Raw genomic sequence first — 115,343 nt, forward strand, 5'->3', positions numbered from 1 at the left:
CAATGCATACCACATGGTGGACACCAAATGTCGTTAAACATCGCGGCAGGATTGGGATTAGGAGGTAATGAATCCTATCCAGGTGTTTTCCAACCGTTTGGAGGATTTGCAGATGAAAATCCAATTGAAAATGGCTATGTTGGTTTACCGGATAGTCCTGGTGTTGGCTTTGAAGCCAAATCTGATCTAATTAAACTACTTCATTCGGTAGCTAAGTAAATTTCTAATCTTAAGGAGGAAAAATTAGATGAAAATTGGTATAATTGGATTAGGAACAATGGGCTACGAAATAGCCAGAAATTTTCTTGAGCAAGGTGTTGATGTCGGTGTCTTTGACATTAACAAAGAAGCAACTACGAAACTAGCAAAGCTTGGTGCCAAGGCCTTTGAAAATCCTAGGGAACTAGCTACAAACTACTCCTATGTTATAACCATTCTACCCAATGTCCATATTGTTAAGAGTGTATTGCTTGCACCAGATGGTTTACTAAAAGGATTTCATGAAGGTAGTATGCTAATCGACATGACAAGTTCGGACCCAGAGGTCACAAAAGAGCTTGCTACGATTGTTACGGATAAGGGCTATAGAATGATCGATGCACCTGTTAGCGGTGGCATAAGTAAAGCGATAGATGGTACACTAACTATCATGGTAGGCGGAGAAAAGACAAATTTTGAAGAAGTAAAGCCTCTTTTTACTATTATTGGTGATAATATTATTCATGTTGGAGAAGCCGGAGCAGGTCATACGATCAAAGCATTAAACAATATGATCTCAGCCACAACGCTCGCTGTTACAGGCGAAGCACTAGCACTTGGTGTGAAACAAGGGTTAGATCCAACTAAAATGTTAGAGGTTATTAATACAAGTACTGGTAGAAGCTTATCGAGTGAGCAAAAATTTCCAAATCAAATCGTTCCACGGAAATTCAAGGGTGGCTTTACGCTTGATTTAATGGTAAAAGATTTAACCATTGCAATGAGTTTAGCAGATAATAATCGTGCACCAATGCACGCTGCTAGTGGTGCATATCAGCTATGGAAACACGCATGGGCACAAGGTAATCCTGAACTTGATCATACTACTATGGTTAAGTTTATTGAAGATAGTATGGATGTTAAGATTAAAGCAAAAGAAGACCAAGGAGTTACCTAGGTTGTAAGAGGGTGAAGAAGTTATGGAAGATTTTTTATTAACCGATCAAGATCGCGCTACACTACAATACAAAGTAACAACTAAGTTACGAGAGGTTATTTTAAAAGGTGATTTTAAGTTGGGCGATCGACTAATACAAGAGGAGTGGGCTACAAAGCTCGGAGTAAGCCGAATGCCAATTCGTGAGGCATTAAGGCAACTGGAAGTAGAAGGACTTGTACGAATTGAGCCACGTCGTGGAGCGATTGTAACTCCTATTTCCATCAGTGACATTGAGGAAATCTATCAGTTAAGAACCTTACTAGAAGGGGAAGCTGTAGAACGGTCACTTCCATTCTTAGAAGAAGATGATATAACAGAATTAGAGTCATTATACTCTCAGATGATTTCCTTAAACAACACGGAAAAAGATGTAGAAGAATTTATGAAATTAAACGCAGAGTTTCACCGGATATTGCGACATGGTTGTCCATGGCGTAGGATTCATAGTATGATTGACACACTTTGGAAAGGTATTCCGTTATACACTCCTAGTCTGTTATCCAATCATATTAAAGAGGCACACCAGGAACACAAACAAATGGTGGAATTTATTAGACAAAATGAACCAAAGAAACTAAGGAGAATCATGGAAAAGCATATATTGCGAACACGTGATAACCTAATACGAATGATTGAGAAGAAAGATGTAGAAAAAGATTAAAGAATTACTTCTTTAATCTTTTTCTTCTAGACATTTTATATTGTATCCAGTATCCTATAATTATAAGAAAATTTTAAATAGACAAAGAAAGGGGTTGGGAATATGACAGGACCTTTAAAAGGAATTCGAGTAATTGATATTACTACGAATATATCTGGACCAAGTTTAACGATGATTTTAGCAGATCTAGGTGCCGAAGTTATTAAAATTGAACGTCCAAATACTGGAGATGATTCAAGAATGATGGGGCCACTTTGGGAAGGAGAAGGAGTATATTACCTACACATTAATCGTAATAAGCGATCAATTGTAATTGATCTGCGAACAAGTGAGGGGAAAGATCTAATTTATGACCTCATTAAAGATGCAGACGTTTTTGTGGAGAATTTCCGATATGGAAAAGCTAGCAAACTAGGTATTGGATATGAAGATTTAAAAGAAGTTAACAAAGGACTTATTTATTGTTCATTATCAGCATATGGTCAAGAAGGCGAAAAGCGTCATAAACCAGGATATGATGCAATTGTGCAGGCAGATACGGGAATTATGGGGATTAATGGATCTGAAGATGGTGAAGTAGCCCGGGCAGGTGTTTCTATCTTGGACCAAGGCAGTGCCATGTGGGGAGCACTTGGAATCGTTTCTGCTTTGTATCACCGTGTGCAATCTGGTAAAGGGCAAAAAGTTGAAACCTCCCTTTATGAAACAGGCGTATTTTGGACGGGGTATCACATGCTTTCCTATATGGCTACAGGTATTGAACCGAAGAAGATGGGTACAAACCATGCGTCATTTGCGCCATACGGAGCATTTGCAACTGCCGATGATTCCATTATGATCGGGATTTCAAACAATTCCTTATTTGCAAAGTTGTGTAAGGTGTTAAGTAAAGAGGAATGGATAGAAGATGATCGTTTTCGTACCAATCTTAATCGAGTAGAAAACCGTACTGTATTAAACGACTGTATTGAAAGCGTATTCAAGACGAAATCTGCCTCTGTTTGGATTCATGAATTGGAAGAAGGAGGCGTTCCGAGTTCTATTATTCAGAAGGTTTCTTCAGTGATTAAGAGTGCGCAAACAGAAAGTACGAAGATGTTAACACCAGTAAATCATCCAAAGATTAAAGGGTTAAATTTACCACGATTACCATTTCAGTTATCAGATTCACCACTGGAAATTCAGAAATCACCTCCATTATTAGGGGAAGATACTATATCCATCTTAAGGGAAAAAGATATTGATGATGAAACTATTAGTGAGTTAATTGAGAAGGGTGTCATTCAAGTTAGTGATCAACTGGAATATAAAAAATAAGAAAAGGTGCTGATCAAATGAACAAGGAAAACTTTGACAAGGGATTAGAAGTGAGACGTAGTGTGTTAGGGAAGGAATATGTTGATAAATCGATTGATAATGCTACAGATTTTAATAGAGACATGCAGGAGCTTGTAACAGAATATTGCTGGGGGGAAGTTTGGACACGCCCAGGTCTTGATAAAAAAACGAGAAGTATGCTTAATCTAGCAATGATTACTGCTTTAAACCGTCCTCATGAACTGAAATTACATGTTCGAGGGGCAATTCGCAATGGACTTACAAAAGATGAAATAAAAGAAATCTTTTTACAAACTGCCATTTACTGTGGGGTACCTGCAGCAATTGATAGTTTTAGAAATGCAAGTGAAGTATTCAAAGAGATGGAAAAAGAAGAAGAGAATAGATAATATAAAAGAGGCTATCAAATCGATAGCCTCTTTTATTACTAGATTTTATTCAGGTGGTTAACTACCGCCATGTTCCTCATTAGCGCTACGTACTGCTTCATAAACGTCAGCACCAATTTCATCTTCAAACTCATTATAAATAGGTTCTAGTGTATCACGGAATGCCTGGACTTGATCTGTGGTTAATTCAATGATCTCGACATCTCCACGCTCTTTAATGATTTCATACCCTCCATCATTTAAGGCTTTTGCCTCCGCTCGTGCAGTTTCAGTTCCTGCTTCTACACCAGCCTCAACAATTTCTCTTGTTGCATCGTTCATGCCTTCCCAGAACTCTGTGTTTGTGAAGATAGCATAATCTACACGTGTATGATTCATAACAGTCATATAGTCTTGAACTTCGTCAAATTTCTTTGATTCGATATTACTAAATGTATTTTCCTGTCCATCAACAACGCCTTGATCAAGTGCTGTGTATAACTCACCAAAAGGTATGGATTCTGATCCTGCACCTAATGTTGTGTATATTGCTTCAAGAACTTGACCACCTTGAGTACGGAACTTTAAGCCTTCAAGATCATCTGGTGAGTCAATAGGATTACTATCATTTGTAAGGTGTTTACCACCATTTGGCCACATGTATAATCCCAAAACGCCGTCATCAGTAAGACTAGTTAAAATCTCCTGGCCCTTATCGCCATCCCAAAACGCTATAGCTGCTGCGTCATTGTCAAAAGCGAATGGTAATGATGGTACGTTAAATTGTGGATTATTACCAACAAACTTAGATAAATCAGGTGCGATGAATTGGACATTGTTAGAAACTAAATTTTGATATTCGTCCTGATCACCAAAAAGTGAACTGTTTGGATAAATTTCCACCGTGATTTTTCCATCTGATGCTTCTTCAATGTATTCCTTTGTCGCAAGAGCTCCCTGGTGTTTAGGAGTGTTCTCTGCTACTACGTGTGAGAACTTAATGGTTGTTTCTTGAACTCCGTCGTCACCACTATCGCCATCACCACCACTATCACCTTCACCAGAAGCGTCATCACTACCACATGCTGCCAAAACAAGAATCAAAGTGAATGTCAGCAACCCAAATAGTATTTTCTTCATAAAAATAATACCCCCTATTGATAATTAAATATCTTTCATAAGTATACGTAAATATGAATCTACTAGAGTTTATCCACCTCCTAGTTAATCCAATATCTCAGATCCATATGTAAGGGTTTCCAAAAAACAGATAACTCTCATATGAATTCTGTAAGACAATCATCCGATCATTGTTGAAATTAAAAGTTATCTTAGTGTTAAGGATATTGGATACAATTATAGAATTATCCTATCATAAGGATTTTAAAATGTAAATAGAACTTTCTAAAAATTATGAACCGAGGTGCAAACTCACAATCATTCTATGAAGGTAAGTATGAAAAATTATTATATATACAATTTATTTAATGTCTTGTGAATTTTCGGATATTATACTATTATATTAAACATAGAATAGTATCCAAAATACAATTTTATAAAAAGAGAGGATGTAAAGAGATAAATGAAAATATTAACAATGATCGAAAACATTATTTCGGCACTTTTTTTTCTAGCTGGAATCTCACTTAGTTTATATTCTGTGTTTATGCGTTATGTAATGGGCGGATCACAAAGCTGGGCTACTGAGATATTTACCATGATGCTCGTTTGGGCAATATTTATTGGCTTTTCTACTGCATTAAGAGACGATAAGCATGTTTCCATTGATATATTATATGATCGAGTAGGGCCTGGAATGAAAAAGGTATGTGAACTTGTTACGCTCATTTTTGGAATCGCTTTCAGTTTATTCTTTATATGGACTGGTATTGATATGGTATCAACTGCATACGCACAAGAAATTAGAACAATTGATGCCGGGTTTCCTATTTGGATTAATTATTTGATTATGCCTATCGCTGGAGTGCTTTTATTTATAAGATTTGTAGAAAAGGCATATCGATTTTTTTTGAAAAAGGAAATACCAACGGAAAAGGAGGCTGGATCTGAATGGCAACTGTAATATTAATCAGCCTATTATTTATTCTCGCTTTTTTACGAGTACCAATTGCAATCAGCCTCGGTATATCTAGTATTATTTCTCTTTGGATGATAGATTTCTCGGTTGATACGGTTATTCAAAAAATGTTTACTGGTGTAAATAGCACCACTTTAATGGCAATTCCCGGCTTCGTGTTTGCTGGTTTAATTATGGCAAAAGGTGGGATCTCAAAATACTTAATAGAATGTATTCGTGCTTGGATTGGTCATACAAGGGGTGGTCTTTCTATTGTAACAATCGTAACATGTATGATTTTTGCTGCTATCTCAGGTTCAAGCCCAGCAACTGCTGCAGCTATTGGGGCTATTATGATACCAATGATGGTTGAAGCTGGATATGATAAAAAGTATGCGATGGGATTGGTTGCCTCGGCTGGAACATTAGGGATATTGCTTCCACCATCTATACCACTAATTTTATATGGATCAGTAGCAGAGGAATCAACTGGTAAGCTATTTTCAGCAGGTATATTACCTGGCATATTCTTGGGAGGGGCACTAATTGTATCGGCTGTGATTGTTGCTCGTACCAAAAATTATGGTGGGCTTGAAAAAGTCCCACTTTCACAGCGTTGGAGACCTACCATTAAGGCATTCTGGGGATTGATCATGCCAGTCTTAATTTTAGGGAGTATTTACACAGGAATTGTAACTCCAACTGAAGCTGCATTTCTATCTGTATTATATGCGCTTATCATCTCGGTAGTAATTTATCGTGAAATAACATTTAAGAAGTTTAATAGTATTGTATTAGAATCCATTAATACGACATCCATGATTTTCTTAATCATTGCATCTGCTTTAGTGTTTGGTATGTTTTTAACAACAGAACAAGTGCCACAAATGTTTGCTTCATGGGTAAGTGAAAGTGGAGTGAATAAATGGATATTCTTAGGCATAGTTAACGTATTGTTCTTCATACTAGGTATGTTTTTAGAGCCAACTGCGATTATTTTAATCACATTGCCGATATTCCTTCCGATTTTACAAACGTTGGATATTGATGTCATTCATTTTGCGATTATTATGGTAGTTAATATGGAGCTGGGAATGATTACTCCACCAGTAGGGTTAAATTTATTTGTAGTTAGTGGGATGATGAAAGAAAAAGTTGAAAATGTCATTAAAGGGGTTCTACCATTCTTTGTGATCTTTGTGGTTGTGCTAATCGTTATCATCCTAGTACCCGAAATCTCTTTATTCTTAACTAGATAGATTTGTAACGCAAAGAAGGGGAGTAACAAAATGGATAAATCATATTTATTTGTACCAGGAAATCAATTTGAGCGCATCGGTAAAGCAATTCGAAGTGAAGCTGATGCGGTCATCATTGACCTAGAAGATTCGATTGCTATAAAGGAAAAAAATAATGCACGCAGTTGTGCTGAACGGGCATTGGATCATTATGAAATAGACGATAAACAAGTCTACATAAGGATAAATGATCTTAAAAGTGACTTTTGGACGAAAGATGCAGAATTACTGGTAAAGTATCCTTTCGTAAGTGTAATGCTACCAAAGACGGAGTCAGCAGAAGATATTTACTCGTTAAATAGCAATTTATCATTTGGACAAAAAATTATTCCTTTAATTGAGACGGCTAAAGGAATAGCTTCTTCAACAGAGATAGCAACATCTGCACAAAATATAGTGCGTCTTGCGTTTGGGGCAGTAGATTATTGTCTTGATCTTGGAATATCCATTACACAAAATGAACATGAACTGATCTATCCTAGGTCATCACTGGTTGTTGCCTCTAGAGCGGCAGACATTCAAAGTCCAATTGACACCGTATACGTCAATATTGAAGATGACAGTGGATTTTTAGAAGAAACAAAATTAGCCATTCAACTCGGGTTATTTGCTAAGCTATGTATTCATCCAAAGCAAGTAAAACTGGTGAATCAATTATTTGTTCCGTCAAAAACAGATGTTCAATGGGCAAAAGAAGTTATAACTACTTTTGAAGAAGCGGAGAGCCAAGGACTAGCATCTATTAAATTAAATGGGGGAATGATTGACTATCCAGTATATAAACAAGCTCTCTCAATAGTTGAACGAATAAAGTAGAGAGGTGCTTATTACCTATATATAAAGAAGGTCTGTAAAAAATGAATTCTTCTGTTGAACAAAATAAGAGTGAAACAAGGTACGCCCGAAGCGCTAATCTAAAACGGATTTTAAGCTTAATAGTAGCTGTAACCATTTTTATAATGATCGTATACTTTTTACCTGATTCATTCTCTTACGCTGCAAAAATAATGACAGCTATAATCTGCTTTGGTGTACTACTGTGGGCCTTAGAACCGATTCCAATTGGGCTCACAGCATTGATTGTTCTACTTTTAATGCTTCTTTTTGATGTTGCTGAATCAAGTGTTATTTTTAGTGGATTTGCATCACCTGCTATTTACCTGATTGTTGGTGGAATGATGCTAGCTAAGGCAGTTAATGATACATCGTTAGCTAAGCGGGTTTCGTATATGATGTTAAGGAAATGGGGGCATACTTCCAAAGGTCTATTAGCCAGTATCCTGGTTATTACACAAATACAAGCCTTTTTTATTCCTGCAACAGCTGTTCGAACTACGTTGATGCTACCTATTTCTTCCATGATTATTGAAACGGTCGGTGCCAAGCCACAAAGTAATTTACGAAAAATGATCTTGCTAGGTGTAGCCTATGGAGGCAATATTAGCGGGACAGCTATTATGACAGCTGCCATAGGTAATATTTTAACAATAGAGCTGTTGAATAGCTATGTGAATATAAGCATTACTTATTTTCAGTGGTTTTTTTATACCTTTCCTTTATGGTTTATATTAATACCTTCTATGTGGCTTTTATTATTAAAGATGTTCCCATTACCTAAAGAGCAAAGAACATTTCCAATGATAAAACAGGAGATGGAAGACAAGATCCATGATTTAGGTCCAATCAATTATCGAGAACTTCGATGTCTGTTTATTTTAGTGCTAACTGTTGGTTTGTGGGTAACAGAGCCATTGCATGGTTTACATCCGAGTATTCCCGCATTAATTGGAGTTGCATTAATGACATTTCCAGGAATAGGTTGTGCTAGTTGGGACAACGTTGTAAAAATAAATTACAATACGGTTTTACTAGTTAGTGTCACGCTTTCGATGGGCTACACTTTAATAGATTCTGGGGCAGCAAGTACGATTAGTGAATATTTAAGTGTTGATTGGGTATTAAAGATAATACAAAACCCTGTACTTGCGGTAATTTTTGTTGTGGTGTTAGCTCAGCTATTTCATAAAATGATCTCCAACGTTTCGACTGCGGTGGTTACATTGCTCCCTATTGTATTAAGTTTAGCTTCTAATGCGAATATAGATCCATTAGTAGTAGGATTTACTGCAGGCTTATCGAGTCTATATGGGTTTGTCTTAATAGTAGAAACAATGCCAAATCTACTAGTCCATAGTACTGGGATGATAACTCAAAAAGACTTTTTAAAACCAGGGCTTTACGCAACGATCATAACCACTATTTTGACTATAATAGTAGGACTAACATGGTGGAGATTTATAGGCTTGGTGTAGGGGAGGAGGTCACTTCCAGGTTTTTGTCAGTATATGTCGAAAGAGTATTAAGTACGTACAAAAAGGAGAACAATCGGAATCAACCGACTGTTCTCCTTTTCGTTTTCTAGTAATCTTTTAGTCTTCGTCTACTGGATAAACGCCGTTTTCGTCATGTACTTCGTTTCCAGAGATTGGTGGATTGAACACACAAACCATACGCATATCAGTTTTGGCACGTAGTAGATGTTCATCATTCTTATCTAAAGCATAAAGTTCATCTTTTTTAATTGGCCATACTTTATTATCGCTGATCGTGATTACTTCACCTTCACCTTCAATACAATATACTGATTCTAGGTGGTTTTGATACCAAATATGTGTTTCTGTTCCAGCTTTTATGATTGTATCGTGTACAGAATATCCCATTCCGTCGTCTTTTACGATTAGTCGGCGACTTATCCAGTTGCCACCATCTACATCTTTTTCGCTACCTTGGATATCGTCTTTTAGTGATACTACTTTCATTTGTTATTCCCCCTGATTTTTTAGTTTGAGATAGGTTCTTTTACCATAGATTTAATACTTTCTTCAATTATTTCAAAACCTGCTTTAAGTTCATCTTCATCAATATTGATGGCAGGGAATAATTTAAATACTTCATCATCCGGGCCAGCTGTTTCCATAATTAACCCACGGCTGAATGCTTCGGCTGCAACTTTTTCAGCAAGTCCTTCTACGCTTGAACTGATTCCTATCATGAGCCCACGGCCTTTTACATGACCTTCTAATTCTGGATAGTTTTCGACCATACTTTCTAAAAAGTCGGCTACCATTTTAGATTTTTTCTTAATACCTGCTTCAAAGTTTGCATCTTCCCAATACTCAAGTGCAGCTGTTGCTGTAACAAATGCATGGTTATTACCACGGAATGTACCATTATGCTCACCAGGTTCCCATATATCCAAATCTGGACGGATAAGGGTAACAGCAAGTGGTAAACCGTACCCACTAAGTGATTTAGATAAGCAAACGATATCTGGATTAATACCTGCAGGTTCAAAGCTAAAGAATGTTCCTGTACGGCCGATACCTGCTTGAACGTCATCGACAATCAATAGAATATCCCATTGTTTACAGATCTTTTCTACGCGTTGTAGCCACTCGGAACTTGCAGCGTTTATTCCGCCTTCTCCTTGAACAGTTTCTAATATTACAGCAGCAGGTATAGCAACACCACTACCACTGCCTTCAAGGAAATGTTCCAGGTAATCTAGTGAGTCATAGTTATCATCCATAAAGTTGTCATATGGCATCGTAACTGAATTGTGAAGCGGGATTCCAGCTCCTTTACGCTTAAACGAGTTACCTGTAACCGATAAAGAGCCAATTGTCATACCATGGAATCCGTTCGTAAAGCTAATAACATCTGTTCTGCCTGTAACTTTTCTGGCAAGTTTTAAAGCACTTTCTACGGTGTTTGTTCCTGTTGGTCCTGGGAACATTACTTTATAGTCCATATTTCTCGGGTTTAAAATAGCTTCATAAAACTTGGTCAAAAATTGACCTTTTGCAGTTGATGCCATGTCCAATGAATGGGTAATGCCGTCATCTGTAATATACTCAATCAGTTTCTGCTTCATTTTAGGGTCGTTGTGACCATAGTTCAATGCACCGGCACCTGAAAAGAAATCAATATATTCTTTACCAGATTCATCCCACATTTTAGATCCTTTAGATTTAGTGAATACGGTAGGGAAATTGCGGCAATAGCTCCGTACTTCAGATTCCAGCTTATCAAAGACTTCCATATTTGTATGGGTCAAAAGTAATTCCTCCTTAGAATTTTATACTTATTTAAAACGTTTCTATTTTTACAGAACGATCGGTCCTATGCGAAAGCTTTGTTCTGCTTCATGTCCTTCACCAGGAAAGACTGCCTCCGGGAAGAAGTCGTTCACTTCACAATTTGTCTGGTTCTTTTCCGCGAAACCGCGAAATAATGATTGGGAGGCTTTGTTGGACGGGGTGACAGTCGCTTCCACGTATTGCACATCTTCACATGCATCGCGGTTGACTAGTTCTGTAAGCATTTTAGAAGCGATTCCTTTTCCCCTCTGAGAAGAATCGACTCCAACCTGCCATACAAACACCACATCCTGACGCTCTGGGGGGATAAAGGCGGTTATGAACCCGACTAATTCATCATTTTCTCTTGCAACTACACAAGTTTCAGCAAAGAATTCGGCCATCATAACGTATTTATAAGCCGAGTTTTGGTCGAGTGTTGAGTTGTTTACTAGTTCCCACATAGCAGCGCCATCTTCAACTGTCGGTGAATCAAACTGGACAGCATCGGTTGACACCTCTAATGTTGCGTTTTGACTTTTAATAGTAGTTCCTCCTTTGAAGGTACTTTTTAACTTTTTAATCAAAGAACATAATTAATAATAGGGAATAGTCAACAACTTATCAAACGGCTTAAATCCATATGAGAACGCTTTAATCGTGATTAATGGAACTTAAGCCTGTTTTTCTTAGTAAAATCAGCTAATTTCTAGCACATTGTAAGAATTCCTCAAAGGTGGGTGCCTGTCACTTCCTGGAAATTGCCGGTAAATGTCGAACTGGTTTGTAGACGGTAATCCCCTGTAGGAACTAGCACTGAAGTGTTTTGGAATGTTATAGGTAGGTGGTTGACCTCTTATTAATGATGATAATCCTCATACATTGTCAAGGGTTCCAGTTTTATCGATAAAATCAAACCTTATTTCTCATTTAGGGGTGATTTATAAAAATCATAGAGTAACCTCTAAAAATTTGATTTGAGTAATACGAATCAAAAAGAGGAACAGATACTTGGAAAAGGGGTACATGATTATTTTCAGCAGTCATCGTTCAAAAATGTAGAAGAGGAACGTTAACATAACAAACAAAAACTGGTTGCTGCTTTTCGATTGTTTGGCCGCTTTGGATTTTCTGAAAGGGTGGCAGGACATGTTACATACCGCGACCCTGAATTTTAGGTGAATCCTGGTATGCATTTTTAATAAAATAAAGGCTACTAGTTAATAATAAAGGTGAAGTTATTGAAGGGAAGTATTCGGTTCATAAATCAGCGTTTTCGATCCATGCATCTGTTCACCATAAGAGACCTGGTGTTATAGCATCTGTCCATACCCATTCGGTGCACGGGAAAACATGGTCTGTAAATGGGAGATTGTTAGATCTTGGATGCATGTGCGTTCTATCATGATCATTCCGTGTTTGACGAATATAAGGTGTTGCTTATGGAGAGGAAGAGGGGCTAAGGATTGGCAAGGCACTTAGAAATAACAAAGCCGTACTACTTAGAAGTTAGGGCCTTCTACGGTTGGTGGATTTATTGATGCAGCTGTTCTGGTTTATTAAGATGGTACGTACTTGTCAATCATAATTATTGGCAGAAGCAACTGGTATTGTCAATCCGATTGCTACTGAGGATGCTGCAAATACTGCAAAACAATTTTTTCTGCAGCTGGTTTTTCATCTATTTGACTTTTGTGTTTTGTATTTTCTTCTTCCAGTTCTTTCACTTTTTGTTCTAAGTCTTTAATGTCTGATTAAGATCCTTCTGAATTACAAGCGCTTAATAATAAAACAACTATTAATGTTAAAAATATGTTCTTTTTCAAACTTATGGCCCTCTTTTATATAAGCTAAATTTCACTATAAAAGTCCTAGGACTAATAGATGGTAATTATATCCAAGGGGAGGCGATGATAGCTGGTTAGCAATGAGATGACAAATTTTGATAATTATTTCCCGGGTAATATTTAAAACAGGTATTAGTTTATGCAGTTAATCTAGTTTTTCACTTTTTCGAGTTGTTCTAAAGACGGGTATATCAACATATCGATATATTAATAGAATTTAAAAATCGGGTGGTGAAGTATGCTATTAGATAAGGGACAAATACCTTCATACAAACAAATTTCCAAACACGTTCGGGGTAAAATTGTACAAGGTGAATGGGGTGTCGGACAGAAGATCCCTACAGAAACTGAACTTGGAAAACAGTTTAATGTAAGTAGAATTACTGTTGTTAAAGCATTAGAAAGGTTAGTGGAGGAAGGTTATCTGAAACGTGAACAGGCAAAAGGTACGTTTGTAAATACTCCTCCATTAGGAATTTTTCCTTCTGAGCTGTTGAGTACTTCTGAATCCATTACACGAAAAGGTGAAAAACCAGGATTTATTGTGCTAGAGAACAAGGAGATATTGCCATCTGCCCGAATTGTTAAGCTTCTTGGATTATGTCCGAATGACAAAGTTTGGAAGTTAAAACAACTTTTTTTGGCAAATGACGAAATAATAGGTATACAAATCAGCTATTTTTTAAAAGAGGATTTTCCTGAAGTTGATAAGAAAACGTATAACATCAATATTGACAGTGCTTTAGAGACTTGTCGTGCCATACAACTGGATGAAGAAGAACAAGAATTATTACAAGTGAAGGATGTTACTGGATTTTCGGTGGAAAGGCTGTTTTATTTAGAGGGTAAACCGGTAAAATTTGACTGTTCTATTATGCGAAGTGACAGGGTGGATAGTACTATAAAGTTAAAAAGTACACTAGGATAATAAATCTAATCCTAGTGTACGCGAGCTATCGTAAGAATTTAAACTTCCTCCCCGTTAATAAACACTCTTTCAGCTTTGTTTCTTAAATCAAAAGGATTACCGCTCCATATTACAAAATCAGCATCTTTCCCTGTTTCTATTGATCCAACTCGGTCTTCTACATCGAGATGTTTTGCTGCATTATACGTAATTGCTTGTAATGCCTGCTGTTCTGTTAAGCCGTTTTTAACAGCATGGATTGCGCTTGTCATTAAATATTCAATGCCTACAACCGGATGATCTGTCGTTATAGAGCATGGAACCCCTGCGTCTATAAGAGTCTTTGCTGTTGACCAGCCTTTATCTTTTAGTTCTACTTTAGAACGAGTTGACATAGTTGGACCAAACGAAACCCTTACATCATGTTTCGCAATATAATCAGCAATGTGGTGTCCCTCTGTGCAATGTTCAATGGTTACATTGATATCAAATTCACGTTTGATGCGAAGCACGGTTAAAATATCATCTGCACGGTGAGCATGAACCCGCAGTGGAATCTCTCTTTTTAGTACTTTTCCGATATTCTCCAAATCCAATTGTCTATCTACGTTATCTCTGTTCAAATAGTTTTGTGTCTCAATTAACTTTTCTCTCAACCTTGCTGCTACACCCATTCGTGTGGTAGGCATCTTTCCTTTATCACCATGAAATGTTTTTGGATTTTCTCCGGTTGCAGCCTTTAATCCTGAAGGTGAGGCTATAACCATTTCATCGACAATTTTTCCTGCCGTTTTTAATACGACCATTTCTCCACCGATGATGTTCGCGCTTCCCGGCATGACTTGGACTGTTGTAATTCCTGCTCTACGGGCGTCTTCAAACCCAACTTCCATTGGATTAATTCCATCTATCGCACGCACTTGTGCTGTGACTGGGTCACTCGTTTCATTGAAATCACTGCCTTCTTTTCCAACACCTGCTTCAGAGACCCCGAGATGTGTATGTACATCAATTAAGCCGGGTGTGACTGTCTTGTGATTTGCGTCAATTACTTCATACTCTTGTGGAATATTTTCAACGGCATCAATCGATGTAAATTTCCCATTTTTCACTAATATAATTTGGTCTTTTATCATATTACCTAATCCGTCATGGATGGTTGCATTTTTAATTGCTAGCATAAAAAGTATCCTCCTATTATTTTAAAAGTTTGCTGGGTCTCTTACGTAATTCTTTGATAATAGATTATTTTTTAAATATTGTAAAGGAGTAAAGAAATCATAAAGAGAACCATATATAAGCTAAAAATACTATGAAAATGATTGAAATTGGTAAACATTTACAATTATTACCATTAATGAAAATTCGTTTTTTGCGTAAAATAATAAAAGAATGGAGGATTAGATTATGAAGGAAAACAACGATAATTTCACGGTGGCCGGAACTGATATCGATGCAGTCAAAGAGCAAAGTCGACGTTCTGGATTGTCTTATAACGAAGCAAAAGAATGGATTGCTAAAACATCAGGAGGTCGCGGTACTAATGTTTATAGCGACACGGATGTAGAGGAAGTTAAAAGGAAAAACCGGGGAAAGGGGTAGGAATGGTGCCTGTCACTTCTCGGTTTTTGTCGAAGTGATTAGGATGGAAACTAGGAATGTGCACTTATGAAAGGTACTATTTTTACCATTATTGCATAAAACTCTAGAATATTATCTAATTTTTTAAGGATATATTTGACTATAAATTAAATTTTTGTTAAATTAAAAATAATAAGATAAAATTTATTAACTGCTAAATCTAATAGACTCTACTGGTGAAGTAGAGCAAAAACCTAGATTAAAACCAGTTATATGGACTCGTGTAGATTTACTTTATTTCTTCACGTCTATATTTCTGGTTTTTTTATTTTTTATAAAAGGAGGAATTTTTTTGAAAGACCTAATCGAATTGGATAAAAAGCATTTTATTCACCCAACTTCACCCATCCAACAGCAACAGGAAAAGGGTGCAAAGGTTATTTTTGAGAAAGGGGAAGGTATTTACTTAACAGACAGAATGGGGAACACCTTCATTGATGCGATGTCATCGTTATGGAATGTAAATATTGGACATGGGCGAAAGGAATTAGCTGAAACAGCTGCAAAACAAATGGAAAAATTGGCGTTTAGCTCAACGTTTTCCACGTTTAGCCATGAGCCTGCTATCAAACTGGCCGAAAAAATTGCTTCCATTACTCCAGGTCACTTAAATGCTGTCTTTTTTACTTCTGGTGGATCAGAGTCAAACGATTCCGCTATCAAACTAGTACGTCATTATTGGCGAATTCAAGCTCAACCCAATCGAAGGAAAATCATTTCATTGAAACGTGGTTACCACGGTGTCGCCGCGGGCTCTACTAGTGCGACAGGAATACCAGAATTTTGGGGAATGGCTGGTCATATGATGACTGATTTCACACATGCAGAATCGCCTTATGAAAATAATACCAATCAGGCAATAGATTCGCTCCGTCAGGTAATTGAAACGGAAGGATCGGATAAAATAGCGGCTGTTTTGGTTGAACCAGTGCAAGGAGCCGGTGGTGTACTAATCCCTCCAGCAGATTATTTACAAGAAGTTCGAGATCTGTGTAATGAGTATGGGGTTTTGTTAGTTCTTGACGAGGTTATAACTGGATTCGGTCGCACTGGAAAAATGTTCGGAATGGAAAATTGGGGAGTTGTTCCAGACATGATCACCTTTGCGAAAGGAGTAACGAGTGGTTACTTCCCACTTGGAGGTGTCGTAGTATCTGATCAGATTCATGAGGTGCTGAAGGAGAAATCAAAAGGTACGCTGTTTCATGGCTTTACATATAGTGGTCATCCAGCTGCAGCAGCAGTGGCATTGAAGAATATTGAAATTATTGAGCGTGAGGACCTTGTGGAGAATTCTCGGCAAATGGGATCGGTCATGCTAAATGGTTTTCAACATGTGAAGGAAGATTTGAATATTGTAGGTGATGTACGTGCTATCGGTCTTCTTGGAGCAGTAGAACTTGTTCAGGATCCCAAAACCAACAAGCACTTTTCACCAGATGCACAAGTCGCTCCCAAAGTGATTGAAGCGCTACATGAAAGAGGTGTAATATGTCGGGCTGTATCGTATGGTAACTCTGATATTATTTGTTTTGCTCCGCCGATTACTATCAATGAAAATCAAGTTAATACAATGGTTGGAAAATTACACGATTCCATATTAGCTGTACAGAAACAGCTTAGTGTTACGTATTAAGTTGAAGTGGAGACAACTCTCCCTATTATTTGTCCAATAAATCATATAGATGTAAAAAATTCCTACTTATCCGACATATCGTTTAGCTAATATTTATCCTTTCACACTTTTAAATATCTGAATAATTATACATTTAGAGCAAAAATTGTAAAATTAATTGGAGGGAATAAAAAGATGAGTGAACAGAAATTATCGAGAATTCTCGGCAATAAAGATGTAATCGCACTTGCTTTTGGGGCAATGATTGGCTGGGGATGGGTAGTGACTACGGGATTATGGATAACTGGTGCAGGGTCTTGGGGAGCTATTCTTGCTTTTTTGATTGGTGGTATGCTTGTTATCTTTGTCGGTCTAACCTATGCAGAACTGGCTTCTGCACTTCCACTTGCCGGTGGTGAGCATGTTTATACGTATAAGGCAATGGGGAGGACAGCTTCATTTATTGCGACCTGGGCAATTATTCTTGGATATGTATCAGTAGTAGCCTTTGAGGCGGTAGCACTCCCAACAGTTTTTGAATATTTGATACCGAACTATAGTATAGGTTATTTATATACGATAGCAGACTGGGATGTAACGATTACGTGGGCAGGTGTTGGTATTTTAGGGTCAGTTCTTATTGCATGGATTAATTATCGCGGGATTAAGCTGACTACCGCAATAACGTTTATTCTCACACTATTGATAGTAATAGCAGGTATTTTATTAATCACCGGAAGTACTGCTACAGGAAATGTAGAAAATATGGAGCCATTTTTTGAGAAAGGAATGGCTGGGCTAATGACTGTGGTGATTATGACTCCGTTTATGTTTGTAGGATTTGATGTTATTCCACAGGCTGCTGAGGAAATAAATTTACCTCAGAAAAGAATCGGACAGCTTTTAATATTCTCGGTTGTTCTTGCCGTAGTATGGTATATTGCTGTTATATTTGGTGTATCACGTGTACTTAGTCCTGAAGATATTGGAGCATCAAGTTTGGTAACAGCTGATGCAATGGCCAAAGCATTTGGAGATAGTCAGTTTATGGGCAATCTTCTTGTTCTTGGTGGTATTGGGGGTATACTCACAAGTTGGCTTGGGTTTTATGTTGGTGGAAGCCGTGCAATTTATGCACTTGCAAGAGCAGGAATGTTGCCTGAATCATTGGGAGAGCTACATCCAAAATATAACACGCCGTATAAAGCTATTATATTGATTGGTGTATTCTCAACTGGTGCACCATTATTAGGACGACCCGCACTTGTGTGGCTCGTTGATGCTGGTGGACTGGGATTAGTTGTTGCATGGTTAATGGTGGCAATATCATTCATTATTTTACGTAAAAAAGCTCCCGATATGAAGCGTCCATTTAAACTACGTGGTGGAACGACAATCGGATGGATCGCTGCATTCATGGCGGGTGGAATTACAATACTTTATATGCCAGGGATGCCATCAGCTCTCATTTGGCCATATGAATGGGTAATTGTCGGAATATGGGTTATCTTGGGATTGATATTATACAAGGTGTCCATGGCTAAATATGGTAAGGAATATGCAGATAAGAAAATGAAAGATGAAATTGATCGTATAGCATAGTTTATATAGATTTGAGAAAACTAGCGTTCTTTCTTTGGAAGGACGCTAGTTTTTTTATTGTCTAGGAAATTATAAAATTAGGAGCCTGTGGATAATTTATTTACTGCTTAAGCCACGTCCAGCTCCAGCGCCCGTGCTGTTAGTGGGCTTCCTGATCCTCCTTACGATAAGTCAACATCGAATCGCTACCGCTCTTCGTGTTTCCTTTATCTCATGCGGATTTGGAAGATCGACTAACTTCGCCGCTTTGCGCGGCAACGTCGACACACCCGCGATGCGCGGGCGCAGCCCATACGTCGCTAAACGGGCGCTTGCGCTTTTGTTCCAAAGATATTAGTCCATTCATTCAGGAAATAAAAGATAGATTTATAAACTTTATGATGAATAAGCTCCCAACTTTATAGCCGCACTACACGTCAGTGGTACGGCTTTAGTTGTGTTTAGCAAACTGTGGAACATTAGGAACTTAGCGCCTGTGGCGATTGTATTTACTATTTCTTCTATTTGTTTCCATTAATTAAATTAGGTGGTTTTTGTCCGTTTAAACCTGCTTCAAGGTTGTAAGCAGCAAGTTTGGACATTTTTAATTCAGTTTCGTGTGTTGAAGAACCAATGTGAGGGGTAGTAACAACATTTTTCATGCTTAATAGTGGGTTATCCCGCTCGATGGGTTCTTTTTCAAAAACGTCAAGCCCTGCAGCAGCTATTTGATTGTTCTTTAATGCACTGATTAATTCTTGCTCTACAACCGTCTTCCCACGTGACCCATTAACAAAAATAGCAGTATGTTTCATCATTTGGAATTCCTGTTTACCGATAAGTCCTTCTGTCTCAGTTGTAAGTGGTGTTATAAGGCATACGAAGTCAGATTGCTCCAATAAATTATCAAGATTACAATAAGTCGCAGCAAACTTTTCTTCAACATCTGGTTTTCTGGTGCGGCTGTTGTAGATGATTTCCATATCAAAACCAAAATGTGCACGTTGAGCAACTGCCTGACCTATTCTTCCCATACCAATGATACCTAATTTCTTATGGTGAACGTCGGTACCGAAGTGTTCCGGCTCAACTGCTTCTGTTATCCATTCTCCGTTTTTAACAAGGTGATCCAGTTCTGGTATTCTTCTTGCGGTTGCTATAAGGATGCCGAATATAGAGTCAGCAACCGTATCTGTGAGTACATCCGGTGTGTTAGTAGCCATGATTTTACGCTCATTTAACTGTCCGATGTCCAAGTTATTGTAGCCAACGGAGATATTGCTAACAATTTTTAAGTTTGGTGCTCGATCCAATAATTCCTGGTTAACTGGTAGTTCCAATCCGATAATGCCTTCAGCCTCTTTTAGGGTTTTTAGAAACTCAGGATCTGTTGTTGTATCAATATCTTTAAAGAAATAAACATCATATTTACTTTGCAAATCTTCCAATACAGGTTTCTCTATTCGGTTATAAGCTATAATTTTCTTTTTCATAAAATCCCCTTTCCAACTTCCAATAAGTAATCTACAACTAAAGTAGCTAGAAATTCAAAATAAGTCAATGGGAGGCACTTCCCGGTTTTTGTTGGTGGTTGAGTGATAGTAAAAATCCTGTAGCAAGTTGTCTACATTACAGGATTTGTTTTCATCAAGCTATTAAAGTTTTTGCCCATAATACTTGTCCAACGAGAATCCTCGCCCTAATATTTCAGAAGTATTAATAAAGATAACGAATGTAGTTGGTACTTCTCTTTGAAGAATTCGTTTCAATTGGACTGCTTCTTGTTGTTCGGTGACACATAGAATCATTGTTTTATCTGTATTGGAATAGCCTCCGACAGAGCGAACCTTTGTTAGCCCTCGATCAATTCCCCCACGGATTAGTTCTTGTATTTTTTCTTCTTCTTCTGTGATGATTAAGATCAGTTTAGATGCTGACGTGCGTAATTGAACAATATCGATGGTTTTACTTGTTATATAGATACACATTAAAGCAAATAAAGTAAGTTCGAGATTGAATACGATTATAGATGAAAAAACTACAAATCCATCTACAATAAGTTGAGAATATCCGCTTGAAAGACCAGTGAATCTCTTTACAATCTGCGCAATTGCAGCTGTTCCTCCCGTAGATCCATTGCCTTTATAAACAATTCCAAGACCTGTTCCCAGAACGATACCACCGTAAATTGCTCCTAATAGTGGGTTTGTAACTGTGTAAGGTATTTCGGCGGTAAGAAAGATGATAAAGGGAACCCAGAATGTACCAAGTAACGTTTTCCAACTAAACTCTTTCCCCAAAGCAATCCAGCCAAGGATGAAGATCGGAATGTTAATGAGAAACTGTGTGTAGGCAGGGCTTAACGCATAAAGTTCAAACAAAATGGTGCTGATCCCTGAAATCCCACCTGCAGCGAGTTGTGACGGAAGTAAAAATAAATTATAAGATAAGGCCACTAATGTAGCTCCAAAGATAATTTGAAGATATTCTATTGTAGGTTTATTAAGGTTGTTCTTAATCATAGGTGTTCTATTCCTCTCCTAGATAAATACTTCTCCCTGCTACATTTTATCATTGGGAAAGGCGCCTGTCACTTCCCGGTTTATGTCGGTTTATGTCGAATTGGATAATAATTGTTTTAGAAGATACTAGAACTTGTATGTATGGTATCATTTACATAGGTTCTAGCAGTTTTTTATACATAGACTAGTAGTACAACATCTAGCTTGGTTACCTTAAAAAACGCGAGGAGGATGACTATGCAACAAATTGAAAAATTACTGGAGAGTAAAAAGGAAGAATATCTTGATTTACTTTTTACATTTTTAAAGCAGAAGAGTATTAGTGCACAGAATGTTGGGATGCAAGCGTGTAGTATCATGTTAAAAGAAATGATGGAAGAAGTCGGGATTGACACGACTTTAATTGACACAGAAGGGCACCCAGTTGTTTATGGTGAGATCATGAATGAAAGCAATAATTTTACCCTTCTCCTGTATGGACATTATGATGTTCAGCCTGCAGACCCATTAGAGGAATGGAACACGCCTCCTTTTGAACCGACTATTGTAGATGGGAAAATTTATTGTCGGGGGGTTGGTGATAATAAAGGTCAACTAATGGCACAATTATTGGCTATTAAAAGCTATCAAGAGGTGATGGGAGATCTCCCGATTAATGTGAAGTTTGTTTTTGAGGGGGAAGAAGAAAGCGGGAGCCCTAACATAGCAAAGTTTGTGGAAGATAATCGTGATCTATTAAAAGCAGATCTAGTGTATACTTCAGACGGACCGATGCATGATAGTGGTGCTCCTTTTGTGTTACTTGGTGTTCGTGGAATGCTTTATGTGGAATTGACTGCTAAAGGTGGAGATTGGGATAGTCATTCTGGTAACAAAGGAAATATTGTGCCTAACCCTGCATGGGAATTAGTCGAACTGTTAAATACGATGAGGGCTAAAGATGGAACTATTTTAATAGATGGTTTTTATGATGATCTGCGCGAGCCAACAAAAAAGGAATTGGAGCTTATCTCAACACTACCTTTTGATGCCGATCAGTTAGGAGAACAGATCGGGTATAAAGATTTTGATATGACTCGAGAAGAATACTACAGGAAATTAACCTTGGAGCCAACATTAAACATTGCTGGTTTTCACAGTGGATACGGTGGTGAAGGTTCAAAAACGATTATACCATCTACTGCTATGTTAAAAATTGATATGCGTCTTGTCGTTGATCAGGACCCAGATGATATTTTGGATAAATTTATTAAACACGTTAAAAAGCATGCGCCGGATGTAGAAGTGATAAGCCATGGGTCTATGAAACCGTCACGTACTCCTTCTGATTCCAAGGTAGTTAGCGTTGTTAAACATGCAGTCGAAAACGCTTATAAAAAGAAGCCGATTTTACAGCCAAGCCTCGGTGGTAGCTTGCCAGATTATGTGTGGACACAAATCCTAGGGGTGCCATCTGTTGTGGTTCCGTATGCAAATTTTGATGAAGCCAACCATTCTCCAAATGAGAATATGGGCGTCGATAACTTTTTTGATGGAATTATGTGTACGTGTCATGTGATTCGTGAATTAGGTGAGGTTTATAAGTCATAATTGGAATTATGATGTTCTACAACTACAATCGTAAGAAATGCTATATTGGGGGCAGGTTCTAAAGAATAAAATTTTTTACTAACTCTGCCCCCAAACAATGAAGAGAATTCGATAGTAATGGTGAAGAGTTAGTCTGAAAGGCTTTTTAGATGAGGGTACTCAAAGAAAATGGTAGATTGGTGGTTCGGCCCCGTTATGTTCCATTCATTAATCGGATACCCACTTTTATGACAAAGTTCTGAATGGACCTTATTGCCTCTTAATTTACAAAAAAACGCTAATTTTTACGTAAATAAGAGCCACTGAGTCCGCAATTAACCAAAAACCAGCCTATTTGCAATAAATAAGGACCGCTAAGTCCACAAAGTCATACCAATTTTTTCAAATAGCTACATTCTTAAGGAAATCACTAACTTCACTACAAAAAAACGGCACTATCTCACGCAAATACGAGAAATAATGCCGTTCTTATTAAAGATGGAGCATAGCGGGCTCGAACCGCTGACCTCTTCGCTGCCAGCGAAGCGCTCTCCCAGCTGAGCTAATGCCCCAGTGAATCAAGTTTATATTATATGCCTTTTAGCGAGTTTTTTCAAGGGGGGTGCCTGTATTTGTCTGGTCACATAGTTATGGAAATGAATCCCCCAAATCCGCATCATTGACTGTCACGCCGTCACACCAGATCATTACACAGGAAGAAAGGCCACAAATCAGAAGGATCCTAGAACTTTGGGATATTAATGAAGACGACCGATCATTTCTGGGTTAGCTCAAAATCTTGTTCCACAGGGATTAACATATTATCAAAAGGAAGACTGGTTACACACGGTCAACTATTTAGATGATGGTAGACCTGGTACCTTAACTGTAATCGATGCAAAAACCGAAGAATTAGTTAATCAGTTGTATTGTTTAACCAAGATGGTTCACCATACACGGGACATGCTGGAGGAGTTGCTGTCAGTAAAAACCATGTTTGGGTTGCTTCAGAAAGTTCACTATTTCCGTTAAAGATTAGTGATTTAGTATCGGCCGAAGATAATGATGAAATTCAGTTCAGTAGCCAAACATCAGGTCCTGTGGAGGCTGCCTATACTGTATATGATGATGGAATACTTTGGTTGGAGAGTTTTATGAGGCAAATAGCTACCCTAACGAGCCAGATCATCATACCACGAATCGTAACGGAGAAACTCATTATGCTTGGATGATAGGCTATCCTTGACAGACCAACAGATATGTAATCGGTTGATTAATGGAATGTAGAGTCGGATAATCCTGCCACACCTGATTATGTATTGTCAACAACTGAAAAAGTTCAGGGTGCGATCGTTCAACAGAAGGGTGTTAAGGGTGTTACAGGTATCACGTTAAACACTTCTTTTGGAAGAGGAAACGATAGTAACTTGTATAGATATGAGAGTCCAATAAAGGAAACTCCACATGACTGGGTGACTATTTGAGAAAAAGAAGTACCACTATGGTTCCTTGATGGTCAAACAGCAAAACCAAGAGAAAGTATAATGGCTATTCCAATGCCAGAAGGAATAGTGGAAGTTAAAAATGATCTTTATGTTGTCTTTGAATCCGGAGCTAACAAATACCACTATACCACGACATACCCAATGGATCGCATGCTAAAGATAGATTTCAGGACATTAATGAAAGAGGATATAAAAGATTATTGAAAATGAAAGTAAAGAGAGTCAAACCTTGACGAGCAAGAGGGGATGGTCAATGTACCGTTCCCTTTTGCTTTTTGTGTTCTATATATACTTGACATTCTTGGCTACTACTTAGTATTTATATCTTACTGATACCCGATTTCTTTGGAAATATCCATTGCTGTTTTCTTCACCATATAAATTACTTTATCTAGCATGGGATCTATTCGATTAATTGGGCCAACCAAGCTTACGGACGCGATTACTCGTCCTAAAGAATCACTTATAGGAGAACTTACACTAATTACATTATCTTCATATGCAGAAATAGAAATGGCATAGCCCTCTTTAATGATTTCTTTGATTTCTTCTCTAAGTGTCTCCTCATCTGTGATGGTATTGGAAGTGTAAGAAATCATCTCTGTTTTTTCAAAGAAAACTTGAAGTTCATCTTCACTTAAACCTGACATAAGTGACTTACCTGTTCCAGAGGCATATATTGGAAACGTGTCTCCGGTATTTCTAGAATATACTAGTCCCGTACGATCACCTTGATGACGCTCAATCACCAATCCTTTAAAGCTTGATTTATCAATGATTGATAGATATGCAGTTTCTCCAAACTCTTCAGATAGTTTACCTAAATAATGTTTTCCCATTTTTTTAAAGTCAATATTGTTATATATAAATAACCCAAAATGCATTAGGGTCATTCCTAAACTGTAATGACCTGTATCAACACTCCTTTGAACGAACCCTCTGTTCTCTAAAGTAGTTAAAATGTTGTAGCAAGTACTAATAGGCATATCTAGTTCTTGCTTGATTTCTTTCAATGTTAGAGACTCCTGTTGTTTTAGTAGTTCCAGAACATTTATAGCCTTGTGTATGGAAGGGATTTGATATTTATTTTGTGACAACTTTGACACTCCTAATATAAATGTATTTAAAATAGTTTGACAAATTTTAATATTTATTTTATTATAATACTTAATTTCATAAATGTAAATAGTTTTTCATATATATGAAATTAAAACTTTGTTTAAAGATTTATTATCACATTATTATAATTCAGTTAGGAATTGTGAATTTTGTAGATTTGGATAATTGAATAAATTTTTGGGAGGTGATGCTTGTATGTATGAAAACCGAGAATACAAAAATTTAAATAAAGGGGGATTTACTAATGAAACTTTCTATTTCTAAAGAGGAGACGTATGAGAGACAACAGCGTTTTTTATCAACTTTGACAGACAAACAATTAGAGTGCGCAATTTTATTTAACTCAACAGATATCTTTTACCTCACAAGATTTTACTTCATTCCCACAGAGAGGCCAATGAGTTTCTTTATTGATCCAACAGGAAAAACACATCTTTTTGTACCTGCATTAGAAGTTGAACACGCTACTGAATTTTCTTGCGTAGATCAAGTTCATAGTTATCCAGAATACCCTGGGGAAAACCATCCTATGATTCATTTAAAAGCTATATTGAAGGAATTGGGGTTTGAGCATAATCAAATAGGAATAGATTCAGAAGGTTACGGTTCCCCGTATGGTTATAGTGGTGCTAGTGTTAGACAATTAATTGATGCAGAATATACTTCAATACATGGTTTGGTTCAAGAGATACGCTATATTAAGTCAGCTGCAGAGATTGAAATTATTAAAGAGTCATGTAGATGGGGAAATCTAGCACATCGCTTATTGCAAAAATATTCAATTCAAGGTTCTAGTGAAGTGGAGATAGAATTGAGAGCTAGCCAAGAAGCTAGTCTTGCTATGATTGAAACTTTAGGACAAGAGTACAAGCCACATGGGAGGACAGCACGAGCAGGTTTCAGGGGACAAATTGGTGAGATGTCTGCTTTTCCACATGCTGTTACCCAAAATAATATATTAAAAAATAGAGATACTCTTGTAACATATGCAGCTGCTGATGTATGGGATTATCACAGTGAATTAGAGAGAACCATGTTTGTAAATGAGGTGACTTCCGAACAGGAAAAATATTTCCACTTAATGTATGGTGCACAGGAAACGGCGTTTCAACATATTAAACCCGGACAACCTACATCAACTGTAGAAAGGGAAGTGCAAAAATATTATAAAGAAAATGGTATTCAGCACTTGACTAGACATCATACAGGCCACGCATTAGGATTATTGATTCACGAAGCACCGTTTTTTGATTTAGGAGATCATACTATTATGAAAGCTGGTATGGTATTTTCTGTAGAACCTGGAATTTATGTAGAAGGCCTTGGAGGATTTCGGCATTCAGATACCATCTTAGTTACTGAAAATGGAATGGAAATGTTGACTTATTATCCAAGAGATTTAAATTCAATGATTTGCTAAATACAAATAAATTGTAATCTATTTGAAATAAAAAGGAGGAAAAGAAATGAAGGAGTACAAAAATCTATTAATGGGAGCGGCTATAATACTTTTAGTAACAATTACTTTAAGTGCTTGTAGTAATTCGAATCCAGAGGAAAATGATGTAAGTGTAGAAGCAGAGGTTGATGAAGCAAGTGTAGAATTAGCTTCCGAGCAAGAGATTAATATTAATCTTTCCCAAGAACCACCTTCGCTTAACCCAGGTATTGCAACGGATACAACATCAGGGTCAGTGCTAATTCAAATATTCGAGGGATTAACAAGAGTTGGGCCAGATGGAGAAATTCAAGAGGCAATGGCTTCAGATATTGATATTTCAGAAGATGGAACAGTCTATACTTTTACCATTCGTGATGATGCTAAGTGGTCCAATGGTGATCCTGTAACTGCTGAAGATTTTGAATTTGCATGGAAATGGGCTTTAAATCCTGATAATGCTGATGCTAATTATGCTCACTTACTTTATAGTATTAAAAACGGTGAACAAGCAAAAGCTGGAGAAGTGCCCCCAGGTGAGATAGGGATTGAGGTTTTAGATGAAAAAGTTTTAGAAGTTACGCTTGAAAGGCCTACACAATACTTCTTAGATTTAACAGCTTACCATACTCTTTATCCAGTTAATAAAAATGTTGTTGAAAACAAAGATAAGTGGTTCCTGGATGCTGGCGACCAATATACAACAAATGGTCCCTTTAAGTTATCAAAATGGGAACATGATAACGAAATAGTATTAATAAAAAATGAAGAATATTGGGATTCAGAAAATGTTAATCTTGATAAAATCACTTTTGTAATGGTAAATGACGAGAGTACAGAGTTAAATATGTTTAATAGTGGTGAATTAGATTGGGCAGGTCATCCAACTGGCAAGATCCCTCTTTCTTCTATAGATTCACTTAAAGAAGAGGAAGTATTAGTAACTGAACCTAAAGAAGCAGTTTATTATTATGCTATGAATGTGGAAGAGGAACCGATTGATAATAAAAATATCAGGAAGGCACTTTCGTTGGCTATTGATAGAGAAGGTATCGTAAATAATATTACAAAAACAGGAGAATTACCAGCAATGGCCTTTGTTGCTCCTCCTATATGGTCGGAAAATAAAAAAGGCTATTTTGAAGATAACGATGTTGAAAAGGCTAAAGAGTACTTAGAGTTAGGGATGAAAGAAAAAGGATATAATACAATTGAAGATATGCCACCAATTACACTATCCTATAATACTTCAGAAGAACATGCCCAGATCGCTCAAGCAATTCAAGATATGTGGAAGGAAAATCTTGATCTTGATGTTGAATTAGATAACAATGATTGGCAAGTCTATCTTGATAAATTAGGTTCTGGTGACTACCAAGTTGGTCGTTTTGGGTGGGTTGGTTTAATATCCGATCCAGTAAACTTTCTTGAAATCTTTCAAGAAAAAGGTGGGGCAAACAGAACTAATTGGGTAAACCAAGAGTATACCGATTTAATAAGACAATCTCGAGACCAAGTCGATCCTGACAAACGTAAAGATACTTTGAAAAGCGCTGAGCAAATTTTAATGGATGAAATGCCAGTAGCACCTATATATTTTTATTCAAATATCTACGCACATCAAGATTATCTTCATGATGCCTATGTTTCTTCTTTAGGTACTATTCAATTTAAGTGGGCATATGTGACTGAAAAATAATTTAAGGTCAAAGAGAAATAGAATATATGCATTTCTATTTCTCTTTGACGATATTAAAGTTCAGTACTTATATATTAAATAAGCTAAAGCTTAATGAAATTAAATAATCTGTTGAAGAGAAATGAGAAAGGAGGATATTCGTGAAATTAGTTTACGTCATTCCGGGTCCCTTAAATAAGAAAGAAGTGGAAAGAAGAGGAATAATTTTAAAAGAGTGGGCTTCCCCTCATGTCAAAGTAGATATTGTGAGGGTAGAAGAAGGCCCCGCTTCGATAGAGTCTATGTATGAAGAGTTTTTAAGTATTCCTGCGACTGCTAGGAAAATTTATGACTTGGAAAAAGAAGGCTATGATGCAGCTATCCTTGGATGTGCTGGAGATCCTGGACTTGAAGCTTATCGAGAGATTACTTCTAAAATGTTAGTAGTAGGGCCAGGAATGTCTAGTGTTCATGCTGCTTCCATGCTAGGTTATCGTTTTTCAATACTAACAGTCTCTAACAGCACTATACCAAACAGTCATGAATTAGTACGTAAGTCAGGTTTGACAGAAAGATTAGCATCTATAAAACCTGTAAACATTCCGGTGTTAGACCTTGCGACTAACCGTAGTGAAACTTTAAAGAAGATAAAAAAGATAGCAGAAAGCTCAATTGTAGTAGATGGAGCTGATACTATTGTATTAAAGTGTATGTCTATGGGATTTCTTAATATAGCCGAAGAATTACAAAATGACTTGGGTGTCCCAGTGATTAACCCAGCAAAAGCAGCATTAAAAGCTGCAGAATTTTTAGTGGGGAGCGGTTATCACCATTCGAATAGAGCATATTTACAACCTCCAAAATTAGCATTTGGAAAAGTTGAATCACTTGAAGAATTATTTATTAAATAATATAGGAATTATTTTGAGGAGAGATAAAATGAAAACAAAACTCCATGAAGAAAAGCAAGTAATAAATGATATAAATTTAGAAATACCAAAACGAATATTATCTAAATTTAGCAAGTTGATTCGAGAATCTGGTAGTGATGATGAAAAAATAGCAGCTTCTTATCTTACAAGTTATTTAGAAGAGTGGGAAGTTCCTCATCAAGTTCATTATCCAAAACTTTACTTGAGTGTACCTAAGGATTCATCTTTACAGATAAGTCACCCAATAGAAAAAAATATCAGAGCGAAGGTACCTTCATTTTCAAAAGCTACAGAGAAACAGTGTAGTGGAGAAATTGTCTATATCCAATCGAAGAAAGCTTCTAAAATTGAGGATATTTTTTCTGGAGGCCTAATAGAACATGATGAGGATAGTTTGAAAGATAAAATTGTTTTAACTGAAGGATATCCAATGCCTGGACAAGTCAGTACTTTCCAAGAAAGTAATGCTAAGGCAGCTATATTCATTAGCCCTGGCCAACGTATTCATGAAGGGATATGTACACCTGTTTGGGGTTCGCCAGATTTAGATAGTATGGATAATGAACCTCATATTCCTGTTCTATCAATTAGTAAAGAAGATGGGGAATTGCTAAAAAAAATATGCGAACAAGATACTGCACATATTAAGTTTGAAACAAACTTAGACAAAGGATGGTTTGATTGTCCATTGATAGACATTTTCATCCCGGGAACAGTCGAAACAGACAAGTATGTTTTACTGCATGGACATTTGGATTCTTGGCATGAAGGAATTGGTGATAATGCAACTGGAAATGCTGCTTTATTGGAGATAGCGAGAGTATTGCACAAGAATAAGGATAAAATAAAAAGGAGTATTCGTATTGCTATTTGGCCAGGCCACTCTACTGGACGTTATGCAGGCTCAACTTGGTTTGCTGATCAATATGCATTAGATTTAGATGAGAACTGTATCGCCCAGGTTAATTGTGATTCACCAGGTTGTCGCTGGGCAACATCATATTCCAATATTAATTGGATGAGTGAAGCAGATGAATTCTGTAAAAAAGCAATTAAGGATGTTGTTGGTCAAGACTCTTCTGGTTCAAGGCCAAGACGTTCAGGTGATTATTCATTTAATAATATAGGGATCACTTCTTATTATAAACTATCATCTACTATGCCAGATGAACTTATAAAGGAAAAAGGTTATCATCCAGTAGGCGGTTGCGGAGGAAATATAGAATGGCACACTGAAGATGACCTACTACACATAGTAGATTACGACATCTTAAAGAAAGATATAGAACTTTATCTAGTTTCAGTTTTTCGGGTACTTAATAAACCCATCTATCCGTTTAATTATGTTAATACTATTGATGAAATTATAAATACAATTCAACAATATCAACAAGAATCTGGAAGTCATTTTAACTTTGATTTAGCTTTGCACGAGGCTGAACAATTAAAACAATCTTTAACTGAATTTTATCAGAATATAGAGTATTTAAAAGGTGAATCAATAACAGACATAGATGTACAGAAACAGAACAATAAATTACTGAAGTTGGGGAGAATTTTAATTACGATGAATTATTCACGAAGTGGTAAGTTCAGACAGGACCCTGCACTTGAGGTGCCACCACTACCTGATATAGCGCCTGCTCTAACACTTCAAAAGCTTCAACCTGATTCTCACCTTTATAATGTAACAAAAAACCATTTAACACGTGGTCAAAATCGTATTATTTTTTCTTTAAGAAAAGTAAAGGAAATATTAAAAACTAGTAATTAAGCATTTATTAAACTATTAATTTAAGAAGGGAAGATATAAATGAATTTAAATAAAGTACTCCAAGTGCTAGAAAGTAATTTTGATAAAGATTTGGAAAAGGTTCGTGATTTGTTAAAAATGCCAAGTATTAGCTATACTGGGGAAGGGATACAAGAGACAGCAAGTCGTTTAAACGATTTGATAATAGAAATGGGAGGAACTTCTGAAGTTGTTAAAACTGAGGGACACCCTATTGTATTTGGAGAATTAGACGAAAACCAGGAACATACAATACTAATATACGGTATGTATGATGTAATGCCTACAGATGAAGATGGTTGGACTGTGGATCCTTGGGGAGCAGAAATAAAAGATAATCCAAAACTAGGACCATGCATAATAAATAGAGGAGCTGTAAATACAAAAGGCCCACTTGCTGCATTTTTTAACACTTTAAATGCTATTAAAAAAGTTGATGGTAAACTGCCTGTCAATATATTGTTTGCTTTAGAAGGAGAAGAAGAGATGGGTAGTAGAAGTTTCCCAGCATTCCTTGAAAAATATAAGGATAAACTATCGAAAGCTGAAGCTGTGCTATTCCCATTTTTTGAACAAAATCATGAAGGAACCCCGAGTCTAAGACTAGGCACAAAAGGATTACTCTATTTTGAGTTAATTTGTCAAGGTGGAGATTGGGGTGGACCAAGAAGCAGAGGAATCCATGGTTCTTATAATGCCTGGGTGAAAAATCCAGCCTGGAGAATGGTAAATGCTTTATCTACATTAGTAGATGACAATGAAAATATTCTTGTTGAGGATTTTTATACGGATGTTGCCGACTTAAAAGATAATGAAAAGAAAATTTTACGAAGACAAGTGGATGAAAATTTATTTAATGAAAATGTATTTTTGGAAAACAATGATGTAAAAACATTTAAGTATTCTTCTAAAGGATTTGATTTATGGGAAAAGTACTTTAGTAGACCTCAGCTGAATATAGATGGGATATACTCTGGATACACAGGACCCGAAACAAAAACTCTTTTACCACATATTGCTACTGCAAAAGTAGACGTTAGAATGGTACCGAATATGGATCCAGATAAAGTAGCAGACACGATTCGTAAACATCTCGATCGGAATGGGTACTCTGATATTGAAATGAAAATTTATAACAAATATTATTGGTCGAAAGTAGATTTTGAAGAAAATATCGTTCAAGCTATGGCAGATACTTACCGTGACATGGGTGAGGAACCACAAGTCTGGCCACTAAATCCTGGAAGTGCACCTTATTATGTGTTTGAAAGACACTTGAAAATACCTTATGTAGCTGGAGGTATGGGTCATGGATCGCGACAACATTCTAGTGATGAATATTGTACAGTTCAAGGAGTTCTTGATTTTGAAAAATCTATGGCTATATTCTTAAATAATTATAAGAAACGAGTATCAGATAACTAATTTTCACTAAATGAGTTACAAAAAATCAATGAGTTAAAATAACTTAATCGTCATGCTTATATAGATACCTAACTTATAACTAATAGAAGTGCAAAGTAATAGTAATTCCGTTATTTTGCACTCCCTATTTCTATTTACGAGAATTGATAAAATATAATTATTCCCCTTTTTGGGTACTTTCATAGACTGTACAGTTGTCTGTTACTCCATTACAATTAAATAAAATACATATCAAGGGGCGAACGAGCATGAAAATAGATATTTTAGGATACTGGGGAGCCTATCCATCAGATGGTGGGGCTACTGCTGGATATTTAATTTCTACTGATGAGGGTCGTATTTTACTAGATTGTGGTAGTGGGATTATGAGTAAGCTTTCACTTATATCAAAAGCCGAAGAGCTTTCTGGGGTAATTTTGTCTCATTTACATTATGATCATATGTCTGATGTGGGTGTTCTACAATATGCGGTTGCAGGAGCTTTGCGTACAGGCAGAATGAGTGAAAGGATTAAAATTATATCACCAACAGAGCCTGTAAATAAGTGGGAACAGATTCAGAGTAAGCAGTCTGAGAATATTCCTTTAGAACAATTGACTAGTCTGACAATGGCTGGTGCTGAGATAGAATTTTATGCCGTAAACCATACGATACCATGCTATGCAGTCAAGATTACATATAAAAATAATGTGTTTGTTTATTCGGCTGATACGACGTATATGGATTCTTTAGCCGAGTTCGCACAAGGTGCCAATGTATTTATTTGTGAGGCAACCAATTGCGAGGGGAGTACGCACACTGTAGGTGCAGGGCATATGGATGCTAAAGAAGCTGCTAAAATTGGGAGGAAGGCTAAAGTCGGGAAACTCATCTTGACACATTTACCATCTGATGGTGATTTTCAATTAATGAAGCGGCAGGCAACTGAGGTGTTTGGTAGAGAAGTATATTTGGCAACAGAAAATGATTCGATCACATTGGAGTAGTTACTATCCCGGATTTTATTGGTTTTGGGAAAAAGTTCAAGTGGTGTATAACGTAAAACCATGTTATAATCATAAAGCGATGAGCTGATTTGTGTAAGACGAAGGACAATGCAATACATGTGAATGTGAACACATGGTTCTGCGCCACAAATAAACGCGAGAGACGTCTGTATGTCATACAGGCGTTTTTTTAGTAGATAAGAAAGTATAAAATTTTCTTATCTACATAAGTGTAACTAAGGCTTCCGCCATTAAGGCTTGGCGATAAGCCAAGTTTTCTAATAGCTTAGGAAATTATAAAATTAGGAACCTATGGATAAATTATTAACTGCTTAAGCCACGTCCAACTCCAGCGCCCAACGACTAGTGGGCTTCCTGATCCTCCTTGTGATAAGTCAACATCGAATCGCTTACGCTCTTCGTGTTTCCTGTATCTCACGCGGATAAGTCCAGCCCATACGTCTACACGGGCACTTGCGCTTTTTTTTCTAAATACCTGTTCTAAAAATATAAAGTGAACATATAATGAAAAATGTGCATTTTATCTTTAGCAAAACTTGCATCCTTTTTCATCAAATTTTTCATGTAGTTATGCTAAGGGAACAAGAATAGTCATGTGGATATGACTACATATGGGAGGGCGTTTTAATGCCGTGTGGAAAACATCAATTGGAACTTGATATTCCAATAGAATACACTTGGAATTTTGTTAGTGATATGAACAACTGGGCTCCATTAGTGCCGGGTTATGTGAAACATGAAATTATAAGTTGTAATCAATCAACTTGGGAATTCAAAGGGGAAGTTGGGAAGATAAAAAAATCAGTCTGTCTTCAAATAGATATAACCGAATGGAAGAAACCATCAACAGTCTCATTTAATTTAACAGGATTAAACGAAAACTTTGATGGAAATGGATATTTCCAAGCTGAAAAAATTAATGATAAGTTGACAGCTATGACTGGTTTTCTAAATATAACTGCAAGAGGATTCACTGGACCAATGATTAATTCAGTTCTAAGGACAATCGTTCCAAAAACCACAAGAGAGCTCACTGCAGCAGTTGCTACTAAAATGGGAGAAGTAGAAACTGTTATGCATTAATATAGATTGGAGCACGGATATCGCAGAAAACGGGGGGGTGCCTGTCACTTCCTGGTTTATGTTGAATATTGTCGAATGGATGTTAGTTTTTGGTAGCTATTAGCATGAAATTTATTATTAAACTAGCAGGAATTCTTCTTTCGTGTGACGAATTAAAAAGATGTAGAAGAAGGGAGAATTATACATATGACGAATCAAGCAACGATTTTATTTTCTAACGATGCACGAATGGAGAAGGATGAATTCATCAAACAGTATATCGAAAGTAGTTCAACTGCTTTTAGTACAGTATTCATCGATGGGGAATTAATAGTTGGCATAAAAGAAGTGAGTGAGAATACACAGACATACGAGAAAGTGAGAATGTTAGCAGGATCAATTGCCAGAGCGCTAGGTGGTCGTAAAGTTGAGCAGGCTTCTATAACTGAAAAAGAGCTTACAAAAGCTTTTTATAGTCTAACGACAGAATCTGTCATAACAGCATTTGTGGAAGGATGGAGTTTAGGGTCGTATCAATTTTTAACCTATAAGTCCAAAGGGGATTCAGTTAAAACGGAATTGCAGGTTAAGGCTGATGAAAAGTTCCAGTCATTTGTTGAAGCTGGTAAGAATCGTGCTGAAGCGATGGCATTTTCACGTGACTTAATGAATGAGATTCCAAGTATCTTAAATCCATCAACGTTTCCCTCTATTTTAGACAAAGAATTTGCGGATACTGATGTAGAAGTGACTGTTTTTGATAAAGAAGAACTTGAAAAAAGAGAGATGAATGGTTTATTAACAGTTGGTCGAGGAAGTAAACATTCACCTGCTTTCGTTGAACTGTCATATTGTGGGGATGAATCTAAACCGCTTGTCGCACTAGTAGGAAAAGGCGTGACATTTGATACTGGTGGTATTAGCTTGAAAAAAGGAAGAGATTTAAGTAATATGCGCTATGACATGGGTGGTTCAGCTGCTGTAGCTGGGGCGATGAAGTTATTGGCAGCGTCAAAAGCTAATGTAAATGTGGTCGCACTCATTCCGATTGCAGAAAATGTTCCGGATCGTCACGCTGTGATTCCGGGTGATGTTGTTCATTATAAAAATGGATTGCATGTACAGGTAGGTAATACGGATGCCGAAGGAAGACTGATTCTAGCGGATGGACTAATCCGTGCTGGGGAGTTAAAAGCTGACTATGTAGTTGATATTGCTACATTAACTGGAGCGATATTGAATGCATTAGGATCTAAACTCGCCGGGGTTTTCGGAGATGAGGAACTATCTGCTGAGATGAAACAAATTGGTGATGAAAATGGTGACTTCAACTGGCCGATGCCACTAGTAGACGCTTATGATAGTTACTTGGAAAGTGAATATGCCGATTTTAATAATACGAACGGAAAAGCTGAAGCAGGTTCCATTGTTGCCGCTCTATTCCTACGTCGCTTTGTGCCGGAAAACTGTAAATGGCTGCATGTCGATATGGCAGGAGTCATGAGTACCCAAGAGAGAGGATATTACTCTAAAGCAGCAAGTGGATTTGGCGCAAGATTACTAGCCGACTTTGTAGTTGGGAGATAGAAGAAAGGTGTCACTTCCCGGGTTTTTTTAATATTGTCGAATAGAGTTATGGTTGTTAAACTAGGGGGGAACTAGATTAGGCTAGGCTTCCCCTGTGTTTTTGCTTTGACCAGCACCGAGAAGGTATTCTAAAGAATTTGGTCCTTCATTTGTTCCACCCATTTCTTGTTCATCTACAGTAAGTGGAGGAAACTCCCTAACATGAAAAGTGTTTCTTAATTCGGATTCCATTTTATCATCTATTTGTAAGGTTACGAGTGTTTCTTGTACAAAAAATCACTCTTCTTAAGGAGTTTCGGATTATCATTGCTTTAAAACGTTTAAATCCAGAGCTATCGAGCACGACATAAATCATTGTTTTTCTTATTGTATTAGCTTATACTATTTAAAGGTTTTCATTAGTATTAACGGAGGAGGTTTTTTAATGCAACGCATGATGTGTAAAGGAAAGATACATAGAGCTACCGTAACAGAGGCTGAACTTGACTATGTTGGCAGTATAACAATTGATTCCAAATTAATGAAAGAATCAAACATTAAACCTTATGAAATGGTGCAAATTACAAGTGTAAAAAATGCAACTAGGTGGAAGACATACGCCATACCAGCTCCAGAGGGTTCTAACCGTATCTGCTTGAATGGTCCCCCTGCACACTTATTTGCTCCAGGTGATCTTGTTATTATATTGAGTATGGGGCTCTTTACCGATGAGGAAATAGAAGATTTAAAACCGAAAGTCGTTTTTGTGAATGAGGAAAATGAGATTACTAGTGTGGAAGAACACGATCTGCATTTGCCGAAATAGACTCGGGAAGGTGCCTGTCACTTCCTGTTTTATGTTGAATTATGTCGAATTAATTGCTGCTGATTTTAGTGGATAGGATATCCGCTATTTTCAGCAGCGTTTTTTATGTAAAGTTTATGAAAATAGCCTTTTATCATACTCCGCCCGTGTGATTTCTTCATTTTCCTATAAGTAAAATGAAGTTATTCATGTCTGACCAATCATCGAAAAACAATTTCACTACTTCGCCTGGATTTCCAAAATCAATTATTATGGAAAAAAGAGGGAGAGGTGGAAATGGTGGCTCGTAAAAAACGTATTTGGGAACCGGGGTATTTTTATCACATCGTATGTTGTGGCAATCGACGCGATGCACTTTTTATAGATCATAGTGATTTTAACATGTTTCTTCAGATGCTTGAGAAGGTGGCTAAGAAAACACCTTTTGATCTTGCAGCGTATTGCCTAATGACAAACCACTTTCATCTCCAAATTCAATCGAATGAACATCCAACTTCTAAAGTAATGGCATAGATAATGACCGATACGCTGATTATTTTAATACGAAGCATAAGTTTACGGGACATATATTTGAAAAGAGGCATTATGATAAAATTATAACTTCTCCTGAGGGGATGCTGGAGACTAGCCGCTATATTCATTTAAATCCACTTGAAGCTGGAATGGTCGATAAATCAGAAGCATACCAGTGAAGCAGCTACCGACTCTATTACATTTCACACATCACAAAATAGTTCAAATGAATTGCATATTGGACTGCTTCTCAGGAAATGAAATGGAAAAGCAGAAAAAGTATAAAGATTTTGTAGAGGAAAAAAGAACGGTTGATGTTAAATAAGTAGTAAACAAGCGCCTATACGGTGTTTTTTATTTTATTAGTATCACTATCGTATTAGATTGAAATTTTTATAGTATAATAGTTTCAGAAAGATATTCTATAGTGGGGGTCCAAACATGTTCTGTTACAACTGTGGTGTTCAAACGGATTATGACAGAGTGAAATTCTGCTCTTCGTGTGGCGTGCTGCTTGAGGGTGAAGGAAGACAGCAGGGTCATTACGAAGAAAATAATAAGGAATCCTCGGCAACTGTGGAGGAGCCTGTGAAAGACATTTCGCAACAAGCTAAAGGAACTTTTTTACAAGCTACAGAACGAATAAATGCGATGGTTGGAGAACAAGGGAATATTGATTTAAATCTACGTGATGTGTTTTCTTCGGTATTTAAAAAGCATACAAAAGAGGAAGGGGAAACGCTTTTTATTGCCGGAACTGTGATGACTACTCCAGCCGAAAGCGAAATTTCCACTTCATGGCCTAAGCCTTGGTTATTTTCCAGGGTGTTTATTGTTTTAGCCATTACATATATTTTATTATCAATTAGTACATATACATTCCATAATATGAATGCACTACCCGGGGTGCTCATGGTCGGTTCTTTTGCTGTTCCTATTTCGTTGCTGATTTTCTTTTGGGAAATGAATGCACCGAGAAATATTAGTGTTTATGAAATCGCTAAGATGTTTTTTATCGGAGGAGCATCATCACTTGTTATTACACTTTTACTGTATACGATGTTTCCAGTTTATGACTTGAATTATACGGGAGCTGTAATTGTAGGGATCGTTGAAGAAGTTGGCAAGCTAGTAATTATTGCTTACTTTATCAAAAAGTTGAATACAAAATTCATTTTAAATGGGTTGTTAATTGGGGCGACTATTGGAGCAGGGTTTGCTGCGTTTGAATCTGCTGGTTATGCTTTTAATTTTCGAGAGGTATATGGAGACGAAGCGATGATTTCCATCATATTCCTTCGCGCTTGGTCGTCCATAGGAACACATGTTGTATGGTCGGCGATTGCAGGTGCTGCCTTGGTGTATGTGAAAGGGGAAAGACCACTGCAAGGTGATCACTTCTTTGATTCTAAATTTGTGAAATTGTTTTTGGTAGCTGTTGTATTGCACGCTGTATGGGATATGCCGATTTATCTATTGCAACATTTTTATTTGCAGTATATTATACTGATTGTTATAGCATGGATATTTATTTTTACCCTAGTCAATGCGGGGTTGAAACAGATTATGAGATTAAGCGAGTAGTTATTTAAGGAGTCTTTTCATGATAAATGCACGAAATATAAGTTTATTGGAAACAGCAATTCTCGCTTTTTTAGGAGGAAGCTTTTTTAACTTTGCCAACCTGCCTTTACCTTGGGTGTTAGGGCCTCTGGTGTTTGTAATGCTTTGGCAAGGTTTTACGAAACGGGAAATGGTTATTTCAGGGTATGTTAAAAATGGAGGATTTATAATACTAGGTATTTCCTTTGGGTTATATTTCACAGTTGAAACGTTCCAGACCATTTTTCCCTACATGGTTCCCTATCTTTTTTTGACTTGTGTCCTTATTTTGATGAGTATTCTGCTAGGGTTGGTTGTAGCGAAATGGATTGCGGTAGATAAAATAACTAGTGTATTTTCCTGTATTCCTGGTGGTTTGTCTGAAATGGCTATAGCTAGTGAATCGCTGCGTGCTAATTCAGCACTAGTAGTTATTTTTCAAACCATTCGACTGTTAACCGTTTTGTTTACTATTCCTACTGCTATGACTTTTCTGTTCGCTGATTCAGTTGAGCCTGTTACAGATATACTCGTTGCTGAAACGAAAACTAGTGGTGTGTGGAATTATCTTTGGTTTATTTTCCCGATCATACTAGCGATACGAATTCGTAATAAGATCCCAGCTGGAATTCTCATTGGGGCACTTGCAGTGACAGCAGTGATGAATGTGAGTACGATTAATTTACCCCAGATTCCGGATGCTCTCTTTATTGCTGCTCAAATAGCTGTTGGAACTAGTCTAGGAAAAAATATATTGTTTCGTCATTTAAAGTTAGGTGGAAAATATTCTTTTGTTTATTTTGGGATATCGATTATATTGATCTTAACGGCTGTTGGTCTAGGGGTGGTGCTTGCGAGCTTTTCAACGTTAAATTATGCAACGGCAATTTTAAGTATTGCCCCGGGTGGACTATTTGAAATGGTATTAACAGCTTCAAGTGTCGGTGGTGATCCAGCTGTTGTCAGTGCGCTTCAACTAATGCGGATTTTATTAATCGTTCTTTGTGTACCCCCATTATTGGGATGGTATTTCCGTTAGGTGACTGTCACTTCCCGGTTTTGTCGAATGCTAATCTACTCGAATTCACTATAAAAGCCGGTACCCATGAACGTGGGTACCGACTAACAAGCTGGGCTATTTTTTCTTAAACTTACTACCACTCGTCTTTGCCCTTAGCTTTTCCATTAAATTAGATGCCTTCTGTGCTTCTTTTTCCGTTGTTTCCTGATCAATAGAGAGGATTTTATAATCACCATTTTTTTCTTTAATATTGAAATAAGTGTTAATCTCACTTCCCTTAGGCAATTCTTCTGCGGGAATAACTAAGGCTTTCATTTCCTCTTCAATGAGTATGACAGCTTTGTCGTTATCTTCAAATCGGTCTAATACACCTTTCATTTTTTACCCTCCTGTACATGCTATTCCTTCTTCTTTTATGTCTGCTAACCTGGATGGTCCAATTCCGCTGATGTTACGAAGATCATCAACAGAATTATATGGCCTTTGATCTATCAGATCCTGTGCTCGTGACGGGCCGAAATGAATAATTTCTTGTATTTCCTCAAGTGTTGCTGTGTTAATATCCACACAATTGCTTGAATCATCTTCTTCAGCTGTTTTATTTTCCTGTGTTTCTTCATCATCACCAGATCCTGAGTTGTCCGCTTGTCCAGTGCTCTCTGGACTAATTGTGCCGTCTTTATTAGTCATAATATCATAATTATTTCCATCTGTTGTTATCACAATGGTTCCATGGGCATCTGTTCCGTACAAGTCTATCCCCGCATTTTGAATGAGTGAGACAACTTCTTCATGCGGATGGCCATATTGACTATCGACTCCTGCGCTATATATTGCAACAGATGGGTTTGTTGCATCAATAAAGGCAGGAGAGCTAGATGTGTTAGAACCATGGTGCCCGAGTTGTAAAATATCTACATCTAAATCGAGTCCGCTAGACAACATATTTGATTCTGCATTCTGATCGGCATCTCCAGTGAATAAAAATTCCACTTCTCCATAGGTGAATTTAAGGGAAACAGATTCTTCATTCGTTTTTCCGGAAATGGTTTTTGGATAGAGGACATCAATTTCCATAGGTCCAATTTCAAATTGCTCACCAGTTCTTGGTTCATGAAAGTCCGCCTCACTTGAGATCACAGCTTCGACTGCACGCTGAAATGTTTGTGAGGAACTTTCATTACCAGACATCCATACTTCTCCTGCGCCGTATGTGTTAACGACTTCCGCTAACTGTCCGATATGGTCGGCATCCGGATGACTAACAACAATCAGATCCAGGTAGGATACATCTTGTGATGCCAGGTAATTAACCACATCATTACTTCTCCAGTCGCCTGTGTCGAAAAGAATCGTATAGGAGTCGTCCTGATCGGCATATTCAAACAGTGTTGCATCAGCTTGTCCTACGTTAATATAGTGAACTTGTAATCCGGATAAAGGTGCATTATGGTTGTTCTGTTCATCAGAATTTGAAGTATTCGAATCGGTGGTTTCTTCTGGTTCGGATTTATCTTCGTCTTCTGTACTCTCTTCTCCCTCTTCATCAGAAGTGTGAGATTCCGTCGTTTCTGCCTCTGTCGAATTTTCATCGTTTGTTTCTGAATTTATGTTTTGGTCTGTATCCTGTCCACACGCTACCAAAATGATAACCAAAAACAACGATAGTAAGAAATTTTTATTCACGTAATTGTTCCCCCAATAAAGCTCTACATTATTTTTAAGAGTATCAAAGTTATCTGATAGAAGCCAGAAGTATGGTTAAAAAATAATTTTACAAGCTTAAAAGAGGGACATTATCCAATTTTTCACTAGGGTAAAAATCAATTTTGAGATGGTTTATGGCGGTGATTTTACCGTTTTTCTGAAGTGCAGGATGCGGTAAATACTGAGATAATAAGGCAAACGCATGAGGTGTAAATAAATGAACCGAATCATTCATTTTTTAGGGACTGGACTAGTACTTTTGGGTGTGGTTGTGATACTTCACTTTGATATCGATGCACATGTAAGTAGTAATGAAAAAGATACTTTTACAACAAAAGGTGTCCTCGACCGTTTTGAAGATGATCAAGCAGTTATTCTTATGGAGGAAAAAAAGGAGGAATTGATTGTTGCTAAAAAGACTTTGCCAGCCGGAAGTAAGCTCAGTACGTGGTTTCATATAAAATGGAAGCATGATAAGTATATGATTTCCTCTATTGATTATAAAAAAACGAGGGAAGAAGCATCAAAACTTAGAGAATTAAGGAAAATACTTCGATAAATTTTGCTCCAAGCGTATTAGAAAACGATACCTTGACTAAACTGTTTGTAAAAATGAGTTGGAACTACAATGGGTTTTCTAATATTAGGTTGGTTAAGCTTCATTTTCGTTGTTACATGTACCAAAAATGTGACGACTTTACTAGAAGGTAAGGCAGACTTTTCTTTTGTCCCAGATCCGCAATGGTCGGGTCTATTTAAAGTTTATCCAATAAGTGATATAAGCATAGTAGAATTTTTTGGACATTTTATGATGTTTTTTATATTAACTACTCTCTTAGTTGCTCTATTAAAAAAGATAACCATCGCATGCCTGCTTGCTTTTATGTATGGGGTTATTATTGAAGTACTCCAGCTCTACTTTGGCCGTGGTGCTGAACTGTACGATATTATTGCAAATTTAGTTGGTATTGTAGCAGTCGGGTTATTGATTCGTGTCGCGAAATATAGTACGAAGGGGGATAGTGTTTCAACTGTGAAGCAGAAAACGAGTTAAGCCATGTTAGTTTTAGGCTGTTTTCGTACGCAATTGTTGCTTTTTATCTTCATAGTTGATATAAACTGTGGCGTAACTTTCTCGACATCGAGTGCTATAAAACCGCTTCGGCAGAATGTTTAATTATGGACGCTTTACCAGCGGCGGAAATACACGAAGACTCCTTGAAAAAGGAAATCACTTTTTCTGCGTGCGATGTAATGCTGCCGTAGCTTTCCTTGTTCTGCGGGAGGATAGGCATAGGTGAGCGACCAAAGTGCTTCAGCACGTGGTCGCTCACCAGCCGCCCTAGGATGTGCGAAGTGTATTTCCAGAGCGAGTAAAAGCACTAACCATTATCTGAATTTATGTCGCATTATATATCTATTCTCTCACAAGCAACAAACTTTACGAAAATAGCCTAGTTTTAAGACGTATACTTTTCGGGTTGTTGAGGAAAGTTAGTGCAAATAGTGTAAAAAGAAGGCTGATGGTATGAGAAATTTTATGTTAGTGAGTATGCTTACGTTCATGTTTTCCCCAAGTGCAGTAGAAGCTAAAGCTCAAGAGAATGAAATAGGTTATAAGGATGTACAACATAACTGGTTGGAGTTCAGTACGGGTTATGAAACTATTGAGACGGATTCACACGAATATACGTATTGGAAAAATTTCATGCGACATACCAGAACCTGTGATATTTCCCATAAGATTAAAACGGTCGTGTATTATTGTGATCTTCATAATCATACGAACTCGAAGTCATTTTTGGAAGAGACTATCCATAGTTTTAGGCATTAAATTTTAAAGCAGGCAAACATAACCATTGTTCGGCTGCTTTTTAGAGAGCTTAGTAAATTATAAAATTAAGAGCCCGGATATTAACTGCTTAAGCCACGTCCAGATCCGACGTACAGGACAAGGAATGCTTCTCTGAAAAATACATCGCACACAGAAAAAGTGCTTTTCTTTTTCATGGACGTGGTGAACTTAGTCTGTAAGGGAGCTTCGAGCTATTCTTCTAACTTCAATCAATTAACTAAATATTTACATAAATGTAGGACTAGATTACAATGGGGATGGAGGTGATCCGTAAATGGCAGTTGTAACAGTTGATTTCGATGGTACCCTTTATCAGGGCAATTCATTTAAGGTAATGTTTCAAGCAGCGCAAAAGGAGTATTCTTTCAAACAGTGGGGCATTGTTGGATTCGGAATCGTAAAAGCGGAGGTAGTAGGCCTACTCAAAGGGAAAAATGCTTTTCGTCTGGAATTTTTCAAGGCATTTGCTAAATCATTTAAGGGAAAAACGAAAGCAGAATTGGATGAGTTTTTCGAACAATTAGTTAAAATTGGTAAGGAAGACGTACATCATGATTTGGTTCAAGAAATACGTGAACATCAACATAATGGGGATACTGTTATCATATTATCCGGTGCGCTCCATCCTTTTTTAAATGCTTTTACGAAAGCATTGGAGTTGGACGTGCATGTTATTAGTACGGAGATAGAGTTTGAACAAAATGGCGTATGTACTGGCAAGCTCGGTTCAATTATAAATGGGGATGAAAAAGTTAAAAAAGTACAGGAATGGGTAGATCGAGAGGACCTTCAGAAGTCTGATACTGCTGAAATCTGGGCATATGCTGATAGTGAAAGTGATATTCCGTTATTTCAATTTGCTACATATCCGGTTGTTGTTAATCCAAATCAAAGTATGAAAGAGATTGCCAAGAAAAACAATTGGCCTATTTTTGCTACATGATCTACTATTTTTTCCAATAGAATAACCCCCGGCATTTTCTAATACCGAGGGGTTATGTTTGCTCCTATACGGACGCTCTTAGACCCATTTCACAATTCTCTTCTACCTTCACGACCCAATTAAAAGGATCGTCCACTCTACCATATTGAATTCCTGTTAATGTGTCATATAATTTTTTTGCAACATTACCAGTTTTTGCGTCGTTAATGATCAGACTCTCATCGTTCCATGTTAATTGGCCAATTGGTGAGACGACTGCTGCTGTTCCTGCGCCAAACGCCTCTTCTAGAACACCGTCTTGATGTGCCTGGTATACTTCTTCCATTGAGATCTTCCGCTCCACAATTGGAACATTCCAATGGTTTAACAGCTGGATGACAGAGTTTCTTGTAACACCTTCTAGAATACTGCCATTTAATGCAGGTGTAACCACTTCCCCGTTAATTTTGAAAAATACGTTCATGCTGCCAACTTCTTCAACATACTTTCGTTCCACACCATCAAGCCACAAAACCTGGGCAAAACCCTTACCTGCAACACTTTCCTGTGCTTTTAAGCTAGAGGCGTAGTTACCACCGGTTTTTGCTTCTCCGGTTCCTCCTGTTACAGCACGGACATACTGGTTTTCTACTGCAATTTTTATCGGATTAATACCTTCTTTGTAATAAGCACCCACAGGCGATAGTATGATTATAAATTTATAATGACGGGATGGAGCTACACCGAGATAAGGCTCGGTTGAAATAATAAATGGTCGAATATAAAGAGACGTTCCTTCAGCGTCTGGAATCCAATCTTTTTCTAATGCCACTAGTTGCTGGATTGCTTTGATAGCAAATTCCTCGTCAATAGGTGGAATGCAAAGACGACTGTTTGAACGATTCAACCTGTGAAAGTTCTTTTCTGGGCGAAATAATTGAGCTTCGCCATTTGGTGTCAGGTATGCTTTCAACCCCTCGAACACAGATTGCCCATAATGAAATACCATAGCTGAAGGATCAATGCTGAGTGGTTGATATGGTACAATTCGTGGATCGTTCCACCCTAACTCATCCGAATAGTCCATGATAAACATATGGTCTGTAAAAACTCTACCAAACTCCAGTTGTTGCGTTTTCGGCTTTTCCTTTCTTGAAGAACAAAGATCCAACCGAATTGTTCGTTCTTCCATGTCACCATCCCCTTGTGTTAAAGATTGCTATCAATCATAAGATATTTTCCAAATTAAAGCAAGGCTATTTTTAGTTAAATTTAAAAATTCGTATAAAATAGGCGTTTTAAATTAAAATAATCCTTGATTTTTACGGTTATTAAGTTTAGAATACGTTCAATATTCATGTATTAATTTTTAGAAAACTTGGCTTATCGCCAAGCCTTAATGGCGAAAGCCAAAGTTGCACTTATCTAACAAGGAAGGGGATGCTAGGGTGGAAAAAGATTTGCGGATAAAAAGTCAGGTTTTCAGTGAGGGATCTTTGAAGGCGCCAAACCGTGCCATGTTAAGGGCTGTTGGTGTAACGGATGAGGATTTTAAAAAGCCGATGATTGGTATTGCAAGTACGTGGAGTGAGGTGACACCATGTAATATACATATTGATGATTTGGCAATTTATGCAAAGGAGGGCGCAAAAGAAGCAGGCAGTGTACCATTGATTTTTAATACGATTACAGTTTCGGATGGGATCTCAATGGGGACTCAAGGAATGCGCTATTCGTTGCCAAGCCGTGATGTGATTGCAGATTCTATTGAAACCGTGGTAGGTGCAGAAAGCTTGGACGGCCTCGTTGCCATTGGAGCTTGTGATAAAAACATTCCGGGATGTATGATTGCCATTGCTAATGCAGAGGTTCCGGCTGTATTTTTGTATGGTGGGACGATTGCACCAGGAAACCATAACGGTAAAGATATCGATATCGTTTCTGTGTTTGAAGGGGTCGGCAAGCATAACAATGGCGATATAGATGACGAGGAATTACGATCGATTGAATGCAAAGCATGTCCTGGAGCAGGATCATGTGGAGGGATGTATACAGCAAATACAATGGCATCAGCAGTTGAAGCGATGGGAATGAGTTTACCAGGCAGCTCGTCGAATCCTGCTGAGTCACAAGAAAAGGCAGCAGACTGTAGGGATGCAGGAGAAGCTGTGTACCACTTGCTGGAAAAAAGAATTTTTCCAAAAGATATCATGACCAAGGAAGCATTTGAAAATGCAATTACAGTTGTCATGGCGCTTGGGGGGTCAACAAACGCTGTTCTTCATTTGTTGTCCATCGCCCATGCCATTGAAGTAGATGTGACAATTGATGATTTTAATCGAATTCAAGCAAAGACACCACATCTTGCTGATCTAAAACCAAGTGGTCAATATGTCATGCAAGACTTACATCGTGTTGGTGGAGTGCAGGCGGTAATGAAACTCCTTTACGAAGCAGGCTATTTACATGGGGACTGTATCACAGTAACTGGTAAAACCATCGCGGAAAATATGGCAGAAGCACCTTCACTTGAAGAAGGGCAAAACGTTATTATGCCATTTGAAAATCCGAAAAGAGCCGATGGTCCGTTAATCGTTTTAAAAGGTAATTTAGCTCCGAGTGGGGCTGTTGCTAAAGTATCAGGAGTTAAAGTGAAACGTCACTCAGGTCCTGCTCGCGTATTTAACACCGAAAAAGAAGCTACTCAAGCGGTCAGGGAAAATAAAATAAATGACGGGGATGTATTAGTTATACGCCATGTCGGACCTAAAGGTGGGCCGGGTATGCCCGAAATGTTATCCGTGTCCAGTTTGTTAGTTGGGAAAGGCTTAGGCGAAAAAGTTGCCTTGTTAACCGATGGTCGATTTTCAGGTGGAACACATGGATTAGTTGTTGGCCACATTGCACCTGAAGCTCAAGTTGGTGGGCCAATTGCATTTTTACAAGAAGGCGATACCGTAACAATTGACTCTGACAAAAAAGAAATAACGGTTGAAGTTGCAGAAGCTGTATTAGAAAAACGCCGTAAGGAATGGGTTGCCCCGCCATTATACAAAAAGGGAATCCTAGGAAAATATGCACATAATGTTTCGTGTTCGTCAAAAGGTGCTGTAACAGATTTTTTGGCAGATAGGAAAGTATAAAACTATCCTACTTGCATAAGTGCAACTAAGGCTTTCTAATAAATAGAGAAAGTTTATTTTGATGACTCCGGGTAATGAGCCTGGGGTCATTTTTTACAGGGGCCACCCACTATTTGTGGGCGCAGTCGATTCGTCGTTAAACGGCATTTGTGCTTTGGGTTTGTGTAATAAAAATGTAATATTATATTTATTCTTTCAAATTAATGATTATACAAGGGTTGTAAGCGCATACAAATAATTAGACTTATCAAAAGTATCAAAAAACTTTTAAAAAGGTGTTGACCCTTTCTTAAATCCGTTATATGATTAACGGCAATATTAACTATTCAAAAATCACTTATTTCTGAAAATAAGATTTCGAAAGAATTTAATAAACCTAACTCAATGACGGGAAAAAAGGAACATGTTAATTGTATTTACAGAGATCTAGGGTTGCTGGAAGCCTAGAAATACGAGTTGTTCTGACATCATCTCTGAGTGCTAAGTTGAACGAACTTACTCCATTAGACTTGGCCAGGTGCACGCTCATGCACCTGTTATCAAATAGGCTGAACATCAGCTTAATAAGGTAGTATTCGTAAGAGTGCTATAAACCTGGGTGGTACCGTGAAAAGACTCTTTTCTCCCCAATAATTCTGTAAATGCGCAGATGTTTAGGGGGTGTGAAGGGTCTTTTTTTAGTAGATAAGAAAGTATGAAATTTTCTTATCTACCAAGTAGAACTTGACTACCGGTTAAAAGTATAAGGAAATCGAAGGAAATTGCCACTATAGTGGGAATCCATGGGTTTCTAAAATTAAAAGGAGGCGAGTAGTAGTGAAGGTTGAGGCAAAGCGTGAAATGAGTGGTACGAAAGAAGGGATAACGGGTGCAGATTTACTTATTGAAACATTGGTGGATGCTAAAGTAGATACGTTATTTGGTTATCCTGGCGGAGCGGTATTACCTATTTATGACGCGATATACCGTAGTAAGGCACCTTTTGAGCATGTGTTAACAAGGCATGAACAAGGTGCAATTCACGCAGCAGAAGGTTATGCAAGAGTTACCGGAAACCCGGGAGTGGTGCTGGCAACATCTGGTCCTGGTGCAACTAATTTAGTAACAGGAATTACCGATGCAATGATGGATTCGTTGCCATTAGTAGTTTTTACTGGTCAAGTAGCAAGTAGTGTGATCGGAACGGATGCATTTCAAGAGTCGGATGTAATGGGGATCACAACACCCATTACCAAGTATAACTATCAAGTGAAAAACGTGTCCGAGATTCCTAGGATCGTTAATGAAGCATTTCATATCGCTACTACAGGTCGACCAGGTCCAGTTGTTGTAGATATTCCTAAAGATGTATCTGCAGTGATCTCAGCCGAAGAATTTGAAAATGATTTTTATTTACCTGGATATCAACCTAATAAAACGCCAAATCCATTGCAGATGACTAAATTAGCAGAAGCGTTAAGTCGATCCAAAAAGCCACTCTTACTGGCTGGTGCAGGCGTGTTATTTGCTAAAGCATCAGGAGAGCTAAAGGAATTTGCTGAGAAATACAAGTTACCGGTAGCAAACACGTTGCTTGGGTTAGGGAGTTTTCCAGGTTCAAACGAACAGTCCTTAGGAATGGCTGGGATGCATGGATCGTATGCAGCTAATATGGCGATCTATGAATGTGATTTATTAATTAATATCGGAGCACGGTTTGATGATCGTTTAACCGGAAACTTAAAGCATTTTGCACCGAATGCACGGGTAGCCCATATTGATATTGATCCTGCCGAAATAGGAAAAAATGTGCCAACGGAAATACCGATCGTGGCAGATGCGAAGATAGCGTTACAAACCTTGTTAAAAAGCTCTATAGACGTGAAAGGTCATGGCGATTGGACAGTGAAATTACAGCAAAATAAATCAGATTATCCGTTATGGTACGAACGATCAAATGACTTGATGTCACCTCAATGGTTGATTGAACAAGTGTATCGTGTATCCAATGGGGAGGCGATTGTTACAACCGATGTGGGTCAGCATCAAATGTGGGCAGCACAGTTCTACACATTTGATAAACCAAATCGTTGGGTTACCTCAGGTGGACTTGGAACGATGGGGTTTGGCTTTCCGGCAGCAGTTGGCGCGCAATTAGGTGCTCCGCAAGATTTGGTTGTTGCTTTAGTTGGTGATGGCGGCTTTCAAATGACGCTTCAGGAATTGTCCGTGATCCAGGAAAGAAATCTTCCGGTCAAAGTAATTATTGTGAACAACGAGGCGCTTGGTATGGTGAGGCAGTGGCAAGGAAGCTTTTATGAAGCAAGGTATTCGGAGTCTATTTTTTCTACCAATCCTGATTTCGTAAAACTTGCAGAAAGCTACGGGATTCGCGGGTTGAAAGTGGATCAGGAAGATAATCTCGTCCAGGTGCTCGAGGACGTATTTTCCTATGATGGGCCTGTTGTAGTTGATTGCCGCGTTGTTCAACTAGCAAATGTTTACCCGATGATTGCCCCAGGTAAAGGAATTCACGAAATGATAGGGGTGAGGAGATGAAACGAATCATCATAGCTACCGTTCAGAACCGGGGAGGTGTTCTTAACCGGATTACGGGGATGCTTCATAAACGTCAATTTAATATTGAGAGTATTTCGGTTGGTAGCTCCGAAAAAGAAGGTATATCCAACATGACATTTGTTGTTGAGGTTGATGACCATCAAAAACTCGAGCAGTTAACTAAACAGTTAAATAAACAAATAGACGTACTAAAAGTAACAGATATTTCGGATAAGGCAATTGTTGCAAGGGAGCTAGCACTTATAAAAGTTGGCGGAAGCGGTCAGTTACGAGCTGAGATTCAAGGCGTTATTGCTCCGTTTCGTGCATCAGTCATTGACGTTAGTAAGGACAGTTTAACCATTCAGGTAACAGGAAAGCCAGACAAAGTAGAAGCACTCATTTTGTTACTCAGACCATACGGAATCAAAGAGCTTACGAAAACAGGTATGACTGCATTTTTAAGAGGACATCAGCCCAAAGAAGTAACGGAGATTAATTCACATTTAATATAAAAAATTTCAAAAACAGGGAGGACGATTATCATGTCAAAAGTACTTTACGAAAAGGATATTCAAAAAGGGGTATTGCAGAATAAGAAAGTTGCTGTTGTCGGTTATGGATCTCAAGGTCATGCACATGCATTGAATCTTCGTGAAAGTGGTTACGATGTAGTTGTTGGACTTAGAACAGGAAAATCGCAGCGTAAAGCAGAAGAGGATGGTTTTGATGTTGTCTCTGTTTCTGAGGCGGTACAGGAAGCTGATGTGGTGATGATTCTTTTACCAGACGAACATCAGACAGCAGTTTATCATGAGAGCATTAAACCGAATTTGCAGCCAGGAAACGCCATTGCTTTTGCCCATGGATTTAACGTACATTTTAACCAAATTGTTCCACCAAGTGATGTCGATGTATTTCTTGTTGCACCAAAAGGACCGGGACATTTAGTACGCAGAACGTATGAAGAAGGTGCTGGAGTTCCAGCGTTATATGGTGTTTATCAAGATGTAACTGGAAACGCAAAACAACTTGCACTTGCCTATGCACAAGGGATCGGGGCAGCAAGAGCCGGAGTCCTTGAAACCAGCTTCCAGGAAGAAACTGAAACGGATTTGTTTGGGGAGCAAGCAGTGTTGTGTGGTGGACTCACAAGCCTCGTAAAAGCAGGGTTTGAAACGTTAACAGAAGCTGGATATCAACCAGAAGTAGCGTACTTTGAATGCTTGCATGAAGTGAAACTGATAGTTGATTTGATGTATGAAGGTGGATTAGAAAATGTAAGATATTCGATTTCAGATACAGCACAATGGGGCGATTTTGTTTCAGGACCTCGCGTCATTAATGACGAAACGAAAGAACGTATGAAAGAAATTCTTGCAGAAGTACAGTCAGGTGAATTTGCTAAAGGATGGATTCTTGAAAATCAAGCAAATCGACCACAATTTAATGCGATTAATGCTAGGGAAAGTAAGCATCCAATTGAACAAGTAGGAAAGGAGTTACGTGAATTAATGCCTTTTGTCAAACAACCATTACAAACAAAACAAACTAAACAAAAGGATGTGAAATTGCATGTCAAAAATTAAAATTTTTGATACAACGTTACGTGATGGTGAGCAATCACCAGGTGTTAACCTTAACCAACTGGAGAAATTGGAAATTGCAAAACAGCTGGAACGATTCGGTGTTGATCGCATTGAGGCAGGGTTTCCTGCTTCCTCCAAAGGAGAGTTTAATGCAGTAAAAATGATTGCGGAAACGCTTCAAGAAACATCAATAACAGGTTTAGCAAGAACGGTGAAATCTGATGTCGATACGGCCTGGGAAGCGTTGAAAAGTGCTTCAGAGCCATGTTTGCATCTTTTCCTGGCAACCTCACCCATTCATATGACCTATAAATTGAAGAAGACACCTGAGCAAGTTATTGAAACGGCAGTAAGTATGGTTGCGTATGCCAGAGAAAAGTTTCCACAAGTTGAGTTTTCGGCGGAAGATGCATCCAGGTCCGATTGGAATTTTCTAGCACAAATCATTGAAGAGGTTATTGATGCTGGGGCTACTGTCATTAATTTGCCGGATACAGTCGGATATACGACCCCACTTGAATACGGGAATTTGTTCCGATTTGTAAAGGAAAACGTACCCAATATAGATCGAGTCAGTCTTTCATGTCATTGCCATAATGACTTGGGAATGGCTGTTGCTAATTCGATTGCAGCAGTGGAAAATGGTGCAACACAAGTGGAAGGTACTATTAATGGGATTGGAGAACGAGCTGGAAATGCTGCATTGGAAGAACTGGCAGTCGCTTTAAGGATCCGTTCTGATCAATACCCATATACGACAAATTTAAGATTGAATGAGATTAAGCGTACGAGTGATTTAGTTGCCAAATTAACCGGTATGTATGTGCAGGCAAATAAAGCAGTTGTTGGGCGTAATGCATTTTCTCATGAGTCTGGTATTCATCAGGATGGCGTTTTAAAAAATAAAGAAACCTATGAAATTATCACACCTGAAATGGTCGGGGTAACAGCGAACACCTTGTTCCTTGGAAAACACTCAGGTCGTCATGCTTTTAAAGATAAAGTACACGAACTTGGCATTGATCTTTCTGAGGATAAATTAAAAGAAGCATTTAGCTTGTTTAAACAGTTAACAGATCATAAAAAAGAAGTAACAGATGACGATTTATATACGATTCTAATGGAAATTCAAACAGATACCTCAACCGTCCATAAGTATAAATTGGAGATGTTTCAGGTTCAATATGGTACTGCTAACATCCCGACTGCAACAGTTTCACTGAATACACCAAGTGGAAGTACCGTACAAACAGCTTGCACTGGTCAGGGGAGTGTTGAAGCACTGTACAAAACAATGGATGCATTAATTGAGGAGGAATTAAAGTTAGTAGATTACCAGCTTAATTCAGTAGGGCGTGGCAAGGATGCCCTTGCAGAATCCCATGTTCAACTCGTTGTTAATGGAAAAACGATGAATGGAAGAGGAACTGCCCAGGACGTTTTGGAAGCTTCTGCAAATGCGTTTTTAAATGCAGTGAATCGTTATATGATCCAACAGAAATCCTCCAAACAGGAGAAAGCAGTAAAATAACAAAATAAAAATAAGGAGGAAAGAGTATGAACAAGCAAATTATTCTACTTCCGGGTGATGGTGTTGGAACGGAAATTATGGAGTCGGCAAAGCTTGTGTTAAATGCGGTTGCTAGTGAATTTGGCCATAGCTTTGCGCTTCATCAACATGCAATTGGTGGAGATGCCATTGACCAATATGGCACACCTTTGCCTAACGAAACAATTAAGGCATGTCAGCAAGCAGATGCTATTTTGCTCGGAGCTGTAGGTGGACCAAAATGGGATTCTCTACCGGCTAATCTGAGACCAGAGAAAGGCTTACTGGGAATTCGGAAATCGTTAGGATTATTTGCTAATTTACGTCCTGTTAAAGGTTTTACATCTTTATTGCATGCCTCACCACTAAAAGAGAGTGTGATTAAAGGCAGTGATATTTTAATCATTCGTGAACTGACAGGTGGGCTTTATTTTGGAAAGCCTAGTGAACGGCGTGAAAATGGAAATGCTGTTGTTGATACACTTTATTATCAGCGAAGTGAAATGGAGCGGATTATTGATAAAGCATTTCAAAGTGCACAAATCAGAAGGAAACACCTGACATCTGTTGATAAAGCGAATGTATTAGAATCGAGTCGAATGTGGCGGGAAATCGTGAATGAAAAAAGCAAGGACTATCCGGATGTTACCGTAGAGCACCTGCTTGTTGATGCTGCAGCAATGAAGCTTGTCACACAGCCTAACCAGTTTGATGTCATGGTTACGGAAAATCTGTTTGGTGATATTTTAAGTGACGAAGCTTCTGTTTTAACAGGGTCTTTAGGAATGCTGCCATCTGCTAGTATTCGTTCAGATGGGGTAGGTCTTTATGAACCTGTTCATGGTTCAGCGCCTGACATTGCTGGACTTGGAATTGCTAATCCATTAGGTATGATTTTATCAGTTGCCATGATGCTTAGACATACGTTCCATTTGGAAGAGGAAGCAACAGAAATTGAGCAGGCGGTTCATGAAACGTTGAGGCAAGGTTATTACACACCTGACTTGCATATAAAAGGTGGTAAACAAGTATCAACTAAGGAAATGACGGCGATTGTAGTAGAAAATATGACAACCAAAAGTGTTTCAGACAGTATTTGCAGTATGTATTCCTAATGTGTGGAGGTGTTAGAAAATGGGAAAACCGAAAACAATTATTGAAAAAATCTGGGATAAACATGTGGTCCACGAGGAAGAAGGGACACCGGATTTATTGTATATTGATTTGCATCTAGTTCATGAAGTAACCTCTCCTCAGGCATTTGAGGGGTTACGTTTAAATAATCGAAAAGTACGGCGTCCAGATTTAACGTATGCAACGGTGGACCATAATGTACCAACTAGAAATAGGGATGTTATCAACGATCAAACTGCTAAAAAGCAAATGGAAACATTGAAAAAGAACTGCGTCGAGAATGGTATTACATTAGCGGATATGTATCACCCTGACCAAGGAATTGTGCATGTAATTGGTCCAGAGCTCGGACTAACACAACCAGGAAAAACAATTGTGTGTGGGGATAGTCATACTTCCACACATGGAGCGTTTGGTGCGCTAGCTTTTGGAATCGGTACTAGTGAAGTGGAGCATGTATTGGCCACGCAATCACTATGGCAGGAACGTCCGAAGACCCTAAATGTGCAGGTGGAAGGTAATCTCGGAACAGGGGTAACTGCAAAGGATTTAATTCTAGCTATTATTGCTAAGTTTGGCGTGCGGTTTGGAACTGGGTATGTAATCGAATATACGGGTGAAGCGGTTCGGAACTTATCGATGGACGAACGGATGACTGTATGTAACATGTCGATTGAAGCGGGAGCTAGAGCAGGATTGATTAGTCCAGATGAAAAAACGATTGAATTTTTAGAAGGAAGAGTTCATGTTCCTTCCGGGGAAGCCTTTACAGAAATTGCTGATACTTGGAGAGACCTTGCTACTGATGATGGTGCTGCTTATGATAAAACCGTAACGATCAAAGCAGAAGAGATTGAACCACAAGTATCATGGGGAACAAATCCAGGAATGTGTGTACCGGTTAGTGGAACTACCCCAGATTTGAGCCAAGTAGAATATAAGGAAGATGTTGTTCGAGCACTGGATTATATGGGGCTTGATGAAAATCAACCGATCACTTCTATTACGATTGATCATGTATTTATTGGGTCTTGTACCAATTCCAGATTAAGTGATTTACAAAAGGCAGCAGCATTTGTTAAAGGGAAAAAAGTCAATAAGGACGTAAGAGCAATCGTTGTACCTGGTTCATTCAGTATTAAATTACAGGCTGAAAAAGAAGGACTGGATACTATTTTCACAGAGGCAGGCTTTGAGTGGCGTGAAGCCGGGTGTAGTATGTGTTTAGCGATGAATGACGATATTGTACCACCCGGTGGAAGGTGTGCCTCCACATCCAATCGAAATTTTGAAGGAAGACAAGGAAATGGAGCGAGAACACACTTAGTGAGTCCAGAAATGGCAGCAGCGGCGGCGATAGAAGGACATTTTGTCGACGTTCGTAAAGTAGCAGAAGTGCATCAATAGGAGGTGGTATGGAAATGGAAGCTATTCAACACCATAAAGGAATTGTCTATCCTTTAAATCGTACAAATGTGGATACAGATCAGATTATTCCGAAGCAATTTCTAAAACGAATTGAACGGACTGGATTTGGCCAATTTTTATTTTATCATTGGCGATTTGATGATGATGGGAATAAACGGGATGATTTTAGTTTAAATAAGAAAGCATATGACAATGCTTCGATCATAGTAGCGGGAGAAAATTTTGGCTGTGGTTCTTCTAGGGAACATGCGCCTTGGGCATTACTGGATTATGGATTTCGTGTTGTCATAGCACCAAGTTTTGCAGATATTTTTTATAATAATGCATTGAAAAACGGGATTATACCTATTCAAATGAATGGAGAACAAGTGAATCAGTGGATGAAACGAGCAGAAGAAGGAAAGTTAACGCTAGCGGTTGACTTGGAAAAACAATTGATCGTGGATTCTGCTCAACACGAGGTACACTTCGATATCCCAGCATACCACAAAGAAAAACTACTAAACGGCTGGGACGAGATAGCACTGACCATGCAACATGAAGAGAAGATAGCAGCATACGAATAGGTGCCTGTCACTTCTCGGTTTTTAGCGAATGATGTCGAACAAAATAATTAAGGAGTGTGAGTTAATTGGGAATTGCTTAACGGGTGAAACAATAAGTGGTGCGATGGGGCGATTAGCACCCATCGTCCACCGAACACCATTGCTAACATCAGCGACAACCAACGAGTTAGTTGGGAAACATGTCTACTTTAAAATGGAAAACCAACAGAAGACAGGAGCCTTTAAATTTAGAGGGGCAAGTTTTAAACTCATGCAGTTGTCAGGGGAACAATTAAAAAAAGGCGTCATCACTGCCTCAGCAGGGAATCATGCCCAAGGCGTTGCGCTAGCAGCGGCAAAGCTTGGTGCCCGTGCGACGATATTCATGGCAAAAGGAACACCACTTGCAAAGATTAAAGCGACAAAAGCATATGGGGCAGAAGTGGTGCTTATAGGCGAAACGTTTCAAGAGGCATATGAAGCTTCTTTAAAAAAACAAATCCAAACTGGTGCTGTCTATGTTCACCCATTTGATGATTTTGATGTCATGGCTGGTCAAGGAACAATAGCAATGGAAATGCTGCAGCAGGAGAATCAGCTTGATACACTTATTGTACCAATTGGTGGTGGTGGACTTATAAGTGGTACAGCAATTGCTGCAAAGTATGTTAATCCAGATATTAAAATAATTGGAGTTCAGGCAACTGGTGCATCCTCTATGTATGAAAGCTTTCATAAAAATATGGTAAAGAGACTTAAATCAGTTTCTACTATTGCAGAGGGGATAGCTGTTAAGCAGCCTGGTGAAAACACACTTCCGTTAATTCGGGAATATGTAGATGATATTGTAACCGTTACAGATGAGGAAATTGCTTCTGCTATCGTCTATATGTTGGAGCGGAATAAGACATTGATGGAAGGGGCAGGAGCAGCAGCACTAGCAGCTTTATTTACACATAATAATAATATTAAGGCAAACCATTGCGGCATCATTGTCAGTGGCGGCAATATGGATATTGGAACGATGGCAAAAATTCAAAGACTCGCTGAAAAGCTTCATCACCCGGCTTAATTGTCTTAATAGTAAACAAAGCAGATGATCCCTACTTTACAATGGGATCATCTGCTTGTATTAAGATGGATTTAATATTCGTTGTAAGAATTGTTGAGTTCTTTCTTGTTTAGGTGATTTTAGAACGATTTCCGGAGGGCCTTGTTCGATAATTCTACCTTCATCTATAAAAATGATCTGATCTGATACTTGCTCAGCAAATTTTAATTCATGCGTCACAATCACCATTGTCCATCCCTCGTTTGCTAGGTCTTTTATTACCTTCAGTACTTCGCCAACTAATTCTGGATCAAGAGCGGATGTCGGTTCATCAAACAACATTAATTCAGGTTGTATTGCCAGCGCTCTGGCTATACCTACTCTCTGTTGTTGTCCACCGGAAAGCTGGTGAGGGTAGAGATCCATTTTATCTCCTAAGCCTACTTTATTTAGAAGATTTTCCGCTAACTCCAGAACTTCCTTTTTAGGTCTTTTTTGAACAATCAAGGGTCCTTCTGTTACATTTTCCAATGCGGTTTTGTGCGGAAACAGATTATATGATTGAAAAACCATACCAGACCTGCGTTGCAGAGCTGTTACTTCTTTTTTACTCGGTTGTTTACTAAAATCAACTTCTATTCCGTCATGAAAGGCAAAAACTCCATCATTAGGCATTTCCAGTGCATTTAAACACCGAAGCAATGTTGTTTTTCCTGAACCGGAAGGGCCAATGATCGTTACTATGTTACCTTTATCTATATCTAAATCGACGTCTTTTAAAACTTCTAATTCACCAAAGGCTTTCGTCAACCTTTTTACTGATAAAAACACTACTTTTCATCCCTCCTTGGTTACCGAGCAATATGTCGTTCCAAACGATTTTCAATCCTATCCTGAATAATGGAAAGGAAAAAACATAATACCCAATACAAGATTGCCGCTTCTATATAGAGCAGCATAAAATCATACGTCCTTGCAGCAATTTCCTGAGCCTTTCGAAACAATTCAGTCACTAAAATTAAAGAAGCAAGTGAGGTATCTTTTACTAAACTTATAAATGTATTGGATAGTGGTGGAATAGATACTCTGGTTGCTTGCGGTAAAATGATCCGCTTTAAAGCCTGACCATAGCTCATCCCAATCGTATGGCTTGCTTCCCACTGCCCTTTTGGTACAGATAAGATAGATGCCCGAATAATCTCAGATGCGTATGCTCCTACATTAAGTGAAAAAGCAATGATCGCACTAGGAAATGGATCAATTGTTAATCCAATGCTACCCAATCCAAAAAAGATAATAAACAGTTGAACAAGTAATGGGGTTCCCCTTATGGCTGATACAAAGACTCTAGCAGGAAATGTAAAGTAAATACGGTTGGAAAGACGCATGATAGCGGTGATTAACGCTAAAAATAATCCCAGTGTAAAAGAAATTAAGGTAAGCGGAATCGTGTATTTAATTCCCCCTTGAATCATGGGCCAAAGGGAGTTTTTGAATAACTCCCATCCTCCCATATCAGCTGTTATCGTTAATAAAAGATCACTTGGATACATCTTCGCCAAACCACTTCTCAGAGATTTCCGCTAACGTTCCATCTTCTTTCATAGCCTCTAATTGTTCGTTGAAAGCTTCTACTAATTCCGCGTTGCCTTTGTTAAATGCGAAAGCTGTTTCTGATGCATCTCCTTCACGTACGGCAATTTTAACACCTGAATCAGGTTGTTGGTTCATATAATCAAGTACTGCTAATCTGTCATTTACAGTAAGTTCCACACGATCTTGTTTAATTAATTCAATGGATTGTGCTAACCCTTCTACCTGGACAAGTTCAGCACCATTTTCTTCAGCAATAGTAGCAAAATTACTTGTTAGTGATTGGGCTGATTGCTTTCCTTCTAAGTCTGCAAAAGAAGTTACATCTGTGTTAGCCTCTGGCACTACAACTACAGCAGATGATACGGTATATGGATCTGAAAAATCATAGTTTTCTAGGCGGTCTGGATTAATACCCACCTGATTAGCAATGACATCAAAGCGCTCTGCATTTAAACCAGCGAACATAGAGTCCCATTGTGTCTCTTCGAAATCAACTTCAATTCCCATCCGATCTGCAATTTCTCTCATCACTTCTACATCGTACCCAGTTAACTCATCTTCTTCGTTATGAAACGTATAAGGAGCATACGTACCTTCTGTGCCTACTGAAATAACTCCGTCTTCGATAATTTGATCATGAAGATTTGTTTCTTCACTATCTCCGTTATCCCCATTTGAAGCGGAATCTTCTCCATCGCCTGTTCCGCATGCTGCTAAAATTAATATAAGTCCAATCATTAATGTCCATAGTCCTTTTTTCATGTTGTCAAAACCTCCAATTATTTTATTAGGGACAAAACCCAAGTAATCGTATCGGGATTTAAATGCCAGTTTGATTATAACCTCACATGGAGTTCCATGTAAAGTAAATAAATTGCTACTTTTTTATAGTTCCCAACTGCAGAATTTTTATGGGGAGGGTGCCTGTCACTTCCCGGTTTATGTCATATCCTGTTGAATGGTATTTCTAGTTAAAAAGAACATCCCCTAAGGCTTTTAAAGCCTTAGGGGATGTTAGCTAAACTATTAAATGACGTGAAGGCTAACGTTTCCAATACCTTCATATTCTACTTGATATTTCCCTTTTTCCAGCACTTTAGGAAGAATAAATGTACCGGATGAAATGATCATTCCTTTTTCGATCTTACGTCCACTTTTGGCTAGTTCTTCCATAAGCCATTTTATTGCATGAACTGGATTTCCAAGGACTTCAGATGAGGGACCCTGAGCAATTTCTTCTCCGTCCAACTTTAAAATAGCGTTCACAGAGTTTAATTGTTCGAATGTTATTCCCTTTACAGATTCTCCTACAACTATTTTACCTGCAACTGCACTATCGGCAATAACTTGCCCCAAGCTAACCTTAGGGAACCAGTCGGTGAAACGGGAATCAGGAATTTCAAGACCAGGTGCTATCCTCATTTTTTGAAGAATTGTCTCTTGGTCATCAGTGATAGATAGATTCTCATTGGCAATAAACATTAGCTCAATTTCAATCAATGGAGAAAGCATCTTATCTAATTCAATCGTACCGTTAGAAAGACTCGTGTCGGTTAAAGCTCCATAAAGGGGTGTTGTTGCATTAAACAATTGTTGTGTTTCTGGACTTGTTAAACTAATTTTGTAACCGATAAGATTATCCTGATTAGTTGCCACTTTTCTATCCGTAATTTGATGCTGAATTTCGTAAGCAGTTGATTTTTCAATATCAGCTGGAATGTCTTCTTTAGATATGGGTTTTTTAGAATCGTAGGCGTTAAAGAGTTTTTCAGTAAAATTATGTAGTTTGTGTTGCATGGTATTACCTCCCATTTACTTTTTATAGTTTATTATACGGTTTGAGCTATTGGATGTCTATGATCCGTAAATTGCATGGTTGTTATATTAAAACATTTTAACCTGAATTATTCATAGATACTCTTTGAATCACCGAATAATACTTGTCTGTCAAGCTTCACTCTTGATTTGATAGTTCATCAAATAAATGAAAAAAGAATCCATTTCTGGTAGGGTTAAAGTGCGAACAAATAACCAACAGAAAGGATTCTTATAATGGCTACTTTACCGCAAATAACGATGGATTTCAATCGTCAAGTTAAATTGTCGAACGATGGAGGCGCTCTTTCCTCCGATACAGGCGAGTTCTTATTTCGAGAGTTTGATGAAAAAATCGGTTTTTTCGATACATTGTTCAACCATTTGAAGCTAAAAGACGAAAGACAGTATTATGCTCATTCCAGCGAAAATTTGCTTCGTCAAAAGGTTTATCAAATGGTTGCCGGATATGCCGAAGATGACGCGGCCGATCAATTGACACATGACCCTGTTTTCATGCAAATCATTGGAACCGATGCATTGGCTTCCCAACCCAGTTTATCCCGTTTGTTCCCACGATTTGATGATGAATCGATGGAACAAATAAATCAGGCGAACCAGGAATTGTTGGATAAAGTCCATCAATACAGGGAGTCTGAGGCACTTATCATTGATTTGGATTCCACCCATGCAGATGCCTACGGTGACCAGGAGGAAAAAGCCTTTAATACCCATTATGGTACTGTCGGCTTCCACCCATTGGTAGCTTTTGATGGCGTGACAGCTGACTTTCTGAAGGCTGACCTGCGACCGGGAAATGTCTATACATCCATGGTGTCGTGGATTTTGTGAAGCCTCTTATCACCCATTACAATGAAGAATTCCCGGAGACGACACCATTTGTGCGCGGTGACAGTGGTTTTGCAGTCCCGGCAATGGAAAATTATATCAAGGAAGCGAAAGATGGCTTCTATCTGGACAGAATGAGCAGCCATTCCTATCAGTCGAATGAAGTAAGAATGTCGCTGAGCCTGTTGGCGTATAACTTAACCAATTGGTTGCGCACACTCTGCTTTCCGGAAGAACAGAAAAGCATGCAAATTCAGACCATACGATCAAAAGTTATTAAGGTCGCCAGTAAATTAGTAAAGTCAGGACGCTCGCTGTATTTTAAATTATCTTCCAGTTTCGTGTATCAACGATTTTTCTGAAATGTACTTCAGCGAATTCAAGCTCTAAAACTGGAATGAAGCATATATATCGATTATTTCTCATTTTTAAAAGCCCCATCAAGACCAAGGGAGAAGTGTGTCCAAAAATGGCCAATTTTCAGCACTTGTGGTTGTATCTTGTTATAACTTTTCTGATCACACCACATTTTTTAAAAAAACAACAGAAAAATAATTGTACCCAGCGCTTTTATTCAAAGGTATGAATAATTCGGGTTTAAATATAATAAATAAAATGATTTTTCTTAGTGGGGATGGACCTTTTTACGAAGGATGTCGTAAACGAATTTAAAGAAAATGATTTAAAACTAGAGAATAATTAAGAGGAGTAAGAGTGAAATAAATTATTTACCTGTATAATGAATAAACTCATTATACAGGTTTCTTTCTTAGAATGTTACTATAAAAAATGAAATGACTTTTCCTTGGAAACGGAGGAAGTACCTCAGCTACATCATCCTCATTGATGGATACCTCGTCTTACATAAGAACACCGTCATAATTTGGTATGTAGATTCCAGGTTCCATTTGTGTATTAATACTGCAGTAACCTACAGTTGAATAACACTGACATTTATAAGCAAAAATCAAACCTGGCATATAATTTGCATTAGAATTAAGTGATGAAAAGTGGAGGTGTAATCTATTGGGGCGATCCATCTACTGAAGGGCTGATTTTAAAAAATGTGACGATTTTGCTGATTATCAAATCGACCGTTCACCTGGTTATAGGAACAACGCCAGAGTTGCTACATTACATACTCGTGGTGAACTATAAAGGGTGGAAGGAATCTTAGTAGGTGAAAGCGGATCAAAGATAACCGTTCTGGCTGATTTATTTGAACACTTTTTTGGAATGAAAAAATAAAATCAAGGGAGGATACTACATGAATTTGTTGTCCGGAAATGAGATAAATAAGATGATTACTATGCAGGAAGTAATAGACTCCATTGAAGACTATTATATGCAAAATGAAGACACTAATAAAATTACTCCTGATCGTATGCATATTGATGATGGGGGAAATACAGCATTATTAATGCCTGCTTTTTATGGTGACTATTATGCAACTAAACTAATCGGTGTTGCACCTAATAATAACAAACTAGATAAACCAACGATTCATGGTTTGATGGTACTGTATGACCGAAAAACGCTTGAGCCTCTTATGACTTGTGATGCTATGCCAATTACTGCGTTGCGTACTGGGGCACTTGGTGGTCTAGGAATGAAATATATTTCAGATCAAAATGCCTCGTCCGTTGGAATCGTTGGGACAGGCACTCAAGGCTGGAGCCATTTGCAATCTGCGTGTACTATCCGAGACATTGACTCCGTTTATGTCTATAATCGGAGCAACGAAAAATTAAAAGAATTTATTTCAAAAGCAGAAATTGAATTTCCAGATTTAACTATTCAAGAGGCAAAATTGCCTGAGTTAATTAAGAAATCAGATATAATTATCACAACAACAACATCGCAAACTCCTGTTTTACCCGATATGGAGCCATGTGATTGGAAGGGCAAACAGGTTATTGCGGTTGGATCGTTTAAGCCTTCTATGCAGGAACTGCCAAATACATTTTTATCCGAAGTAGACGAGTTTTATGTGGATGCATATAGTGCATTCCATGAATCGGGAGATATGATTAGTGCAAAATGTTTTGGTGCGAATGAAACGGATACCATGTCGTTGGAAAATATGATTAAGGAGCAACATAGACCAGAAAATATACAAGATAAAACTTTATTATTTAAGTCGGTAGGTATAGGTATATTCGATTTAATTACGGCCAAGATTATTTATGAAAAAAATAGAGATGGGAAAATTAATCGGATCTAAATCAATTGTCAGATCCGTAAATAATCCTAGTTTGTGCACTGCTTTTCTGAAACTCTGAATACTTACCTTAATATACTATAAGGAAAAACACCTCTATGAGCAGAAAAAATTCATAGAGGTGTTTTTCTATTGGAATTATAAAACTTGTATTTCCCTTGGGAACGACGTCAATACTTCGACTTCACCGTCTTCATTGATGTAAACCTCATCTTCAATACGTACACCACCATAATTTGGTATGTAAATCCCAGGTTCTATGGTAAACAATAATCCTTTTTCAGCTATCTCATCATTATTTTCATGGATGGATGGTTCTTCATGTACTTCAACTCCAAGTCCGTGTCCAACACGATTGTTGAAATAGTCTCCATAACCGCTATCATCAATCACTTTTCTTGCTGCTATATCAAAGTTTTTAAGGGCAACACCTGCTTTAACAGCGTTTACACCAGCTTGATTAGACTCCAGTACAATGTTATAGATTTCTCTTTGTTTTTCCGAGGCTTCTCCAATAATGAATGTTCGTGTAATATCAGAACAATATCCATTTTTGGTTATGACACCAAAATCAATTAATAAAAAGTCACCATTTTGGAATGCACGTTCTCCAGGAACCCCGTGTGGCAATGCCGCTTTTTCACCGGCAAGTACGATAGTTGAAAAGGATGGACCAACAGCACCAAACTTTTTCATGAGAAATTCTAATTCTGCAGCTAGTTCAGTCTCGGTCATTCCGATTTTGACTTTTTTAATACCCTCAGCAAGAACTTTCTCTATGATATCAACGGCTTCTTGTAAATAGTCAATTTCGTTTCTGGATTTTTTCCCTCTCTGGAAGTTGATTGTAGGTTGTATATCGTCATAGGAAGCATGTGGGAAAGCCAATTGCAATTGGTTATGACGGAACATACTGACCTCTTTTTTCTCCAAACCGATATGCTGCAAACTTGGTCCGTATTTACTTTTTAATTTAACAAACGGATCCTCCTCATCGGAAATCGGAACAATATTTTTTACGAAGGATTCATTTTCAGCGATTTCCTTATCCAATGCCGGAACAAATAGTGTTAATTCCTTATTCCTACCATCCAAAATTAATGCCATAAATCGTTCGTGTGGATCAGAGTTAAAACCAGTATAGTAAAAAACATTTGCCGGAGCAGTAATCATTGCAACATCGATATTTCTTTCTGTTAATGTATCGAGAAGCACAGATATTCTTTCGTAGTAATCAATTGTCATATTGAACCCTCCATTTATTTAAGTTATACCAGTGTAACATGCAATTGTTATGCCACTACTATATGATGAAAATTCAAACTTGGCATAAAAATTGCAATATATTGAGTAATAGAAAAATGGAGGTGGAATATTGGATTTTAATCGAATGATATCAACGGTTGATTTACATGTAGCAGGTGAGCCGCTACGCATCATCACTGGTGGACTACCGGAAATTCAAGGTAAGACACAACCTGAGCGCAGATTGTACTGTGTAGAGCACTTAGATAGTCTGAGAAAAACATTGATGAATGAGCCAAGGGGTCATCACGGAATGTATGGGTGTATTATTACTCCGCCAGCTTCAGAGCACGCTGATTTTGGAGTCTTGTTTTTGCATAATGAAGGGTGGAGCACGATGTGTGGGCATGGAATTATTGCCGTCGTGACCATGGTGATTGAAACGGGGCAATTTGAAGTGAAGGGCAATCAGAGAAAATTCATTATTGATAGCCCTGCCGGTGAAGTAATAGCCTATGCCAGGTGTAAGGGCCAAAAAGTGATAGATGTATCGTTTGAAAATGTAGCCTCATTTATCTATGAAAAGGACTTTATAGTAGAAGTAGATGGATTAACGTTCCCTGTAGATATCGCATTTGGAGGAGCATTTTACGCTATTGTTGACAGTGTCAAAGTAAATGTACAGTTGAATTTTGATGATTTACCAAAATTGCAGTTACTTGGCATGAAAATAAAACATTATGTAGAAGAAAACCTAGATGTGACGCATCCAATTCAAAATGATTTAAAAGATATTTACGGTGTAATCTTTTCAGGTGAATCGTCTAATAAAGAGGCTAATTTGAAAAATGTAACGATTTTTGCTGATCATCAAATCGATCGTTCACCGTGTGGTACGGGAACAAGCGCCAGAGTTGCAACGTTATATGCTCGTGGTGAATTGAAAAAGGGTGAATCGTTCCTTCATGAAAGTATTACGGACGGCGTTTTTCAAAGTGAAGTACTACAGGAAACAAATGTTAATCAATATGACGCAGTCGTTCCAAGAGTTGCAGGGACAGCAAGCATAACTGGCTTTCATCAGTTCGTGGTAGACACGAGAGATTCCATGCCGGAGGGGTTTTTGTTGTGAAACAGGTATGTGCACAGAAGGAATATGTATAAATTTTCAGACAGTAATTCTATATGTGTATAAAATTTTATACTATTTTTAAATACAAGGAGGAAAAAGAATGTCTATAAAAAAGGTTAGTATTGTTTGGATCGTACTTTCTACTATTCTTATTTTGGCAGGATGTTACGGAGGTAGTGGTGAATCAATTGAAGAACCAAAACAAAAAGAAGGGGAGGCAAGCGAAACTGAAAGTGTATTACACCTTGCAACTACTGGTGAAATACCTACTTTAAAAACAAACGGAACAATGGATGGGCTATCACAAACGATTGTTCAAAACATTTTCGAAGGGCTTTTTAGAATCGGCAAAGATGGTAACCCAATAGAAGGTATAGCAAGCGATCACGAAACTAGTGAGGATGGGAAGAAATATACGTTTTACTTAAGAGAAAACGCAACATGGTCAAATGGAGATCCGGTTACTACAAACGATTTTATATATGCTTGGAAAAAAGCACTTCATCCAGACACGTTTTCCCCACATGCTTATCTAATGTCGCAGATAAAAAATGCTACCGAAATTCAGAATCCGGAACATGATATGTATGGGAAGGTCGATAAGCTTGGGGTGAAGGCTGTGGATAAACATACATTAGAGGTTACATTGGAAAACGGTGTCCCTTACTTCATCGAGTTGTTAACGCATCCTGTTTTTTATCCGCAAAATAAAAAGTTTGTCGAGGAACAAGGTGAGGATTATGCACTTGAAGTAGAAAATCTTATCTTTAATGGACCATACACTCTAGAATCCTGGGATCACAGTCAGAGCTGGAACTTAAAGAAAAATAAAGAATACTGGGATGTTGAGGCAGTAGAAACGAATGAAATTAATTTCAAGGTAGCTAAAGATACTTCTACTGAAGTAAATTTGTACGAGGCAAATACAATCGATATCGCTAATCTATCTTCTGAATTTGTTGATGTATTCAAAGATGATGATGACTATGATACGTCTGTTAAGTCAGAAGTGTACTTTCTCCGCTTTAATCAGGAAAATGAATTTTTAAGTAACGCAAATATTCGAAAAGCACTTGATATGGCTTGGGATAAAGAACAAGCTGCGGATGTTATACTAAAAAATGGTTCTAAGCCTGCTTATTACCTTGTACCGCATGAATTTAATGTATCACCATCTGGCGAAGATTTCCGAGAAAAATTCGGTGATATGAACACAGGTAAAGTTGCAAAAGCACAAGAGTTATTTAAAAAAGGAATGGACGAACTGGGCGTCAATGAAGTCTCACTTGAATTATTAAGTTATGATGACGGTCAACGGAAATCTGTTGCTGAGTATATTAAAAATCAATGGGAAACCAATCTACCAGGGTTGACAGTATCAATTAACCAGCAGCCAAATAAACAAAAGTTGGCATTGGAGGACAACCTTGACTATGATATTTCACATTCAGGATGGAGAAATGATGTTAACGATCCTGTAGAGTTTTTGTCCGTTTTTCTTTCAGATGGTCCATATAATTGGCAAAATTTTAAAAATGAAAAATATGATAAATTGGTAAAAAAGGCGCAAACGGACTTTTCGGATATTACGCAGCGGTTTAAGGACATGCAAGAAGCGGAGCGTATCCTAATTGAAGAAGAAGCAGCTATCTCACCGATGTATCAGGCTGGATCTGCAAGACTAATAAAGCCATACGTTCAGGATTTTATTGCACATTCAAATTCTACGTATAGCTATAAATGGGTTAAAGTCGATAAATAGTTATTAATAAAAGCGTATCTTCTTATCGTCTTATAGGGTGATAGGGAGATACAATCCATAACTATTAAAGTAGTTGATTACAGATTTTTATACTCGAACTTAGAGGTGTCCATATGAAGAAATATATTGTAAGTAGACTCGCGTACATGTTATTTACATTTCTCTTAATCGCTACATTTACATTCTTTCTAATGCAAACGCTTCCAGGGTCACCATTTAACGATGAGCGAATGACTGACGCTCAACAAGAAATTATGTATGAAAAATATGGTCTAGATGAACCAGTTTCCATACAATATGTAAAGTATTTAGGGAATATTATACAAGGTGATTTTGGTGTTTCATTTCAGTTTGAGGGTCGACCTGTCACTAATATTATATCCGAAAGAATTGGAGCATCTGCACTATTAGGTGCACAGTCACTTATAGTTGGTACGATTATCGGATTATTGTTAGGCATTATTGCAGCACTCAAACATAATACGTATATGGATTATGGATCCATGATTTTAGCTGTAATTGGTTTATCCATTCCCAACTTTGTGTTCGCAGGTCTTCTCCAATATTGGGTAGGGGTGAGGTTACAATGGCTGCCAGTAGCTTTTTGGGAAGGTTTTGAGTATTCGATTTTACCTACAATATCGTTAGCCGCTTTTGTTGTAGCCACTATTGCAAGATTTATGAGAACGGAAATGCTGGATGTATTAGGGCAAGAATATATTAATACTGCTCGATCAAAGGGTATACGTGATTCGGTAGTTGTATTCAAGCATGGTTTGCGTAATGCAATGATACCAATCATTACAATATTGGGTCCCTTAGTTGTATACCTGATGACTGGAACATTAGTAGTCGAAAAAATATTCAGTATACCTGGTCTGGGAGAACAATTTGTTAAATCAATCATGACAAATGATTATCCAGTAATAATGGGTGTTACGTTATTTTTTAGTATACTTTTTATCACAGTGATTTTTATAGTCGATCTTCTTTATGGTGTAATTGATCCAAGGATACGGCTTTCAGGAGGTGGAAAAGATGGGCATACCTGAACATAAACTAACCGATGACCTATTTGATGAGGCTGGTAACGACCATACAAAAGTGGAGAAAACAACTCGCCCACCAGCCACTTACTGGAAGGATTCCTGGCTCCGTTTAAGAAAAAATAAGGGGGCAGTAGTTGGTCTGATTTTAATCATTATAATTATCTTGATGGCAATTCTGGGACCGATGATGAACAGTTACGGGTATGAAGAACAAAACTTATCGCGAGCAAACCTTCCCGCTAAAGTTCCATTATTGGAAGAAATACCATTTATTGGGTTTGATGGTGTAGATATCCGTGGTAAGAACCAATATGAGCAAAAAAGTGTAGAAGGAAATTTTTGGTTTGGAACAGATGATTTGGGTAGAGATGTTTGGAGTCGAATTTGGCAAGGTACAAGGATATCATTATATATAGCTTTCCTAGCAGCATTATTGGATTTAATAATTGGTGTTGCTTATGGCAGCATTTCCGCTTTCTATGGTGGAAAAGTTGATAATGTGATGCAACGTATTATAGAAGTGTTGGTTGGTGTACCTAATTTAATTGTTGTTATTTTGCTAATATTGATTTTACAACCCGGTATTATGTCAATTACGCTTGCGATGGTAATTACTGGGTGGGTGAATATGGCAAGAATTATAAGGGGTCAAGTTTTAAAATTAAAAGGTCAAGAATTCGTATTGGCATCAAGAACGTTGGGGGCCAAAGATAAACAGTTATTGTGGGGGCATCTCATACCTAACTCATTAGGGCCGATTATCATTACCACGATGTTTACAATTCCAAACGCTATTTTTACAGAGGCTTTTCTCAGTTTCATAGGATTGGGAATTCAACCTCCTGCTGCATCTCTTGGAACAATAATCAATGATGGTTTTAAATTACTTAAAATATATCCGCATTCGCTGATATTTTCTTCTATTATAATAAGTTTAATTATGATTAGTTTTAATCTTGTAGGTGATGGTTTGCGTGATGCATTTGATCCTAAAATGAGGAAATAGAGGTGATCAGCTTGGAAAAAATACTAACTGTAGAGGATTTGAATGTTTCTTTTGATACGTACGAAGGAGAGGTTAAAGCTGTAAGAGGTGTTTCTTTTGACCTATATAAAGGTGAAACATTAGCAGTAGTTGGCGAATCTGGATCAGGTAAATCGGTGATGTCAAAAAGCTTAATGGGGTTGATTCCCGAACCGCCAGGAAAAATCACTGCTGGAAGCATCCATTATAAGAATCGTAATATTGTAAACATGTCCAAAAATGAAATTCGAAAGTTAAGAGGTTCGGAAATATCTATCATATTTCAGGACCCTATGACATCCTTAAATCCAACTATGACAGTAAAAAACCAAATAATAGAAGGAATGATAACTCACCAGAATCTATCGAAAAAAGTGGCAACGCAAAAAGCAGTTGAACTTTTGGAACTTGTCGGGCTTCAAGATGCTGCAACCCGAATTGACCTTTATCCACATCAATTCTCTGGGGGGATGCAACAAAGAGTTGTAATTGCGATGGCTTTGGCTTGTAAGCCTGAGATATTGATTGCTGATGAACCAACAACCGCGCTTGATGTTACAGTACAAGCACAAGTATTGGATTTACTTAAAGATATTCAAAAACAGATGGGGACTTCCATCATATTTATAACACATGACCTAGGAGTAGTAGCGAGCATTGCTGACCGAGTGGCGGTAATGTATGCAGGTAAGATTGCAGAAGTTGGAAAAACAGAGGAGATATTTTATACTCCCAAACACCCATACACAATAGGTTTGTTAAAGGCTATGCCAAATTTAAATAACGCTCTAGAGGAATTAGCGACTATTCCTGGTGCTCCACCAAATTTATTAGCACCCCCAGTTGGGGATGCTTTTGCTGAACGTAATAGCCAAGCAATGAACATTGACTATCTATATGAACCACCATTATTTAAAGTGTCTCAATCGCATTACGCAGCAACATGGTTACTGCATAAGAAAGCGACGAAGAAAGCAGAAGAGTTTTATCAGCAGCAATGGATTGAGAAACAAGATACAGTTGATTATACTGCTGAATCGAGCATTAACGATGAGAAGTTAATAGAAGTTAGAGACATAAAACAACATTTCAAAACAGGTAGAAAAAATATCATTAAAGCAGTTGATGGCATTACGTTTGATATTCGTAAAGGAGAAACGTTTGGTCTAGTCGGTGAGTCTGGGTGTGGAAAATCAACAACTGGCAGGACACTAGTGCGCTTATATAATGCTTCTTCAGGTCAGATTCTGTTTAAAGGAAAAGATATACATCAAAAAAGTAAAACAGACTTGAACAAGCAGATTCAAATGATATTTCAAGATCCCTATTCTTCCTTGAATCCGAGGTGGACAGTTGCCGACATTATTGCTGAGGGGCTTGATATACATGGTTTATATCATAACAAAAACGAACGGTTAAGCAAAGTTTATGAACTGCTTGAAACGGTTGGGTTACAGAGAGAACATTCTAGCCGTTACCCCCATGAATTCAGTGGCGGACAAAGACAGCGTATAGGGATTGCTCGCGCACTAGCAGTTGAACCAGAATTTATTGTTGCTGATGAGCCTATTTCTGCACTTGATGTTTCTATTCAGGCACAAATTATAAATTTAATGCGGAAGTTGCAAAAGGAGAAAGAACTTACCTTTTTATTTATTGCCCATGATCTTTCGATGGTAAAGCACATCAGCGATAGAATAGGTGTAATGTACCAAGGTAAATTAGTTGAAATAGCTGAAAGTGATGAGTTGTACAGAAATCCTCTACATGGTTATACGAAAGTATTGCTTAGTGCTATTCCATTACCTGATCCGAAAATAGAAAAAGCCCGAAAGAAGAATACAATAGAAAAGTGGGCTCGTGAACTCAATTCATCTGATTTGAGGGAAGTTAAAAAAGGTCATTGGGTTGCATGTACCGAAAGTGAATTTGAAAAATTACAAAAAGATATTAATGAACAAATTACTACTACATGACATTTTGGGAGAAGACGGGGAATTTCAATGCTTATAAAGCGAAAAAAACAAATAATGATACTGTCTATTGGAACAATACCTCTAGTAACATTGACCAGAAATGTGTCAATCGTATTCTGGGACAACGTATTCCTTGTTGGCTTGCTATGTTTTATGTTAGGTGGTGCATTTTTACTGATAGAAAAGGGTGTTTTTAATAATGTCTTTTATAGTTTTCAGTTATTCTTCAAGAATAGTTCTAAATTAGAGAGTTATGTCACAGAGATGTCAGAAGACAGAGTTAACACTCAGAAATCACTGTTTAAAAGTTCTATTGGTTTAAGATTGCTACGTATTGGTGGGTTTGTATTAATCGTCTCGACCACTTTCTCTTTTTTCTTTTATTAGTTAAATTTTTATTTAAATTAGGAGGATTATAATGGTATTTGAACAAAAAGTAATGGAAAAATTGGACACGGAGAATATAGATGCACTTATGGTTACGGGTGCTTGGAACAGGAGATACCTTTCAGGGTTTACTGGGAGTAATGGAGTTCTCTTGATAACAAAGAATGAGAAAAAATTAATTACAGATTATCGTTATGTGGAGCAAGCTAAAATGCAAACAGAATTTGAAGTTATTCTACACGCTGAACATACAGGTCATAAGGATAAAATATTTACTGAAGTCGCGAAACAAGTAAATAAAATGGGGATAAATAAATTGGGATTTGAACAGCAACATCTCAATTATGGTGCGTATTGTAAGGTGAAGGAGTTAATGCACACAGATTTAATACCTACTTTTGATCTAGTAGAAGATATTCGAATGATTAAATCTGAGGCCGAGCTTGAAAAGCTAAGAATTGCTTCGGATATTACTGATCGAGCCTATCTACATATCCTTGACTATATTAGACCGGGGATGACGGAGCTTGAAGTTTCGGACGAGCTGCAGGGGTTTATCAAAAAAAATGGGGGGACAAGTACAGGATTTTTACCAATTGTAGCTTCCGGCGTTCGTTCATCACTGCCGCACGGGAGGGCTAGTGATAAGAAAATAGAAAAAGGAGAAATGATCACGATAGATTTTGGTGCGAATTATCAGGATTACTGGGCGGATATCTCAAGAACTGTCTGCTTAGGTGTTCCAGATCCACGAATGAAGGAGATACAAGAAGTGGTGCTGAAATCATTTGAAAACTGTGTAAATAATATTAGGGCAGGTCTTAAGGACCAGGAAGTCGATCTGTTAATGCGTGAACATATTATCGAAAAGGGGTACAATGAACAATCAGGCACAGGAACAGGACATGGAATCGGTTTAGAGGTTCATGAAAAGCCACTTTTCTCTGTTATGAATGAAAAAGAGTTAAAAGCTGGTATGACGATAACAATAGAACCTGGCATCTATATTCCAAAACATGGCGGAGCGAGAGTTGAAGATGTACTTCTAATCACTGAAAAAGGCTGTGAAGTTTTAACGCCGTCGACAAAAGAGTTGGTAGTTATTTGATTTGAAAGATGCACTGTATTCAAAAGTAATAAGAAAATAAATTAGTAGGTTTTGTGTGTAGACAAAAATAAGAATGTCGATTTTATTTATCGGCATTCTTATTTTTTTAAATCTAATATGATAAGTTACTAGACAAACATCTTAAATTGCTTAAATAGAAATGTATACAAATCTGTTTGCTCCTCAATAATTTTAGATGTAGGTTTACCTAGTCCATGGCCTGCATTTTTTTCGACCCGCAAAAAAACAAGGTTATCTCCAGATTGTGCTTCTTGCAATGTTGCGGTAAACTTTTTTGCATGTAATGGAACGACTCTATCATCTGTATCTGCAGTTGTAATGAGTGTTGGTGGATATTTTACACCTTTTTTTACGTTATGCAATGGTGAATATTCATACATGAATTTGAAATGATCTGGGTTTTCTTCAGCATTTCCAAATTCTGTAGTCCAAAAACGTCCAACTGTAAAAAGATGAAACCTTAGCATGTCGGTAACTGGGACAAGGCACAGTGCTGCGCCAAATAGTTCCGGTCGTTGTGTAATACAAGCACCAACTAGCAAACCACCATTACTACCACCCATAATCGCAAGTTTTTTGGAATTGGTATACTTATTTTCAATTAACCACTCTGCAGCTGAAATAAAATCATCAAACACGTTTTGTTTCTTTTCAAGTATTCCTGCTAAGTGCCAGTCTTCCCCAAACTCTCCTCCACCTCGTAAATTGGCTACCACATAAACTCCCCCGGCCTGTAGCCACATCAACTGAGATGGTGAAAAGGAAGGGGTTAAACTGATATTGTAACCACCATATCCATAAAGGAGAACAGGGTTATCTTCATTCAGTTCTAGCCCTTTCTTATGGGTAATGAACATAGGGATTTTAGTTCCATCTTTAGAAGGATAAAAGACTTGTTTCGTTTCAAACTGATTTGATTCCAAATCATGCATTGTTTCCATAACTAAATCCAGTTGATCCTCATCAAGATCATATTTTACTATCTTGGAAGGGTAAAGATATGAAGTGTAACCGATAAACATTTCGGAATTATTCTTTTTTCCTTTTATATCTGTAATCGTAATAAACTCCGGCAGTGACAACTCTTTATGTAAATTCCCTTTGCTGTCATATATTTTGAGTTGATCGCAAGCATTTTTCATAAAGGAAACTACGAAATGGTTGTTAAGCATTTTAATAGTTGAAAAGGTATCTTCTTTTTCAGGGATGATCTCCTTCCAATTCTTTTTATCGGGATGTTTTATATTAACACTAATTACCCTGCCTTTTGGTGCGTTATTATTTGTGTAGATATAAAAGTCAGCGCCTTCATTTCCTATAAAGGAGTAATAATCTTCTCCATCGTTAATTAGAGGAATAAACCCGCTATTACTTTCTAAACTACGGTAATAAATTCTGCTTTTTGGTTCTGTTCCATTATACACTTTTAGGACTATATACTTATTATCATCAGATATTTGTGGTAGGAAAGAGAGCTCTTTATGTTTTTGGTCTTGATGTATTAAAATATCTTCATCTTGGGATGTTCCAACCATATGCCAATAAACGCTATTAAAAAAACTTTCTTCCTGTAGGGATGCTGATTGTTGGTCAGGGTACCTGTTATAGAAAAAACCACGATTATCTTCACTCCATGCAATGTTACTAAATTTGCACCATTTTATAAGTTCAGGGAAAACCTCGCCTGTTTCTAGATTCTTGATCCTAATCTCCTGCCAATCACTACCATTATACGAAATTGCATATGCTAGCATGGATCCATCTTGGCTAAAGCTAGTATTGGTTATGGCTGCTGTACCTTCTTCACTTATTGTATTTGGGTCTATTACAGGTTCTATTTCATCAAGATTATCTATAGTTTTGGTACGACAAAAAATAGGTTGTTTTTGTAAACCGTCATTTTTGTGAAAATAATAATATTCACCTTCTCTCTGAGGTAATGAATATTTAGTATAATTCATCAAACTAGTTATTTTTTCTTTGATTTTGTTTCTTTCGGGATAATTGTTTAAATAGTCTCTGGTAGTTTTATTTTGTTCTTCTGTCCATTCTTTAGTTTCCACTGATTCAGGATGCTCCAACCATCGATGTGGATCATTTACTTCTAAACCATGGTAATTATCAACTATCAATTCCTTTTTTGTGACACTTTTCATTTATAATTCCCTCCTCTGTTTGAATTATCTAATTTAAAAAAACTAAAAAAGTATCTACTAAATGAATTAAAACAAGTTTAAAAAATGTTTAGTGTTAAAATGCTTACATAAAGTAGTTATTATCATTTTTTTTGGTTTTTTCTTATCTTTTTCAATTGATCTTCTGTCCGACCTTTTAGAATGGAAACTGGTTTCAACCGGTTGAAAGCAAATAAAATTACTGCAATGTCACCCAAAAATTCTATCTATCGATTTCTGAATCAAACTGCATTTGTACTTCGTTCTGAACACGTTTCACAAAAGAATGTACTTATTCAAAGGTTTGCGTATACCACTAGGTTGGTTACAGATCCTTTTTGGTATAATATTGAGTGTCGGTAAAAATCGATACTGAAGTTTAACTCTAACAATCAGGGCATTGATCAATTATAAAGATAAAAAACCTCAAATATCAAAATAGTAATAGTATTTTATTGGGGCTTTTTAGAGAGTTTAATTAAAACCAATCTTGTAAGATAAAGTCGTTAATTTAAGAAAAATATATTGTTATTAGGCGAGTATTTTATATGGGTATGTTCATTAAAACCGTTTTCCTTTTTTATATACTGCCTTAATATCCTTTATATTTGTTAAATCATCTAGTGGGTTTGAACCAAGTAAAATGAAGTCTGCTACATAGGATTCTTGAATTCTCCCTACTTTTCGATCTAAAATTGATCCTGCATTGACAGTAGCTGTCTTTAAAATTTGCTTGTTATCATCTACAATTGAGTGCATCATTAACAACTCATCCGTTAATGCAGGATGTGGTGTACTTGGAGAACCAGCATCAGAACCAGCACCTATTAGTAAGTTTCGATTAAAGAATTGTTTAAAAGCTTGGGCATGTCTTTCCACAATTTCCAATGCTTTTTGTTTAGCGTATGCAGGAATACCTTCTTGTTTGGTAATTCGTTGGTAAATATATAGTGTAGGAATCCAAGCAGTTTTTTTATTTTCCATCATGGAAACTAAATCCTCATCTAAAAATTGCCCATGTTCAATAGTATCTATACCAGCTTGAATGGAGTTCTTAATTCCTTCTCTCCCAATAGCATGTGCAGCCACTTTTAATCCAAATTTATGAGCTTCATTACAAATGACTTGCTGTTCTTCCATATTTAGCTCTACATTACCAACTGCTTCACCTTCTGTGCGTCCGTAAACACCACCAGTGGAGCTAAGCTTTATTACTTCAGCTCCTTTAAAAATTTGCTCTCTTACCCCTTTTAATGCTTCATCCTTCCCATCGACAAATCTTGCCCAGAAAGGATCATGTCCACCTGTCATAGTTAATGTTCTCCCGCTCGCAATCAAATCAGGTCCATCAATTACTCCTCGTTTAATTGCTTTTGCTACATGTAAGGCGATATCATCGACTGAACCAATATCCCTAACAGTGGTAATCCCATTTTTTAAGTACTCCCTACAATACGAAACAGCTCTAATAAGCATTTGTTCGTAGCCTTCTGCCTCCAATGTTGCAACTGGATCTAGTGAACCATCCCACATCATATGGACATGTAAATCAATTAACCCTGGAAATAAATAATTTCCCTTTCCATCTAAAATAGTAACATCATTAGGAAACTTATCCTTTGATAAAACTTTATAAATATAACCATTTTTCACCCAAACACCGGAATCCAGTTTTAGTTCTAAATTTTCACCGTAGAACAACTGAACGTTTTTAATAATATAATTCACAGTAATCTCTCCCGTCGTTAATTAGTATGCTACATAACATGTTCAAGAAATTCCTTTAAGCATGCAGGCCCCTTCACTCAGACTGCACTTAGTTGTTCTTGAAAAAAGATGGACAATTAAATTTCATTAAATACCTCCTATGTATAATTTTATTTTTCTGTATAATCTAAATTTAATAATTGCAAGTTTTATGCCAAAATGCTTAAAGTGAATGTTTTTGTGGAGGGATTCGCTACTATGGTGTGGATTGAAAGTTAAACTTAGCCTTTATATTCCAAAATAGTGGAACAAGTAGACATATTAAAATAATAACCCATACAATATCTTTCCATTTTTATTTCACAAGTGAATAGTGAGCTATTTAGTAATTTATTCAACTTTCGCACCTAGAAAACCAAATAACCATATAGTAATATTTTCCATTTGAACCCTCCGTTTGTTTATTAATACTGTAGTAACCTACAGTTGAATAACACTGACATTTATAAGCAAAAATCAAACCTGGCATATAATTTGCATTAGAATTTAGTGATAAAAAGTGGAGGTGTAATCTATTGGGGCGATCCATCTACTGAAGGGCTGATTTTAAAAAAATGTGACGATTTTGCTGATTATCAAATCGACCGTTCACCTGGTTATAGGAACAAGCGCCAGAGTTGCTACATTACATACTCGTGGTGAACTATAAAGGGTGGAAGGATTCCTATAAAATCTTAGTAGGTGAAAGCGGGTCAACGATAACCGTTCTGGCTGATTTATTTGAACACTTTTCTGGAATAAAAAAATAAAATCAAGGGAGGATACTACATGAATTTGTTGTCCGGAAATGAGATAAATAAGATGATTACTATGCAGGAAGTAATAGACTCCATTGAAGACTATTATATGCAAAATGAAGACACTAATAAAATTTCTCCTGATCGTATGCATATTGATGATGGGGGAAATACAGCATTATTAATGCCTGCTTTTTATGGTGACTATTATGCAACTAAACTAATCGGTGTTGCACCTAATAATAACAAACTAGCTAAACCAACGATTCATGGTTTGATGGTACTGTATGATCGAAAAACACTTGAGCCTCTTATGACTTGTGATGCTATGCCAATTACTGCGTTGCGTACTGGGGCACTTGGTGGTCTAGGAATGAAATATATTTCAGATCAAAATGCCTCGTCCGTTGGAATCGTTTGGGACAGGCACTCAAGGCTTGAGCCATTTGCAATCTGCGTGTACTATCCGAGACATTGACTCCGTTTATGTCTATAATCGGAGCAACGAAAAATTAAAAGAATTTATTTCAAAAGCAGAAAAAGAATTTCCAGATTTAACTATTCAAGAGGCAAAATTGCCTGAGTTAATTAAGAAATCAGATATAATTATCACAACAACAACATCGCAAACTCCTGTTTTACCCGATATGGATCCTTGTGATTGAAAGGGCAAACAGGTTATTACGGTTGGATCTTTCAAGCCTTCTATACACCACAATCAATTAATAAAAAGTAACCATTTTTGGAATGCACGTTCTCCAGGAACCCCGTGTGGCGATGCCACTTTTTCACCGGCAAGTACGATAGTTGAAAAGGATGGACCAACAACACCAAAATTTTTCATGAGAAATTCTAACTCTGCAGCTAGTTCTGCCTCGGTCATTTCCGATTTTGACTTTTTTAATACCCTCTACTTTCTCTATGATATTAACGGCTTCTTGTAAATAGTCAATTTCGTTTCTATTTTGGTCATTATTCGCTATCATATAGGGGACATCTCTATGTGATTTTCGACAAATTACTATACTAAACATTGAGGTGTTTTTTCATACATTGTCAAGGATTAGACTTAAATAGCTATTAGACATGTATCTAGTTAAACTTATTACACTTATCGAGCTGCGAAAGTCTAGTTATTTTTATAAGATTAAATCAATTATTTATTTATATCTTGATGGTTAACAATTCAAAAAAAATATACATGTATAATTTTTTTGACACTAAATATTAAGAAGCAATACAAGATCTCTTTTTAATTACAAGGTATGATTTTTCAAAACTCATGATGAAAATTTAATACCGCACTATTTTATTCAATCAGAATGTTCAAAAGTTAAAATGGTTATAAAAGTCAAAGTTAGACCTTCTCTGTAATCTTAAGGGGATTTAAAATACTAAGTAGGGGCTAGGGACCATATAAAATGATCTGTTTATCAATACGCTATATGAAATTATTTAATCGAATACTTATTTAAGAGGTGAAGGAAGATGAATGTCGATAAACAACTTTTTAGCTTGATAAACGCAACGAAAGTATTAACATCTACTAGAGATTTAGACGAGGTATTACATCTACTAATTAAGGAAGTCTTAAGTGTTTTTAATTGGGCAGATGTAAGTATACTCTTCTTGTGGGATTCACACAATAAACACCTAAAGGCAAAGTCATCAGTAGGATTTGATATGGATTATTTGGATAAATTAACTTTGCAAGCTAACGAAGGTATGTCTGGTAAAGCTTTTAGCCTTGAAAAAGCTCAGCTTTATAAATCAAGTGATGACACATCTCAAGGAATGTCGAATGTTACGAAAAAAAATTTTCAGTTGTATAAGAAAGCTCTAAAAAATAAAAAGACATTCCCTACAAGTGCAATTTCTGCTCCTTTAATGAAGAAAGACGAATGTTTTGGAGTTTTAACAATAGATAGTTATTCTAATAGTATAGAATTTACTGAAGATAATTTAATGTTACTACAGACATTTGCTAACCAAGCTATGATTGCGATTGAAAATGCAACTCTTCTATCCCAAAATGACCGTTCTAATCGCATTCATAATGAACTAACAAAGATTTACATGTCTCATCAAGGGCTTACAGGAATAACAAGGACACTTTCTAGTCTCATAAACAATCAAATATGCGTATGTGATGAATTTTTTAACTTATTATCGTATACATATGATTCTGCTAAAGAAATAGTTGAAGAACTTAGGAAAAAAGAACCGTTAATGGTGGGTGAGTTATTCTCTGAAACAAATCTTGCTTATAGAACGATTTCTCTAAATGATTCGTATTATGACATTAGTTTGTTTGCTATAAATATTGAAAATGAAACTACAGGTGTTCTAATGGTGATTAATGATAAAAATGAAGTGCTTGATTCATTAGATATATTTGCGGTAGAACAAGCCACTACCGTTTTTGCTTTAGAATTACAGTCCCGAAACCAATATATATCAAATCACTTCAATTATGAAGGGTATTTAATGAAAGGTATTATTAATAATCCCGAAAAGGGCGTAAGCATATTGAAAAGTAAGAGGTTCTATAAAGAGAATAACCAATATATGATTTTAAAGATAGAAATAGTAAATGAATTAACTGAATTTAAGGAAATACATGCAACAAAGCAGAGTTTTTCAAGATTGCTATATAATTATTTAAGTATGTTCCAATATCGGTCACTAGTTTATGAAGACTCAATGGAATATTCAATATTATTTTTAATTAATAAAAAGGTCTATGAAGAGGAAATTCATAGATCAGTATATGTTATGTTAGAAGAAATTAAAAAAAGATCAAAGTTATCTATTTTAGCTGGCATGGGAAGGTGTTTCATTGAAATGTCAGAAATAAACTCATCAATAAATGATTCTAATAAATGTGTTGAGTTTATGAAAATGATAGATGTTGAGCATGATTTTATGAGTTATAAAGAGTTGGGAGCATATAGGCTTCTTCTAAATATAGAACCTAAGGAATTGGATAACTTCCTTGAGATTAAACTTCAAACAGTTTTAGACTACGATTTGAAACAGAAAGCAGACTTAGTTAATACACTTGAATTATATTTATATTTTAACCAAAACATAAGAAAAACTGCCGAAAAAATGTATTTACATGAAAACACAATTAAATACAGAATAAATAAAGTAAAGAAGATTATGGGAATTACAGAGTTTAATGGTGATATCACCTTTGAAATCAATCTAGCATTAAAAACTAGAACCTTTTTAAACAGGTCATTTTTGTTTAAGTAGACAAAAGTGACCTATTTTTTTTGTCTACTATAGATGTATTTAATTTTCACAGAATATTTTATACTATTTCTAGTATTAAAATCATATCCGAATTTAATTCTAGATATGACCTTATTAACATTTTAAAAAGGGGTGATTTAGATGGAACAAAGAACAAAAGAAGATTTTTACAGTAGAATCATTAAAGATTATAATTTTACACTTGATCATTCAGGTGTTAGTGGAGATAGAATTGCATCTAGACTTTATGAAATATCTAAAATCGGTACTACCGATTCGGGGGGAGCTAATCGTACAGGCTACTCAATTGAAGAGAAAAAAGCAAAAGAACTTGTAATAGGATGGATGAAGGCAGCGGGAATGACTATTACTATAGACGGAGCAGGAAACGTTTTTGGAAAAATAGAAGGTAGAGATGAAAGTCCTTCTGTGGTGTCTGGTTCCCATGTTGATAGTGTTCCTAATGGTGGACATTTTGATGGAACTTTAGGTGTTATAGCTGCTTTGGAGGTAGTGGAATCCTGGAATAGTAATAAACATATTCCAAAAAACCCTTTTGAAATAGTAATTTTTTCTGATGAAGAAGGTTCAAGGTTTAGGAGTGGGTTGATCGGTAGTAGGGCTTTTATGGGTCAAATAGATCAGAAGGAATTAGCTAACCTACGAGATGAACAAGGAAAAACGTTTAATGAAGTCATAGTAGAATATGGATTAGAATTTGAGGATTTTAAAAACATGAAAAATAATAAAGACATAATGAATTTTGTTGAAGTGCATATAGAACAGGGAAAGATATTAGAAAAAGTTAACCAACCCGTTGGAATTGTCAGTGGTATTGCGGGACCTGCGTGGTTAGAAGTTACATTTATTGGGGAAGCAGGACACGCTGGAAATACCCCTATGCCAGGTAGGAAAGATCCTTTAATTGCTTCTGCCATCTTCATTGAATCTATAGAGAAATTTCCGCAAATAGTTAGTAATACTGCTGTTGCAACAATAGGGAAATTAGACGTTTATCCAAATGGGGTAAACGTTATTGCACAAGATGTTCAATTGACTGTTGATATAAGAGATATTCACGAAAATACGCGAGATAAATTATTAGAGTTAATTTACAAGGAAGCAGAGAATATTGCTAAAAGCAGAGATATAGATGTCAATATTAATTATAACTCTAGTATAAAACCTCTTCCTATACAAAAAAGGTTTCAGGATAAATTAGCGGAGTCAATTTCCAAGTTTGAAGTTTCACCTACTTACATACCTAGTGGTGCTGGACATGATGCAATGGTATTAGGTAAAGAATTCCCGGTTGCGATGTTGTTTGTTAGGAGTAAGGACGGTATAAGTCATAATCCGAATGAATGGTCTTCGCTTAATGATTGTGTCATGGCAGTTCATATTTTAAGAGATTATATTGAAAGTATTATGAAGGAAACAGAATAAACCAATATATACTTGAACCTATTTTCGACCAATTGTATAAGGAAGTTTGACAACACATAAAAGCTCATAATGGCCACATTTATAAAAAAATTATTTAGATTTACAAATAATTTGTTTTCTAAGTTTTGTGTAAATAATTTACAGAATAAATGAAATATATATATAAATCTAACTATGCAAATATGCCACATGAATTGCATAATTCAATAAAAATATTCTTCAAAAATTTAAAATCATGACGAACGTATTATTTATAATAAATATTTAAATATTAATATCTAAATATACAAACTTGGCACAAGAATTGCATAATTTAATATACAAGGACTAATATTCCTCAAATTTTGACAATTTTGAAGGAAATTATATTTTTAAAAAATTATAAATGTTAATAGTGTAAAAAACAAAGGAGTGAAAGAAATTGTCAGACGTTGTTTTGGAACTAAATGATCTACATACTTACTTTTTTACAGATAATGGCGAAATTCCTGCGGTAGAGGGGGTTAGTATAAATGTACATAAAGGAGAAGTGGTCGGAATTGTAGGTGAATCAGGATGTGGAAAAAGTGTAACATCTTTATCTGTGATGAAATTAGTACCAAGTCCACCAGGTAGAATTGTGGGTGGTGAGATTAATTTTAAAGGAGAGAATCTCGTTAATGCTTCAGAAAAACGTATGAAGAAAGTCCGTGGAAATGAAGTATCCATGATTTTCCAGGAGCCTATGACATCATTGAATCCTCTATTTACAATCGGAAATCAATTAATGGAAGCGATTCGCATTCATCAAAAAATATCTAAGAAAGAAGCACGTCAAAAATCAATAGAGATGCTGCAGATGGTTGGAATTCCAAGATCCGAAGCTATTATTGACGAATATCCACACCAACTATCTGGTGGGATGAGACAGCGTGTTATGATAGCGATGGCTATGTCATGTAACCCTGAATTGTTGATAGCAGATGAACCAACAACAGCGTTAGATGTTACGATTCAAGCACAAATATTAGATTTGATGAAAAAATTAAATAAAGAAAAAGACACATCAATTTTGTTGATTACTCATGATTTAGGTGTTGTTGCTGAAATCTGTGACCGGGTTGTTGTTATGTATTCTGGTCAAGTTGTGGAGGAGGGTACTACAAGGGATGTTTTAAAATCTCCACAGCATCCATATTCGAAAGGACTTATCCGTTCATTACCTAAAATATATGAAAGGGAGCCAAAATTATATTCTATTCCAGGAACGGTTCCTAAACCCAAAAAAGGGAGGGTTGGTTGTCGTTTTGCTCCAAGATGCGAGTTCGCATTTGACCGATGTTTCCAAGAGAATCCTGAATTATATTATTTAAATAGTGGTCGTCGCAGCCGGTGCTTTTTACATGATGACCAAGAAAAGGATGTGACGTAACATGCAAAAGCCCATATTGGAAGTTAAGGGTTTGACAAAGTATTTTAAAGTTAAAGGAGGGATTTTAGGACGTCAAACTGGTGCAGTAAAAGCGGTTGATGATGTTTCATTTACTGTAAATAAAGGTGAAATATTAGGTATTGTAGGAGAATCGGGCTGTGGAAAATCTACAACAGGGAAGTCAATTTTACGACTAATAGAGCCAACTGGCGGTGAAGTGAAGTTTGAAGATAAAGATATCACAAATATAAGTTCTGAAGAGATGCGAAAATTAAGGAGAAATATGCAAATTATTTTCCAGGATCCATACGCATCACTAAACCCTAGGCATACAGTTGAGAAAATAATTAGTGAACCATTGTTGGTACATGGTATCAATTCCTCTAAAGAACGCAAGGAACGAGTTAAAGAATTATTGGGGATAGTTGGATTAAGTGCATATCATGCTTCAAGGTATCCTCATCAATTTAGTGGAGGACAACGACAAAGAATTGGAATTGCCAGAGCATTGGCAAATAACCCTAAACTAATTATTTGTGATGAGCCTGTTTCAGCTTTAGATGTATCCGTCCAGTCACAAATCCTTAATTTAATGGAAGATTTACGAAACGAGTTTAGTCTTACGTATGTTTTTATTGCTCATGATTTAAGTGTGGTGAAACATATTTGTGATCGTATTGGTGTGATGTATTTAGGTAGAATGGTTGAATTAACAGAAAAAGACAAACTTTATGATAAACCGAAACATCCATATACTCAAGCACTGTTGTCGGCTGTACCATTGCCGGACCCTGATATTGTGAAAGAACGAGTGATTTTACAAGGAGATGTACCAAGTCCGTCAAATCCGCCAAGTGGATGTGCGTTTCATACAAGATGTCCACAAGCGATGGATATTTGTAAAGAGACTAGACCACATTTTGAAGAAATAGAAGATAATCATTATGTTGCTTGTCATTTATATGGAAACAGGTTAAGTAGTAATTAAGTCTTACAAACTACGAAAAAAAGAAGAAATAGTAAGGAGAAGGAATTGATGTTAAATAGTAACTCAGTATTGCATAAGTACCTGAATGTACATAGTGCGTATCTTCCAAAAGCTGTTCCCGAGAAAGATATGCTTACCTTTATATCAAATAAATCGGGATCTCCTCAAGTTTGGAAATGGGATAATCTCACTTTGCAAATAGAGCAACTTACAAACTTAAATGACCGAGTTCTTTCTGTATACCATTCACCATCTGGAGAAAAAGTAATCATTGGAATGGATGAAGATGGAAATGAACAACAACAATTTTATTTACTAACAAATAAAGGGGAAATTGAAGAACTAATAGTTTCTCCAGGTAATTTTCATTATTTTGGAGGGTGGTCACCTGATGAGTCGAAGATCGCATTCTCTAGTAATCGTCGCCATCCGGGTTATTTTGATGTGTATGTATTCGATTTTAATACAAATACGACAAAAATTGTATTTAAAAATGACGGGAAATGTATACCTCTATGTTGGACAAAAAATGGCAAAAAAATCATTTTGAGTATGCCAGACACGAACATTGATAACACTTTGTATGTTTTAGATGTAAATACAAGCCACCTATTTCAACTTGGTAGAAAAAATACACTCGCAAGGTATCAATGGTTAGAAGTTGTTACTGATACGTACCAACCACCAGAGTTGACTAATGATGGAAAAGGTGGATTCTTATTAACAGATGAAGAACAAGAAACACTTGGTGTATTTAAATTTTCTTTTGCAAACCCTAATATATTACAAGAAGTATTTACGTTAAAAAAATGGGATATCGAAGAAATAAAGTTATCCCCGAGTGAAAAGAAACTAGCATATACCATTAATGAAGGTGGAATTTCCCAGCTGGGTATTTATAATCTTGAATCCAAGACACATCAACAAATAAATGAACTTCCAACTGGTGTAGTCAGTTCTCTTTCTTGGCTTAATAACGATGAGCTAATATTTTGTTTAAAAAGTGCTGTGCTTCCTGGTGATGTATGGAAAATTTCTATAAAAAGTATGACCATAGAACGAATTACATCTATTGGAGAGGAAAAGGAGGTTGAGCATTTATGGATAGAACCAGATTTGTGTAGCTATTATTCTTTTGATGGCCAAGAAATCCCATACTTTTATTACGGAAAGAAAGATTTATCCCAGCCTATTGTAGTGTATGTTCATGGCGGGCCAGAGCATCAAACTCGTTCAGAGTTTCATCCAGTTATTCAGTTTTTAGCTTCAGAAGGGTTTGGGGTTGTAGCTCCAAACGTTCGTGGCAGTATGGGGTACGGTCGAACATATGTAAAATTAGACGATGGACAGAATAGGATGGATGCAGTTGCTGATTTAACATGGCTTGTTAAAGATCTCATAGCAAGTAAAAGCGTTGATCCAGAAAAAGTTGGAATTATGGGTCGAAGTTATGGCGGTTTTATGGTACTAGCAGCAATGGCACATTATCCTGATATTTGGGCTGCTGGGGTAGATATTGTTGGGATTTCGCATTTTAAAACTTTTTTGGAAAATACAGGGCCATGGCGAAAGAATTTAAGGGAGTTTGAATACGGCAAATTAGAAAATAATAAAGATTATTTTGAGCAAATTGCTCCATTAAACCATACTGATAGTATTTCCGCTCCACTACTGCTATTTCATGGAAGAAATGATACTCGTGTTCCAGTTAGCGAAGCAGAGCAAATTTCAGCAAATCTAAAAGGACAAGGTAAGCAGGTTGAACTGCTTGTTTTTGAAGATGAAGGGCATCAAACAGTGAAAATAAAGAATCATATCAAAATGAATACGATGATAGTTCAATTTATGGAAAAATATCTAAAATAGATATAAATAGATTTATATATGATACAAGCAAGTAGATATTGAGGTATCGCCAGTTATAGGATTTTTTAAGAAATACAAGAGAAAATTACATCTCTATTGGTCTTCCTCATGTGGAGTAATAGAACTATATAAAGTGTTTTTACCCATTTGTATGTGTACAAGATATATAAACTTTACATCAAGGAGGTGGTTTGGACAGGAACTTTAATAAAGTAACTTAAAAAATAATTTTTAAATAGGGGAGATATTAATAATGAAACTTTCAATTTCTGTTGAGGAAACACTAGAAAGACAACAACGCTTTTTTTCAAAACTTCAAGATAAACAAATCAATTGTGCAGTTCTGTTTAGTTCTACTGATATTTTTTATTTAACTAGATTTCATTTCATTCCTACTGAGCGCCCAACAGCTTTTTTCATTGATCCACAAGGGAAAACACACCTTTTTGTACCTGCATTGGAAAAAGATTATGCAGCAGAACTAGCATGTGTGGATGAGTTTCATATATACCCAGAGTTTCCTGGACTTCGTCATCCAATGGAATTTTTTAAAGATATTCTTATTGATGCTGGATTTGAGGATAAAAATGTTGGTTTTGACTTTGATGGGTATGGTTCACCTTACGGGTATCGTGGTCCGCGACTGAGTGAAGTAATTAATGCTGAATTTATATCTATTTATGCCTGGGTTGAGGAGATGAGGTTTATTAAATCATCTACAGAGATTGAACTAATTAAGGAGTCATGTCGCTGGGGAAACTTGGCACACAGATACTTACAGAAGTATTCTAAGGAAGGTTTAAGTGAAGTCGAAGTATCAAGTAAGGCAAGTCATGATGCAACATTAGCAATGGTTGATGCATTAGGGTCAGATTATAAGCCCCATGGGAAGACTGCCTTTGCTGGATTCAGAGGCCAAATTGGTAAGTTGTCAGCATATCCTCACGTAGTTACACAAAACGCTACGATGAAAAGAGGAGATAATCTTGTTACATGGGGTGCAGCTGATGTATGGGGTTATCAAAGTGAACTGGAAAGAACGATGTTTGTTAAGGAGGTAAGTCCTGAACAGGAAAAGTATTTTAATTTAATGTATGAAGCACAAGAAATTGCCTTTAAAAATATTAAACCAGGTGCAACTACTTCGAGTGTTGATGAGGAAGTACAAAGGTTTGTTGATGATAGTGGTATACGTCGCTATGTTCCACACCATACAGGGCATGCAATTGGATTGATGATGCATGAAGCTCCCTTTTTCGACCTTGGTGATCACACTATAATGGAACCAGGAATGGTCTTTACTGTAGAACCAGGAATATTTGTTCAAGGTTTAGGTGGTTTTCGTCACTCAGATACAGTACTTGTTACGGAAGATGGTATGGAGATGCTAACCTATTATCCAAGGGATCTTAATTCTTTGATTTGTTAATTTATTTAGAAAATATGTATTGATAATACGATATTAATGGGGGTAAAGAGTATGAAATCTAAGTTTTTAATTATTTGTATGTTTATTTTTCCTTTCACTTTAGGTCTAGTGGCGTGTAGTAATGATCAAAATACAAGTTCGGAAGATACTGATGAACAAGTTTTAGTATTTGCACGTGGTGCAGACTCTGAGAGTTTAGATTTTGCTAGTACAAATGATGGCGAGGTTTCTCGTGTGACACGGCAAGTTTTTGAGAGTTTATTATCTTTTTCGGAAGAATCGTTTGAGGTTATTCCTGGTCTAGCCCATGATTGGAAAGCAGAAGATGATGGGAAGGTATACACCTTTTATTTAGAAGAAGGGGTTAAATTTCACGATGGTACTGATTTTAATGCTGAGGCAGTAAAAACAAATTTCGAACGCTGGGCAGATCCAGCCCATGAATATTCCTTTGCAGATGATGGCTATTTCCATACAATATATGGAACCATGTTTGGAGGTTTTAAAGGGGATGAAGGTCACGTTATTGAAGAAATTAATGTGTTAGGGGATCATGAAGTTGAATTTGTATTAAAGGAACCGTTAGGTTACTTTTTGCAGAACATGGCAATGGATGATTTTGCGATAGCTTCACCAGCATCATTTGAAGAGTTTGGAACAGAGTTAAACCAGAATCCAGTTGGTACTGGTCCATTTAAATTTGTTAGTTGGAGCAAGGATGACTCTATTATTTTAGAAAAGTTTGAGGATTATCGAAAAGAAGGATTGCCTAAACTAGATAAAGTTATCTTTAAAGTAATACCAGATAATTCGGCACGTTTAATTGCACTACGTTCAGGTGAAGTGGACATCATAGATGGGTTGAATCCTGATGACGCGGAGGGTGTTGATGCTGAAGATAATTTAGAATTATATACTCGCAGTGAGAACAACTTTGGCTATTTAGGATTTAATACAACAAAAGAACCCATAGATGATAAGCTTGTTCGTCAAGCAATTAACCATAGTATTGATCGTCAAGCAATAGCAGATGCTTTATACGCTGGTTATGCAAGTTCTGCTGTTAATCCATTACCACCTGGCTATTTAGGTTATAATGATGAAATCGAAGGTTATGAATTCAGTAAAGAGAAAGCAAAAGATTTACTTGCTGAGGCAGGTTATAAAGATGGATTTGAAATTAATTTATGGTCAATGCCAGTGGCCAGACCTTACATGCCAGATCCAGAAAAGGTAGCTGAGATCATTCAAAATGATTTATCCGAAGTCGGTATAACTGTAAATATTGTCCGAGAAGAATGGGCACCATATTTGGAAAAGACTGCTGAAGGTGAACACGATATGTTCCTACTAGGATTGTCAGGAACAAATGGAGATCCGGATAACTTTCTAAATAACTTACTACATTCTAATAATATTGGAAGTACTAACCGTACCTTTTATAAGAATGAAAAGGTAGATGATCTATTTGATAGAGCAAGGGTTTTAACCGATCAAAATGAGCGTGCAGAATTGTATAAAGAAGCACAACGATTAATTTCGGAAGATTCTCCCATGGTTACTTTAGTGCATTCTACACCTGTATTAGCAGCAAGAAAAGAAGTTGAAAATTATAAGCCGCACCCAGCTACTACTGAATCGTTAGCTGAAGTTGAATTAAGTAAATAGAAAAGCTAAAGGGTAGTAGAGTCATAGTATCCTCTACTACCCTAAAACTTTAATTATGCCTAAAACACCATTTAGAAAAAAACAATTACTACTACTAAAAAATTGTTTTTTTGTACATTTAACAACTAGAAATCGATATATACAAAAGAAATGAGGTGGAAATATGTTTACCTATATAACGCGACGATTAATTATGTTAATTCCTGTTTTGGTTGGGATGACTATAATTACTTTTTCTATAGTGCACCTTATACCCGGTAATCCCGCGCAAGTCATTCTCGGTGAAACTGGTACAGAGTCGGCTATAGAGGAGTTGGAAGAGAGTATGGGCTTAAATAAGCCATACCCTATACAATATGGTATTTATATAACTGACTTACTGAAAGGTGATTTAGGGACTTCTTTACGTTCTAAAGCGGATATTTCTACTGAAATATGGCCATACGTAGCGGCCACCTTTGAACTGACATTATTTGCAATGATTTTTGCAGTTTTTATTGGAGTTAATGCTGGCATAATTAGTGCATGGAAACAAAATTCATGGTTTGATTTTTCAGCTATGCTTTTTGCACTAATAGGTGTATCTATTCCGGTTTTCTGGTTAGCATTAATGGAACAATGGTTTTTTTCTCAAGAGTTGGGGTGGTTACCCGCATTTGGAAGACAAAGTAGTAAAGACCCAATAGAACCAATTACTTATTTTTTTGTTTTAGATACTCTTCTTCATATGGAATTTGCAAAAACATTAACAGTACTTAAGCATTTAATACTACCAAGTCTAGCCTTAGGTACTATTCCTATGGCAATTATTGCTAGAATGACTAGATCAAGTATGTTAGAGGTTATGAAATCTGATTATATCAGAACTGTACGGGCAAAAGGTTCAGGACAACTTTTAACAGTCTATAAGCATGCATTGAAAAACGCTACTATACCCGTTCTAACTGTGATTGGTTTACAAACAGGGGTTCTTTTGGGTGGGGCTATACTAACAGAAACAATATTTAGTTGGCCTGGAATAGGTCGTTATGTATTTGAATCAATAAACTATCGTGATTATCCAGTAATACAATCTGGTATTTTAATAATTGCCTTTATTTTTGTAATTATTAATTTAATTGTTGATATTCTGTATACCTATATAGATCCAAGGATCAAATACTAAGGGGGCTGTGAAGATGAAGACTACAGAAAAACAAAAAAAATCTAAACAACAATTAGAAAACCCCAATTTAGCTAATCAACAATTTGAGGAGGAAGAAATTAAAGCTATTTCTCCTTGGAGAGATACATTAAAACAATTACGAAAAAATCGCTTTGCATTGTCGGGGTTAATTATTATTATATTATTTATTTTACTTGGTATATTTGCTCCGCTAATTTCTTCATACAGTTACGATGAACAAAATCTGGTTAATCGCCTAGAGCCTCCATCAGAACAACACTGGTTAGGAACAGATGACCTAGGTAGAGATATATTTACTAGAATTGCTTTTGGAGCACGAATTTCTCTAAAAGTTGGATTTTTTGCTGTTACTGGTGCTCTGATTTTTGGAACTATACTAGGAATTGTTGCGGGTTACTTTGGGCGTGGACTTGATATGATCATATCACGAATTTTTGATATATTACTAGCATTTCCAAGTATTTTACTGGCAATTGCTGTTGTAGCAATTTTGGGTGCTTCATTAGAAAATGCCCTAATAGCTATTGCAATTATCAATATCCCTATTTTTGGGAGGCTTGTAAGATCTAAGGTAATTAGTTTACGGGAAGAAGAGTATATTATGGCAGCTAAAGCTCAGGGGATGAAAAACGGACGTATTATATTTCATCATATTTTGCCTAATAGTGTAGCGCCAATCATTGTTCAGTCAACTCTAGGTTTTGGCACAGCTATTTTAGAAGCTGCTGGATTGGGTTTTCTAGGTCTAGGTGCACAACCCCCTTTACCAGAATGGGGAAAAATGCTTGCTGATTCACGTGATTTTATTCAAATAGCTCCTTGGACTCTAATTGTACCTGGCGTATCAATTATATTAGTTGTTCTCGGTTTCAACTTAGTTGGAGATGGTTTGAGAGATGCACTTGATCCGAAGATGAAAAATTAATTAATATTTATTTGATCAAACTATTCTTTTTATATTGTATGTTTTTAAGCTCCTACTTCAAACGGGCAATACACCAATAAATTATTGAAAGTTTTTACTAATGGATCAGCGCTATGTAAGTTTAATGGAAGGTGGTTTATTAATTGACAAAACTAGCCTCATGGATACAAACAAAATTGCACGAACTCAATGTTACCGATACAATGGATGTTCCAGAGGGATTTACACGTTTAAGTTTTTCAAAAGAAGAAGCAGAGGCACATAATCATTTTCAAAAAGTTGCTAAAGAACTGGGGCTCTTCACTTACCAGGATGGGGTGGGTAACCAATGGGCAGTTTGGGAAGTAGATAAAGAAGTACCAACGATAGCAATAGGCTCTCACCTTGATACAGACCCTTGTGGTGGAGGTTATGATGGAGTAGCTGGAGTTTTATGTGCACTAGGAGCAATAAAAAATTTAAAAGATAGTCAGTATCAACCAGCGAAAAACATCGCAGTTATCTGTTTTGTATCAGAAGAGTCCGCAAGATTTGGCATTTCAACTATAGGGAGTAAGGCTATTACTGGAATGTTGAACAAAGCCGAAATGTCCTTTGTTACAGATATTGATGGGGTTACAATAAAAGAAGCGATGGAAGAGTACGGACTTATTTGGGAAGAAATTGATCAGCCTGAACTCCCAGTTGATAAGTTAGAAAGCTTTGTTGAATTACATATTGAACAAGGGATGCAAATTGAAAAAAACAATGCTGATATAGGTGTGGTAAATGGTGTTTCATGTCCAGTAAGATTAAAAATATCTGTGTATGGCATGGCTAATCACACAGGCACAACACCGATGAATCAGCGTCGTGATGCATTTGTTGCAATTACGCCTTTAGTAAATTTTATAAGTGATGAAGCTATAAAAATAAATAAATCATCGTCACATTCTCTTGTCGCAACAGTAAGCACCATAAATTTAAAGCCAAATTCTATGAATGTCATCCCAGGTGAAGTTGAACTCGGTGTTGATATACGAAGTGTTGATGATGAAATTAAGCGTAGATTTGCAGATACGATTAGGGAATATTGTAATTGTATTGAAGATAAGAATGATGTAAGCATTGAAATCAAGACATTAGTAGATAATGATTCAGTAATACTCGACATTGACGTCCAGCAAAAATTGATCCAAGCAAGTAATGAAAACGGATATTACACTTATACTATGGATAGCGGGGCAGGACATGATGTGATGAATATGGCAAAAAAATGGCCATCTGGGTTAATTTTTATCCCTTGCAAAGATGGAATTAGCCACCAACCAGGTGAATTTACCTCAATTAGGAACCTAGAAAAGGGTATAAATACTTTAACTAAATATTTACAAATAAATGCTGAAAAATAGGTGAAAGTAATATTCTATTAATGTTAAAAAGAGCTTAGTACACAATTTATAAAAATAATAAAAAGGAGAAGGTAGATTTACAAATACTACCTTCTCCTTTTTATTAATTGCAAGGTATTAATCGGGTATTGAAATGAATATGTGATGTCGACATTAAAAACTAATATGGTTATTTAAATAAGAAGTCATTTGCAGATTTTTCATATTCCCCCCATTTCTCCTGAATGATTTCCTTTCCTTTCTTTACATCTGGATGGAACTGAATATAAGCATTATCTCTTTTATCCTCAATCGCTCGAATGGATTCCGTTATTTCTGCTTCTACTCCTTCGACTCCGGAATGATGAGCGATTGACAGTCCGGCTGTAACCCCTTGTGCTGCAGCAACTTTTGCCCCTTCAATACCGGTGATATTTCCTGCGACATATAAACCGTCTAATGTTGTTTCCATCCGATCATTATGTAGAGGAACATAGCCACCTAATTCTTCCACCAAATAAAATGGACATCCTGCAACTGCTGCTAATTCTGCTAGTGGGTATAATCCTCCGGCAATACAAACGAAATCTGCAGCGATTCGTTCCTCACTTCCTTTGATCACTTCACCGTTTTTATCAACAGTTGCTAATAAGACTCCTTCTACCTGAGCATCACCATATATTTCGATGACAGCCTTTCGAAGTTGGATCGGAATATCCCACATTTTCACCCCATTTTTAGGGTAAAAGGTAACTCCAATATTTTTCATGAACTCGTTTTTCATGAATTTACTACCAAACTTAACGAGTGGTGATGGAGCCATATGGGAAACGTGGAGTAGGGAATTCATTACTTTTTTTGGATGTGCTGCATCAAGTGTTAGTTCATTCATTTTGGGTAACGTTAGACACGCTACATCAATTTCTGCAAGCTTTAGTTCCATAGCTATAGCTGAGGAAAGCACGTTTATGCCAATGATTACGCCTCGTTCACCAGGTTTTACTCTATGAACGTTTGTCATAACCTGTGCTGCTCCAACAGACATGACTCCCGGTAGGGTCCAGCCGGGCACTGGGACGGGTGATTCTGCTGCTCCAGTTGCTATTAATAAGTGGTTAGTTTGAATGGTCTCTTTTTCTGTATATACCATCCATTCTCTGTCTATTTTTTCGATATTATTGACCGATGTATGTAACTGAATCTGAACCCCTAACTCTATAGCTTGATTATATAAATTATGGGACTCTTTAACACCATTCCACCATGAGCCGTCTGGTTCTTCATAAAGCTGTCCTAAAAGTCTTCCACCAGGCTTCATGTATTCATCCAGTATTAATACGCCTAGACCTTTTTGGGCGCAGGTTATAGCGGCGGATAAGCCTGCGGGACCTGCTCCGATAATAATGGCCTTATTCATTTTCTGCCCCCCAATCCCTTACTGGTGTTGGAAGTTTGTCGCTACTCTTTACAATCATACCTTCCTGTATTGGTGTAAGGCATGCACGGTAACCTTGCTGGTCATTTACATTTACCCTGCATTCAAAGCAATGCCCGATGTTGCAATAGATTCCTCTAGGTGAACCACTCTCTTCATGATGGCGAAGAGTGCGTATTCCGTTAGCTAATAAGGCAGCAGCAATTGTTTCATTTTCCAAACCTTCATAGGTTTTATGATTAAAAGTGAAAGTAACCTTATTCTTTTCGTCTACATTGTCAAGCACGGGGTGTTTTAAAATTCGACGGTTCATTGATCGTTCCCCCCTAAATCTTCAAAACGAATAGGGCGTATTGGTGGTTGGTATTTTAATGTGATTTGGGAGTGTTTTGTACGATTTAACTCGGTAGCCATCTTGTCAACCATCCCTCGGCAAGTTCTTCCGCCACAATATCCCATGCCAGCTCTTGTTCTTAGTTTTAATTCTCGTGCAGAACATGTATAGTTTTTTGCTGTTTCTGCTAAATCATTGTATGTGACCTCTTCACACCTGCAAATGATCATATCCTTTTCTGCCAATTGGATCACTCCTACTTTAATGTGTGTACCTATCATTTGTTATGCAAGAATGATGCCAAACTTAGATTCAAGCTTGAATGCCTAATTTATTTATCCGGTTATAGAGTGTTGCTCTAGTAATTTGAAGGTTTTTTGCACATAGCAATTTATTTCCGTTAGCCTTCTTTAATTCTTTGATAATGATTTCCTTTTCGAATTCTTGTATTCGTTCATTCAAAGATAGGTTTTCATGTTCGGTAGGAGTTGGGGAAATCCCTTCTGGTTTGTTGGTTACGTTTGCTTCAAAAGGGAGATCATCCATTTTTATTTTGCCATTCTCTGAGAAAACAACTAATCGTTCGACAACATTCCTTAATTCTCTAATATTTCCCGGCCATTGATGCTGCAGTAGTGCCTGCATAACGCTTTGGGAGATTCCATGTATCGGTCTATTGTATTTAATGGATACTTCGTAAAGGAAATAATGTGTTAATTCAATAATATCTTCTGGGCGATCCCTTAACGGTGGGACCTCAATACTTACCACATTTAATCGATAGTATAAGTCCTCTCTAAACTTTCCTTTCTTTACAAGTTCTTGTAGATCACTATTCGTTGCGGCGACTAGTCTAAAGTCTGCTTCCATTTCCTTTGTTCCACCGACTGGATAAAATTTTCGTTCTTGCAGTAAACGCAGGAGCTTGACTTGCATGTCCAATGGCATATCGCCGATTTCATCTAAAAAGAGTGTTCCTCCCTTTGCAAGTTCTACTTTTCCTTTCTTTCCTTTTTGATCTGCGCCGGAAAATGCGCCTTTTTCATACCCGAAAATTTCACTCTCAAATAGAGAAGAAGGGATGGCACCACAATTTATAGCTACATATGGTGCTGGCTGTCCTTCGCGGATATGATGAACAGATTTTGCGAAAAGCTCTTTACCAACACCGCTTTCTCCATGGATTAATATATTCGTATCGGTTGACGCTGCTTTTTTAATTTTGTTCATGGTTTGTTTAAGTCCAGTACTATTCCCTCTTATATTGATAAACGGATTATCAGTAGCAGTAAGCTTATTCACCTCTTTTTCTAAGCTGAAAAGTCTTTCAGAGGTGTTATAGAGTTCTTTATTTAATTTCACTTGACTGGTGATATCCGTTTCTGAGACTACTGCTCCGATTATTTTGTTATGTAAGTAAACCGGATTGGAGTTTATTAATACAACCTGGTTTTCTCTAGCTTTATGCTGGCTGTGATGAACGGTTGTTCCATCCTCAAGTGTTCTCAATATTTCCAATCGATCTTTGTTAAAAAAATTCGTAATTTTTTTCCCGATAATTTCTTCTCTTTTTACTGAAAAAATTTGTTCAGCACCTTTTGTCCAAACCAGTACTCGCTTGTCGTTGTCAATGACAGTGCATGAGCCGTCAATCGTTTCTAGTATAGTAGATGTATAGGCGTTTACATGCTGGTATTTAGTGAAAATTTTATCGCAAAGCACTTGAGCGTTTACGTAACCAATAATTTTTCCTTGTTTATCTTTAATGATAACGGTTTCATTTTTTTCTAAAGCTTTTATTAAAATGGAGACCTCATCATCAATTGATTGCTCACCACAATCAAGTAGATGGAAATGATTCGTCTCTTCTTTTGGCTTGACGTGATGAATTTTATGATGAACAACCAGAAACGTTTTTTTAGGATATTCAGCGTGTAGGATAGAGCCAATTTCGGCATCGCTTACAGTTTCTCTGTTTAGCAGGATAAAGTGGTCATTCATAACATTTTTAACTGATAGTTGCATGTCATCGCCTCCTTCTTCTATCATGTATAAATTTCTTTACACTTTATAATTATTTTTACACATTTGATAGTAAAAAGCAATAATATTTTGATTAATATACCTATTCGTAAATTGGCATAAAATTTGCATATTATATTAGGAGAGCTACATGAGAAAGGAGGGTTTTATGAATATCTTGCATCGTGATGTGGTTGTTATTGGAGGAGGAATCATGGGTGCAGCTATAGCTTACTATTGTGCAAAGGCTGGACTTGATATAACCGTTCTGGAAAAAAACGAAATTGCAAGTGGAACTTCTTCCAGGTGTGATGGGAATATCTTGGCAATAGATAAGGACCCTGGTTTTGATAGTCAAATGTCATTAAAAAGCCAACAATTGGTCCATGAATTAAGTAAAGAGTTAGCGATACCATTTGAATACCGGAACCCAGGAAGTATTTTAGTTTGTGAAAATGATGTAGAAATGGAAGCTGCAAATAGGTGGGTTCAACAGCAAGTGGATGCAGGACTTCCTTTTAATATGCTGGATCGCCAAGATTTGCGAAACGAATCCGATTACTTTGCAGATGATTTGTATGGTGGGTTAGAGTGTGAAACTGATTCTACCGTTAATCCATATATGCTGACGTATTCTATGGTTCATAGTGCTAAACAGTTTGGGGCTAACATACATACCCAAACAGAAGTGAAAAATCTATCAAAAGATCCATCAGGCCACTTTGTCATCGAAACGAGTAAGGGAACGTTTACTGCCAATAAAGTAGTTAACGCCTGTGGGGTATGGGCACCATTTATTGGAGAAATGCTAGACGTTGATATTCCTATTGAGCCTAGAAAGGGTCAACTCATTGTTGCTTCTAGACAAAAGCCTGTAGGACTACGAAAGGTTATGGAATTTGGGTATCTTATTTCAAAATTCGGTGGAGAGCGACAGGTTGATCAGGCAACAGAGAAATACGGGGTAGCGTTAGTATTTGAACCGACTGAAAGCCAGAACTTTTTAATAGGAAGTAGTCGGGAATTTACAGGCTTTGATGTAAAGGTCAACCATGAAATAACCAAAGCAATAGCAAAGAGAGCAGTACGATTCTATCCGAAAATGGCAGACATGACAGTGATTAGAACATATTCCGGTTTGCGACCATGGACAGAGGATCATCTGCCAATTGTATCCCATGTTGATGAAGTGCCAGGTTTTTATGTGGCGGCAGGACATGAAGGAGATGGGATCAGTTTAGCAGCAATTACAGGCAAGGTAATAGAAGAAATGATCTCAGGTGAGGCGACATCGATTCCGATAGCCCCCCTTCACTATGATCGTTTTAAAGAGAAGGTGACATCATAAAATGCAATTTCAACGATTATTTTCAACGATTGATACACATACAGGCGGGAACCCGACAAGAACCGTCATAAGCGGACTCCCTGTATTAAAAGGAAATACGATGTCTGAAAAAATGCTTTATATGAAAGAACATTATGATTGGATACGAAAATTTCTAATGAATGAACCAAGAGGTCACGATGTGATGTCAGGTGCATTACTCGTAGAACCGTGTCATCCTGAAGCCGATTTAGGTGTTATTTACATTGAAACTGGTGGCTATTTGCCGATGTGCGGTCATGATACGATCGGCTGCTGTACTGCCCTTGTTGAAGCGGGGCTAATTGAAACAAAAGAGCCGTATACACATGTCAAGTTAGATACTCCTGCCGGGTTAGTTAACGTTACTATTAAGATTAATAATGGCAAGGCAGAAGAAGTTACATTTGCTAATGTACCTGCCTTTTTACTGAAAACAATTGATGTTGAGGTAGAGGGGATTGGTGCTGTAGAGTGTGACATTGCTTATGGAGGTAATTTTTACGGAATTATCGATGCACGAAAACTGGGATTGGATTTGCATACAAAAAATGCCTCAGAAATCATTGGTCAAGCGATCACAATTCGAAATAAAATTAATGAGGTAGAAGATATCGTACACCCGGAGTATCCATTTATAAATGGACTTACCCATATCGAGTTTTTTACGGATCCTGTTCACCCAGATGCAGATGTTAAAAATACAGTTGTCGTACCACCAGGTGGAATTGATCGGTCGCCATGTGGGACAGGTACATCAGCAAAATTAGCGGTACTGTACAGCAATCATCAAATAGGGGAACATGACTTATTTGTACATGAAAGCATAGTAGGCTCCCTTTTTAAAGCTAGAATTCTAGAGACATTGAAGGTGAAGGAATACGATGCTGTTATCGCGGAGGTTACTGGTTCTGCTTGGTTGATGGGAATGCACCGGTTTTTCTATAACGAAAAGGATCTACTTAAAGAAGGCTATTTACTTATTCCGCCAATGGAAGGGCATTAAAGGAGGTGCTATGGAATGAACATTCAGAAGATGTTTACCACAATCGATACGCATGTTGCAGGAGAGGCGTTTAGAATTGTTACTCAATCATCGATCACATTAGATGAGAACGATATTTTAGGTAACCATGAACTGCTACAAAGGAATTTTCAAAATGAGAAGCAATTTTTATTAAATGAGCCAAGAGGTCATCGAGGCATGAATGGATGTATGGTAATTCCATCCTCCGTAGCGGATTATGCATTATTATTTTTCAACCATGAAAGCGAAATTCAGTTTAAATATGGTGGGCTTATTACGACCATAACAGCACTACTAGAAACTGGGAATATACCTGTCAACGAAAACAATCGCTATGAAATAGAAACGGTTGAAGGGATCTTTACCATTCAAGCAGCTTTTGAAAATAATGAAGTAACGGCTGTGTCACTTAAAAGTAACGAATGCAGATTACTAGAAGAACATGTTGAATATAGTTTGGTAGATGTGGACAACAGACGGAGATACTATGTCTATTCCTTACCAGCATCACTACCGGGGTTGCACTTAGATCATTTGTCCTCTGTTATGAAATGGGGGAAAAACATCACAGAAAAAATGAGAAATGAAAATACAGCATTTGCTGGGGTCATTATCACCGATAGTGTTGACAATTCAGTAGATACCATTCGCTCTGTTACGTTCGAGCGGGACGGAAGTATAGTTCGTTCACCTGGTATAGATAGTACATTTGCCATTCACACTACGTTATTAAATAAGAAGCCAGTTGATCAACTGAGGAATTACAGTATTTTTGATAGTACCTTGACAAGTAAGTCAATTAACGATAGTAATACTTGCTTCACAATGGAATCGCAAGCTTTTGTAACAGGTATGCATCAGTTTATTTATGATCAAGCAGATCCATTGGAAAATGGCTTTTTATTAAAATAAAAGGGGGGATTAGGGTTTTAAATAATTGAAAGCGATTTCGTTTTAGATTATAAATTCAAGAATAAGGAGTAAATAGTATTATGACAAAAGACAGAAGATTACCCACACTACCAGAAGTATCGTTTGTGTTAATTTCCTTTACACTGATTATGTACTTGTTTGTAGTGCAGTTTGAAATTTCGATCCAATTAGCTTTACTGACAACCTGGTTTTTGATCATGTTAGTCGGGCTACGAATTGGTTATAGCTATAAAGAAATGCAAAATGGAATTTTGAAAGGAATTTACGATGGTTCAGAAGCCGTTCTTATATTAATATCGGTCGGAGCGTTGATTGGTACTTGGATAGCTGGTGGGATCGTTCCAAGTATTATTTATTATGGGCTGTCCATAATTCATCCAAATATTTTCTTGCTGGCTGCGTTTATTATTTGTGCAATAACCTCCATCGCAACCGGAACGTCTTTTGGTTCTGCTGGTACAGCAGGGATAGCGATGATGGGAATAGGGGCAAGTTTTGGACTTCCTATTGCATTAGTTGCAGGTGCAGTTATATCTGGTTGTTATGTTGGGGATAAACTATCACCTTTATCTGATACAACTGTAATGACTGCCTCGCTGTCAAAGGTCAATTTGATAGAGCATATTAAATCTATGCTAGTTGTTAGTGGACCTGCATTTCTTATAGCAGGAACGTTATTTTTAATTTCAGGATTTATCTTTATTGATGGTAGTGGGGATCTGTCACAAGCAGAATCAACCATGTCTGCATTAAGTGATTACTTCAATGTCAGTTGGTATATGATCATTCCAGCCATTGTAGTAATTGCAATGCTTGCGTTGAAGATGCCGTCCATACCAGTAATTCTGTTTGGTGCTTTGTTAGGATCCGTTTGGGCATTTCTATTTCAAGGTGTTGCACCGTTGCAAGCATTCAATATTTTATACACTGGTGGGGAGATAGCATCCGGTGTAGAATTCATTGATAATCTACTAAACCGTGGAGGAATTACCTTCATGTTGAATGTGATCGTGTTAATTTTATTTGCTCTTGGTGTTGGAGGGTTAATGGAGAAGATTGGAATTCTAAGAGTTATTTGTCTGAAAATGCTTGCCTGGGCTGACAATGCAGGAAAGACGACGCTAACAACGATTATTTCGGGCTTTTTTGGTAACTTCTTTGGTGGAGCTGCCTATGTATCTATCATTACTGCTAGTAAAATCACAGAAGAAAACTACGATCGTTTGAACATTGATCGCAGAGTACTTTCTAGAAATACGGAGGCCGGTGGTACTGTAACCACACCAATGGTTCCATGGTCGGATGGCGGTGTCTTTATGGCTGCTACTCTAGGTGTTTCCACTCTGGCCTATGTACCTTTTCTTTGGTTTAACTTTTTAGTAGTAGCCATATCCATTATCTATGGTTTTACCAACAAATTCATTTGGTATACAAAAGAAAAAGATGATCATGCAGATAACCAAAAGGAAGCAGTAAATTTGTAAAAGTATCATATAATTTTAAGGAGGAATTTAAATGAAACAATTAGAAGGAGCATTTCCGGTACTGATTACACCAATGCATGAGAATGAAGAGGTTGATTATAACGGATTAAAAGAGAATATTGAGTATTACATTAAGCAGAACGTAGCAGGAATTGTAGTTAACGGAAGCACAGGTGAGTTTGTTAGCCTCACGAAGGAAGAAAAATTTAAAACTGCCGAATTAGCTGTTGAACAAGTTAATGGACGTATTCCATTAATTGTTGGAACTGCCGCAGAAACAACGCAGGATGCAATAATGTTTACCAAGCATGCCGAGAGTGCAGGGGCAGATGCTGCCTTATTGATTAATTCTTACTATGCACACCCAAAAGATGAGGAAGTTTATGAGCATTTTAAAGCCGTTGCAGAATCAGTTAGTTTCCCTGTTATGATTTATAACAACCCTTTCACATCTGGTGTGGATATTGGGACTGAAACCATTTTAAACGTAGCTAGAGACGTAGAGAATATTACCCATATAAAAGAATCTAGTGGCGACATTAGTAAACTTCGTGATATTACTAGACAAGGAAGCGGATTTTTACAAACATTCTGCGGATCTGATGATTTAGCACTCGAGTCGTTTTTAGTTGGTGCGACAGGGTGGATATCTGTTGCAGGAAATATAGCACCAGGTCTCGTAACGGACTTGTACAATAGTGTAAAAGAGAATGATATGGACCGGGCATGGAAGTTGTATGATGATATTTTACCGTTATGTAACTTTATTGAAGGTTCAGGTAAATATGTTCAAATCGTAAAACGAGCAATGGACCTACAAGGTTTGGCAGGCGGGCCTTCTCGTAAACCAAGACTTCCATTAACAGAAGAGGAAGACAAGAATCTCCAAGAAATTTTAAAAACTGTATAATCTACTAAAAATAAAAGGGAGATGATTACATGAACACTACAGAAGTTGAGTTAAAACCAAAAGTAAAAGCATTTTTAGAAGGAGAAAAAGGGTTATATATTAACGGGGATTATGTTCTGGCAAGTAGCAAAAAGACATTTAACGTTTATAACCCTGCTACAGAAGAAGAGATTGCAAAAGTAAGTGAAGCACAAGCAGAAGACATTGATACTGCAGTTGCAGCTGCCAAAAAGGCATTTGAAGAAGGCGAATGGACGAAAATGGAAGCAGCTGAACGCTCCCATCTTATTTATAAATTTGCGGACCTATTGGATGAGAACCGGGAAGAACTTGCACAGCTAGAAGCTTTAGACAATGGAAAGCCGTATGAGGTTGCACTTGAGGATGATGTAGACGGAACCGTTCAACATTTCCGTTATTACGCTGGATGGGCAACAAAGATTACAGGCCAGACGGTTAATGTATCACCAGATTATTTTAACTACATTGTTCATGAGCCTGTAGGTGTTGTCGGACAAGTCATACCATGGAACTTCCCGCTTGCCATGGCAGGTTGGAAACTTGGTTCAGCACTAGCAGTTGGGTGTACAGTAGTTATCAAGCCTGCAAGTGAAACACCTTTATCCCTTCTATATGCAGCAAAACTGTTTAAGGAAGCTGGATTTCCCGATGGCGTTGTCAACGTTGTTCCTGGTTCAGGAAGTGTTGCCGGTGAAGCGATTATGACCCATGAGGATGTTGCAAAAGTTGCCTTTACAGGTTCAACGGCTGTAGGGAAAAAAGTGATGAAAAAAGCTGCAGATCAAATTAAAGGGATTACATTGGAGCTAGGTGGAAAATCACCAGCCATTATCTTGGAGGATGCAAACATAGAAGAAGCAATCCAAGGCGCATTTGACGGTACGATGTATAATCACGGGCAAAACTGTAGTGCATGCACACGAGTTTTTGTACACCGGAAGCATTATGACCATGTTGTAGAAGTATTGGCTGAACGCGCAAATGCAACGAAACTAGGCCCAGGCATGGACCCGGAAACGGAAATGGGACCACTTGTTTCTGCTAAGCAGCAAAAGACAGTTCTCGATTACATTGAAAAAGGAAAAGCAGAGGGAGCACGCTTAGTTGCAGGCGGAAAAAAAGTATTCGACAAAGGTTATTTCGTGCAGCCAACTATATTTGCTGATGTTGAAGACGATATGACAATCGCACGCGAGGAAATTTTTGGTCCAGTCATGTCTGTCTTCGTCTTTGATACGGTAGAAGAAGTAATTAAACGAGCAAATGATAGCGAATATGGTCTGGCAGCCAGTGTATGGACGGAGAATATTCGAAAAGGACACTATATTGCAGGTAAACTGCAAGCTGGTACTGTTTGGGTTAATGATTTCGGCCTGGAGCTTGAAACGATGCCATTTGGTGGTTATAAGCAATCTGGAATTGGTCGAGAAATGGGTGGCGAATACGGTTTGGCCAACTACACCGAAGTGAAAAGTGTCTTAGTGAAAATTAAATAACATTTTATGGCTGTCCTTTCATAAGGACAGCCGTATTTTTTTAATAGATAGGAAAACTTTCTTATCTACATAAGTGAAACTAAGGCTTTTGCCATTAAGGATTGCACTCCAGAGCATAAGGGAATCTAAGAAAGCAAAGTACACTTACTAAGAATCCCTTTAACGATAAGCCAAGGTTTCTAATATGTAAAGAAACTATATAACTTGAAAGTTATGTATATTTATCTATAGAATTAGCCACGTCCAGCTCCGACGTACAGGGCGCACTAGTGGTTTTTTGAGTATAGAGAATCCAGAAAGTTATCACAATTATTTAATATTTCATAGATGATTTGGTAAAATCGTATTATAATAGAATGTAAGGGCATTTGGCAGTAAGTTTCATAGGGGGAACTAGTATGGAAATGCAACTACAGCAAAGGCAGAATCTGAATATTGTAATGACGGCAGACTTGAGACAGGCTATATCATTACTTCAATATTCAACATATGAATTATATCAGTATATTTTACAGCAGTATGAGGGAAATCCATTGATTGAATTAGTAGAAAACGAAGAGACGATTTCCTATAAAGAAAGTTTTCCTATCCGTACTGGGACATCTAAGGGGCCACAACAATATGAAAATGATCCATTTGATTATATTGCCAATGAGGAAGCGTCCATGCATGAAAATTTACTTCAGCAAGTAAACTGGTTAGATATATCTGTATATGACCGTAATATCGTTCAATACCTCATTCTTAATTTGGATGAAAATGGATATTTGGATATAAATGAAGCGGAAATTGCTGCTGAACTCCAAATCGACGAATCCAGTGTTACTAAGGGGATTTCCTTGCTTCAACAATTGGAGCCGATTGGATTAGGGGCCAGAAATCTATCTGAATGCTTCCTTTTGCAACTTAAACACTTTTACCCAGAAGAAACGACTGCACAACTAATAATACGTAATCATCTAGATAATATCGCGGATAAAAAATGGGAAATTATTACAAAAGAAGAGAAAGTTACGTTAGCCGAAGTAAAAAGGGCATATGACATTATAAAAACACTCCATCCTAAACCTTGTACGCTATACTCAACTACTGCTACTGAATATTTAGTTCCCGATATTATTATAGAAAATAAAGCAGGTGGGTACGAAGTGTATTTAAATGATAAATTTTTGCCTGGTATCAACCTCAATACCCAATATTTTGGAATGACTACCAATAAAGATGAGACATATAAATATGTTCAGGATAAGTATAAAGAGTATCAATGGCTGCAGAATAGTTTAGAACAACGCAGAAATACAATTCTTAAAATCACACATTCACTTATGAAAAGGCAGTCGGATTTTTTTATCCAGGGATTTAGTGCACTTAGGCCACTTACATTAAAAGAGGTTGCTGATGAAATAAATATGCACGAGTCTACCGTGAGTAGAGCAACCATGAATAAAGTTATTCAGACTCCAATAGGATCCTTTAATCTACGCAAATTGTTTACAACAAAATTAAGTTCAACAAATGGAAATACAACATCCCAGACAAAAGTTAAAATCTTACTTGAAGAGCTAATTCAAAAGGAAGACAAGCGGAAGCCTATTTCGGATCAGAAAATTTCAGAAGAGTTAAAATTGGTGCAAAACATTGTGATATCACGCCGTACTGTTGCAAAATATCGAGAAGAATTAAAAATTCCACCTTCTAGAAAACGAAGAGAAATATAAATTCGCTTTTGTCCATCACATTTAGATTATTTGGATTTATTAGCCTGTAAAGGGATTGTTTAAAGAGACGTGGAAGCCTCCTGAAAAATTGTATGCAGACGGGCAAGTAGCGTGCCATTGGGGTAAGTAATTCTGCCATCCATCACCTGCAGGATCTATTGGCTGAATGTAATGTTAAATCTGTGATTAACCAGGTTGAACTTCAGAGTTTTGTACAAAGGAAAATATTCAACTCGAAGCGTGATCTCTATTTAAATGGGGTGCGTTTTAACAGGGTTAGTAGTGGAAAATAGCTTAGACTGTTGAACATTCGAATTTGAATCTATCATTTTAGATCCCGCAATACACTTTCTTGTTCAATGGAACGTAAAGCAAGTGTTTCCAGGTTTTTCTCCTGACGTTTATGATTATCACCTAATTCACTTAAACTCTCAGCATTGCGAACAATCTGCTCGAAATTCCTATCAATTTGTGAAGTATGCTTGTCCAGTTTTTCTTCTATTCGCATAAAGTGAGCGTTGATCCCAGCTGCCATAAGCGCGAGATCGTCTTTTGTTGCCATAAGCTTAAGTTCATCTTTAATGAGTGCGAAGTCATCTTTAGAAGCAGTATGCGCAAGGTCATCCTTTGTAGCCATGTTCAAAATGTCGTCTTTAGAAGCCATAAGCGCAAGGTCATCTTTCGTAGCCATGTTCGAAATATCATCTTTAGAAGCCATATTCTCAAGGTCATCTGTAGTGGCCATGTTCACTATGTCTTGTTTGGTTGCCATGGTACCTTTAATATCTTTAATTTCAGCTAGGATCTGTTGTAATTGTTCATGCATTATTTCTTCCTCCTTTCCGTTTTTATTATTTGATGAAACCTTTTCTTACTAAAAATATACCACCATCTCAGTTCTCGTGCAATTTCCAAAATAAGCTCACATTGTCTTATAAGTTGATTTCCAACGAGTAAAAACATACTAAGATTAATTTTTTACAGTAGTTATTTAAGATTTTCAAAATTATTATAGGAAGAAAGCCAAATTTAAATAATTCACTCACTAGAATATGTAGTATATGATAGAAAGCATAAATATTAATGAAGGAGGTAAGCATATGATCACGAGTTTACAAGATACAGTTACACTAAATAATGGTGTGAAAATGCCTGGATTTGGTTTGGGTGTTTATAAAGCTGAAGATGGAGAAGTAGTAATAGAGTCTGTTAAAGCAGCGATAAATAACGGCTACCGAAGTATTGATACTGCTTCTCTTTATAAGAATGAAGCAGGAGTTGGACAGGGCATTAAGGAGTCTGATGTACCAAGAGAGAAAATCTTTGTCACTTCAAAAGTATGGAATGATGAACAAGGTTACGATAGCACTCTACAAGCATTTGAAACGAGCCTTAAGAAGCTAGATTTAGATTATTTGGATCTTTATTTAATTCATTGGCCTGTAAAGGGGTTGTTTAAGGAAACGTGGAAAGCCCTTGAGAAATTGTATGCAGACGGGAAAGTGCGTGCGATTGGGGTAAGTAATTTTAATATCCATCACCTGCAGGATCTTTTGGCTGATTGTAATGTTAAACCTGTGATTAACCAAGTTGAATATCACCCTCATCTGACACAAGTTGACCTTCAGGAGTTTTGTACAAAGGAAAATATTCAACTCGAAGCGTGGTCTCCATTAAAAAGAGGTGCGCTATTACATGAACCCATTATTGTTGAAATTGCTGAAAAGCATCAAAAATCTACAGCACAGGTGATCTTAAGATGGGATTTACAAAATGGTGTGATAACCATTCCGAAATCTACCAAGGAACATCGAATTAAAGAAAATGCTGACATATTTAATTTTACGTTAACAAAATCGGATATGGATAATATCAACAGCTTAAATTGTGATGACCGAAGCGGTCCAGACCCCGATAAGTTTTAATCATTAAATAAATATATTGTAAACAAAATACTAGGGTCCAACAGTCACAGAGATAATGTGAATTGGATCTAGTATTTTTTAGTAGATAAGAAAGTAAAAAATTTTATTATCTACATAAGTGCAACTAAGGCTTAGCGATAAGCCAAGTTTTCTAAAATTATATAAAATCTCCTATTGTAAAACGCTTACATCTATTTTATACTATTACTAAATCGGTTTACTAAATCGATTTAGTAAATGATTAATACATAGGAGACAAATTATGAAAGCAGTTACAATTTCAGACGTGGCAAAGCATGCAGGAACTTCCAAAAGTACGGTATCTCAATTTTTGAACGAACGCTTTGATTATATGAGAGAAGATACAAAAAAGCGAATTGAGGTTGCAATTGAGGAGTTAGGTTATAGCCCTAATATTGTTGCAAGAAGTTTAAAAATGAAATCGACGAAGACAATCGGCGTAATCGTTGCAAATATTTTACACGTATTTTCAACACAGGTTATTCGATCTATTGAGGATTTCTGTAATGAATCAAATTTTCACGTAATTGTTTGTAATGCTGATGATGATCCTGTTAAAGAAAAGCGCTATATCGACATGCTACGTGCGAAACAGGTAGATGGAATTATTGCCTTTCCTACTGGCGGTAATGTTGACTTATACAAACGACTGGTTAGTGAAAAATACCCAATCGTATTTATGGATAGAATGATTCCTGAGTTACCCATTAACACCGTATTATTGGACAATGAAAAGGCTTCTAAGCTAGCTGTTGATGCGTTTTTACAAAAAGGACATGACCAAATTGGAATGATCAGCCCATCTTTAGGTAAATGCATTACGCCTAGGATGGAAAGGATTAATGGCTATAAAAACGCTTTACTGGATCATCAAATTCCTTTTAAACAAGAATATCTCGTTAGCGCAGAGATTCCGCACATTCAATCGGTTTTAGAAACTATGCTGGGTTCACCAAACCGACCACAAGCCCTACTTGCATTGAATGATAGAGTACTGTTTGAAATTCTAAAGTATACGAAAGAACATCAAATTAGAATTCCAGAAGATTTAGCTGTTATAGGAATTGATGATGTTTCATTTGCTAACTTTTATAGTCCTGCCCTAACAACTGTTGCCCAACCTGCATTTGAAATGGGTAAAAAAGCAGCTGAATTATTATTAACTAGAATATCAAATAAAGAATCGGAAGTTGAGGCAGAAATTTTTCGGTTTGAACCTCAATTAATCAAGAGATCTTCTTGTTAAAGATATTTATTTCATAAATGTATGAAAATAGTGGAACTAATATGGTTAGAGGTGGACAAAATAATGAAAAAAATAACGGATGTCATTGCTAATGAAGTAAGTGAAGTATTGCGCCACGTAAATCCTAGTGAAACAGAAGAATTGGCTGACTCGCTGCAAAAGGCTAATCGAATATTTGTTGCAGGGACTGGCCGTTCAGGGTTAATTGGGAAAACGTTTGCCATGCGCTTGATGCATAGTGGTTATCAAATTTATGTGGTTGGGGAAACGATAACGCCAAGTATTGAAAGTAATGATTTACTACTTATCATTTCGGGATCAGGATCTACTAGTTCCTTAAAAGAATACGCAACAAAGTCAAAAGATGTTGGTTTTAAAGTTGCTTTAGTAACCACAAATAAAAATTCTGCAATAGGTCAACTTAGTAACTGTATTGTTCAGATTCCGGCAGCAACTAAGAAACGTCTGGATCAAGAGCCGGACACCATTCAGCCACTAGGTAGTCAATTTGATCAATCTGCACATTTGTTATTAGATGCAGTCGTTGTTTACCTTTTGCAACAACAGGATGAGAAAAATAATGCAAAATTAAATCAAAAACATGCCAATTTAGAATAGGAGTGGAACAATGTCGCTTATGCAAACGATAGATGATCATAAAATTATAGCTGTCATTCGAAAGGCAGATGAAAATAACATTGTTTCGATTATTGATGCTTTATATAAAGGGGGTGTTAAAGCCGTTGAGATAACTGCAGAAACGCAACACGTAACAACGTTAATCGAGCTTGCAGTTAAGGAGTTTAAAGGAAAAGTTGCAATTGGTGCAGGAACTGTTTTAGATCCAGAAACCGCTAGAGCTGTCATTATGGCGAGAGCTGAATTTATCGTGTCACCTACACTGAATCCAGAAACAATTAAAGTAACAAATCGATATGGAATCCTAAATATATCAGGCGCTCTTACTCCGACAGAAATCTTAACTGCTTATGAACATGGAGCGAGTATGGTGAAGGTTTTCCCTGCAGATGCTTTTGGACCTAATTATATAAAAAATATTAAAGGACCACTTCCACACATTCCAGTAATGGTAACTGGTGGTATCACACTAGATAACATGAATGATTACATTTCAAAAGGTAGTAAGGCTGTAGGAATTGGAAGTAATCTGGTAAATGTTTCAAAACTTCAAACAAAGGCTGATTATGAGCGTTTGACGGTTGAGGCAACACGATTTGTGGACAAGTTAGCGAGCACATAAGTAATCCATATATTTTAAAACAAAAAAGGAGAGTTCAACATGAAAAAATTTACTTTTATATTACTATTAGTTGCTATGACAGTTATTGCTGGTTGTGGAGGTAACGGGGATGAAGGTGGTGCTGGTGAGGACAGTATTAAAATAATCGCTGCCCATAACCAAACATCTCCAGAAAACCCATATCAGGACGGGCTATTAAAATTTAAAGAAGTAGCGGAAGAGGAATCTGACGGTGCGATTGAAGTAGAAGTACATGCAGGAACAATTGGTACAGAAGAATCAGAACTTGTTGAAAAGCTACAAACTGGTGGCGCTGATGTAGTGCTTGTATCACCAGGATTTATGACTCAAACAGGTATTGATGAAGTGAATTTATTCGCTCTACCTTATCTATTTACTAGCTATGACCACTGGGAACAAACAGTTGATGGTGAAGTTGGGGAAGAAATGGCAACTATTATTAATGAAGAATCAAATAATGACTTTAGGATTGTTGGATACTGGTCAGCTGGCGTAAGACATTATTATGGTAAGCAACCACTTGAATCGATGGATGACTTAAATGGATTAACCATGAGGACGCAAACATCTGGTGTTGTGGCAAATTATTGGAAAGAAACTGGTGCAGTTCCAACTTCAGTAGCATGGGGTGAATTGTATCAAGCACTACAGCAAGATGTTGTAGATTCTGCTGAAAACGCTTATCCGTATTTTGTACAGCAAAATCATCACACCACGGATAATGGAAAATATATCACAGAAACTGGACATGATTACACAACTCGTTTCTTATTAGTGAACGGAAATGAATTTGACAATTATACAGAAGAACAACAGGAGATCCTATTGAATGCTGCTGAGGAATCTGTAAAGGCAGAAAGAGAAGCACTTTATAAGCAGGAAGATGAATATAAACAACAAGCGATCGATGATGGTGCAGAAGTTAATGAAATTGACAGACAACCATTTATCGACCTAGCGAAACCATTCCAGGACCAAGCAGCTGAGGATATGGGTGTTGAAGATTTACTAGAAAAAATTAGAGATAATCAATAGACAACAGTAAAAAATAACAACCACTAAAAGAGAAGGACACTTTGATGTGTCCTTTCCTTTAGTAGATAAGTGCAACTTAGGCTTGGCGATAAGCCAAGTTTTCAATGTTTTTTCTTTAGCAAATAAGAAAATATAAAACTTTCTTAGTTGCATAAATGCAACTAGGTCATTCGCCATAAAGGCTTGCACTCCAAAGCATAAGGGCTTCTAAGAAAGCAAAGTACGCTTACCAAGAATCCCTTTAACGAATGCCAAGTTTTCTAAGGAGGAGGGTAAACATGAATCGTTTTATTCGGATGCTTGAAAAAGTCCAATTAACAGTCGGTGTACTGTTTTTAACGATATTTTTTGTTGCAATCGTAATTCAAATTACTACAAGACATTTAGGAATATCTGTCATTTGGACAGAAGAGGTTGCGAATTATTCCTTTATTTGGGCGATTTTTATGGGGTCAGCGGTAGCGGTTAACCGTAGAGATCATTTTAACTTTGATTTTCTACAACGAAAATTAAAAAATAAAGCAAATACATCATTAAAAATATTTAACGATGTTATCCTAATCCTATTTAACGTAGCCATTTTCTATTTTGGTTTACAGGTTGTACAACGTTTTTGGGATTACAATTGGACTGCTTTACCAGAAATGAAGATGGGGTATGTTTGGATTTCGATTCCAATTATGGCTATAACGATGGTTATCTATTCATTAGCACATCTTATTCATAACATTAAGGCGCTAAAAGTAAAGGAGGTCAATGAATAATGGGATTTTTATTATTAGGTATATTTATTGTATTAATGTTTGTTGGGATTCCTATTGCTTTTGTAATTGGAATTGTTGCTTTGGTTGGTATTCTTGATATTCCTTACATTCCGGAAATATCCGTTCCAATGAAGATGCTTAATGGACTGAATTCCTTTGTACTATTAGCAGTTCCTTTATTCATTTTAGCTGCCAACTTAATGAACTCCGGAAAAATATCAACGAAATTAATTGATCTAGCACTAGCGATTGTCGGACCTATACGCGGTGGATTAGCACATGCAAATATATTAGTATCCATGATGTTTGCAGGGGTTTCCGGTGCTTCCCAAGCAGATACAGCTGGTGTTGGTAAAATCCTTATACCAAGCATGATTAAAAAAGGATATGATAAAGAAACAGCAGTAGGAGTAACCGCTGCATCTTCAACTGTCGGGGTTGTCATCCCGCCAAGTATCCCCATGATTATCTTCGCTGGTTTATCCAACGCTTCAGTTGGTGCGTTATTTCTTGGTGGAATTGTACCAGGAGTATTAATTGGAATCGGTATGATGGTTTTCATTTATATTTTAGCTGTTAAACGAGATTATCCTAAATCTGCGAAAGTAGAGTTTACGAAATTTCTAAAATTATTAGTTGAAACACTCCCGGCTCTGTTTACTATCTTCATCATTATTGGAGGGATCACGACTGGGTTCTTTACGGCAACAGAAGCAGCAGCGATAGCATCCTTGTACACGTTGTTAATAAGTATGTTTCTATATAAAACCATCAAAATAAAAGATTTGCCTAAAATCCTAGTTGATACACTTTCATTAAGCTCGCTATCACTTTTTGCATTAGCAGCAGCAAGTGCACTGGGTGAACTAATGAGTTATTACCAATTAGGCGTAATTGCTCAAGATTTCTTTACGAATAACGTAGGAACCAAAGGGTTATTTATTATCATCATTATTGCATTCTTCCTTTTTATAGGTACATTTATGGATGCAATTCCAGCCATGATATTATTTGTACCCGTTATTTTACCAACTGCCCTGCAGTTTGGTATCGATCCAGTTCACCTTGGCTTAGTAGTTGTTATGACATTGGCAGTAGGACTTACTACACCACCTTATGGGTTATGTTTATTACTTGCAGCCAAAATCGGAAACATGTCGATTGAAAGGTCCTTTGTAGCAGTACTACCGTATCTGGTTATTATTTTAGCAGTACTCGTGTTTATAGCATTCTTCCCGGATATTGCTTTTTATGTACCGAAGTTGATCAATCCGGCTCTATTTTGATGAGTGAAAAAGGGGGATTAACCCATGAACGAATTGGATAGAAATAAGAAAATCATTGGTGAAGAGGCAGCAAAGTATATTAAAAATGGTATGACAGTTGGCCTGGGATCTGGGTCAACTGTCTACTGGATGCTAAAAAAACTAGGCGAGCGTGTGGAAGAAGGATTGGATGTAAAGGGAATTCCAACTTCCAAAAAAACAGAGCGATTAGCGAAGGAGTTTCACATTCCTCTACTTGAATTTTCCGATATACAGCAGATTGATCTGGCTATTGATGGAGCCGATGAGGTTGATGAACACTTAAATCTTCTTAAAGGTGGTGGTGGTTCATTGGTCAGGGAGAAAATTGTTGACGCTGAAGCGAAACAGCTTATTATTATTGCCGATGAATCTAAACTAGTCCTTCACTTGGGTACTTTTTACCTACCAGTAGAAGTCGTACCGTTTGGCTGGGAAGTAACTGCTAGCCGTATTGCAAAGCTAGGTGGTTCTACAACATTAAGGGAAACAAACAATCATGTATTTGTATCAGACAATGGGAATTACATTTTGGACTGTGATTTTGGTCAAATTAAAGAACCTGCAACATTACACGAGAAGTTAAAATTATTAGTAGGAGTCGTGGAAACGGGATTATTTGTTGGGATGACGACCAATGTGATTAGTACTAAAAATGGCAAACTAATTAAATTAGCGTAGATCAAAGAATCGAAATTTACATGCACCATGATTTCAGCTAGGAGGAGTAAGAATGAACGATGTCATTACAATCGGAGAAGCGATGATCGCATTTAGTCCTGGTTCGACAGGTCCGATGAAGTTTGTAAATAGTTTTGAGAAAAAAATAGGAGGTGCAGAGCTCAATTTAGCAATTGGCTGTGCACGACTTGGACTTAAATCAGGTTATATAAGCAAGT

Annotated in this window: 102 protein-coding genes, 1 tRNA gene and 3 pseudogenes (2 of these 106 only partly in view); 80 read left to right on the forward strand and 26 right to left on the reverse strand. The window is 37.1% G+C overall.

Annotation, left to right across the window (positions count from 1 at the left end; genetic code table 11):
• The 5 genes from ACFQ3N_RS03295 to pcaC all read left to right on the forward strand — a co-directional run.
• Positions 1 to 219 carry the 3' portion of a mandelate racemase/muconate lactonizing enzyme family protein gene (locus ACFQ3N_RS03295; RefSeq protein WP_390359505.1) on the forward strand. It extends 948 nt beyond the left edge of the window, so the window shows 219 of its 1,167 coding nt (coding positions 949-1,167); the start codon falls outside the window, past its left edge; its stop codon occupies positions 217 to 219.
• Between the two features lie 28 nt (positions 220 to 247).
• Positions 248 to 1,156, forward strand: coding sequence for an NAD(P)-dependent oxidoreductase (locus ACFQ3N_RS03300; protein WP_390359506.1), 909 nt, complete (start codon positions 248 to 250; stop codon positions 1,154 to 1,156).
• Positions 1,157 to 1,178: 22 nt separating this feature from the next.
• Positions 1,179 to 1,859, forward strand: a complete 681-nt coding sequence (locus ACFQ3N_RS03305) for a GntR family transcriptional regulator (RefSeq protein ID WP_390359508.1) — start codon at positions 1,179 to 1,181, stop codon at positions 1,857 to 1,859.
• 102 nt (positions 1,860 to 1,961) lie between these two features.
• Entirely contained in the window at positions 1,962 to 3,176 is a 1,215-nt protein-coding gene (locus ACFQ3N_RS03310) for a CaiB/BaiF CoA transferase family protein (protein ID WP_390359510.1), read from the forward strand.
• Between the two features lie 17 nt (positions 3,177 to 3,193).
• Positions 3,194 to 3,586 (forward strand): 4-carboxymuconolactone decarboxylase, encoded by a 393-nt coding sequence (gene pcaC / locus ACFQ3N_RS03315; protein ID WP_390359512.1) that lies wholly within the window; start codon positions 3,194 to 3,196, stop codon positions 3,584 to 3,586.
• 57 nt (positions 3,587 to 3,643) lie between these two features.
• Here the strand turns inward: pcaC and ACFQ3N_RS03320 are convergent, their stop codons facing one another.
• Positions 3,644 to 4,705, reverse strand: a complete 1,062-nt coding sequence (locus ACFQ3N_RS03320) for a DctP family TRAP transporter solute-binding subunit (RefSeq protein ID WP_390359514.1) — start codon at positions 4,703 to 4,705, stop codon at positions 3,644 to 3,646.
• A 442-nt stretch (positions 4,706 to 5,147) separates the two neighbouring features.
• Here ACFQ3N_RS03320 and ACFQ3N_RS03325 point away from each other — a divergent pair, with 442 nt between their 5' ends.
• Genes ACFQ3N_RS03325 through ACFQ3N_RS03340 form a run of 4 tightly spaced genes read left to right on the forward strand, consistent with a single transcriptional unit; the run spans position 5,148 to position 9,252 of the window.
• Positions 5,148 to 5,648: a TRAP transporter small permease gene (locus ACFQ3N_RS03325; RefSeq protein WP_390359516.1), complete on the forward strand. Its 501-nt coding sequence runs from the start codon at positions 5,148 to 5,150 to the stop codon at positions 5,646 to 5,648.
• The gene (locus tag ACFQ3N_RS03330; RefSeq protein ID WP_390359518.1) at positions 5,636 to 6,901 is read left to right on the forward strand and encodes a TRAP transporter large permease; all 1,266 of its coding nucleotides are present in this window, start codon (positions 5,636 to 5,638) and stop codon (positions 6,899 to 6,901) included. Before ACFQ3N_RS03325 ends, ACFQ3N_RS03330 begins: the two co-directional genes overlap by 13 nt.
• 30 nt (positions 6,902 to 6,931) lie before the next feature.
• Positions 6,932 to 7,756 (forward strand): HpcH/HpaI aldolase/citrate lyase family protein, encoded by an 825-nt coding sequence (locus tag ACFQ3N_RS03335; RefSeq protein ID WP_390359520.1) that lies wholly within the window; start codon positions 6,932 to 6,934, stop codon positions 7,754 to 7,756.
• A gap of 41 nt (positions 7,757 to 7,797) precedes the next feature.
• Complete coding sequence (locus ACFQ3N_RS03340; protein WP_390359522.1) at positions 7,798 to 9,252, forward strand: SLC13 family permease; 1,455 nt, start codon at positions 7,798 to 7,800, stop codon at positions 9,250 to 9,252.
• Between the two features lie 117 nt (positions 9,253 to 9,369).
• Here the strand turns inward: ACFQ3N_RS03340 and ACFQ3N_RS03345 are convergent, their stop codons facing one another.
• The 3 genes from ACFQ3N_RS03345 to ectA all read right to left on the reverse strand — a co-directional run bounded on the left by ACFQ3N_RS03345 (position 9,370) and on the right by ectA (position 11,666).
• Entirely contained in the window at positions 9,370 to 9,759 is a 390-nt protein-coding gene (locus ACFQ3N_RS03345; RefSeq protein WP_390359524.1) for an ectoine synthase, read from the reverse strand.
• Between the two features lie 20 nt (positions 9,760 to 9,779).
• Positions 9,780 to 11,042, reverse strand: coding sequence for a diaminobutyrate--2-oxoglutarate transaminase (gene ectB, locus ACFQ3N_RS03350; protein WP_390359789.1), 1,263 nt, complete (start codon positions 11,040 to 11,042; stop codon positions 9,780 to 9,782).
• Positions 11,043 to 11,105: 63 nt separating this feature from the next.
• Entirely contained in the window at positions 11,106 to 11,666 is a 561-nt protein-coding gene (gene ectA, locus ACFQ3N_RS03355) for a diaminobutyrate acetyltransferase (RefSeq protein WP_390359525.1), read from the reverse strand.
• A gap of 641 nt (positions 11,667 to 12,307) precedes the next feature.
• On the opposite strand from ectA, the pseudogene ACFQ3N_RS03360 reads away from it, so the two are divergent.
• Both ACFQ3N_RS03360 and ACFQ3N_RS03365 read left to right on the forward strand, forming a co-directional pair.
• A pseudogene (locus ACFQ3N_RS03360) lies at positions 12,308 to 12,487 on the forward strand (class II aldolase/adducin family protein); the annotation flags it as partial.
• A 677-nt stretch (positions 12,488 to 13,164) separates the two neighbouring features.
• A complete protein-coding gene (locus ACFQ3N_RS03365; protein ID WP_390359527.1) occupies positions 13,165 to 13,854 on the forward strand; it encodes a GntR family transcriptional regulator in 690 nt (229 codons plus the stop codon).
• A 38-nt stretch (positions 13,855 to 13,892) separates the two neighbouring features.
• Here ACFQ3N_RS03365 and ACFQ3N_RS03370 read toward each other — a convergent pair whose 3' ends face one another.
• Positions 13,893 to 15,014, reverse strand: coding sequence for an amidohydrolase (locus tag ACFQ3N_RS03370; RefSeq protein WP_390359529.1), 1,122 nt, complete (start codon positions 15,012 to 15,014; stop codon positions 13,893 to 13,895).
• A 226-nt stretch (positions 15,015 to 15,240) separates the two neighbouring features.
• On the opposite strand from ACFQ3N_RS03370, the gene ACFQ3N_RS03375 reads away from it, so the two are divergent.
• The 3 genes from ACFQ3N_RS03375 to ACFQ3N_RS03385 all read left to right on the forward strand — a co-directional run bounded on the left by ACFQ3N_RS03375 (position 15,241) and on the right by ACFQ3N_RS03385 (position 18,691).
• Positions 15,241 to 15,435, forward strand: coding sequence for a gamma-type small acid-soluble spore protein (locus ACFQ3N_RS03375; protein ID WP_390359530.1), 195 nt, complete (start codon positions 15,241 to 15,243; stop codon positions 15,433 to 15,435).
• A 331-nt stretch (positions 15,436 to 15,766) separates the two neighbouring features.
• On the forward strand, positions 15,767 to 17,110 hold the full coding sequence (locus ACFQ3N_RS03380; RefSeq protein WP_390359531.1) for an aminotransferase family protein: 1,344 nt from the start codon (positions 15,767 to 15,769) through the stop codon (positions 17,108 to 17,110).
• Between the two features lie 174 nt (positions 17,111 to 17,284).
• The gene (locus ACFQ3N_RS03385) at positions 17,285 to 18,691 is read left to right on the forward strand and encodes an APC family permease (RefSeq protein ID WP_390359533.1); all 1,407 of its coding nucleotides are present in this window, start codon (positions 17,285 to 17,287) and stop codon (positions 18,689 to 18,691) included.
• Positions 18,692 to 19,191: 500 nt separating this feature from the next.
• On the opposite strand, the gene ACFQ3N_RS03390 is transcribed toward ACFQ3N_RS03385, so the two are convergent.
• Positions 19,192 to 20,163, reverse strand: coding sequence for a 2-hydroxyacid dehydrogenase (locus ACFQ3N_RS03390; RefSeq protein ID WP_390359535.1), 972 nt, complete (start codon positions 20,161 to 20,163; stop codon positions 19,192 to 19,194).
• A gap of 162 nt (positions 20,164 to 20,325) precedes the next feature.
• Entirely contained in the window at positions 20,326 to 21,192 is an 867-nt protein-coding gene (locus ACFQ3N_RS03395; RefSeq protein WP_390359537.1) for a YitT family protein, read from the reverse strand.
• 237 nt (positions 21,193 to 21,429) lie between these two features.
• On the opposite strand from ACFQ3N_RS03395, the gene ACFQ3N_RS03400 reads away from it, so the two are divergent.
• On the forward strand, positions 21,430 to 22,782 hold the full coding sequence (locus ACFQ3N_RS03400; RefSeq protein WP_390359539.1) for a M20/M25/M40 family metallo-hydrolase: 1,353 nt from the start codon (positions 21,430 to 21,432) through the stop codon (positions 22,780 to 22,782).
• A 478-nt stretch (positions 22,783 to 23,260) separates the two neighbouring features.
• On the opposite strand, the gene ACFQ3N_RS03405 is transcribed toward ACFQ3N_RS03400, so the two are convergent.
• Positions 23,261 to 23,333, reverse strand: a tRNA-Ala gene (locus ACFQ3N_RS03405).
• Positions 23,334 to 23,690: 357 nt separating this feature from the next.
• Here ACFQ3N_RS03405 and ACFQ3N_RS03410 point away from each other — a divergent pair.
• From ACFQ3N_RS03410 to ACFQ3N_RS03420, 3 genes are all read left to right on the forward strand, one after another.
• Positions 23,691 to 23,993, forward strand: a complete 303-nt coding sequence (locus ACFQ3N_RS03410; protein WP_390359541.1) for a hypothetical protein — start codon at positions 23,691 to 23,693, stop codon at positions 23,991 to 23,993.
• 87 nt (positions 23,994 to 24,080) lie between these two features.
• A complete protein-coding gene (locus tag ACFQ3N_RS03415; protein WP_390359543.1) occupies positions 24,081 to 24,245 on the forward strand; it encodes a hypothetical protein in 165 nt (54 codons plus the stop codon).
• A gap of 60 nt (positions 24,246 to 24,305) precedes the next feature.
• A complete protein-coding gene (locus tag ACFQ3N_RS03420) occupies positions 24,306 to 24,470 on the forward strand; it encodes a hypothetical protein (RefSeq protein ID WP_390359544.1) in 165 nt (54 codons plus the stop codon).
• 122 nt (positions 24,471 to 24,592) lie between these two features.
• Here the strand turns inward: ACFQ3N_RS03420 and ACFQ3N_RS03425 are convergent, their stop codons facing one another.
• Entirely contained in the window at positions 24,593 to 25,363 is a 771-nt protein-coding gene (locus ACFQ3N_RS03425; protein WP_390359546.1) for an IclR family transcriptional regulator, read from the reverse strand.
• A 266-nt stretch (positions 25,364 to 25,629) separates the two neighbouring features.
• On the opposite strand from ACFQ3N_RS03425, the gene ACFQ3N_RS03430 reads away from it, so the two are divergent.
• The 8 genes from ACFQ3N_RS03430 to ACFQ3N_RS03465 all read left to right on the forward strand — a co-directional run bounded on the left by ACFQ3N_RS03430 (position 25,630) and on the right by ACFQ3N_RS03465 (position 36,306).
• The gene (locus tag ACFQ3N_RS03430; RefSeq protein WP_390359548.1) at positions 25,630 to 26,805 is read left to right on the forward strand and encodes a M24 family metallopeptidase; all 1,176 of its coding nucleotides are present in this window, start codon (positions 25,630 to 25,632) and stop codon (positions 26,803 to 26,805) included.
• A 46-nt stretch (positions 26,806 to 26,851) separates the two neighbouring features.
• Positions 26,852 to 28,522 (forward strand): peptide ABC transporter substrate-binding protein, encoded by a 1,671-nt coding sequence (locus ACFQ3N_RS03435; RefSeq protein WP_390359550.1) that lies wholly within the window; start codon positions 26,852 to 26,854, stop codon positions 28,520 to 28,522.
• Positions 28,523 to 28,662: 140 nt separating this feature from the next.
• Positions 28,663 to 29,412: an aspartate/glutamate racemase family protein gene (locus tag ACFQ3N_RS03440; protein WP_390359552.1), complete on the forward strand. Its 750-nt coding sequence runs from the start codon at positions 28,663 to 28,665 to the stop codon at positions 29,410 to 29,412.
• Between the two features lie 28 nt (positions 29,413 to 29,440).
• A complete protein-coding gene (locus ACFQ3N_RS03445; protein ID WP_390359554.1) occupies positions 29,441 to 31,207 on the forward strand; it encodes a M28 family peptidase in 1,767 nt (588 codons plus the stop codon).
• 39 nt (positions 31,208 to 31,246) lie between these two features.
• Complete coding sequence (locus ACFQ3N_RS03450; RefSeq protein ID WP_390359556.1) at positions 31,247 to 32,650, forward strand: M20/M25/M40 family metallo-hydrolase; 1,404 nt, start codon at positions 31,247 to 31,249, stop codon at positions 32,648 to 32,650.
• A gap of 248 nt (positions 32,651 to 32,898) precedes the next feature.
• Positions 32,899 to 33,636, forward strand: coding sequence for an MBL fold metallo-hydrolase (locus ACFQ3N_RS03455; protein WP_390359557.1), 738 nt, complete (start codon positions 32,899 to 32,901; stop codon positions 33,634 to 33,636).
• 648 nt (positions 33,637 to 34,284) lie between these two features.
• Positions 34,285 to 34,740, forward strand: a complete 456-nt coding sequence (locus ACFQ3N_RS03460) for a CoxG family protein (protein WP_390359559.1) — start codon at positions 34,285 to 34,287, stop codon at positions 34,738 to 34,740.
• 186 nt (positions 34,741 to 34,926) lie between these two features.
• Entirely contained in the window at positions 34,927 to 36,306 is a 1,380-nt protein-coding gene (locus ACFQ3N_RS03465; RefSeq protein WP_390359561.1) for a M17 family metallopeptidase, read from the forward strand.
• A gap of 81 nt (positions 36,307 to 36,387) precedes the next feature.
• On the opposite strand, the gene ACFQ3N_RS03470 is transcribed toward ACFQ3N_RS03465, so the two are convergent.
• Positions 36,388 to 36,537: a hypothetical protein gene (locus tag ACFQ3N_RS03470; RefSeq protein WP_390359563.1), complete on the reverse strand. Its 150-nt coding sequence runs from the start codon at positions 36,535 to 36,537 to the stop codon at positions 36,388 to 36,390.
• A 193-nt stretch (positions 36,538 to 36,730) separates the two neighbouring features.
• Here ACFQ3N_RS03470 and panD point away from each other — a divergent pair, with 193 nt between their 5' ends.
• The 4 genes from panD to ACFQ3N_RS03490 all read left to right on the forward strand — a co-directional run bounded on the left by panD (position 36,731) and on the right by ACFQ3N_RS03490 (position 40,265).
• Positions 36,731 to 37,111, forward strand: a complete 381-nt coding sequence (gene panD / locus ACFQ3N_RS03475; protein WP_390359565.1) for an aspartate 1-decarboxylase — start codon at positions 36,731 to 36,733, stop codon at positions 37,109 to 37,111.
• 276 nt (positions 37,112 to 37,387) lie between these two features.
• Positions 37,388 to 37,624 (forward strand): transposase, encoded by a 237-nt coding sequence (locus ACFQ3N_RS03480; protein WP_390359567.1) that lies wholly within the window; start codon positions 37,388 to 37,390, stop codon positions 37,622 to 37,624.
• 441 nt (positions 37,625 to 38,065) lie between these two features.
• A complete protein-coding gene (locus ACFQ3N_RS03485) occupies positions 38,066 to 39,208 on the forward strand; it encodes a PrsW family intramembrane metalloprotease (RefSeq protein ID WP_390359569.1) in 1,143 nt (380 codons plus the stop codon).
• Between the two features lie 19 nt (positions 39,209 to 39,227).
• Positions 39,228 to 40,265 carry an AbrB family transcriptional regulator gene (locus tag ACFQ3N_RS03490; RefSeq protein WP_390359570.1) on the forward strand — a complete coding sequence of 346 codons (1,038 nt, stop codon included), beginning with the start codon at positions 39,228 to 39,230 and terminating at the stop codon, positions 40,263 to 40,265.
• A gap of 96 nt (positions 40,266 to 40,361) precedes the next feature.
• On the opposite strand, the gene ACFQ3N_RS03495 is transcribed toward ACFQ3N_RS03490, so the two are convergent.
• Both ACFQ3N_RS03495 and ACFQ3N_RS03500 read right to left on the reverse strand, forming a co-directional pair.
• Positions 40,362 to 40,625 carry a DUF3006 domain-containing protein gene (locus ACFQ3N_RS03495; RefSeq protein WP_390359572.1) on the reverse strand — a complete coding sequence of 88 codons (264 nt, stop codon included), beginning with the start codon at positions 40,623 to 40,625 and terminating at the stop codon, positions 40,362 to 40,364.
• A gap of 3 nt (positions 40,626 to 40,628) precedes the next feature.
• Positions 40,629 to 41,933: an MBL fold metallo-hydrolase gene (locus ACFQ3N_RS03500; RefSeq protein ID WP_390359574.1), complete on the reverse strand. Its 1,305-nt coding sequence runs from the start codon at positions 41,931 to 41,933 to the stop codon at positions 40,629 to 40,631.
• Positions 41,934 to 42,171: 238 nt separating this feature from the next.
• Here ACFQ3N_RS03500 and ACFQ3N_RS03505 point away from each other — a divergent pair, with 238 nt between their 5' ends.
• The 4 genes from ACFQ3N_RS03505 to ACFQ3N_RS03520 all read left to right on the forward strand — a co-directional run bounded on the left by ACFQ3N_RS03505 (position 42,172) and on the right by ACFQ3N_RS03520 (position 44,752).
• Positions 42,172 to 42,513 (forward strand): DUF3006 family protein, encoded by a 342-nt coding sequence (locus ACFQ3N_RS03505; protein ID WP_390359575.1) that lies wholly within the window; start codon positions 42,172 to 42,174, stop codon positions 42,511 to 42,513.
• A gap of 69 nt (positions 42,514 to 42,582) precedes the next feature.
• Complete coding sequence (locus tag ACFQ3N_RS03510; RefSeq protein WP_390359576.1) at positions 42,583 to 43,008, forward strand: VanZ family protein; 426 nt, start codon at positions 42,583 to 42,585, stop codon at positions 43,006 to 43,008.
• Positions 43,009 to 43,482: 474 nt separating this feature from the next.
• The gene (locus tag ACFQ3N_RS03515) at positions 43,483 to 43,788 is read left to right on the forward strand and encodes a hypothetical protein (protein WP_390359577.1); all 306 of its coding nucleotides are present in this window, start codon (positions 43,483 to 43,485) and stop codon (positions 43,786 to 43,788) included.
• A 295-nt stretch (positions 43,789 to 44,083) separates the two neighbouring features.
• Positions 44,084 to 44,752, forward strand: coding sequence for an HAD family hydrolase (locus ACFQ3N_RS03520; protein WP_390359579.1), 669 nt, complete (start codon positions 44,084 to 44,086; stop codon positions 44,750 to 44,752).
• A 64-nt stretch (positions 44,753 to 44,816) separates the two neighbouring features.
• Here the strand turns inward: ACFQ3N_RS03520 and ACFQ3N_RS03525 are convergent, their stop codons facing one another.
• Positions 44,817 to 45,923 carry a branched-chain amino acid aminotransferase gene (locus ACFQ3N_RS03525; protein WP_390359580.1) on the reverse strand — a complete coding sequence of 369 codons (1,107 nt, stop codon included), beginning with the start codon at positions 45,921 to 45,923 and terminating at the stop codon, positions 44,817 to 44,819.
• A 256-nt stretch (positions 45,924 to 46,179) separates the two neighbouring features.
• Between ACFQ3N_RS03525 and ilvD the strand changes: the two genes are divergently transcribed.
• From ilvD to ilvA, 9 genes are all read left to right on the forward strand, one after another.
• Complete coding sequence (ilvD, locus tag ACFQ3N_RS03530; RefSeq protein ID WP_390359582.1) at positions 46,180 to 47,874, forward strand: dihydroxy-acid dehydratase; 1,695 nt, start codon at positions 46,180 to 46,182, stop codon at positions 47,872 to 47,874.
• Positions 47,875 to 48,690: 816 nt separating this feature from the next.
• Positions 48,691 to 50,412, forward strand: coding sequence for a biosynthetic-type acetolactate synthase large subunit (gene ilvB / locus ACFQ3N_RS03535; RefSeq protein WP_390359584.1), 1,722 nt, complete (start codon positions 48,691 to 48,693; stop codon positions 50,410 to 50,412).
• Positions 50,409 to 50,927, forward strand: a complete 519-nt coding sequence (gene ilvN, locus ACFQ3N_RS03540; RefSeq protein ID WP_390359586.1) for an acetolactate synthase small subunit — start codon at positions 50,409 to 50,411, stop codon at positions 50,925 to 50,927. Before ilvB ends, ilvN begins: the two co-directional genes overlap by 4 nt.
• Positions 50,928 to 50,957: 30 nt before the next feature.
• Positions 50,958 to 52,001: a ketol-acid reductoisomerase gene (gene ilvC, locus ACFQ3N_RS03545; protein ID WP_390359588.1), complete on the forward strand. Its 1,044-nt coding sequence runs from the start codon at positions 50,958 to 50,960 to the stop codon at positions 51,999 to 52,001.
• The gene (locus ACFQ3N_RS03550; RefSeq protein ID WP_390359590.1) at positions 51,988 to 53,532 is read left to right on the forward strand and encodes a 2-isopropylmalate synthase; all 1,545 of its coding nucleotides are present in this window, start codon (positions 51,988 to 51,990) and stop codon (positions 53,530 to 53,532) included. The genes ilvC and ACFQ3N_RS03550 overlap by 14 nt, the downstream gene beginning before the upstream one ends.
• Positions 53,533 to 53,558: 26 nt before the next feature.
• On the forward strand, positions 53,559 to 54,665 hold the full coding sequence (leuB, locus tag ACFQ3N_RS03555; protein WP_390359591.1) for a 3-isopropylmalate dehydrogenase: 1,107 nt from the start codon (positions 53,559 to 53,561) through the stop codon (positions 54,663 to 54,665).
• Positions 54,666 to 54,684: 19 nt separating this feature from the next.
• The gene (gene leuC / locus ACFQ3N_RS03560) at positions 54,685 to 56,091 is read left to right on the forward strand and encodes a 3-isopropylmalate dehydratase large subunit (protein ID WP_390359593.1); all 1,407 of its coding nucleotides are present in this window, start codon (positions 54,685 to 54,687) and stop codon (positions 56,089 to 56,091) included.
• A gap of 14 nt (positions 56,092 to 56,105) precedes the next feature.
• A complete protein-coding gene (leuD, locus tag ACFQ3N_RS03565; RefSeq protein WP_390359595.1) occupies positions 56,106 to 56,678 on the forward strand; it encodes a 3-isopropylmalate dehydratase small subunit in 573 nt (190 codons plus the stop codon).
• Positions 56,679 to 56,709: 31 nt separating this feature from the next.
• Positions 56,710 to 57,729 carry a threonine ammonia-lyase gene (gene ilvA, locus ACFQ3N_RS03570; protein ID WP_390359597.1) on the forward strand — a complete coding sequence of 340 codons (1,020 nt, stop codon included), beginning with the start codon at positions 56,710 to 56,712 and terminating at the stop codon, positions 57,727 to 57,729.
• A gap of 60 nt (positions 57,730 to 57,789) precedes the next feature.
• Here the strand turns inward: ilvA and ACFQ3N_RS03575 are convergent, their stop codons facing one another.
• From ACFQ3N_RS03575 to ACFQ3N_RS03590, 4 genes are all read right to left on the reverse strand, one after another.
• Positions 57,790 to 58,539, reverse strand: a complete 750-nt coding sequence (locus ACFQ3N_RS03575) for an amino acid ABC transporter ATP-binding protein (protein ID WP_390359599.1) — start codon at positions 58,537 to 58,539, stop codon at positions 57,790 to 57,792.
• Positions 58,540 to 58,559: 20 nt separating this feature from the next.
• A complete protein-coding gene (locus ACFQ3N_RS03580; RefSeq protein WP_390359790.1) occupies positions 58,560 to 59,261 on the reverse strand; it encodes an amino acid ABC transporter permease in 702 nt (233 codons plus the stop codon).
• The gene (locus ACFQ3N_RS03585) at positions 59,248 to 60,066 is read right to left on the reverse strand and encodes an amino acid ABC transporter substrate-binding protein (protein WP_390359601.1); all 819 of its coding nucleotides are present in this window, start codon (positions 60,064 to 60,066) and stop codon (positions 59,248 to 59,250) included. The genes ACFQ3N_RS03580 and ACFQ3N_RS03585 overlap by 14 nt, the downstream gene beginning before the upstream one ends.
• 264 nt (positions 60,067 to 60,330) lie before the next feature.
• Positions 60,331 to 61,101, reverse strand: coding sequence for a 2-keto-4-pentenoate hydratase (locus tag ACFQ3N_RS03590; protein WP_390359603.1), 771 nt, complete (start codon positions 61,099 to 61,101; stop codon positions 60,331 to 60,333).
• Between the two features lie 255 nt (positions 61,102 to 61,356).
• On the opposite strand from ACFQ3N_RS03590, the pseudogene ACFQ3N_RS03595 reads away from it, so the two are divergent.
• Together ACFQ3N_RS03595 and ACFQ3N_RS03600 are read left to right on the forward strand one after the other, a co-directional pair.
• A pseudogene (locus ACFQ3N_RS03595) lies at positions 61,357 to 62,330 on the forward strand (IS1380 family transposase).
• A gap of 905 nt (positions 62,331 to 63,235) precedes the next feature.
• Complete coding sequence (locus tag ACFQ3N_RS03600) at positions 63,236 to 64,192, forward strand: ornithine cyclodeaminase family protein (RefSeq protein ID WP_390359605.1); 957 nt, start codon at positions 63,236 to 63,238, stop codon at positions 64,190 to 64,192.
• Positions 64,193 to 64,327: 135 nt separating this feature from the next.
• Here ACFQ3N_RS03600 and ACFQ3N_RS03605 read toward each other — a convergent pair whose 3' ends face one another.
• Positions 64,328 to 65,434: a M24 family metallopeptidase gene (locus ACFQ3N_RS03605; protein ID WP_390359606.1), complete on the reverse strand. Its 1,107-nt coding sequence runs from the start codon at positions 65,432 to 65,434 to the stop codon at positions 64,328 to 64,330.
• Positions 65,435 to 65,564: 130 nt separating this feature from the next.
• On the opposite strand from ACFQ3N_RS03605, the gene ACFQ3N_RS03610 reads away from it, so the two are divergent.
• From ACFQ3N_RS03610 to ACFQ3N_RS03640, 7 genes are all read left to right on the forward strand, one after another.
• On the forward strand, positions 65,565 to 66,566 hold the full coding sequence (locus ACFQ3N_RS03610) for a proline racemase family protein (RefSeq protein WP_390359608.1): 1,002 nt from the start codon (positions 65,565 to 65,567) through the stop codon (positions 66,564 to 66,566).
• Between the two features lie 100 nt (positions 66,567 to 66,666).
• Positions 66,667 to 68,328 (forward strand): peptide ABC transporter substrate-binding protein, encoded by a 1,662-nt coding sequence (locus tag ACFQ3N_RS03615; protein ID WP_390359610.1) that lies wholly within the window; start codon positions 66,667 to 66,669, stop codon positions 68,326 to 68,328.
• 113 nt (positions 68,329 to 68,441) lie between these two features.
• Positions 68,442 to 69,380 (forward strand): oligopeptide ABC transporter permease, encoded by a 939-nt coding sequence (opp3b, locus tag ACFQ3N_RS03620; protein WP_390359612.1) that lies wholly within the window; start codon positions 68,442 to 68,444, stop codon positions 69,378 to 69,380.
• The gene (gene opp3C, locus ACFQ3N_RS03625; RefSeq protein ID WP_390359614.1) at positions 69,367 to 70,383 is read left to right on the forward strand and encodes an oligopeptide ABC transporter permease; all 1,017 of its coding nucleotides are present in this window, start codon (positions 69,367 to 69,369) and stop codon (positions 70,381 to 70,383) included. Before opp3b ends, opp3C begins: the two co-directional genes overlap by 14 nt.
• 11 nt (positions 70,384 to 70,394) lie before the next feature.
• Positions 70,395 to 72,377, forward strand: a complete 1,983-nt coding sequence (locus ACFQ3N_RS03630; protein WP_390359615.1) for an ABC transporter ATP-binding protein — start codon at positions 70,395 to 70,397, stop codon at positions 72,375 to 72,377.
• A gap of 27 nt (positions 72,378 to 72,404) precedes the next feature.
• The gene (locus tag ACFQ3N_RS03635) at positions 72,405 to 72,764 is read left to right on the forward strand and encodes a DUF3899 domain-containing protein (protein ID WP_390359617.1); all 360 of its coding nucleotides are present in this window, start codon (positions 72,405 to 72,407) and stop codon (positions 72,762 to 72,764) included.
• A 31-nt stretch (positions 72,765 to 72,795) separates the two neighbouring features.
• Positions 72,796 to 73,872: a M24 family metallopeptidase gene (locus tag ACFQ3N_RS03640; protein ID WP_390359618.1), complete on the forward strand. Its 1,077-nt coding sequence runs from the start codon at positions 72,796 to 72,798 to the stop codon at positions 73,870 to 73,872.
• A gap of 128 nt (positions 73,873 to 74,000) precedes the next feature.
• Here the strand turns inward: ACFQ3N_RS03640 and ACFQ3N_RS03645 are convergent, their stop codons facing one another.
• Together ACFQ3N_RS03645 and ACFQ3N_RS03650 are read right to left on the reverse strand one after the other, a co-directional pair.
• Positions 74,001 to 76,049, reverse strand: coding sequence for a prolyl oligopeptidase family serine peptidase (locus tag ACFQ3N_RS03645; protein WP_390359620.1), 2,049 nt, complete (start codon positions 76,047 to 76,049; stop codon positions 74,001 to 74,003).
• Between the two features lie 579 nt (positions 76,050 to 76,628).
• A complete protein-coding gene (locus ACFQ3N_RS03650; protein WP_390359622.1) occupies positions 76,629 to 77,795 on the reverse strand; it encodes a metal-dependent hydrolase family protein in 1,167 nt (388 codons plus the stop codon).
• A gap of 807 nt (positions 77,796 to 78,602) precedes the next feature.
• Between ACFQ3N_RS03650 and ACFQ3N_RS03655 the strand changes: the two genes are divergently transcribed.
• Positions 78,603 to 79,049, forward strand: coding sequence for a hypothetical protein (locus ACFQ3N_RS03655; protein ID WP_390359624.1), 447 nt, complete (start codon positions 78,603 to 78,605; stop codon positions 79,047 to 79,049).
• A complete protein-coding gene (locus ACFQ3N_RS03660; protein ID WP_390359625.1) occupies positions 78,967 to 79,236 on the forward strand; it encodes a hypothetical protein in 270 nt (89 codons plus the stop codon). Before ACFQ3N_RS03655 ends, ACFQ3N_RS03660 begins: the two co-directional genes overlap by 83 nt.
• A gap of 43 nt (positions 79,237 to 79,279) precedes the next feature.
• On the opposite strand, the pseudogene ACFQ3N_RS03665 reads toward ACFQ3N_RS03660, so the two are convergent.
• Positions 79,280 to 79,533: pseudogene (locus tag ACFQ3N_RS03665) on the reverse strand (M24 family metallopeptidase); the annotation flags it as partial.
• Positions 79,534 to 80,059: 526 nt separating this feature from the next.
• On the opposite strand from ACFQ3N_RS03665, the gene ACFQ3N_RS03670 reads away from it, so the two are divergent.
• The 10 genes from ACFQ3N_RS03670 (at position 80,060) to ACFQ3N_RS03715 (ending at position 94,142) form a co-directional block, all read left to right on the forward strand.
• The gene (locus tag ACFQ3N_RS03670) at positions 80,060 to 81,832 is read left to right on the forward strand and encodes a helix-turn-helix domain-containing protein (RefSeq protein ID WP_390359627.1); all 1,773 of its coding nucleotides are present in this window, start codon (positions 80,060 to 80,062) and stop codon (positions 81,830 to 81,832) included.
• A 141-nt stretch (positions 81,833 to 81,973) separates the two neighbouring features.
• Positions 81,974 to 83,278 (forward strand): M20 family metallo-hydrolase, encoded by a 1,305-nt coding sequence (locus ACFQ3N_RS03675; RefSeq protein ID WP_390359628.1) that lies wholly within the window; start codon positions 81,974 to 81,976, stop codon positions 83,276 to 83,278.
• 421 nt (positions 83,279 to 83,699) lie between these two features.
• Complete coding sequence (locus tag ACFQ3N_RS03680; RefSeq protein WP_390359630.1) at positions 83,700 to 84,689, forward strand: ABC transporter ATP-binding protein; 990 nt, start codon at positions 83,700 to 83,702, stop codon at positions 84,687 to 84,689.
• 1 nt (position 84,690) lies between these two features.
• Positions 84,691 to 85,677, forward strand: a complete 987-nt coding sequence (locus ACFQ3N_RS03685) for an ABC transporter ATP-binding protein (protein WP_390359631.1) — start codon at positions 84,691 to 84,693, stop codon at positions 85,675 to 85,677.
• Positions 85,678 to 85,725: 48 nt separating this feature from the next.
• Complete coding sequence (locus tag ACFQ3N_RS03690) at positions 85,726 to 87,543, forward strand: S9 family peptidase (protein WP_390359633.1); 1,818 nt, start codon at positions 85,726 to 85,728, stop codon at positions 87,541 to 87,543.
• A 253-nt stretch (positions 87,544 to 87,796) separates the two neighbouring features.
• Positions 87,797 to 88,972 carry a M24 family metallopeptidase gene (locus tag ACFQ3N_RS03695; protein WP_390359635.1) on the forward strand — a complete coding sequence of 392 codons (1,176 nt, stop codon included), beginning with the start codon at positions 87,797 to 87,799 and terminating at the stop codon, positions 88,970 to 88,972.
• Positions 88,973 to 89,023: 51 nt separating this feature from the next.
• Entirely contained in the window at positions 89,024 to 90,640 is a 1,617-nt protein-coding gene (locus ACFQ3N_RS03700; RefSeq protein ID WP_390359637.1) for an ABC transporter substrate-binding protein, read from the forward strand.
• A 163-nt stretch (positions 90,641 to 90,803) separates the two neighbouring features.
• Positions 90,804 to 91,805, forward strand: coding sequence for an ABC transporter permease (locus tag ACFQ3N_RS03705; protein ID WP_390359639.1), 1,002 nt, complete (start codon positions 90,804 to 90,806; stop codon positions 91,803 to 91,805).
• 13 nt (positions 91,806 to 91,818) lie between these two features.
• On the forward strand, positions 91,819 to 92,751 hold the full coding sequence (locus tag ACFQ3N_RS03710; protein ID WP_390359640.1) for an ABC transporter permease: 933 nt from the start codon (positions 91,819 to 91,821) through the stop codon (positions 92,749 to 92,751).
• Between the two features lie 143 nt (positions 92,752 to 92,894).
• Positions 92,895 to 94,142 (forward strand): M20 family metallo-hydrolase, encoded by a 1,248-nt coding sequence (locus ACFQ3N_RS03715; RefSeq protein ID WP_390359642.1) that lies wholly within the window; start codon positions 92,895 to 92,897, stop codon positions 94,140 to 94,142.
• A 169-nt stretch (positions 94,143 to 94,311) separates the two neighbouring features.
• On the opposite strand, the gene ACFQ3N_RS03720 is transcribed toward ACFQ3N_RS03715, so the two are convergent.
• The 4 genes from ACFQ3N_RS03720 to ACFQ3N_RS03735 all read right to left on the reverse strand — a co-directional run bounded on the left by ACFQ3N_RS03720 (position 94,312) and on the right by ACFQ3N_RS03735 (position 97,915).
• Positions 94,312 to 95,538: an NAD(P)/FAD-dependent oxidoreductase gene (locus tag ACFQ3N_RS03720; RefSeq protein ID WP_390359643.1), complete on the reverse strand. Its 1,227-nt coding sequence runs from the start codon at positions 95,536 to 95,538 to the stop codon at positions 94,312 to 94,314.
• On the reverse strand, positions 95,531 to 95,869 hold the full coding sequence (locus ACFQ3N_RS03725) for a (2Fe-2S)-binding protein (protein WP_390359645.1): 339 nt from the start codon (positions 95,867 to 95,869) through the stop codon (positions 95,531 to 95,533). Before ACFQ3N_RS03725 ends, ACFQ3N_RS03720 begins: the two co-directional genes overlap by 8 nt.
• Entirely contained in the window at positions 95,866 to 96,120 is a 255-nt protein-coding gene (locus tag ACFQ3N_RS03730; RefSeq protein WP_390359792.1) for a (2Fe-2S)-binding protein, read from the reverse strand. The genes ACFQ3N_RS03725 and ACFQ3N_RS03730 overlap by 4 nt, the downstream gene beginning before the upstream one ends.
• Positions 96,121 to 96,202: 82 nt before the next feature.
• Entirely contained in the window at positions 96,203 to 97,915 is a 1,713-nt protein-coding gene (locus ACFQ3N_RS03735; protein ID WP_390359647.1) for a sigma-54 interaction domain-containing protein, read from the reverse strand.
• A 166-nt stretch (positions 97,916 to 98,081) separates the two neighbouring features.
• On the opposite strand from ACFQ3N_RS03735, the gene ACFQ3N_RS03740 reads away from it, so the two are divergent.
• From ACFQ3N_RS03740 to rpoN, 7 genes are all read left to right on the forward strand, one after another.
• Positions 98,082 to 99,260 carry an NAD(P)/FAD-dependent oxidoreductase gene (locus ACFQ3N_RS03740; RefSeq protein ID WP_390359649.1) on the forward strand — a complete coding sequence of 393 codons (1,179 nt, stop codon included), beginning with the start codon at positions 98,082 to 98,084 and terminating at the stop codon, positions 99,258 to 99,260.
• Position 99,261: 1 nt separating this feature from the next.
• A complete protein-coding gene (locus tag ACFQ3N_RS03745) occupies positions 99,262 to 100,284 on the forward strand; it encodes a proline racemase family protein (protein WP_390359651.1) in 1,023 nt (340 codons plus the stop codon).
• Between the two features lie 15 nt (positions 100,285 to 100,299).
• Positions 100,300 to 101,217, forward strand: a complete 918-nt coding sequence (locus ACFQ3N_RS03750) for a proline racemase family protein (protein WP_390359653.1) — start codon at positions 100,300 to 100,302, stop codon at positions 101,215 to 101,217.
• Positions 101,218 to 101,297: 80 nt separating this feature from the next.
• Positions 101,298 to 102,722 carry a Na+/H+ antiporter NhaC gene (gene nhaC / locus ACFQ3N_RS03755; protein ID WP_390359655.1) on the forward strand — a complete coding sequence of 475 codons (1,425 nt, stop codon included), beginning with the start codon at positions 101,298 to 101,300 and terminating at the stop codon, positions 102,720 to 102,722.
• Positions 102,723 to 102,753: 31 nt separating this feature from the next.
• Positions 102,754 to 103,632 (forward strand): 4-hydroxy-tetrahydrodipicolinate synthase, encoded by an 879-nt coding sequence (gene dapA, locus ACFQ3N_RS03760; protein ID WP_390359657.1) that lies wholly within the window; start codon positions 102,754 to 102,756, stop codon positions 103,630 to 103,632.
• A gap of 29 nt (positions 103,633 to 103,661) precedes the next feature.
• Positions 103,662 to 105,149, forward strand: coding sequence for an aldehyde dehydrogenase family protein (locus ACFQ3N_RS03765; RefSeq protein ID WP_390359659.1), 1,488 nt, complete (start codon positions 103,662 to 103,664; stop codon positions 105,147 to 105,149).
• A gap of 398 nt (positions 105,150 to 105,547) precedes the next feature.
• Positions 105,548 to 106,867, forward strand: coding sequence for an RNA polymerase factor sigma-54 (gene rpoN / locus ACFQ3N_RS03770; protein WP_390359661.1), 1,320 nt, complete (start codon positions 105,548 to 105,550; stop codon positions 106,865 to 106,867).
• 325 nt (positions 106,868 to 107,192) lie between these two features.
• Here rpoN and ACFQ3N_RS03775 read toward each other — a convergent pair whose 3' ends face one another.
• Positions 107,193 to 107,693: a hypothetical protein gene (locus tag ACFQ3N_RS03775; RefSeq protein ID WP_390359663.1), complete on the reverse strand. Its 501-nt coding sequence runs from the start codon at positions 107,691 to 107,693 to the stop codon at positions 107,193 to 107,195.
• Between the two features lie 274 nt (positions 107,694 to 107,967).
• Between ACFQ3N_RS03775 and ACFQ3N_RS03780 the strand changes: the two genes are divergently transcribed.
• The 9 genes from ACFQ3N_RS03780 to ACFQ3N_RS03820 all read left to right on the forward strand — a co-directional run.
• Positions 107,968 to 108,792, forward strand: coding sequence for an aldo/keto reductase (locus ACFQ3N_RS03780; RefSeq protein ID WP_390359665.1), 825 nt, complete (start codon positions 107,968 to 107,970; stop codon positions 108,790 to 108,792).
• A 262-nt stretch (positions 108,793 to 109,054) separates the two neighbouring features.
• Positions 109,055 to 110,059 (forward strand): LacI family DNA-binding transcriptional regulator, encoded by a 1,005-nt coding sequence (locus tag ACFQ3N_RS03785; protein ID WP_390359667.1) that lies wholly within the window; start codon positions 109,055 to 109,057, stop codon positions 110,057 to 110,059.
• A gap of 63 nt (positions 110,060 to 110,122) precedes the next feature.
• Positions 110,123 to 110,677 carry a 6-phospho-3-hexuloisomerase gene (gene hxlB / locus ACFQ3N_RS03790; protein ID WP_390359669.1) on the forward strand — a complete coding sequence of 185 codons (555 nt, stop codon included), beginning with the start codon at positions 110,123 to 110,125 and terminating at the stop codon, positions 110,675 to 110,677.
• A 10-nt stretch (positions 110,678 to 110,687) separates the two neighbouring features.
• Positions 110,688 to 111,320, forward strand: a complete 633-nt coding sequence (locus tag ACFQ3N_RS03795; RefSeq protein ID WP_390359671.1) for a bifunctional 4-hydroxy-2-oxoglutarate aldolase/2-dehydro-3-deoxy-phosphogluconate aldolase — start codon at positions 110,688 to 110,690, stop codon at positions 111,318 to 111,320.
• A 39-nt stretch (positions 111,321 to 111,359) separates the two neighbouring features.
• A complete protein-coding gene (locus tag ACFQ3N_RS03800; protein ID WP_390359673.1) occupies positions 111,360 to 112,376 on the forward strand; it encodes a TRAP transporter substrate-binding protein in 1,017 nt (338 codons plus the stop codon).
• 278 nt (positions 112,377 to 112,654) lie between these two features.
• Entirely contained in the window at positions 112,655 to 113,140 is a 486-nt protein-coding gene (locus tag ACFQ3N_RS03805) for a TRAP transporter small permease (RefSeq protein WP_390359675.1), read from the forward strand.
• Positions 113,140 to 114,426: a TRAP transporter large permease gene (locus ACFQ3N_RS03810; RefSeq protein ID WP_390359677.1), complete on the forward strand. Its 1,287-nt coding sequence runs from the start codon at positions 113,140 to 113,142 to the stop codon at positions 114,424 to 114,426. Before ACFQ3N_RS03805 ends, ACFQ3N_RS03810 begins: the two co-directional genes overlap by 1 nt.
• 24 nt (positions 114,427 to 114,450) lie before the next feature.
• Positions 114,451 to 115,125: a ribose-5-phosphate isomerase RpiA gene (gene rpiA / locus ACFQ3N_RS03815; RefSeq protein ID WP_390359679.1), complete on the forward strand. Its 675-nt coding sequence runs from the start codon at positions 114,451 to 114,453 to the stop codon at positions 115,123 to 115,125.
• Positions 115,126 to 115,177: 52 nt separating this feature from the next.
• A protein-coding gene (locus tag ACFQ3N_RS03820; RefSeq protein ID WP_390359680.1) for a sugar kinase crosses the window boundary here: on the forward strand, positions 115,178 to 115,343 show its 5' portion. 785 nt of this gene lie beyond the right edge of the window; only the first 166 of its 951 coding nucleotides appear in the window; its start codon is at positions 115,178 to 115,180; its stop codon lies off the right edge, out of view.

Origin of the sequence: Virgibacillus byunsanensis, from assembly GCF_042675965.1 — a bacterium.
Taxonomy (GTDB): domain Bacteria; phylum Bacillota; class Bacilli; order Bacillales; family Amphibacillaceae; genus Virgibacillus_R; species Virgibacillus_R byunsanensis.

What these genes read in the sequence shown, in the direction of transcription:
- ACFQ3N_RS03300 (WP_390359506.1), top strand. Translation starts at nt 248, where the DNA reads ATGAAAATTGGTATAATTGGATTAGGAACAATGGGCTACGAAATAGCC.
- ACFQ3N_RS03305 (WP_390359508.1), top strand. Translation starts at nt 1,179, where the DNA reads ATGGAAGATTTTTTATTAACCGATCAAGATCGCGCTACACTACAATAC.
- ACFQ3N_RS03310 (WP_390359510.1), top strand. Translation starts at nt 1,962, where the DNA reads ATGACAGGACCTTTAAAAGGAATTCGAGTAATTGATATTACTACGAAT.
- pcaC (WP_390359512.1), top strand. Translation starts at nt 3,194, where the DNA reads ATGAACAAGGAAAACTTTGACAAGGGATTAGAAGTGAGACGTAGTGTG.
- ACFQ3N_RS03320 (WP_390359514.1), bottom strand. Translation starts at nt 4,705, where the DNA reads ATGAAGAAAATACTATTTGGGTTGCTGACATTCACTTTGATTCTTGTT.
- ACFQ3N_RS03325 (WP_390359516.1), top strand. Translation starts at nt 5,148, where the DNA reads ATGAAAATATTAACAATGATCGAAAACATTATTTCGGCACTTTTTTTT.
- ACFQ3N_RS03330 (WP_390359518.1), top strand. Translation starts at nt 5,636, where the DNA reads ATGGCAACTGTAATATTAATCAGCCTATTATTTATTCTCGCTTTTTTA.
- ACFQ3N_RS03335 (WP_390359520.1), top strand. Translation starts at nt 6,932, where the DNA reads ATGGATAAATCATATTTATTTGTACCAGGAAATCAATTTGAGCGCATC.
- ACFQ3N_RS03340 (WP_390359522.1), top strand. Translation starts at nt 7,798, where the DNA reads ATGAATTCTTCTGTTGAACAAAATAAGAGTGAAACAAGGTACGCCCGA.
- ACFQ3N_RS03345 (WP_390359524.1), bottom strand. Translation starts at nt 9,759, where the DNA reads ATGAAAGTAGTATCACTAAAAGACGATATCCAAGGTAGCGAAAAAGAT.
- ectB (WP_390359789.1), bottom strand. Translation starts at nt 11,042, where the DNA reads ATGGAAGTCTTTGATAAGCTGGAATCTGAAGTACGGAGCTATTGCCGC.
- ACFQ3N_RS03365 (WP_390359527.1), top strand. Translation starts at nt 13,165, where the DNA reads ATGCTATTAGATAAGGGACAAATACCTTCATACAAACAAATTTCCAAA.
- ACFQ3N_RS03370 (WP_390359529.1), bottom strand. Translation starts at nt 15,014, where the DNA reads ATGCTAGCAATTAAAAATGCAACCATCCATGACGGATTAGGTAATATG.
- ACFQ3N_RS03375 (WP_390359530.1), top strand. Translation starts at nt 15,241, where the DNA reads ATGAAGGAAAACAACGATAATTTCACGGTGGCCGGAACTGATATCGAT.
- ACFQ3N_RS03385 (WP_390359533.1), top strand. Translation starts at nt 17,285, where the DNA reads ATGAGTGAACAGAAATTATCGAGAATTCTCGGCAATAAAGATGTAATC.
- ACFQ3N_RS03390 (WP_390359535.1), bottom strand. Translation starts at nt 20,163, where the DNA reads ATGAAAAAGAAAATTATAGCTTATAACCGAATAGAGAAACCTGTATTG.
- ACFQ3N_RS03395 (WP_390359537.1), bottom strand. Translation starts at nt 21,192, where the DNA reads ATGATTAAGAACAACCTTAATAAACCTACAATAGAATATCTTCAAATT.
- ACFQ3N_RS03400 (WP_390359539.1), top strand. Translation starts at nt 21,430, where the DNA reads ATGCAACAAATTGAAAAATTACTGGAGAGTAAAAAGGAAGAATATCTT.
- ACFQ3N_RS03420 (WP_390359544.1), top strand. Translation starts at nt 24,306, where the DNA reads ATGGCTATTCCAATGCCAGAAGGAATAGTGGAAGTTAAAAATGATCTT.
- ACFQ3N_RS03430 (WP_390359548.1), top strand. Translation starts at nt 25,630, where the DNA reads ATGAAACTTTCTATTTCTAAAGAGGAGACGTATGAGAGACAACAGCGT.
- ACFQ3N_RS03435 (WP_390359550.1), top strand. Translation starts at nt 26,852, where the DNA reads ATGAAGGAGTACAAAAATCTATTAATGGGAGCGGCTATAATACTTTTA.
- ACFQ3N_RS03445 (WP_390359554.1), top strand. Translation starts at nt 29,441, where the DNA reads ATGAAAACAAAACTCCATGAAGAAAAGCAAGTAATAAATGATATAAAT.
- ACFQ3N_RS03450 (WP_390359556.1), top strand. Translation starts at nt 31,247, where the DNA reads ATGAATTTAAATAAAGTACTCCAAGTGCTAGAAAGTAATTTTGATAAA.
- ACFQ3N_RS03455 (WP_390359557.1), top strand. Translation starts at nt 32,899, where the DNA reads ATGAAAATAGATATTTTAGGATACTGGGGAGCCTATCCATCAGATGGT.
- ACFQ3N_RS03460 (WP_390359559.1), top strand. Translation starts at nt 34,285, where the DNA reads ATGCCGTGTGGAAAACATCAATTGGAACTTGATATTCCAATAGAATAC.
- ACFQ3N_RS03465 (WP_390359561.1), top strand. Translation starts at nt 34,927, where the DNA reads ATGACGAATCAAGCAACGATTTTATTTTCTAACGATGCACGAATGGAG.
- ACFQ3N_RS03470 (WP_390359563.1), bottom strand. Translation starts at nt 36,537, where the DNA reads ATGGAATCCGAATTAAGAAACACTTTTCATGTTAGGGAGTTTCCTCCA.
- panD (WP_390359565.1), top strand. Translation starts at nt 36,731, where the DNA reads ATGCAACGCATGATGTGTAAAGGAAAGATACATAGAGCTACCGTAACA.
- ACFQ3N_RS03480 (WP_390359567.1), top strand. Translation starts at nt 37,388, where the DNA reads ATGGTGGCTCGTAAAAAACGTATTTGGGAACCGGGGTATTTTTATCAC.
- ACFQ3N_RS03485 (WP_390359569.1), top strand. Translation starts at nt 38,066, where the DNA reads ATGTTCTGTTACAACTGTGGTGTTCAAACGGATTATGACAGAGTGAAA.
- ACFQ3N_RS03490 (WP_390359570.1), top strand. Translation starts at nt 39,228, where the DNA reads ATGATAAATGCACGAAATATAAGTTTATTGGAAACAGCAATTCTCGCT.
- ACFQ3N_RS03495 (WP_390359572.1), bottom strand. Translation starts at nt 40,625, where the DNA reads ATGAAAGGTGTATTAGACCGATTTGAAGATAACGACAAAGCTGTCATA.
- ACFQ3N_RS03505 (WP_390359575.1), top strand. Translation starts at nt 42,172, where the DNA reads ATGAACCGAATCATTCATTTTTTAGGGACTGGACTAGTACTTTTGGGT.
- ACFQ3N_RS03510 (WP_390359576.1), top strand. Translation starts at nt 42,583, where the DNA reads ATGGGTTTTCTAATATTAGGTTGGTTAAGCTTCATTTTCGTTGTTACA.
- ACFQ3N_RS03515 (WP_390359577.1), top strand. Translation starts at nt 43,483, where the DNA reads ATGAGAAATTTTATGTTAGTGAGTATGCTTACGTTCATGTTTTCCCCA.
- ACFQ3N_RS03520 (WP_390359579.1), top strand. Translation starts at nt 44,084, where the DNA reads ATGGCAGTTGTAACAGTTGATTTCGATGGTACCCTTTATCAGGGCAAT.
- ACFQ3N_RS03525 (WP_390359580.1), bottom strand. Translation starts at nt 45,923, where the DNA reads ATGGAAGAACGAACAATTCGGTTGGATCTTTGTTCTTCAAGAAAGGAA.
- ilvN (WP_390359586.1), top strand. Translation starts at nt 50,409, where the DNA reads ATGAAACGAATCATCATAGCTACCGTTCAGAACCGGGGAGGTGTTCTT.
- ilvC (WP_390359588.1), top strand. Translation starts at nt 50,958, where the DNA reads ATGTCAAAAGTACTTTACGAAAAGGATATTCAAAAAGGGGTATTGCAG.
- ACFQ3N_RS03550 (WP_390359590.1), top strand. Translation starts at nt 51,988, where the DNA reads ATGTCAAAAATTAAAATTTTTGATACAACGTTACGTGATGGTGAGCAA.
- leuB (WP_390359591.1), top strand. Translation starts at nt 53,559, where the DNA reads ATGAACAAGCAAATTATTCTACTTCCGGGTGATGGTGTTGGAACGGAA.
- leuC (WP_390359593.1), top strand. Translation starts at nt 54,685, where the DNA reads ATGGGAAAACCGAAAACAATTATTGAAAAAATCTGGGATAAACATGTG.
- leuD (WP_390359595.1), top strand. Translation starts at nt 56,106, where the DNA reads ATGGAAGCTATTCAACACCATAAAGGAATTGTCTATCCTTTAAATCGT.
- ilvA (WP_390359597.1), top strand. Translation starts at nt 56,710, where the DNA reads ATGTCGAACAAAATAATTAAGGAGTGTGAGTTAATTGGGAATTGCTTA.
- ACFQ3N_RS03580 (WP_390359790.1), bottom strand. Translation starts at nt 59,261, where the DNA reads ATGTATCCAAGTGATCTTTTATTAACGATAACAGCTGATATGGGAGGA.
- ACFQ3N_RS03585 (WP_390359601.1), bottom strand. Translation starts at nt 60,066, where the DNA reads ATGAAAAAAGGACTATGGACATTAATGATTGGACTTATATTAATTTTA.
- ACFQ3N_RS03590 (WP_390359603.1), bottom strand. Translation starts at nt 61,101, where the DNA reads ATGCAACACAAACTACATAATTTTACTGAAAAACTCTTTAACGCCTAC.
- ACFQ3N_RS03600 (WP_390359605.1), top strand. Translation starts at nt 63,236, where the DNA reads ATGAATTTGTTGTCCGGAAATGAGATAAATAAGATGATTACTATGCAG.
- ACFQ3N_RS03605 (WP_390359606.1), bottom strand. Translation starts at nt 65,434, where the DNA reads ATGACAATTGATTACTACGAAAGAATATCTGTGCTTCTCGATACATTA.
- ACFQ3N_RS03615 (WP_390359610.1), top strand. Translation starts at nt 66,667, where the DNA reads ATGTCTATAAAAAAGGTTAGTATTGTTTGGATCGTACTTTCTACTATT.
- opp3b (WP_390359612.1), top strand. Translation starts at nt 68,442, where the DNA reads ATGAAGAAATATATTGTAAGTAGACTCGCGTACATGTTATTTACATTT.
- opp3C (WP_390359614.1), top strand. Translation starts at nt 69,367, where the DNA reads ATGGGCATACCTGAACATAAACTAACCGATGACCTATTTGATGAGGCT.
- ACFQ3N_RS03635 (WP_390359617.1), top strand. Translation starts at nt 72,405, where the DNA reads ATGCTTATAAAGCGAAAAAAACAAATAATGATACTGTCTATTGGAACA.
- ACFQ3N_RS03640 (WP_390359618.1), top strand. Translation starts at nt 72,796, where the DNA reads ATGGTATTTGAACAAAAAGTAATGGAAAAATTGGACACGGAGAATATA.
- ACFQ3N_RS03645 (WP_390359620.1), bottom strand. Translation starts at nt 76,049, where the DNA reads ATGAAAAGTGTCACAAAAAAGGAATTGATAGTTGATAATTACCATGGT.
- ACFQ3N_RS03655 (WP_390359624.1), top strand. Translation starts at nt 78,603, where the DNA reads ATGAATTTGTTGTCCGGAAATGAGATAAATAAGATGATTACTATGCAG.
- ACFQ3N_RS03660 (WP_390359625.1), top strand. Translation starts at nt 78,967, where the DNA reads ATGCCTCGTCCGTTGGAATCGTTTGGGACAGGCACTCAAGGCTTGAGC.
- ACFQ3N_RS03670 (WP_390359627.1), top strand. Translation starts at nt 80,060, where the DNA reads ATGAATGTCGATAAACAACTTTTTAGCTTGATAAACGCAACGAAAGTA.
- ACFQ3N_RS03675 (WP_390359628.1), top strand. Translation starts at nt 81,974, where the DNA reads ATGGAACAAAGAACAAAAGAAGATTTTTACAGTAGAATCATTAAAGAT.
- ACFQ3N_RS03685 (WP_390359631.1), top strand. Translation starts at nt 84,691, where the DNA reads ATGCAAAAGCCCATATTGGAAGTTAAGGGTTTGACAAAGTATTTTAAA.
- ACFQ3N_RS03690 (WP_390359633.1), top strand. Translation starts at nt 85,726, where the DNA reads ATGTTAAATAGTAACTCAGTATTGCATAAGTACCTGAATGTACATAGT.
- ACFQ3N_RS03695 (WP_390359635.1), top strand. Translation starts at nt 87,797, where the DNA reads ATGAAACTTTCAATTTCTGTTGAGGAAACACTAGAAAGACAACAACGC.
- ACFQ3N_RS03700 (WP_390359637.1), top strand. Translation starts at nt 89,024, where the DNA reads ATGAAATCTAAGTTTTTAATTATTTGTATGTTTATTTTTCCTTTCACT.
- ACFQ3N_RS03705 (WP_390359639.1), top strand. Translation starts at nt 90,804, where the DNA reads ATGTTTACCTATATAACGCGACGATTAATTATGTTAATTCCTGTTTTG.
- ACFQ3N_RS03710 (WP_390359640.1), top strand. Translation starts at nt 91,819, where the DNA reads ATGAAGACTACAGAAAAACAAAAAAAATCTAAACAACAATTAGAAAAC.
- ACFQ3N_RS03720 (WP_390359643.1), bottom strand. Translation starts at nt 95,538, where the DNA reads ATGAATAAGGCCATTATTATCGGAGCAGGTCCCGCAGGCTTATCCGCC.
- ACFQ3N_RS03725 (WP_390359645.1), bottom strand. Translation starts at nt 95,869, where the DNA reads ATGAACCGTCGAATTTTAAAACACCCCGTGCTTGACAATGTAGACGAA.
- ACFQ3N_RS03730 (WP_390359792.1), bottom strand. Translation starts at nt 96,120, where the DNA reads ATGATCATTTGCAGGTGTGAAGAGGTCACATACAATGATTTAGCAGAA.
- ACFQ3N_RS03735 (WP_390359647.1), bottom strand. Translation starts at nt 97,915, where the DNA reads ATGCAACTATCAGTTAAAAATGTTATGAATGACCACTTTATCCTGCTA.
- ACFQ3N_RS03740 (WP_390359649.1), top strand. Translation starts at nt 98,082, where the DNA reads ATGAATATCTTGCATCGTGATGTGGTTGTTATTGGAGGAGGAATCATG.
- ACFQ3N_RS03745 (WP_390359651.1), top strand. Translation starts at nt 99,262, where the DNA reads ATGCAATTTCAACGATTATTTTCAACGATTGATACACATACAGGCGGG.
- ACFQ3N_RS03750 (WP_390359653.1), top strand. Translation starts at nt 100,300, where the DNA reads ATGAACATTCAGAAGATGTTTACCACAATCGATACGCATGTTGCAGGA.
- nhaC (WP_390359655.1), top strand. Translation starts at nt 101,298, where the DNA reads ATGACAAAAGACAGAAGATTACCCACACTACCAGAAGTATCGTTTGTG.
- dapA (WP_390359657.1), top strand. Translation starts at nt 102,754, where the DNA reads ATGAAACAATTAGAAGGAGCATTTCCGGTACTGATTACACCAATGCAT.
- ACFQ3N_RS03765 (WP_390359659.1), top strand. Translation starts at nt 103,662, where the DNA reads ATGAACACTACAGAAGTTGAGTTAAAACCAAAAGTAAAAGCATTTTTA.
- rpoN (WP_390359661.1), top strand. Translation starts at nt 105,548, where the DNA reads ATGGAAATGCAACTACAGCAAAGGCAGAATCTGAATATTGTAATGACG.
- ACFQ3N_RS03775 (WP_390359663.1), bottom strand. Translation starts at nt 107,693, where the DNA reads ATGCATGAACAATTACAACAGATCCTAGCTGAAATTAAAGATATTAAA.
- ACFQ3N_RS03780 (WP_390359665.1), top strand. Translation starts at nt 107,968, where the DNA reads ATGATCACGAGTTTACAAGATACAGTTACACTAAATAATGGTGTGAAA.
- ACFQ3N_RS03785 (WP_390359667.1), top strand. Translation starts at nt 109,055, where the DNA reads ATGAAAGCAGTTACAATTTCAGACGTGGCAAAGCATGCAGGAACTTCC.
- hxlB (WP_390359669.1), top strand. Translation starts at nt 110,123, where the DNA reads ATGAAAAAAATAACGGATGTCATTGCTAATGAAGTAAGTGAAGTATTG.
- ACFQ3N_RS03795 (WP_390359671.1), top strand. Translation starts at nt 110,688, where the DNA reads ATGTCGCTTATGCAAACGATAGATGATCATAAAATTATAGCTGTCATT.
- ACFQ3N_RS03800 (WP_390359673.1), top strand. Translation starts at nt 111,360, where the DNA reads ATGAAAAAATTTACTTTTATATTACTATTAGTTGCTATGACAGTTATT.
- ACFQ3N_RS03805 (WP_390359675.1), top strand. Translation starts at nt 112,655, where the DNA reads ATGAATCGTTTTATTCGGATGCTTGAAAAAGTCCAATTAACAGTCGGT.
- ACFQ3N_RS03810 (WP_390359677.1), top strand. Translation starts at nt 113,140, where the DNA reads ATGGGATTTTTATTATTAGGTATATTTATTGTATTAATGTTTGTTGGG.
- rpiA (WP_390359679.1), top strand. Translation starts at nt 114,451, where the DNA reads ATGAACGAATTGGATAGAAATAAGAAAATCATTGGTGAAGAGGCAGCA.